At 71.9% G+C, this 93193-nt stretch carries 82 protein-coding genes, 1 tRNA gene and 1 pseudogene (1 of these 84 running past the window's edge); 53 read left to right on the forward strand and 31 right to left on the reverse strand.

What is annotated here, in order from left to right; translation table 11 throughout:
- Together IE305_RS27120 and IE305_RS27125 are read right to left on the reverse strand one after the other, a co-directional pair.
- Positions 1-227: the 5' end (the start) of an alpha/beta fold hydrolase family protein gene (locus tag IE305_RS27120; RefSeq protein ID WP_190132405.1), read on the reverse strand. The gene continues 1027 nt to the left of window position 1, outside the view; 227 of the gene's 1254 nt are visible here — the first part of the coding sequence; the start codon lies at positions 225-227; its stop codon lies beyond the left edge, outside the window.
- 156 nt (positions 228-383) lie between these two features.
- Positions 384-1136 (reverse strand): lysophospholipid acyltransferase family protein, encoded by a 753-nt coding sequence (locus IE305_RS27125; RefSeq protein WP_190132406.1) that lies wholly within the window; start codon positions 1134-1136, stop codon positions 384-386.
- 200 nt (positions 1137-1336) lie between these two features.
- Between IE305_RS27125 and IE305_RS27130 the strand changes: the two genes are divergently transcribed.
- The 5 genes from IE305_RS27130 (at position 1337) to IE305_RS27150 (ending at position 9260) form a co-directional block, all read left to right on the forward strand.
- Positions 1337-4420, forward strand: a complete 3084-nt coding sequence (locus IE305_RS27130) for an endo-alpha-N-acetylgalactosaminidase family protein (RefSeq protein WP_190132407.1) — start codon at positions 1337-1339, stop codon at positions 4418-4420.
- A gap of 187 nt (positions 4421-4607) precedes the next feature.
- Positions 4608-5498, forward strand: a complete 891-nt coding sequence (locus IE305_RS27135) for a helix-turn-helix domain-containing protein (RefSeq protein ID WP_190132408.1) — start codon at positions 4608-4610, stop codon at positions 5496-5498.
- A gap of 10 nt (positions 5499-5508) precedes the next feature.
- A complete protein-coding gene (locus IE305_RS27140) occupies positions 5509-5826 on the forward strand; it encodes a chorismate mutase (protein WP_190132409.1) in 318 nt (105 codons plus the stop codon).
- Positions 5827-6008: 182 nt separating this feature from the next.
- Positions 6009-8534, forward strand: a complete 2526-nt coding sequence (gene pepN, locus IE305_RS27145) for an aminopeptidase N (RefSeq protein WP_190132410.1) — start codon at positions 6009-6011, stop codon at positions 8532-8534.
- A gap of 99 nt (positions 8535-8633) precedes the next feature.
- The gene (locus IE305_RS27150; protein ID WP_190132411.1) at positions 8634-9260 is read left to right on the forward strand and encodes a GOLPH3/VPS74 family protein; all 627 of its coding nucleotides are present in this window, start codon (positions 8634-8636) and stop codon (positions 9258-9260) included.
- Between the two features lie 133 nt (positions 9261-9393).
- On the opposite strand, the gene IE305_RS27155 is transcribed toward IE305_RS27150, so the two are convergent.
- Positions 9394-9936, reverse strand: a complete 543-nt coding sequence (locus tag IE305_RS27155; protein ID WP_190132412.1) for a F0F1 ATP synthase subunit B — start codon at positions 9934-9936, stop codon at positions 9394-9396.
- Positions 9937-10210: 274 nt separating this feature from the next.
- Here IE305_RS27155 and IE305_RS27160 point away from each other — a divergent pair, with 274 nt between their 5' ends.
- Positions 10211-10399, forward strand: a complete 189-nt coding sequence (locus IE305_RS27160) for a hypothetical protein (RefSeq protein ID WP_190132413.1) — start codon at positions 10211-10213, stop codon at positions 10397-10399.
- The gene (locus IE305_RS27165) at positions 10396-11829 is read left to right on the forward strand and encodes a lysine N(6)-hydroxylase/L-ornithine N(5)-oxygenase family protein (protein ID WP_190132414.1); all 1434 of its coding nucleotides are present in this window, start codon (positions 10396-10398) and stop codon (positions 11827-11829) included. The genes IE305_RS27160 and IE305_RS27165 overlap by 4 nt, the downstream gene beginning before the upstream one ends.
- On the opposite strand, the gene IE305_RS27170 is transcribed toward IE305_RS27165, so the two are convergent.
- The gene (locus tag IE305_RS27170; protein ID WP_190132415.1) at positions 11785-13611 is read right to left on the reverse strand and encodes a bifunctional metallophosphatase/5'-nucleotidase; all 1827 of its coding nucleotides are present in this window, start codon (positions 13609-13611) and stop codon (positions 11785-11787) included. The genes IE305_RS27165 and IE305_RS27170 overlap by 45 nt on opposite strands.
- Before the next feature lie 150 nt (positions 13612-13761).
- Here IE305_RS27170 and IE305_RS27175 point away from each other — a divergent pair, with 150 nt between their 5' ends.
- Together IE305_RS27175 and pyk are read left to right on the forward strand one after the other, a co-directional pair.
- Positions 13762-14484 carry an SIMPL domain-containing protein gene (locus tag IE305_RS27175; RefSeq protein WP_190132416.1) on the forward strand — a complete coding sequence of 241 codons (723 nt, stop codon included), beginning with the start codon at positions 13762-13764 and terminating at the stop codon, positions 14482-14484.
- 155 nt (positions 14485-14639) lie between these two features.
- The gene (pyk, locus tag IE305_RS27180) at positions 14640-16064 is read left to right on the forward strand and encodes a pyruvate kinase (protein WP_190132417.1); all 1425 of its coding nucleotides are present in this window, start codon (positions 14640-14642) and stop codon (positions 16062-16064) included.
- Positions 16065-16126: 62 nt separating this feature from the next.
- On the opposite strand, the gene IE305_RS27185 is transcribed toward pyk, so the two are convergent.
- Positions 16127-16420 carry a winged helix-turn-helix transcriptional regulator gene (locus tag IE305_RS27185; RefSeq protein ID WP_308440279.1) on the reverse strand — a complete coding sequence of 98 codons (294 nt, stop codon included), beginning with the start codon at positions 16418-16420 and terminating at the stop codon, positions 16127-16129.
- Positions 16421-16577: 157 nt separating this feature from the next.
- Between IE305_RS27185 and IE305_RS27190 the strand changes: the two genes are divergently transcribed.
- The 3 genes from IE305_RS27190 to IE305_RS27200 all read left to right on the forward strand — a co-directional run bounded on the left by IE305_RS27190 (position 16578) and on the right by IE305_RS27200 (position 18794).
- Positions 16578-17453, forward strand: a complete 876-nt coding sequence (locus tag IE305_RS27190) for an NAD(P)-dependent oxidoreductase (RefSeq protein ID WP_190132419.1) — start codon at positions 16578-16580, stop codon at positions 17451-17453.
- An 86-nt stretch (positions 17454-17539) separates the two neighbouring features.
- Entirely contained in the window at positions 17540-18031 is a 492-nt protein-coding gene (locus IE305_RS27195) for a carboxymuconolactone decarboxylase family protein (RefSeq protein WP_190132420.1), read from the forward strand.
- A gap of 118 nt (positions 18032-18149) precedes the next feature.
- Positions 18150-18794 carry a LysE family translocator gene (locus IE305_RS27200; RefSeq protein WP_190132421.1) on the forward strand — a complete coding sequence of 215 codons (645 nt, stop codon included), beginning with the start codon at positions 18150-18152 and terminating at the stop codon, positions 18792-18794.
- On the opposite strand, the gene IE305_RS27205 is transcribed toward IE305_RS27200, so the two are convergent.
- Positions 18791-19579 (reverse strand): helix-turn-helix domain-containing protein, encoded by a 789-nt coding sequence (locus IE305_RS27205; RefSeq protein WP_190132422.1) that lies wholly within the window; start codon positions 19577-19579, stop codon positions 18791-18793. The genes IE305_RS27200 and IE305_RS27205 overlap by 4 nt on opposite strands.
- 106 nt (positions 19580-19685) lie before the next feature.
- Positions 19686-19759 (reverse strand) — tRNA-Leu (locus IE305_RS27210).
- A 98-nt stretch (positions 19760-19857) separates the two neighbouring features.
- On the opposite strand from IE305_RS27210, the gene IE305_RS27215 reads away from it, so the two are divergent.
- Positions 19858-20508 (forward strand): ANTAR domain-containing response regulator, encoded by a 651-nt coding sequence (locus IE305_RS27215; RefSeq protein ID WP_190132423.1) that lies wholly within the window; start codon positions 19858-19860, stop codon positions 20506-20508.
- A gap of 84 nt (positions 20509-20592) precedes the next feature.
- Here the strand turns inward: IE305_RS27215 and IE305_RS27220 are convergent, their stop codons facing one another.
- The 7 genes from IE305_RS27220 to IE305_RS27250 form a co-directional block, all read right to left on the reverse strand.
- Positions 20593-21324: an ABC transporter ATP-binding protein gene (locus IE305_RS27220; protein WP_190132424.1), complete on the reverse strand. Its 732-nt coding sequence runs from the start codon at positions 21322-21324 to the stop codon at positions 20593-20595.
- Positions 21321-22109, reverse strand: a complete 789-nt coding sequence (locus IE305_RS27225) for an ABC transporter ATP-binding protein (protein WP_190132425.1) — start codon at positions 22107-22109, stop codon at positions 21321-21323. The genes IE305_RS27220 and IE305_RS27225 overlap by 4 nt, the downstream gene beginning before the upstream one ends.
- Complete coding sequence (locus IE305_RS27230; protein ID WP_190132426.1) at positions 22106-23866, reverse strand: branched-chain amino acid ABC transporter permease; 1761 nt, start codon at positions 23864-23866, stop codon at positions 22106-22108. The genes IE305_RS27225 and IE305_RS27230 overlap by 4 nt, the downstream gene beginning before the upstream one ends.
- 5 nt (positions 23867-23871) lie before the next feature.
- Positions 23872-24801, reverse strand: coding sequence for a branched-chain amino acid ABC transporter permease (locus IE305_RS27235; protein WP_190132427.1), 930 nt, complete (start codon positions 24799-24801; stop codon positions 23872-23874).
- 15 nt (positions 24802-24816) lie between these two features.
- Entirely contained in the window at positions 24817-26043 is a 1227-nt protein-coding gene (locus IE305_RS27240; RefSeq protein WP_190132487.1) for a branched-chain amino acid ABC transporter substrate-binding protein, read from the reverse strand.
- A gap of 352 nt (positions 26044-26395) precedes the next feature.
- On the reverse strand, positions 26396-26857 hold the full coding sequence (locus IE305_RS27245; RefSeq protein ID WP_190132428.1) for a PaaI family thioesterase: 462 nt from the start codon (positions 26855-26857) through the stop codon (positions 26396-26398).
- Positions 26858-26948: 91 nt separating this feature from the next.
- Complete coding sequence (locus IE305_RS27250; protein WP_190132429.1) at positions 26949-29249, reverse strand: FdhF/YdeP family oxidoreductase; 2301 nt, start codon at positions 29247-29249, stop codon at positions 26949-26951.
- Between the two features lie 248 nt (positions 29250-29497).
- Here IE305_RS27250 and polA point away from each other — a divergent pair, with 248 nt between their 5' ends.
- The 4 genes from polA to IE305_RS27270 all read left to right on the forward strand — a co-directional run bounded on the left by polA (position 29498) and on the right by IE305_RS27270 (position 33711).
- On the forward strand, positions 29498-32155 hold the full coding sequence (gene polA / locus IE305_RS27255) for a DNA polymerase I (protein ID WP_190132430.1): 2658 nt from the start codon (positions 29498-29500) through the stop codon (positions 32153-32155).
- Positions 32156-32337: 182 nt separating this feature from the next.
- Positions 32338-32475, forward strand: coding sequence for an SPW_0924 family protein (locus tag IE305_RS27260; RefSeq protein ID WP_190132431.1), 138 nt, complete (start codon positions 32338-32340; stop codon positions 32473-32475).
- 13 nt (positions 32476-32488) lie between these two features.
- Positions 32489-33523, forward strand: a complete 1035-nt coding sequence (gene pgfA, locus IE305_RS27265; RefSeq protein ID WP_190132432.1) for a cell envelope lipid trafficking protein PgfA — start codon at positions 32489-32491, stop codon at positions 33521-33523.
- The gene (locus tag IE305_RS27270) at positions 33520-33711 is read left to right on the forward strand and encodes a hypothetical protein (protein WP_190132433.1); all 192 of its coding nucleotides are present in this window, start codon (positions 33520-33522) and stop codon (positions 33709-33711) included. Before pgfA ends, IE305_RS27270 begins: the two co-directional genes overlap by 4 nt.
- Before the next feature lie 20 nt (positions 33712-33731).
- Here IE305_RS27270 and hrpB read toward each other — a convergent pair whose 3' ends face one another.
- Together hrpB and IE305_RS27280 are read right to left on the reverse strand one after the other, a co-directional pair.
- Complete coding sequence (hrpB, locus tag IE305_RS27275; protein ID WP_190132434.1) at positions 33732-36287, reverse strand: ATP-dependent helicase HrpB; 2556 nt, start codon at positions 36285-36287, stop codon at positions 33732-33734.
- Positions 36288-36320: 33 nt separating this feature from the next.
- The gene (locus IE305_RS27280; protein ID WP_190132435.1) at positions 36321-37145 is read right to left on the reverse strand and encodes a class I SAM-dependent methyltransferase; all 825 of its coding nucleotides are present in this window, start codon (positions 37143-37145) and stop codon (positions 36321-36323) included.
- Between the two features lie 568 nt (positions 37146-37713).
- Between IE305_RS27280 and rpsA the strand changes: the two genes are divergently transcribed.
- The 6 genes from rpsA to IE305_RS27310 all read left to right on the forward strand — a co-directional run bounded on the left by rpsA (position 37714) and on the right by IE305_RS27310 (position 42392).
- The gene (gene rpsA / locus IE305_RS27285) at positions 37714-39213 is read left to right on the forward strand and encodes a 30S ribosomal protein S1 (protein ID WP_190132436.1); all 1500 of its coding nucleotides are present in this window, start codon (positions 37714-37716) and stop codon (positions 39211-39213) included.
- Between the two features lie 142 nt (positions 39214-39355).
- Complete coding sequence (locus IE305_RS27290) at positions 39356-40300, forward strand: PAC2 family protein (protein WP_190132437.1); 945 nt, start codon at positions 39356-39358, stop codon at positions 40298-40300.
- A 25-nt stretch (positions 40301-40325) separates the two neighbouring features.
- Positions 40326-40943, forward strand: coding sequence for a dephospho-CoA kinase (gene coaE, locus IE305_RS27295; RefSeq protein ID WP_190132438.1), 618 nt, complete (start codon positions 40326-40328; stop codon positions 40941-40943).
- Between the two features lie 96 nt (positions 40944-41039).
- Positions 41040-41363: a type VII secretion target gene (locus IE305_RS27300; protein ID WP_190132439.1), complete on the forward strand. Its 324-nt coding sequence runs from the start codon at positions 41040-41042 to the stop codon at positions 41361-41363.
- A complete protein-coding gene (locus tag IE305_RS27305) occupies positions 41360-42097 on the forward strand; it encodes a hypothetical protein (RefSeq protein ID WP_190132440.1) in 738 nt (245 codons plus the stop codon). Before IE305_RS27300 ends, IE305_RS27305 begins: the two co-directional genes overlap by 4 nt.
- Positions 42090-42392 (forward strand): hypothetical protein, encoded by a 303-nt coding sequence (locus IE305_RS27310; protein WP_190132441.1) that lies wholly within the window; start codon positions 42090-42092, stop codon positions 42390-42392. Before IE305_RS27305 ends, IE305_RS27310 begins: the two co-directional genes overlap by 8 nt.
- 22 nt (positions 42393-42414) lie before the next feature.
- Here IE305_RS27310 and IE305_RS27315 read toward each other — a convergent pair whose 3' ends face one another.
- The 3 genes from IE305_RS27315 to IE305_RS27325 all read right to left on the reverse strand — a co-directional run bounded on the left by IE305_RS27315 (position 42415) and on the right by IE305_RS27325 (position 44341).
- Positions 42415-42687 (reverse strand): DUF6343 family protein, encoded by a 273-nt coding sequence (locus tag IE305_RS27315; RefSeq protein WP_190132442.1) that lies wholly within the window; start codon positions 42685-42687, stop codon positions 42415-42417.
- 62 nt (positions 42688-42749) lie between these two features.
- Complete coding sequence (locus IE305_RS27320) at positions 42750-43334, reverse strand: methylated-DNA--[protein]-cysteine S-methyltransferase (RefSeq protein WP_373311761.1); 585 nt, start codon at positions 43332-43334, stop codon at positions 42750-42752.
- Positions 43335-43378: 44 nt separating this feature from the next.
- Positions 43379-44341: a glycerophosphodiester phosphodiesterase gene (locus IE305_RS27325; protein ID WP_190132443.1), complete on the reverse strand. Its 963-nt coding sequence runs from the start codon at positions 44339-44341 to the stop codon at positions 43379-43381.
- Positions 44342-44503: 162 nt separating this feature from the next.
- Here IE305_RS27325 and uvrB point away from each other — a divergent pair, with 162 nt between their 5' ends.
- The 4 genes from uvrB (at position 44504) to IE305_RS27345 (ending at position 50536) form a co-directional block, all read left to right on the forward strand.
- Positions 44504-46678, forward strand: coding sequence for an excinuclease ABC subunit UvrB (uvrB, locus tag IE305_RS27330; RefSeq protein ID WP_190132444.1), 2175 nt, complete (start codon positions 44504-44506; stop codon positions 46676-46678).
- A 163-nt stretch (positions 46679-46841) separates the two neighbouring features.
- Positions 46842-47420, forward strand: a complete 579-nt coding sequence (locus tag IE305_RS27335; RefSeq protein WP_190132445.1) for a TerD family protein — start codon at positions 46842-46844, stop codon at positions 47418-47420.
- A gap of 108 nt (positions 47421-47528) precedes the next feature.
- Positions 47529-49391, forward strand: a complete 1863-nt coding sequence (locus IE305_RS27340) for a TerD family protein (protein ID WP_190132446.1) — start codon at positions 47529-47531, stop codon at positions 49389-49391.
- Positions 49392-49516: 125 nt separating this feature from the next.
- A complete protein-coding gene (locus IE305_RS27345) occupies positions 49517-50536 on the forward strand; it encodes a TerC family protein (RefSeq protein WP_190132447.1) in 1020 nt (339 codons plus the stop codon).
- 12 nt (positions 50537-50548) lie between these two features.
- Here the strand turns inward: IE305_RS27345 and IE305_RS27350 are convergent, their stop codons facing one another.
- From IE305_RS27350 to IE305_RS27360, 3 genes are all read right to left on the reverse strand, one after another.
- Entirely contained in the window at positions 50549-51835 is a 1287-nt protein-coding gene (locus IE305_RS27350; RefSeq protein ID WP_190132489.1) for an MFS transporter, read from the reverse strand.
- Between the two features lie 165 nt (positions 51836-52000).
- A complete protein-coding gene (locus IE305_RS27355; RefSeq protein ID WP_190132448.1) occupies positions 52001-52657 on the reverse strand; it encodes an MBL fold metallo-hydrolase in 657 nt (218 codons plus the stop codon).
- A gap of 20 nt (positions 52658-52677) precedes the next feature.
- On the reverse strand, positions 52678-53364 hold the full coding sequence (locus IE305_RS27360; protein WP_190132449.1) for a maleylpyruvate isomerase family mycothiol-dependent enzyme: 687 nt from the start codon (positions 53362-53364) through the stop codon (positions 52678-52680).
- 227 nt (positions 53365-53591) lie between these two features.
- On the opposite strand from IE305_RS27360, the gene uvrA reads away from it, so the two are divergent.
- Together uvrA and IE305_RS27370 are read left to right on the forward strand one after the other, a co-directional pair.
- Positions 53592-56498 (forward strand): excinuclease ABC subunit UvrA, encoded by a 2907-nt coding sequence (uvrA, locus tag IE305_RS27365; RefSeq protein ID WP_190132450.1) that lies wholly within the window; start codon positions 53592-53594, stop codon positions 56496-56498.
- A 126-nt stretch (positions 56499-56624) separates the two neighbouring features.
- Complete coding sequence (locus tag IE305_RS27370) at positions 56625-57047, forward strand: Rieske (2Fe-2S) protein (protein ID WP_190132451.1); 423 nt, start codon at positions 56625-56627, stop codon at positions 57045-57047.
- 36 nt (positions 57048-57083) lie between these two features.
- On the opposite strand, the gene IE305_RS27375 is transcribed toward IE305_RS27370, so the two are convergent.
- Entirely contained in the window at positions 57084-58022 is a 939-nt protein-coding gene (locus tag IE305_RS27375) for a hypothetical protein (RefSeq protein WP_190132452.1), read from the reverse strand.
- A 257-nt stretch (positions 58023-58279) separates the two neighbouring features.
- On the opposite strand from IE305_RS27375, the gene IE305_RS27380 reads away from it, so the two are divergent.
- From IE305_RS27380 to pgi, 13 genes and pseudogenes are all read left to right on the forward strand, one after another.
- Positions 58280-58903 carry a papain-like cysteine protease family protein gene (locus tag IE305_RS27380; protein WP_190132453.1) on the forward strand — a complete coding sequence of 208 codons (624 nt, stop codon included), beginning with the start codon at positions 58280-58282 and terminating at the stop codon, positions 58901-58903.
- A 5-nt stretch (positions 58904-58908) separates the two neighbouring features.
- Positions 58909-59763, forward strand: a complete 855-nt coding sequence (locus IE305_RS27385) for a hypothetical protein (protein ID WP_229891591.1) — start codon at positions 58909-58911, stop codon at positions 59761-59763.
- A gap of 151 nt (positions 59764-59914) precedes the next feature.
- The gene (uvrC, locus tag IE305_RS27390) at positions 59915-61921 is read left to right on the forward strand and encodes an excinuclease ABC subunit UvrC (protein WP_190132454.1); all 2007 of its coding nucleotides are present in this window, start codon (positions 59915-59917) and stop codon (positions 61919-61921) included.
- Between the two features lie 113 nt (positions 61922-62034).
- A complete protein-coding gene (rapZ, locus tag IE305_RS27395; protein WP_229891592.1) occupies positions 62035-62967 on the forward strand; it encodes an RNase adapter RapZ in 933 nt (310 codons plus the stop codon).
- Entirely contained in the window at positions 62964-64028 is a 1065-nt protein-coding gene (locus tag IE305_RS27400) for a gluconeogenesis factor YvcK family protein (protein WP_190132455.1), read from the forward strand. The genes rapZ and IE305_RS27400 overlap by 4 nt, the downstream gene beginning before the upstream one ends.
- Positions 64019-65026 carry a DNA-binding protein WhiA gene (whiA, locus tag IE305_RS27405; RefSeq protein ID WP_190132456.1) on the forward strand — a complete coding sequence of 336 codons (1008 nt, stop codon included), beginning with the start codon at positions 64019-64021 and terminating at the stop codon, positions 65024-65026. The genes IE305_RS27400 and whiA overlap by 10 nt, the downstream gene beginning before the upstream one ends.
- A gap of 244 nt (positions 65027-65270) precedes the next feature.
- Positions 65271-67469, forward strand: a pseudogene (locus tag IE305_RS27410) (M14 family metallopeptidase); the annotation flags it as partial.
- Positions 67470-67814: 345 nt separating this feature from the next.
- Complete coding sequence (gene gap / locus IE305_RS27415) at positions 67815-68819, forward strand: type I glyceraldehyde-3-phosphate dehydrogenase (protein WP_190132458.1); 1005 nt, start codon at positions 67815-67817, stop codon at positions 68817-68819.
- 109 nt (positions 68820-68928) lie between these two features.
- A complete protein-coding gene (locus IE305_RS27420; protein WP_190132459.1) occupies positions 68929-70155 on the forward strand; it encodes a phosphoglycerate kinase in 1227 nt (408 codons plus the stop codon).
- Between the two features lie 6 nt (positions 70156-70161).
- Positions 70162-70938, forward strand: a complete 777-nt coding sequence (tpiA, locus tag IE305_RS27425) for a triose-phosphate isomerase (RefSeq protein ID WP_190132460.1) — start codon at positions 70162-70164, stop codon at positions 70936-70938.
- A gap of 139 nt (positions 70939-71077) precedes the next feature.
- Positions 71078-71314 carry a preprotein translocase subunit SecG gene (gene secG, locus IE305_RS27430; protein WP_190132461.1) on the forward strand — a complete coding sequence of 79 codons (237 nt, stop codon included), beginning with the start codon at positions 71078-71080 and terminating at the stop codon, positions 71312-71314.
- 184 nt (positions 71315-71498) lie between these two features.
- A complete protein-coding gene (locus tag IE305_RS27435) occupies positions 71499-71834 on the forward strand; it encodes an RNA polymerase-binding protein RbpA (RefSeq protein ID WP_003957010.1) in 336 nt (111 codons plus the stop codon).
- A 154-nt stretch (positions 71835-71988) separates the two neighbouring features.
- Entirely contained in the window at positions 71989-73641 is a 1653-nt protein-coding gene (gene pgi / locus IE305_RS27440; RefSeq protein ID WP_190132492.1) for a glucose-6-phosphate isomerase, read from the forward strand.
- 142 nt (positions 73642-73783) lie between these two features.
- Here pgi and pgl read toward each other — a convergent pair whose 3' ends face one another.
- From pgl to tkt, 5 genes are read right to left on the reverse strand one after another with little or no spacing between them, the layout of a single operon-like run.
- A complete protein-coding gene (gene pgl, locus IE305_RS27445; protein WP_190132462.1) occupies positions 73784-74563 on the reverse strand; it encodes a 6-phosphogluconolactonase in 780 nt (259 codons plus the stop codon).
- The gene (opcA, locus tag IE305_RS27450) at positions 74560-75597 is read right to left on the reverse strand and encodes a glucose-6-phosphate dehydrogenase assembly protein OpcA (RefSeq protein WP_190132463.1); all 1038 of its coding nucleotides are present in this window, start codon (positions 75595-75597) and stop codon (positions 74560-74562) included. The genes pgl and opcA overlap by 4 nt, the downstream gene beginning before the upstream one ends.
- Positions 75594-77117: a glucose-6-phosphate dehydrogenase gene (gene zwf, locus IE305_RS27455; RefSeq protein ID WP_190132464.1), complete on the reverse strand. Its 1524-nt coding sequence runs from the start codon at positions 77115-77117 to the stop codon at positions 75594-75596. The genes opcA and zwf overlap by 4 nt, the downstream gene beginning before the upstream one ends.
- 1 nt (position 77118) lies before the next feature.
- On the reverse strand, positions 77119-78234 hold the full coding sequence (gene tal / locus IE305_RS27460) for a transaldolase (protein WP_190132465.1): 1116 nt from the start codon (positions 78232-78234) through the stop codon (positions 77119-77121).
- Between the two features lie 43 nt (positions 78235-78277).
- Positions 78278-80359 carry a transketolase gene (gene tkt, locus IE305_RS27465; protein WP_190132466.1) on the reverse strand — a complete coding sequence of 694 codons (2082 nt, stop codon included), beginning with the start codon at positions 80357-80359 and terminating at the stop codon, positions 78278-78280.
- Between the two features lie 473 nt (positions 80360-80832).
- On the opposite strand from tkt, the gene IE305_RS27470 reads away from it, so the two are divergent.
- From IE305_RS27470 to IE305_RS27480, 3 genes are all read left to right on the forward strand, one after another.
- The gene (locus IE305_RS27470; protein WP_190132467.1) at positions 80833-81795 is read left to right on the forward strand and encodes a heme o synthase; all 963 of its coding nucleotides are present in this window, start codon (positions 80833-80835) and stop codon (positions 81793-81795) included.
- 104 nt (positions 81796-81899) lie between these two features.
- Positions 81900-82286: a hypothetical protein gene (locus IE305_RS27475; RefSeq protein ID WP_190132468.1), complete on the forward strand. Its 387-nt coding sequence runs from the start codon at positions 81900-81902 to the stop codon at positions 82284-82286.
- A 75-nt stretch (positions 82287-82361) separates the two neighbouring features.
- On the forward strand, positions 82362-83429 hold the full coding sequence (locus tag IE305_RS27480) for an amidohydrolase (RefSeq protein WP_190132469.1): 1068 nt from the start codon (positions 82362-82364) through the stop codon (positions 83427-83429).
- On the opposite strand, the gene IE305_RS27485 is transcribed toward IE305_RS27480, so the two are convergent.
- The 3 genes from IE305_RS27485 to IE305_RS27495 all read right to left on the reverse strand — a co-directional run bounded on the left by IE305_RS27485 (position 83399) and on the right by IE305_RS27495 (position 86210).
- Positions 83399-84406 carry a COX15/CtaA family protein gene (locus tag IE305_RS27485; RefSeq protein ID WP_190132470.1) on the reverse strand — a complete coding sequence of 336 codons (1008 nt, stop codon included), beginning with the start codon at positions 84404-84406 and terminating at the stop codon, positions 83399-83401. The genes IE305_RS27480 and IE305_RS27485 overlap by 31 nt on opposite strands.
- Positions 84407-84483: 77 nt before the next feature.
- Positions 84484-85200, reverse strand: a complete 717-nt coding sequence (locus IE305_RS27490) for an ABC transporter permease (protein ID WP_190132493.1) — start codon at positions 85198-85200, stop codon at positions 84484-84486.
- Between the two features lie 50 nt (positions 85201-85250).
- Positions 85251-86210, reverse strand: coding sequence for an ABC transporter ATP-binding protein (locus IE305_RS27495; protein ID WP_190132471.1), 960 nt, complete (start codon positions 86208-86210; stop codon positions 85251-85253).
- A gap of 136 nt (positions 86211-86346) precedes the next feature.
- Here IE305_RS27495 and IE305_RS27500 point away from each other — a divergent pair, with 136 nt between their 5' ends.
- The 8 genes from IE305_RS27500 to IE305_RS27535 all read left to right on the forward strand — a co-directional run bounded on the left by IE305_RS27500 (position 86347) and on the right by IE305_RS27535 (position 93090).
- Entirely contained in the window at positions 86347-87168 is an 822-nt protein-coding gene (locus tag IE305_RS27500) for a helix-turn-helix transcriptional regulator (RefSeq protein WP_190132472.1), read from the forward strand.
- On the forward strand, positions 87165-88586 hold the full coding sequence (sufB, locus tag IE305_RS27505; RefSeq protein WP_190132473.1) for a Fe-S cluster assembly protein SufB: 1422 nt from the start codon (positions 87165-87167) through the stop codon (positions 88584-88586). The genes IE305_RS27500 and sufB overlap by 4 nt, the downstream gene beginning before the upstream one ends.
- Before the next feature lie 62 nt (positions 88587-88648).
- Positions 88649-89830: a Fe-S cluster assembly protein SufD gene (gene sufD / locus IE305_RS27510; protein ID WP_190132474.1), complete on the forward strand. Its 1182-nt coding sequence runs from the start codon at positions 88649-88651 to the stop codon at positions 89828-89830.
- A complete protein-coding gene (locus IE305_RS27515; RefSeq protein ID WP_190132475.1) occupies positions 89827-90159 on the forward strand; it encodes a non-heme iron oxygenase ferredoxin subunit in 333 nt (110 codons plus the stop codon). The genes sufD and IE305_RS27515 overlap by 4 nt, the downstream gene beginning before the upstream one ends.
- A gap of 7 nt (positions 90160-90166) precedes the next feature.
- Positions 90167-90931 carry a Fe-S cluster assembly ATPase SufC gene (gene sufC / locus IE305_RS27520; RefSeq protein WP_190132476.1) on the forward strand — a complete coding sequence of 255 codons (765 nt, stop codon included), beginning with the start codon at positions 90167-90169 and terminating at the stop codon, positions 90929-90931.
- 94 nt (positions 90932-91025) lie between these two features.
- Complete coding sequence (locus IE305_RS27525; RefSeq protein WP_190132494.1) at positions 91026-92279, forward strand: cysteine desulfurase; 1254 nt, start codon at positions 91026-91028, stop codon at positions 92277-92279.
- Positions 92280-92293: 14 nt separating this feature from the next.
- Positions 92294-92749 carry a Fe-S cluster assembly sulfur transfer protein SufU gene (gene sufU / locus IE305_RS27530; RefSeq protein WP_190132477.1) on the forward strand — a complete coding sequence of 152 codons (456 nt, stop codon included), beginning with the start codon at positions 92294-92296 and terminating at the stop codon, positions 92747-92749.
- Complete coding sequence (locus IE305_RS27535) at positions 92746-93090, forward strand: metal-sulfur cluster assembly factor (RefSeq protein ID WP_190132478.1); 345 nt, start codon at positions 92746-92748, stop codon at positions 93088-93090. Before sufU ends, IE305_RS27535 begins: the two co-directional genes overlap by 4 nt.
- Positions 93091-93193 lie beyond the last annotated feature (103 nt).

Raw genomic sequence — 93193 nt, forward strand, 5'->3', positions numbered from 1 at the left:
ATCCCGGCCCCGCTCAGCTGCTTCCCGACCGCTTCCCGGTCGAGGGAGCCGGCCGGGGCGGGGGCGGAGACCAGCGTGCCCCGCCAGGATTCCGCGGCCCCCGTCCCCGCCGGCGCCGGCCCCGCCGCGACGGCGGGCGCCGCCGCCAGCGCGGCGACGACGACGGCCGACGCCGCCGCCGTCCAGCGCCGCGCCCGCGCCCCGCCCGTACGCGACAGCAGAGGCATACGTGACGTGCGCGACGCACGTCCCGTCCACGTGGGGTTCACACCTGTGTTCATGCGTACGACCCTACGGTTCCCGCACCACGATTCCCATCGGGTCTTTCCCGTAAGGGAGTTACCAGGGCTGGAAGGGGGAACTCCGGTAAGGGGTGGAGGCGTTCACGCCGCCCGCCGCTCCTCCGGCCCCGCACCCGCAACCGTACCCGGAACGGCAACACCGGCCGCCGGCTCCGGCGCCGCCTGCAATGCCGCCCGCCCGCGCGGCGCGTACACGTCCACGTACTCCTGCCCCGACAGCTTGAGGATGGCGTACATGATCTCGTCGGTGACCGCGCGCAGCACCGCGGGATCGTCCTGCATCCCCGCGTACCGCGAGAAGTCCATCGGCTCGCCCACCCGCACCGTGATGGGCGTCAGGCGGGGCAGCCGGCAGCCCCGCGGCTGGGCCTCGAACGTGCCGATCATGGCGCAGGGCAGCACCGGCGCCCCGGAACGCAGTGCCATCATCGCCACACCCACCTTGCCCTTGTACAGCCGCCCGTCCGGGGAGCGCGTGCCCTCCGGGTAGATGCCGAGCAGCTCGCCCTCGCCCAGCACGCGCAGCGCCGTGTCCACGGCGGCCTGCGCCGCCTCCTTGCCCGACCGGTCCACCGGGATGGCGCCGGTCGCCCGGAAGAACGCCGCCGTCAGCCGGCCCTTGAGACCCGGCCCGGTGAAGTACTCGTGCTTGGCCAGGAAAGTGATCCGCCGCTTCATCACGACCGGCAGCATGAAGTGGTCCATGAACGACAGATGGTTCCCGGCGATGATCGCCGCACCCGCGTCCGGTATGCGTTCCAGCCCTTCCAGCCGCGGCCGGAACACCCACCGCAGCATCGGCACCAGCACAGCCCTGATCACGTAGTAACCCATGGTGACCGAGTCCCTTGAACAGAGTGACGTGACCCCCGCGCCGAGGCACGCTAGTGGCACGCAGTGCCATAGCGGGAGAGTGCCGATTGAGCCATTTCCCGGCCCGGCCGGCCCACGGGCGCGGCCCCCGCACTTCCGTCCAACTCCCCGCCCCCCTTTGTCCATGGTCACCGGCGCCCCACCCGGCCCAGGGTGACCCCGTGAGCCACCCACACCAGGGCCCGAGCCGACGGGCCGTCGTCACCACCGCCCTCACCGGCCTGGCCCTCGGCACACCGGCCACCACCCCGCCCGCCGACGCAGCAGCCGCACCACCCACCACCGGCACCGCCGTGCTGCGCTCCACCGCCCTCGACGTCCGCGTCGACCGCGCCTTCCCCCGCATCCTCACCTACACCGACCGCGCCACCGGCGCCGTCCTCCACGGCCAGGACGAACCCGTCACCACCCTCCTCGTCGACGGCCGGCCACACACCCCCCACGTCACCTGCACCACCACCGCCGACCGCGCCCGCTACACCCTCCGCCTCGGCCCCGCCACCGCCCTCGACGTCGAGATCCACGCCGACCACTGGCACGTGCACTGGCATGTCACCCGCATCACCGACACCCCCGCCCTGCCCGTCGGCACCCTGGAGATCCCCGGCCTCGCCCTGCTGTCCGTCCGCAGCGACCAGCCCGGCGCCACCCTGTACGCCGCCCGCATCCAGCTCGACGCCGCCCGCAGCGGCGACACCCTGCTGCACGTCACCCACGACACCCCCGCCGAGCCGGCACCCACCGGCTGCGCCTACGCCGTCGTCAGCACCGACCGGCTCGCCGCCGCCGTCGAGACCAACAGCGTCCACGACCGGCCCGGCCCCACCGAGACCTGGGAGAACGGCCGGTTCTGGCGGCACACCGTACGCCGCGCCCCCCACGTCACCGCCCGCCTGGGCTGCGGCCAGTGGACCCACCGTGCCGCCGGCGCCGCCCACCACGACACCGAGCCCCTGCCCCGCGCCACCGTCGTCCTCACCCGCGACCGCAACGGCGACGGCCGCACCGACTGGCAGGACGCCGCCATCGCCCTGCGCGACATCATGACCGACCCGCCCGGCGCCACCACCCAGCACCTCCGGGTCGTCCCCCACATCGCGTTCAACTTCGCCAGCCAGGCCACCAACCCGTTCCTGACCGTCCTCGACCACGTCAAGCGCATCCACCTCGCCACCGACGGGCTACGCCAGTTCACGCTCCTCAAGGGCTACCAGTCCGAGGGCCACGACTCCGCCCACCCCGACTACGGCGGCAACCACAACACCCGCGCCGGCGGCCTCACCGACCTCAACACACTGCTGCGCACCGGCAAGCGCTGGAACAGCGACTTCGCCGTGCACGTCAACACCACCGAGGCGTACCCGGTGGCCCGCACCTTCACCGACCGCCTCGTCGACCCGCGCAACAAGCAGTGGGACTGGCTCGACCAGTCCTACCGCATCGACGCCCGCCGCGACCTGCTCTCCGGCGACGTCGTCCGCCGCTTCCGGCAGCTGCGCCGGGAGACCGACCCCGCCCTCGACACCCTCTACATCGACGTCTTCCGGGAATCCGGCTGGACCTCCGACCGCCTCCAGCGCGAACTGCGCGCCCAAGGCTGGAACATCACCACCGAATGGGGCCACGGCCTGGAACGCTCCAGCCTCTGGGCCCACTGGGCCGTCGAGACCGACTACGGGCCCGACACCTCCCGCGGCATCAACTCCCGCCTCATCCGTTTCATCCGCCACCACCAGAAGGACGTCTTCGCCGACAAATGGCCCCTCCTCGGCACCGCCCGGCTCGGCGGCTTCGAGGGCTGGCAGGGCAAAACCGACTGGAACGCCTTCCTCCGGACCGTCTGGACCCACAACCTCCCCGCCAAATACCTCCAGGCCCACCCCATCCGCACCTGGACCGACCACGAGATCACCTTCGAAGGCCCCACCCGCACCGTCGTCTCCGACGCCACCGGCACCCGCCGCATCACCACCGACGGCCGCCTCGTCCTCACCGGCGACACCTACCTGCTGCCCTGGGAACCCCGCCGCGCCACCGATCCCGACCGCCTCTACCACCACAACCCGCACGGCGGCACCACCACCTGGACCCTGCCCCGCGGCTGGGCCCGCCTCCGCACCGTCACCCTCCACCGCCTCACCGATCAGGGCCGCACCGACCCCACCCCCGTCCCCGTACGGAACGGCCGGATCACGCTCACCGCCGACCCCGCACAGCCCTACGTCGTCACCCGCCCCACCTCCCGCCGCCCACCCACCGACCCCCACTGGGGCGAGGGCACCCCCTTACGGGATCCCCACTTCCTCTCCGGCACCCTCGACGCCTGGCACGTCACCGGACCCGCCCGCACCGTCCGCAACCCCCTCGGCGACTGGGAACTCGTCATCGGCCCCGGACCCGCCGCCCGCGTCAGTCAGCGCCTCGCCCGGCTCCGCCCCGGCACCTACGCCGCCTCCGTCCAGGTCGAGGTCGGCGCCACAGCGGGGGAGCGGCGCCGCGCCGCCCTCACCGTCCGCACCGCCGACGGCGTCACCGCCACCAACTGGACCGACACCTCCACCGCCGTCAACCACATCGCCGCCGACCGCAAGCACGGCACCCGCTTCCAGCGCCTGTTCACCTGGTTCACCATCCCCCACGGCGGCGGCCCCGCCACCCTGTCCCTCACCGCCGAAGCAGGCAGCGCCCGCGTCCGCTTCGACGCCGTACGCGTCGTCCCCGGCCGGCGCAGCACCGCACCCGGCGCCCTCGTCCACGAGGACTTCGAACACGTCCCCCAGGGATGGGGCCCCTTCGTCAAGGGCGACGCCGGCGGCACCAACGACCCCCGCACCCACATCGCCCAGCTGCACGCCCCCTACACCCGCCGCGGATGGAACGGCAAGGCCGTCGACGACGTCGTCGACGGCACCCAGTCCCTGAAATCACGCGGCGAACACCCCGGACTCGTCCACCGCACCGTCCCCCACACCGTCCGGTTCCTCCCCGGCCACCGCTACCGCGTCACCTTCCGCTACCTGTGCGAGCAGGCCGGACAGTACGCATGGGTGACGGCCGTCGACGAACCCGCACCCCGCGAACTCCTCCGCACCCCCCTGCCCGCCGCCACCGCCCCCGCCACCCACACCTACGAGTTCACCGCCCCGGACACGGGTGAGGCGTGGGTGGGACTGCGGAAGGTGGGGGACAGCGGGACTGCCGAGTTCTGCCTGGACGGCTTCACCGTGCTGCCAGTCGGGCAATAGACAGGCACGGGGTTCCGTCCCGTTGGCCACCGTCATCGGCCGGTGACCAGCGGGACGGGGAAACCACCCGCATCCCGTCCCCCCACCCCTCCGCCCTCTGGCGGGGCGCACCGCCATGCAAGAAGATCGGCCCCGGCAGAGCGGCCCGAACGGCCCACAGGCGGAGCCCGGCGGAAGGCGGACGCGCATGTATCACACCTGGATGCGGTACTTCAGCCCCCGGCCCGTCCACCACCGCCTCGGCCTCGTCTGCCTCGGCGTCGGCCTCCAGTACGGCGCCCTGCCCACCGTGGGCCCCCGCACCCTCGACCACCACGTCGCCGTCGTCATCAGCGCCGGCACCGGCTGGTACCGCACCCCCGACGGCACCACCCTCCCCGTCACCGCACCCGCCCTCCTCTGGCTCCTGCCCGGCGTACCCCACCACTACGCCGCCGACCCCGCCACCGGCTGGGACGAAAGCTTCGTCGACTTCACCGGCAGCGCCGTCGCCGCCTACACCGAACTCGGCTACATCCAGCCCCGCCGGCCCGTCGTCCCCCTCACCGACACCACCGCCGCCCGCGCCGCCGTCACCCGCATCGCCCGCGCCGCTCACCACGACAACCCCCTCCTGGAGGTCGAGACCTCCGCCGCCGTCCATGAACTCCTCGTCGCCCTCCGCCACGCCCGCGCCGACGGCACCACCCCCGCCGACCCCGTCCTGCGCGCCCTCGCCCGCGACGCCTTCCTGCCGCTGTCCGTCGCCCAGCACGCCGCCCGCCACGGCATGACCCCCGCCGAGCTGCGCGACGCCGTCCGCCGCGGCGCCGGCTGCGGCCCCAAGGACTACCTGCTGGGCATCCGGCTGGGCCGCGCCAAGGAACTCCTCGCCGCCACCGACCTGCCCGTCGCCGCCGTCGCCCGCCGCGTCGGCTACACCGACCCCGCCTACTTCAGCCGCCTCTTCACCCGCCGCGTCGGCACCGCCCCCGTCCGCTACCGGCAGCGCCGGCTGCGCGCCGTCCCCGGCGGCTGGAGCCACCACGTCCCCGATCCGGAGCACCCGCCGGTCATCGCCTCCCGTTCTTCCGCATAGGGTCGGAAGAGTGGAGACGAACAACAGCAGCAACACCCTCGACGAGTCCGTACGCGCCGAGCTGACCCGGCTGCGCGACAGCATCGACAACATCGACGCGGCGGTGATCCACATGCTCGCCGAACGCTTCAAGTGCACCCAGCAGGTCGGCCACCTCAAGGCCGCCCACCAGATGCCCCCCGCCGACCCCGCCCGCGAGGCCCGCCAGATCGCCCGGCTCCGCGAGCTGGCCGAGAACGCCAAGCTCGACCCGGCCTTCGCCGAAAAGTTCCTGAACTTCATCATCGCCGAGGTCATCCGCCACCACGAGACCATCGCCCGCGCCTGACCCGCACCCGACCCCGACACCCGCGCCCGACCCGCCGGAAACCCGGCACCCCGCCCCACGACCGGCCACGGCACCCCGCCCCTCGACCCCACCGAGGGGCGACGGGCCCGGCAACCCTGATCTTCCCCGGAGCCGCACGAAAACCCGTGGGCCCACCACCGGTGATCGGGCAAGCTGACCCCATGCCCGTACTGACGCGCGAAGAAGCCCAGAGCCGAGCCCGGCTGCTCGACGTCCACCACTACACCGTCGACCTCGACCTCACCCGCGGCGACGCACTCTTCGGATCCACCACCACGATCCGCTTCACCGCCCGCCACGCCGGCGCCACCTTCCTCGAGCTCAAGCCCGCCACCCTGCACCACGCCACCCTCGACGGCCACCCCCTCGACCCCGCCACGCTGCAGGACAACCGGCTCCCCCTCACCCTCACCCCCGGCGAGCACGAGCTCCGCGTCGAGACGGACATGCGCTACTCGCACACCGGCGAGGGCATGCACCGCTTCACCGACCCCGCCGACGGCCTCGCCTACGTCTACACCCAGATGTTCATGGACGACGTACAGCGCGTCTTCGCCGCCTTCGACCAGCCCGACCTCAAGGCCCGCTACGACGCCACCGTCACCGCACCCCCCGAGTGGACCGTCCTCGGCAACACCGTCGCCACCCGCGTCGGCCCGCCCGCCGAAGGCCGCTGGCAGCTCGCCACCAGCCAGCCCCTGAGCACCTACTTCGTGGCCTTCGCCGCCGGCCCCTGGCACAGCGTGCGCACCGAGCACGCCGGCATCCCCTTCGCCCTCCACTGCCGCCGCTCCCTCGCCCCCCACCTCGACGCCGACGCCGACGAGATCCTCGACATCACGCGCCGCTGCTTCGACCGCTTCCACGAGATCTTCGACGAGCCGTACCCCTTCGACTCCTACGACCAGGCGTTCGTCCCCGAATTCAACGCCGGCGCCATGGAGAACCCCGGCCTCGTCACCTTCCGCGACGAATACGTCTTCCGCTCCGCCGTCACCGCCACCGAACGCCAGACCCGCGGCGTCGTCATCGCCCACGAAATGGCCCACATGTGGTTCGGCGACCTCGTCACCCTCCAGTGGTGGGACGACATCTGGCTCAACGAGTCCTTCGCCGAATTCATGGGCTACCACGTCCTCGCCGGGGCCACCGCCTTCACCGGCTGCTGGACCGAGTTCGGCACCGACCGCAAACCCTGGGGCTACGACGCCGACCAGCGCCCCTCCACCCACCCCGTCGCACCCGCACCCGGAGACGTCCTCGACACCGCCTCCGCCCTGCAGAACTTCGACGGCATCTCCTACGCCAAGGGCGCCTCCGCCCTCCGCCAGCTCGTCGCCTGGCTCGGCGAGAAGGACTTCCTCGCCGGCATCAACGACCACTTCACCCGCCACCGCTTCGGCAACGCCACCCTCGCCGACTTCGTCGACTCCCTGGCCCGCCACACCGACCGCGACATCCACGCCTGGGCCGACATCTGGCTCCGCACCAGCGGCGTCGACACCCTCACCGCAGTGACCGGCGAAGCCGAGGGCTACTGGCACCTCACCGTCGACCAGGCCGGCAACCGTCCGCACCGCATCGCCGTCGGCGCCTACGACCGCGACCCCGCGGACCCCGCCCGGCTCGTGCTCCGCGACCGGTTCGAGCTGGACGTCCCCCAGGGCGACACCGTCAAGGTCCTCCCCGGCCACCGCCCCGACCTCGTCCTCCTCAACGACGGCGACCTCACCTACACCAAGATCCGCCTCGACCCCGCCTCCTGGACCACCACGCTCACTGCCCTCTCCGCCGTGCCCGACCCGCTCAGCCGGGCCGTGCTGTGGAACGCCGCCCGCGACATGGTCCGCGACGGCGAACTGGCCCCCACCGCCTTCCTCGAAGCCGCCCGCACCCACCTGCCCCAGGAAACCGACTCCGCGATCGCCGAAGGCGTGCTGCCCTTCGCCCGCACCCACATCGCCGACCGCTACCTCCACCCCGCCGACCGCCCCCAGGCCCTCGCCACCCTCACCGACCTCTGCCACGACCTCCTCGACCGCACCCGCACACGCTCCGGCGACAGCACCCACGGCCTGCGCCTCACCGCCGTCCGCACCCTCGTCGACAGCGCCACCACCCCCGGCACCCTCCGCGCCTGGCTCGACGCCGGCACCGTCCCCGACGGCCCCGCCCTCGACCCCGACCTGCGCTGGCGCATCCTCGCCCGGCTCGCCGTCCTCGGCGCCACCACCCCCGCCGACATCGACGCCGAACTGGCCCGCGACCCCAGCGCCACCGGCCAGGAAGGCGCCGCACGTTGCCGCGCCGCCCTGCCCGACCCGGCCGCCAAGGAAACCGCCTGGCGCACCCTCTACGACGGCGACCAGCTCTCCAACTACCTCTTCACCGCCACCGCCCGCGGCTTCTGGCAGCCCGAGCACCACGACCTGTGCCGCCCCTACCGCGACCGCTGGTTCACCGACGCCCCGGCCCTCGCCACCCGCCGCGGCCCCGCCCTCGCCGCCGCAGCAGCCGGCCCCGGCTTCCCCCACCCCTACGTCGACCAGGACACCCTCACCCTCGGCGAGACCTGCCTCCGCGACGCCACCCCCACCCCGGCCCTCCGCCGGCACCTCGCCGACCAGCTCGCCGACCTCCGCCGCGCCCTCACCGTCCGCAGCGCCCACACCGCGGCGGGAGCGTAGAGCCATGGCGTGCGACCGCGCCCGCGGCTCCTTACGCTCGAAGAGGGACGCAGGCCGGTAGGCCCCGCTGCCCGCCCATGCCCTGATGGGGGAGCCCTCATGACCACCACACCGCGGGACCTGATGATCACCGCCCTGGACATGACGCCCGGCCGCCCCACGGGGCAGGGCGAGCTCTCCCTGGGCCTGGCCGGAGCCGAATTGATCGATCTGCTGGCGGCCGGGGCCCTCACGCTGGACGGCGACCGCATCGTGCCCGCCCCGCCCGGCCCCGCCCCCGCCGACCGCCTGCTGGCCCGGGCCGCGCAGGAGCTGGCCCGGGGGACGCCCCACGAGCCCGTCGCCGACTGGCTGTGGCGCCGGGGCCGCGGCCTGGCCCCGGCCTACCTGGCCGCGCTGGAGGAGGACGGGCAGCTCACCCGGGAGCACCACCGCTGGCTGCCCCGCCACGACGACCGGCCCGTCCTCACCGACTCACCCGGCCGCCGGCAGGCCCAACAGCGACGGGAGGCGAACGAACCCGTCCTCACCGCCCTCGCCACGGCCGTCGGCCTCCACGCCACAGATCCCACCGCCCCCACCCCCGCCACGGACGACGACGCGGTGGACACCGTCCTCGCCGCGGTCGACGACGCCGTCACCGAACTGGCCGCCGAACGGCAACGACGCAGCATCGAACGCGCCGCCTTCGACAACATCTGGCGCGGCAGCGAAACCGCCGACTGAAACCGGACGACAAAGCAAGCCGGACGACAAAGGAGCCGGACGACACAGGCCGGACCGCACAGGAAGCCGAACAGCAAGGAGCCCGCACCCCGGCCGGGGTGCGGGCTCCTTCAGCCCATGGCGCCGTCTGACGTCAGTCGCGCGCCTCGCGCGCCGCCGACTCCGTCCGCAGCTCGTCCAGGAAACGGTCGACCACGCCGCTCTCGCGCGCGTACTCCGCCATCGACTCACCGACGATCTTGCCCGCCAGCTCGGTCGCCAGCGCACCGACCTGCTCGCGCAGCTCAGCCTCGGCCACCGCGCGCTCCGCGTCGATCACCGCGTGACCCGCGGAAATGATCTCCTCGCGCTGCCGCTGACCCTCGGCCCGCAGCTCCGCGACGATCGCCGTGCCCTGCTCGACGGCCTCCTGACGCAGACGCGCCGCCTCGTGCCGCGCACCCGCCAGCAGCTCCTGGTACTCGGCGTGGACACGCGCCGCCTCGGCGCGGATCTCGTCCGCCTCGTCCAGCCGCCCGTCCGTGGCCTTCTCGCGCTCCACGAGGACCTTGTTGATACGGGGCAGGATCACCTTCGCCATCAGGCCGAAGACGATGAAGAACAGCACCAGGCCCAGCACGAGCGGCGCCAGGTCGGGCTTGAGGGGTCCGACGTCGAGAGCAAGGTTCATGGCCATGGTGTGCAGGGTACTTCACCGCACCCCCTTCTCCCGACCCCCACCCCGCAACCACCGCACGCCGGCACACACGCGCCGCCCACGCCGGAGCCCGCCCCCGCCCCGCGAACCCGGCCCGTACCCGAGCCGTACCAGCACCGTACGGCCCCGGTACCACCATCGGGCGAAACCTCTTCCACCCCCGGTCACACCACGTGTACAGCCGGTAGCTTGAGCCGTCGGCGCAGGCCCGGACCCGCCACACACCACGGACACCGACGAAGGGGGCACACCCATGTCCGCGCCGCCCACGGCCCGCACCGCCCCCCGCCACCACCGGGAGGTGCCCCCGCCCGCCACCGCCCTCACCCGCGGCGCCACCGCCCGCCGCGGCCCCCTCCCCGCCGGCGGCCCCGCCACCCCCGACGACCTCCACCACCTGCTCACCCTCGTCACCCTCGCGGAAGGCCAGCCCACCCCATGACGCACCCCACCCCACCTGCCTCCGCCCCCGACCAGCCCCTCGACCTCGCCGGCATCGGCATCGGGCCGTTCAACCTCTCCCTGGCCGCCCTCGCCCACCCCGTCGACGACCTCCGCATCGCCTTCTACGACCAGAACCCCACCTTCCAGTGGCACCCCGGCCTCCTCATCGACGGCACCACCCTCCAGGTCCCCTACCTCGCCGACCTCGTCACCCTCGCCGACCCCACCAGCCCCTGGACCTTCCTCAACTACCTCAAGAGCCGAGAGCGCCTCTACCCCTTCTACTTCTCCGAGCGCCACCACATCCACCGCGCCGAATACGACGCGTACTGCCGCTGGGTCAGCACCCGCCTCACCGGCCTCCACTTCAACCACCACATCGACGCCGTCCGCTGGAACCCCGAACGCGTCCTCTTCGAAATCGACTACACCCAGCTCGACCCCGACGGCGAAGCCGACGCCCTCGGCCGCGCCTACACCCGCAACATCGTCCTCGGCGTCGGCACCGCGCCCTACGTCCCCGAACCCCTACGGCCCCTCGCCGAAGCCGACAACGTCCCCGTCATCCACGCCGCCGACTACCTCCAGCACCGCCCCACCCTCCTCGAAGCCGAACACATCACCGTCGTCGGCTCAGGACAGTCCGGCGCCGAAGTCTTCCTCGACCTCCTCCGCCACCGCCCCACCGGCCGCGAAAAACTCCACTGGATCGCCCGCAGCCCCGCCTTCGCCCCCATGGAGTACAGCAAGCTCGGCCTCGAACACTTCACCCCCGACTACACCCACTACTTCCGCACCCTCCCCGAACCCGTCCGCGACCAGCTCCTGCCCCAGCAATGGCAGCTCCACCAGGGCATCGACGCCCACACCATCGCCGACATCCACGACGAGCTCTACCGGCGCAGCCTCGACGGCGGCTGGCCCGACGCCACCCTCACCCCCGGAGTCTTCGTCCGCACCGCCGGCCGCGTCGGCACCACCCGCGTCGAACTCCACCTCGAACACATCCAGCAAGGCACCCGCTCCCGCCTCACCACCGACGCCGTCGTCCTCGCCACCGGCTACCGCGAACGCCGCGTCGACACCCTCCTCGCCGCCCTCGACCCCTACATCCGCCGCGACTCCAACGGCCGCCCCCGCATCGACGAACACCACCGACTCGTCCTCGACCCCTCCGTCAAGGGCGCCATCCACGTCCAGAACGCCGAAACCCACACCCACGGCGTCGGCACCCCCGACCTCGGCCTCGCCGCCTGGCGCAGCGCCGTCATCCTCAACGCCGTCACCGGCCGCACCGTCTACCCCCTGCCCCAGCGCACCGCCTTCACCACCTTCGGCCTGGAGCCACGACCCCAGTCGCGGCCCCAGCACCTCACCACCGGATCAGAACACCGGCACACCATCCCGCGTCAGCTTCCAGTCCACTGACGCAAACCGCGACACGTCGATCGCCCCCTGACCCTTCACCCACCCGATGATCGTGTTACGAATCTCCTCCGAATTCGCCCACACCTGCTTCGCGCGCGCCACATGCGGGAAACCCCCGCCACCGCTCGCCCGGTAGTTGTTCACCGCCAGGACGAATTCAGCGGAATCCACCAGCGGCTTCCCGTCGAACGTCAGGTTCACGATCCGCGAACCCGGCGCCTTCGCAATGTCGATCTCGTACGAGAGGCCGCTCACCACGTCATAGTTGTAATCCGGAATGCTCTCCGCATTCGTCAGCCTCGCCGGATCCACCGGCGCACCCGACGGCGTCCGCACGTAATACCGCGCCGAGAACTCCAGGTACTCCCGCAGCTGCGCACCCGTCAGCACACGCGCCTCCAGCGTGTTCTCGAACGGATACAGCCCCGCCACCTCGCGGATCGTCACCTTCCCCGCCGGTACCCCAGCCGTCCGCGAGAAGCACGACGCCTGCGACAACACCGGCAACGACGCGTACGCCGTCCCCTTCAACGCCGCCCGCACCGTCTCCGCCTGCACATGATTGATGAAGTCGATCACCGGCGTGTCCTTCACCGGAGCCTCGGCCGCACTCATCGCCGCCGACGACGTACCGATCACCTGATTCACATACGCCACGACCTTCCGGTGCTCCGCGCGCAGCATCCCCGTGATCCGCGGATCCTCCGGCACCGCATTCGAATTCAGCACCTTCGCACCCACCGACTCCACCAGCCAGCGGCCGCGCTCCCACACCACACCGAAGTCGAACAGCGTCAGCCGCTGCCCCCACTTCAACGGCTCCGACAACACCACCTGCCGGCCCGTCTCCTTGTTCACCACCCGGTACTCGGGAATCTCCGTGTGCGCATGACCCACCAGAATCGCATCGATCCCCGGCACCTGCTCCGCCACCAACGCCGCCGCATTCTCCACATACGGCACCGCATCACCGTACGACGACGTACCACTCGACCCCGAATGCGCAGCCACGATCACCACGTCCGCACCCATCGACCGCAGCTTCGGCACCCACTTCGCCGCCTGCTCCTCAAGGCCCGGGAACACCATCTTCCCCTGCACATTCGCCTTGTCCCAGACCGCGATCCCCGGATTCGTCAACCCCAGCACCGCCACCCGCACATCCCGCCCGTGCGGCGTACACACCCGCTTGATCACATACGGACGGAACGCCGGCCGCAACGTCCGCGCATCCAGCGCATTCGCCCCCAGCAACGGGAAACGGCACTGCTCCTCGAACTTCCGCAGCGTCGGAATACCGTAATTGAACTCGTGGTTCCCCAGCGCCGCCGCGTCATAGCCGATCGCATTCATCGCCCGCGCCATCGGATGCACCGGACCGTGCGCCTTCGTGATCGGGTCGACCCGCGCGTAGTAATACGCCAGCTGAGTGCCCTGAATCGTGTCACCCGCGTCGATCAGCAGCGTATTGCCCCGGCCCTTCTCCTTCCGGACCTGGTTCACCAGCGTCGAGATCTTCGCCAGGCCCACATCGTTGTGCGCCTTGTCGTCGAACTCCGCATCCGTGAAATAGTCCCAGTTGAAGACATTGCCATGCAGGTCCGTCGTCCCCATCACCGTGAACGCGTACCGCTTCCGGGTGTCCTTCCCACCCCGCCCCGGCGACGCCTCCTGCGCGAGGGACTGTGCCTCCGCCGGCGCGGCACCCACCGCACCCGCCAACGCCACACCAGCGCCCGTCACGGCCGTACGCCCCAGAAAATTCCTACGGTTGAGCGGCATATCCGCACCTCTCCCCTCACCCGCGCGACCACACCCTGCGGCCAACGCGCGTAGATTCTGGCCCGCCCACCACACCCACCGACACCTCGCACCCGTGCGATCCCCGTCACCCCCGCACCCCACCACCCCACGCCCTGCCACCCTGGGGCCATGACCACACCCCAGCCCTACGGAACCCCCGACACCCCCCGCATCGCCGTACGCGGCGAAGCCCACCTCGAAACCGACCCCGACCTCGCCCACCTCGGCATCGGCATCACCGCCCGCGGCACCGACCGCCACACCACCCTCGACGACCTCACCCGCCGCCACCACGCCGTCCAGCAACTCCTCACCCGCTACGGCAACGCCCTCCACCACACCGAAACCAGCCACCTCACCCTCACCCCCGAACTCACCACCAACAGCCGCACCGAACGCATCCGCGCTTACCACGGCCACATCCACCTCACCGCCACCCTCACCGACTTCACCGCCCTCCCCGACCTCACCGACCACCTCGCCCGACTCGAACTCACCAGCATCGACGGCCCCTGGTGGAGCCTCCGCCCCGACTCCCCCGCCCACACCCGCGCCCGCCAGGAAGCCGTCCACGACGCCCTCCGCCGCGCCCGCGAATACGCCGCCGCCCTCGGCTCCCACCTCACCGCCCTCGTCGAACTCGCCGACACCGCCGCCGACCACCCCACCCCCACCCACGGCCCCCACCCCGCACCACACCCCACCGCCTTCCGCACCGCCGGCTTCGCCGACGACCACGCAGCCGGCGGCACCCACGGGAGCACCACCCCCACCCTCGACCTCAGCCCCCGACGCCAAACCGTCCACGCCCACGTCAACGCACGGTTCACCATGACCCCGCCCAAGCTCTGACCGCCCCGCACGACACCCGCACGCCCCCCGCCGGAGCGCTCATCAGAGCACCCCTCCGCACGTTTCAATAAGTGTCAACAAGCCTTTACCGGAAGGACGTTGGAGAGACCCGCCACGCCAATTCTCTACCCACCGGTAAGCCCTATGGTCGTGCCATGCGCCGAGCAAAAATCGTCTGCACCCTGGGGCCCGCCACCGACTCGTACGAGCAGATCAAGGCACTCGTGGACGCCGGCATGGACGTGGCCCGCCTCAACCTCAGCCACGGCACCTACGCCGACCACGAAACCCGCTACCAGCGCGTCCGCAAGGCCGCCGACGAAACCGGCCGCAGCATCGGCGTACTCGCCGACCTTCAAGGCCCGAAGATCCGCCTGGGCCACTTCCGCGAAGGCCCCGTACTCCTCGAACCCGGCGACGAATTCACCATCACCGTCAACGACACCGAAGGCGACCGCCACCACTGCGGAACCACCTACAAAGGACTCGCCACCGACGTCACCCCAGGCGAACACATCCTCGTCGACGACGGCCGCGTCACCCTCCAGGTCCTCGAAATCCACGGACCCCGCATCAAAACCCTCGTCATCGACGGCGGCATGATCTCCGACCACAAAGGACTCAACCTCCCCGGCGTCGCCGTCTCCGTCCCCGCTCTCTCCGACAAGGACGCCGAAGACCTCCGCTGGGCCCTCCGCACCGGAGCCGACATCATCGCCCTCTCCTTCGTCCGCTCCGCCCACGACATCACCGACGTCCACCGCATCATGGACGAAGAAGGCCGCCGCCTCCCCGTCATCGCAAAAATCGAAAAACCCCAGGCCGTCCAGAACCTCGACGACATCGTCGCCGCATTCGACGGCATCATGATCGCCCGCGGCGACCTCGGCGTCGAAATGCCCCTCGAAACCGTCCCCATCGTCCAGAAGCGCGCCATCAAACTCGCCCGCCGCAACGCCAAACCCGTCATCGTCGCCACCCAAATGCTCGACTCGATGATCGACGCACCCCGCCCCACCCGAGCCGAAGCCTCCGACGTCGCCAACGCCGTCCTCGACGGCACCGACGCCGTCATGCTCAGCGGCGAAACCAGCATCGGCAAACACCCCGTCGAAACCGTCCGCACCATGGACCGCATCCTCGCCGCAGCCGAACACGACCTCCTCGCCGCCGGCCTCCCACCCCTCAGCGAACGCACCAAACCCCGCACCCAAGGCGGCGCCGTCGCCCGCGCAGCCGCCGAAATGGGCGACTTCCTCCACGCCGACTACCTCGTCGCCTTCACCCAATCCGGTGACACCGCACGACGCCTCTCCCGCTACCGCTCACCCATCCCCCTCCTCGCCTTCACCCCCGACCCCGCCACCCGCAACCAACTCACCCTCACCTGGGGCGTCACCACCTACCTCGGCCCCATGGTCCAAACCACCGACGCCATGGTCCGACAAGTCGACGAACACCTCCTCCACATCGGCCGCTGCCACCCCGGCGACACCGTCATCATCACCGCCGGCTCACCACCCGGCACCCCCGGTACCACCAACCTCGTCCGCGTCCACCACATCGGCGAACCCACATGAACACCGGACCGAAATAGACACCGGCCCAAACAAAAAGGGCCCGGAAACCCGGGCCCCACCCCCTACCCCACCTCACGCAAACGAGGCAACACAAACTCCTTCCCCCACACCCCCAACGGCGCCAACGCCCCGTTCAACAACACCCCCGCCTCCGTCAACGAATACACCACCCGCGGCGGCACCTCGTCATACACCTCACGCACCACCACCCCATCCCCCTCCAACTCCCGCAACTGCGCCGCCAGCACCTTCTCGCTGACCCCCGGCAACAACCGCCGCAACTCACCGAACCGGCACGACCGCTCCGCCAACGCCCACAAAATCAACACCTTCCACTTCCCACCCACCACATCCATCGCCGCATCCAACCCACACACATACGACCCCGGACGCCGCACCACCATCGCAACAACCTCCCACCCCAACGCTGACCAGCACACTCACCCCGAGGTAACCACCCACAACAAAGTACGTACTTGCCGCCACCCCAGAGCCAAACGCAGCCTAAACGCCATGACCACCACCAACCCCACGCCCCTCACCCTCCTCGGCCTCGGCGCCATGGGCACCGCCCTCGCCCACACCTGGCTCACCGCCGGTCACCCCCTCACCATCTGGAACCGCAGCCCCCACCGCGCCCAAGCCCTCACCACCCACGGCGCCACCGCCGCCCCCACCCCCGCCGACGCCATCGCCGCCAACCAGCTCATCGTCGTCTGCCTCCTCGACGACGCCAGCGTCGAAGAAACCCTCACCGGCACCGACCTCACCGGCAAGGACATCGTCAACCTCACCACCAGCACCCCCGACCAAGCCCGCACCCGCGCCACCTGGGCCGAACAACACGGCGCCCGCTACCTCGACGGCGGCATCATGGCCGTACCCCCCATGATCGGAAACCCCGACACCGGCGCCTACGTCCTCTACAGCGGCAACCGCCCCCTCTACGACACGCACTGGCGCACCCTCGCCGTCCCCGCCTCCACCACCTACCTCGGCGAGAACCCCGGCCACGCCGCCCTCTACGACGTCGCCCTCCTCAGCGGCATGTACGGCATGATCGCCGGCATCACCCACGCCTACGCCCTCCTCCGCGCCGACCACATCCCCACCCAGGACTTCGCTCCCCTCCTCACCTCCTGGCTCACCGCCATGACCTTCACCGCCCCCAAAACAGCCCACCAGCTCGACACCGGCGACTACACCAAGGACGTCGTCTCCAACCTCGCCATGCAGGCCGGCGCCGACACACTCCTCCGCACCGCCCAGGACCAAGGCGTCAGCACCGAGCTCCTCGCCCCCTTCGTCGACCTCATGAAGCGCCGCGTCGCCGACGGCCACGGCGACGAAGAATTCGCCGGCCTCGTCGACCTCCTCCGCACCACCTGAAAAAAATCCGCACCCACCCGTCACACACCCGCGCCGCCATCCGTCAGAGCAGTGACAGCAACCACGAACCACTGACGGAGACCCCCATGGCAACGCCCACCACCACCGGCCCCCGCATGACCGACGACCCCACCACCCTCGTCCCCGAACTGGCGGAGGTCTCGGCAGCCCTCTTCAAGGCCGTCGGCAACCGCACCATCCCCCGCACCACCATCAGCCTCATCCAGCTCCGCGCCGGCCAGATCGTCGGCAACACGTACCTGACCGTGCTCCACACCGACTTCCTCCGGAAGGCCGGCGAGACCGAGCAGCGCATCACGGCCGTCGCATCGTGGAAGGACGCGCCCTACTTCACGGACGCGGAGCGGGCGGCGCTCGCCCTGGTCGAAGCGGTCCTCCAGCCCGCGGTGCAGGGCGAGCGGGTGCCGGACGAGCTGTACGAGGAGGCCGCCCGGCACTACGAGCCGAAGGCACTGGCAACGCTGATGATCGCCATCGGGCAGGTCAACTTCTTCATCCCGATCGCGCTCATCGCCAAGCCGATACCGGGGCGAGGCTTCAACGAGCCCTGGAAGTAGGCACCACAACGCGGGGCCCGGCAACGGGCCCCGCAGCCGGCCAGAACACCCGGCAACAAGGGCCGTATCCTGACGCAGGCCATGTCAGCGCCGCCCCGCTAAAGATCAGGAGCCACCAATGATCAGCCCGGCCGCAGCGGGAGGAGTGGCCCTGATCGAACTGGGCATGGCCCTCACCCCCGGACCCAACATGATCCACCTCGCCTCCCGCGCCATCACCCAAGGCCGCAGAGCAGGCCTCGTCAGCCTCAGCGGAACCGCCGCCGGATTCCTCTGCTACCTCCTGGCCGCAGCCGCCGGCCTCTCCGCGCTCTTCGCCGCCGTGCCCCTCGCGTACACAGCCGTCAAACTCGCCGGCGCCGCCTACCTCGCCCACCTCGCCTGGACCATGCTCAAGCCCGGCGGCCGCTCACCCTTCACCCCCGCCCACAACCTCCCCCCGCTCTCCGACGCCCGCCTCTTCTCCATGGGCCTCCTCACCAACCTGCTCAACCCCAAGATCGCCCTCATGTACGCCGCGCTCCTGCCCCAGTTCATGAACCCCCACGCCGGCCCGGACTGGGCCCAACTCCTCCAACTCGGCGGCATACAGATCATCGTCGGCCTCACCGTGAACGCCCTCATCATGCTCGGCGCAGCACGCGTATCCGGATACCTGGCCACCCGGCCCCGCGCACTGACCGCCCAGCGACTCGCCTCAGGCAGCCTGCTCGGCATCTTCGCGCTGCGCACCGCGCTGTCCCGTACGCCTGCCTCGGCCTAGCACTTCGGGCCGATGTGGGCGTCCATGAGGGCGACGGAGTCGCGGCGGGCTATGGAGATGTTGTAGGGGTTCGTGCCGCGGCGGGTCACCTTCCACTCCACGCCGACCCGGTCGAGGGTCTCGCCGCAGAGTCGCAGGAGGTCCTCGGACTTGTTGGTGAAGAAGTAGCGCGGGTACTCGTACCGCTTGCGTTCACCGCCGACCATGCGGGTCGTCCAGTTGGTGATGCGGCACCCGTCGGAGTGGACGAGGCCGCGTATGAAGCCCCACGGGTGTGCGTCCACGATGCGTTGCTGCCAGGGCTCCAGGGCGATGGTTCGTTCGTGCTTCTTCCCGGGCCCGTGCTGTGGGAAGACGCACGGCAGGTGCTTGGAGTAGACCTTCACGTTGTGGCAGCCGGTCCGTCGCACCCGACAGACGGAGTTGTCGGGGAAGACGGCCTTCATGGCGGCCTCGCAGGAGTCCATCAGACCGGGCCAGTTGTCGCCGCAGGTGATCATGAGGCTGGGTACTCGGTGCTGCGAGTACTGGATGATGTGGCCGTCGCCCAGGTACAGGGCCAGTAAGTAGGAGTAGGCAGCCTCGTTCAGCGGTCGGCCGTCGCACCGTGGGCAGGGTCGGTTGGGTTTTCCGGGTAGAGATCCGCGTCTCGTTCGCTCTTGGTGGAGCCAGTAGCCGACGGTCCCGGCGGGGACGGACAGCCGTCGGGCCACCTCGGCGTTGGTGACGCCGGACTGGATCAGGTCGAGAGCCTTCTGTCGCACGTCAGTGCCATGAAGTTGCATGCAGTCACTCTGCGTGACTGCTTCGCGGCACGCCAGGAGAATGAGGGAAATTCACGCGACGGTGAGATTCCGCTTTTCTGGATGCCCTTGGATTCAAAGGTCAGAGTGCCCCGAGTGGGATTCGAACCCACACTGTCGGTGGTTTGAGCACCGTCTCTCTAACCGTTGGAGTACCGGGGCCTACGATACGAAGGTCGCGAGGTCAACCTTCGTGCCTCAAACATACAGGACCTAGGTAGGCTCGTGGGGCACTACCCCTGTCCGTAACGAGGAGACCCGTGAGCGCCGCCGAGCCCCAGCCGTCCGCCGTCGACGAGCCGCAGCACACCCCTCCCCACACCACGCGCGTCGTGATCGCCGAGGACGAGGCCCTCATCCGGCTCGACCTCAAGGAGATGCTCGAGGAGGAGGGCTACACCGTCGTGGGCGAGGCCGGCGACGGGGAGACCGCCGTGGAGCTGGCCCGTGAGCACCGGCCCGACCTGGTGATCCTCGACGTGAAGATGCCCGTCCTGGACGGGATCTCCGCCGCCGAGCGGATCGCCGGTGAGTCGATCGCGCCCGTGCTCATGCTCACCGCCTTCTCGCAGCGCGACCTCGTCGAGCGGGCTCGGGACGCCGGTGCCATGGCGTACCTCGTGAAGCCGTTCAGCAAGAGCGATGTCGTGCCGGCGATCGAGATGGCCGTGTCGCGGTTCTCGGAGCTGCGGGCGCTGGAGAAGGAGGTCGAGGACCTCACGCAGCGGCTGGAGACGCGGAAGCTCGTGGACCGGGCGAAGAGCATTCTGCAGACGCAGTACGGGTTGTCCGAGCCGGCGGCGTTCCGGTGGATCCAGAAGACGTCGATGGATCGTCGTATGTCGATGCAGCAGGTGGCTGAGGCGGTCATCGAGGACGACCGGGAGAAGAAGGCCGGTAAGGGGGAGTAGTTTTCCTTCCCCTTCTTCTCCGTCTTCCCCGTTTTTTGAAAAGGGTTCGCATTGTGCGGGCCCTTTTTCTTTTTTTGTTTTCGCTTAGTCCTCGCCCAGGTATGCCTTTCTCACCGACGTGTCGTGCAGGAGTTGCGCCCCCGTCCCCGACAGGACGATTCTGCCGACCTCCATGACGTGTGCCTGGTCGGCGAGGGCGAGTGCTGCCTGGGCGTTCTGTTCGACGAGCAGGATCGTCGTTCCCGCGGCCTTGAGTTCGGCGATGGTGTCCATGATTTTCCGCATCATGATCGGGGAGAGTCCCATGGACGGTTCGTCGAGCATGAGGAGTTTGGGGCGGGACATGAGGGCGCGGCCCATGGCGAGCATTTGTTGTTCGCCGCCGGAGAGTGTGCCGGCGGGTTGGCGGGCGCGTTCGGCGAGGACGGGGAAGAGGGCGTGGACGCGCTGGAGGTCGTCGTTGACGGCGGTGGTGTCCTTGCGGAGGTAGGCGCCGAGCTGGAGGTTTTCGGTGATGGTGAGGCGGGGGAAGATGTGGCGGCCTTCGGGGGAGTGGGCGAGGCCGAGGGCGACGATGCGGTGGGCGGGGGTGCCGTTGAGGGTGTGGCCGTTGAAGTGGATGGTGCCGGAGCGTGGGGGGAGGAGGCCGGAGAGGGCGCGGAGGGTGGTGGTCTTTCCGGCGCCGTTGGTGCCGATGAGGGTGACGACTTCGCCGGGGTGGACGGTGAAGGTGATGCCTTTGACGGCTTCGATTTTTCCGTAGGCGACGTGGAGGTCGTGGACTTCGAGGAGGGGCGGGGCGTGGGGTGGTGTCATCGGGGGTCTTCCTCCGGGGTGCCGAGGTAGGCGGCGATGACGCGGGGGTCGGCCTGGACGGTGGTGGGGGTGCCTTCGGTGAGTTTTTGTCCTTGGACGAGGACGGCGACGCGGTCGCAGAGGTTGAAGATGAAGCGCATGTCGTGCTCGATGACGAGGACGGCGGTGCCGCGGGCGCGGATGGCGTGGACGAGGTGTTCGGTGGCGCGGGTTTCCTGGGGGTTCATTCCGGCGGTGGGTTCGTCCAGGAGGAGGAGTCCGGGTTCGCTGGCGAGGGCGCGGGCGATTTCGAGTTTTCGTTGTTCGCCATAGGGGAGGTTGCGGGCGAGGTGGTCGCTTTTCCGGGTGAGGCCGGTGAATTCGAGGAGTTCGGTGGCGTGTTGGCGTGAAGTGTGTTCGGCGCGGTGGTGTGCGGGGGTGCGGAGGAGGGCGGAGAGGAGTCCTTCGTGGGTGCGGGTGTGGCGGCCGACGAGGACGTTTTCGAGGACGGTCATGTTGGGGAAGAGACGGATGTTCTGGAAGGTGCGGGCGATTCCGATGCGGGTGACGAGGTGGGGGCGTGTGGGGAGGGGTTTGCCGGCGTAGGTGATGGTGCCTTCGTCGGGGGTGTAGAGGCCGGTGAGGCAGTTGAAGAGGGTGGTTTTTCCGGCGCCGTTGGGTCCGATGAGGCCGAGGATTTCGTCGGGGTGGACGGTGAGGTCGACGGCGCGTACGGCGGTGAGGCCGCCGAAGCGCATGGTGATGCCGGTGGCGTGGAGGAGGGGTGGGGCGGGGTTGGGGGTCATGGCGTGGGTGCTTTCGCCGTCGGGGTCTCGGGTTCGTGGAATTCGAGTTGTTTGCGGCGGTCGACGACGAGCCCTTCGGGGCGGAATCGCATGAGGAGGATGAGGGCGAGTCCGAAGAGGAGGAGCTGGTAGTCCTGCATGAAGTCGAGTTTGCTCGGGATGAGGTAGAGGAGGGCGGCGCCGAGGAGGGGGCCGGTGATGGTGCCCATGCCGCCGAGGATGACGGCGGCGAGGAGGAAGGCGGAGTTGGGTGGGACGGTGCCGGCGAATTGGTACTGGTCGGGGGTGGCGGTGGTGATGACGTGGGCGTGGATGGTGCCGGCGAGGCCGGCGAGGGCGGCGCCGAGGGCGAAGGCGAGGAGTTTGAGGCGGAAGGCGTTGATGCCCATGGCGGTGGCGGCGGTTTCGTCTTCGCGGATGGCGATCCAGGCGCGGCCGGTGCGGGAGTCGGTGGCGCGGCGGAAGACGAGGACGACGGTGAGGGTGGCGAGGAGCATGAGGAGGTAGTAGTTGCCGAATCGGCCGATGGGGATGCCGAGGAGGTGGTGGGTGGTGCCGAAGTTGAAGCCGAGGATGTTGAGTTCGGGGATGTTGGGGATGCCCATGGCGCCGTTGGTGATGTCGGGGCCGGTTTTGCCGTTGAGGTTGGTCATGGTGATGCGGAAGATCTCGCCGAAGCCGAGGGTGACGATGGCGAGGTAGTCGCCGCGGAGGCGGAGGGTGGGGGCGCCGATGAGGATGCCGAAGAGGAGGGAGGCGGCGATGCCGGTGAGGACGGCGGCCCAGAAGGGGAAGCGGGCGTGGAGGGCGGATTCGGGGGAGCCGGAGACGAGGGCGGCGGTGTAGGCGCCGACGCCGAGGAAGGCGACGTAGCCGAGGTCGAGGAGGCCGGCGAGGCCGACGACGACGTTGAGGCCGAGGGCGACGGTGGCGAAGACGAGGATGCTGGTGGCGAGGTTGGTGTAGGTGTCGTTGGTCTGGGTGAGGGGGAAGCAGGCGGCGGCGGTGAAGGCGGCGGTGAGGGTGGTGGTGCGGTGTTTGGTGGTGAGGTGGTTGAGGCGGGTGGTGAGTCCGGCGCGGTGGAGGGCGGCGAGGCCGGTGGCGGTGAGGATGAGGTAGCCGGTGAAGAGTTCGCCGTAGTCGGTGTCGATGCCGTAGGTGAGGAGCAGGAGGCCGAGGGCGAAGGCGGCGGCGATGGTGAGGGTCTCGGCCCAGGTGGGGAGGGTGCGGGGTGGGGGTGGTGGGGGGCCGGGGGTGAGGCTGTGGCGGAGGCGTTGCCAGGGGGTGCGGCGGGTGGTCTCGGTGGTGGTGGGTGCGGTGTTCGGTAGGGCGAGGGCGCCGGTGAGGGTGAGGAGGGAGGCGGCGCCGGCTGCGTAGCCGCCGGGTTCGAGGTTGACGAGGCCGCCGAGGTCGAGGGTGATGGCGGCGAGGGTGTACCAGGTGGCGGCGAAGGTGCCGAGGGCGAGGAGGAGGGTGGGCGGGGTGGTTCCGGCGGGGGCGAGGAGGCGTTGGAGGCGTGGGGGTGCGAGGGCGGTTGTGGCGTAGAGGAGGGTGAGGGTGGCGCCGGTGAGGGTGATGGTTTGGAGGCCGCCGGGGTAGCCGTTGATGGTGAGGTTGCCGGGGAAGGTGGTGGTCCAGGTCCAGGCGAGGAAGGTGGTGGCGAGGGTGAGGGTGGCGCCGGTGAGGGTGGTGAGGTGGGCGGCGCGTGGGGGGAGGGGGATGACGGGGGTGGCGGGTTGGGTTTGTGCGTGGGTCATGGGGATCACGCCCGATCCGCGACGCGTTCGCCGAGCAGGCCCTGGGGCCGTAGCAGCAGGACGAGGATGAGGAGGACGAAGGCCCAGACGTCCTTCCAGGAGCCGCCGCCGAATTGGGCCATGCCGGGGATGTGGTCGATGTAGCCGGTGGCGAGGGCTTCGGCGATGCCGAGGACGAGGCCGCCGAGCATGGCGCCGTAGATGTTGCCGATGCCGCCGAGGACGGCGGCGGTGAAGGCTTTGAGGCCGGTGATGAAGCCCATGCGGAAGTCGACCTGGCCGTATTTGAGGCCGTGGGCGACGGCGGCGACGGCGGCGAAGGCGGCGCCGATGGTGAAGGCGATGACGATGATGCGGTCGGTGTCGATGCCCATGAGGCGGGCGGTGTCGGGGTCCTGGGCGGTGGCTTGCATGCCGCGGCCGGTGCGGGTGCGGGAGACGAAGAGGCCGAGGGCGGTCATGCAGAGGGGTGCGGCGATGAGGAGGAAGAGTTCGCCGCGTTGGACGGTGGCGCCGAGGAGGTGCAGGGAGTCGCCGGTGAACTGGGGGAAGACGCGGGCTTTTTTGGCGTCGGGGTACCACTTCCAGACGGCTTGCTGGAGGGCGATGGACAGGCCGATGGCGGTGATGAGGGGGGCGAGGCGGGGTGCGCCGCGGAGGGGTCGGTAGGCGAAGCGTTCGGCGGTGACGGCGATGGCGACGGCGGCGGTGATGCCGCCGGCGATCATGAGGGGGAGGGCGAGGAGGAGGGGGGTGGCGGCGGGGAGGGCGAGGTGGACGGTGAGGGCGCCGAATCCGCCGATCATGAAGATCTCGCCGTGGGCGAAGTTGATGAGCTGGACGATGCCGTAGACCATCGTGTAGCCGATGGCGATGAGGCCGTACATGGCGCCGAGGATGATGCCGTTGGCCAGTTGCTGGGGGAGCTGGTGCACCGCCGGCCTCCGGTGTCAGTTCTTCTTGTACGGGGCGCTGTGGCGGGCCTTCCATTGGGTGCCGTCGACCTGGTAGGCGGTGATCATGGTGTTGGTGGTGTCGCCGTACTGGTCGAAGGAGACGGGGCCGGTGACGCCGTCGAATTTCACTTTGTTGAGGGCTTCGACGATTTTGGTGCGGGGGTTGTCGGGGAGTTTTCCGCCGTTTTCGGTGACGACGGTCTTGACGGCTTGGATGATGGCCCAGGTGGCGTCGTAGGTGGAGCCGCCGTAGGCCTCGTAGCGGTCTTTGTAGCCTGCGGCTTTGTAGTCGGCGATGAATTTTTTGGCGGAGTCGAGTTGTTCGACGGGTTTGCCGACGGAGGTGGCGTAGTCGCCTGCGGATTTTTTGTTGAGGGTGATGTAGTCGGCGCTGTACATGCCGTCGCCGCCCATGAGGGGGACGGTGACGCCGCCGTCCTTGAGTTGTTGGCTGAGGGGGGCGGCTGCGGGGTATTCGCCGCCGTAGAAGACGAGGTCGGGGGTGGTGGCCTTGGCTTTGGAGACGATGGCTTTGAAGTCGCGGTCCTCGGGGTTGACGTGTTCGGTGCCGACGACGGTGCCGCCCATGGCGGTGAATTTGGCGGCGAAGGCGGCGGCGAGGCCGACGCCGTAGGTCTTCTGGTCGTCGATGACGTAGACCTTGCGGGCCTTGATCTGTTCGTAGGCGTACTGGCCGCCGAAGGCGCCTTGTACTTCGTCGGTGGTGGCGGTGCGGAAGTAGGTGGTGAACTGGCGTTTGCGGTTGTTCTGTTTCCAGTCCTTGCCCTGGGTGAGGTCGGGGGTGGTGTTGGCGGGGGAGATGAGGGCGAGGTTGTTGGCCTGGGCGACCTGTTGCATGGACTGGGCGACGCTGGAGTTGAGGGGGCCGACGATGCCGACGACGCGTTTGTCGCCGGCGAGTTTGGTGGCGTTCTGCTGGCCGGAGGTGGGCTGGGCCTGGTCGTCGAGGGGGAGGAATTTGAAGGTGACGCCGGGGACTTCTTTGGTCTTGTTGGCGTTGGTGACGGCGAGGTGGGCGGAGTTCTTGATGCCCTGGCCGAGGGCGGAGAGGTCGCCGGTGAGGGGGGAGTCGAGGCCGATGGCGACGGTGGTGGTCTTTCCGCCGGGGTTGCCGGTGGTGCCGGTGTCCTTGTCGTCGCGTGATCCGCAGGCGGTGAGGGCGAGGGTGCCCGTGGTGAGGGCGGTGGCGATGATGAGCAGGGGTCGGTGGCGCACGGTGGGTTCCTTTCCCTGGCGCGGCCCTGGGTGAGGTGCCGTCAGCGCCCGCCGGGCGGCGAGGGTGCGGGGAAGGTCCGGGGTGGTGGAAGTGCGTCCGTGGGGTGGGGCGTGGGGTGGTGCGTGGCGTGGGTGTGCAACCGCCCGGTCGGGTGGTGATGGGCCGTGACTGTAAGGGTGTCCGGCGGCGAGGGGCAGAGGTGGTCCGCACGCTGTGACTGTCTTGTTATGGCGCAGGTCACGGTGGGGCTGGGGGTGCGGCTTGTGGGTGTGCGGGGTTCCGCTCCGGGCGGGGGTGGGGTCCCGGGCCGGGGTGGGGGCCGGCCCGGGGGTGGGGTCACGCGGTCTTGGCGTCGCGGATGGCGCAGGTCAGGCGGGCGGTGCAGACGCGGCGGCCTTGTTCGTCGGTGATGACGATGTCGTAGGTGGCACTGGTGCGGCCGCGGTGGACGGGGGTGGCGGTGCCGGTGACGAGGCCGGAGCGTACGCCGCGGTGGTGGGTGCAGTTGAGGTCGACGCCGACGGCGAGGCGTTGGGGGCCGGCGTGGAGCATGGCGCCGACGGAGCCGAGGGTTTCGGCGAGGACGGCGGAGGCGCCGCCGTGGAGGAGGCCGTAGGGCTGGGTGTTGCCTTCGACGGGCATGGTGCCGACGACGTGGTCGGGGGAGGCTTCGACGACGTGGATGCTCATGCGTTCGCCGAGGTGACCGGCGGAGAAGAGGGCGTTGAGGTCGAGTCCGCTGTCGGCCCACTGGTCGAGGACCTCCGGGGGGAAGGTGGTGGTGCGGTGCTCGCCCATGCGCCTGTCTCCGATCGCCTGTGTCCGGTGTGGGTGGTGTGTGGTGCGGGTGGTGTCCGGTGAACGTTTTTTCAGGTGAACGCCGTGATCGTCAACCGTTGTCGGTGGGTCGGGCACCGTTGGCGGGTTCGAGGCGGATGACGACGGACTTGCTGGCGGGGGTGTTGCTGGCGTCGGCGGTGTGGTCGAGGGGGACGAGGACGTTGGTCTCGGGGTAGTAGGCGGCGGCGCAGCCGCGGGCGGTGGGGTAGTGGACGACGCGGAAGCCTTCGACGCGGCGTTCGGTGCCGTCGGTCCATTCGCTGACGAGGTCGGTGTAGGAGCCGTCGGGGAGGCCGTGGGCGTGGGCGTCGTCGGGGTGCAGGAGGACGACGCGGCGGCCGCCGCGGATGCCGCGGTAGCGGTCGTCGAGGCCGTAGATGGTGGTGTTGTACTGGTCGTGGGAGCGGAGGGTCTGGAGGAGGAGCCGGCCGTCGGGGACGTGGGGGTGTTCGACGGTGGAGGCGGTGAAGTTGGCTTTCCCGGTGGTGGTGGGGAAGCGGCGTTCGTCGCGGGGGGCGTGGGGGAGGGTGAAGCCGCCGGGGCGGGCGACGCGGGTGTTGAAGTCCTCGAAGCCGGGGATGACGCGGGCGATGCGGTCGCGGATGGTGGCGTAGTCCTTTTCGAACTCGTCCCAGGGTGTGGTGGTGCGGTCGCCGAGGACGCGGCGGGCGAGGCGGCAGACGATGGCGGGTTCGGAGAGGAGGTGGGGTGCGGCGGGTTCGAGGCGGCCGCGGGAGGCGTGGACCATGCCCATGGAGTCCTCGACGGTGACGAACTGGTCGCCGGTGGCCTGGCGGTCGCGTTCGGTGCGGCCGAGGGTGGGGAGGATGAGGGCGCGCGCTCCGGTGATGACGTGGGAGCGGTTGAGTTTGGTGGAGACGTGCACGGTGAGGCGGGCGCGGCGTACGGCGGCCTCGGTGACGTCGGTGTCGGGGGTGGCGGCGACGAAGTTGCCGCCCATGGCCATGAAGACCTTGGCGGTGCCGTCGCGGAGGGCGCGGATGGCGCGGACGACGTCGAGGCCGTGGTGGCGGGGCGGGGTGAAGCCGAATTCCTTCTGGAGGGCGTCGAGGAAGGCGGGGGAGGGGCGTTCGAAGATGCCCATGGTGCGGTCGCCCTGGACGTTGCTGTGGCCGCGGACGGGGCAGACGCCGGCGCCGGGGCGGCCGACGGCGCCGCGCAGGAGGAGGAGGTTGACGACTTCCTTGATGGTGTTGACGGCGTGCTTGTGCTGGGTGAGGCCCATGGCCCAGCAGACGATGGGGCGGCGGGCGGCGAGGACCATGTCGGCGGCGGTCTCGATCTCGTCGCGTCGTAGGCCGGTGGCGCGGAGGGTCTCGTCCCAGTCGGCGGTGAGGGCGGTGCGGCGGAATTCCTCGTAGCCGTGGGTGTGGGTGTCGACGAAGGCGGTGTCGACGGCGCCGTCGGTCTCCAGGACGCGCTTGCAGAGCATGCGGAAGAGGGCGTGGTCGCCGCCGAGGCGGATCTGGAGGAAGAGGTCGGTGAGGGGGGTGCCGCCGAGGGCGAGACCGCGGGCGTTCTGGGGGTTCTTGAAGCGCTGGAGGCCGGCTTCGGGGAGCGGGTTGACGGTGATGATCTTCGTGCCGCCGGCCTTGGCCTTTTCGAGGGCGCTGAGCATGCGGGGGTGGTTGGTGCCGGGGTTCTGTCCGGCGACGATGATCAGGTCGGCCTTGTGGAGGTCGTGGAGGAGGACGCTGCCCTTGCCGACGCCGAGGGTGTCGGTGAGGGCGGAGCCGGACGACTCGTGGCACATGTTGGAGCAGTCGGGCAGGTTGTTGGTGCCGAGTTCGCGGGCGAGGAGCTGGTAGAGGAAGGCGGCTTCGTTGCTGGTGCGGCCGGAGGTGTAGAAGACGGCTTCGTCGGGGCTGTCGAGGGCGGTGAGTTCGCCGGCGATGATCTCGAAGGCGCGGTCCCAGGTGACGGGCTCGTAGTGGTCGGCGCCCTCGGGCAGGTACATGGGGTGGGTGAGGCGGCCCTGCTGGCCGAGCCAGTAGCCGCTGCGGCCGGCGAGGTCGGTGACGGAGTGCTCGGCGAAGAAGGCGGGGGTGACGCGGCGGAGGGTGGCTTCCTCGGCGACGGCCTTGGCGCCGTTCTCGCAGAATTCGGCGGCGTGGCGCTTGTCGGGTTCGGGCCAGGCGCAGCCGGGGCAGTCGAAGCCGTCCTTCTGGTTGACCTTGAGGAGGGTGAGGGCGGTGCGGCGCAGTCCCATTTGTTGCTGGGCGATGCGCAGGGTGTGACCGATGGCGGGGAGGCCGGCGGCGGCGTGCTGCGGGGCGGTGACGTCGGGTGCGTCCTGTACGGGATCGCCGGTGGGCGGCTTGCTCGCCATGTCGCTCCCCCTTGAGCGGTGGGTGGTGGGTACGCGCGCGTGCGCGGGTGGGCCGATCCTGTCACGGGGGTGGGTCGTGGGGGAGTGACGGGTGGGGGCGCGGGCTGCCGTGGCCGGGTTTGTCAGTGGGCCGTGGCAGGATCGGGGGCGTGGCAGCAAAGGCATCGAATACCGCATCCCAGGCGAGCGAAGCGAACGGACCGGCCGGCGGCGGGGCTGTGGAGGGAGGTCGTCCCCGTCTGTTGTTGATGGACGGGCACTCCATGGCGTACCGGGCGTTCTTCGCGCTGCCCGCGGAGAATTTCACGACCACGTCGGGTCAGACGACGAACGCGGTGTACGGCTTCGCGTCGATGCTGGCGAACACGTTGCGTGACGAGCAGCCGACGCATTTCGCGGTGGCGTTCGACGTGTCGCGGAAGACGTGGCGGTCGGAGGAGTTCCCGGAGTACAAGGCGACGCGGTCGAAGACGCCGGACGACTTCAAGGGCCAGGTGGCGCTGATCGGCGAGATGCTGGACGCGATGGGCGTGCAGCGGTTCGCCGTGGACGGTTTCGAGGCCGACGACGTGATCGCCACGCTGGCCACGCAGGCCGAGGCGCTGGGGTACGAGGTGCTGATCGTCACGGGTGACCGGGACTCGTTCCAGCTGGTGTCGGATGCGGTGACGGTGCTGTACCCGACGAAGGGCGTGTCGGAGCTGACGCGGTTCACGCCGGAGAAGGTCGTGGAGAAGTACGGGCTGTCGCCGCAGCAGTACCCGGATTTCGCGGCGCTGCGCGGTGACCCGTCGGACAACCTGCCGGGTATTCCGGGGGTGGGGGAGAAGACGGCCGCGAAGTGGATCAACCAGTTCGGTTCGTTCGCGGAGCTGGTGGAGCGGGTCGAGGAGGTCAAGGGCAAGGCCGGGCAGAATCTGCGTGATCACCTGGAGGCGGTGAAGCTCAACCGCCGTCTGACGGAGATGGTGCGGGACGTGGAGCTGCCGGTGGGGCCGGAGGGCCTGGCGCGGGCGGCGTACGACCGGCTGGCGCTGGTGACGCTGCTGGAGCGGCTGGAGATCCGCAACCAGGGGCTGCGGGACCGTCTGCTGGCGGCCGATCCGGGTGCGGAGTCGGCGGAGGCGGCGGAGCCGGAGGCCGGCGCCGAGGTGGACGGTGTGGTGCTGGGCACGGGCGAGCTGGCGCCGTGGCTGGCGGAGCACGCTGGTGCGCCGCTGGGCCTGGCGGTCACGGACACCTGGTCGCTGGGCAGTGGCCGGGTGAGCGAGGTGGCGCTGGCGACGGCGGAGGGCCCGGCGGCCTGGTTCGACCCGGCGGAGCTGGACGAGGCGGACGAGAAGGCGTTCGCGGCCTGGTGCGCGGATGCGGACCGGCCGAAGGTGACGCACGACGCGAAGGCGGTGCTGCGGTCGTTCGCCGAGCACGGCTGGGCGCTGGCCGGTGTGACGATGGACACGGCGCTGGCGGCGTATCTGGTGAAGCCGGGGCGCCGGTCGTTTGCGCTGGACACGCTGTCGGTGGAGTACCTGGGCCGGGAGCTGGCCACCGCGGCGGCGTCGGACGGGCAGCTGGCGTTCGGCGCGGACGAGCGGGCCGAGGCGGACGCCCTGATGGGCCGGGCGCGTACGGTGCTGGACCTGGGCGGTGCGTTCACGGGCCGGCTGAAGGACGTGGGCGCGGCGGAGCTGTTGACGGATGTCGAGCTGCCGACGAGCACGATGCTGGCGGGCCTGGAGCGGGCGGGCATTGCCGCGGACCGGTCGTGGCTGGAGCGCATGGAGCAGCAGTTCGCGGCGGCCGTGCAGCAGGCGGTGACGGAGGCGCACGCGGCGGCGGGCCGGGAGTTCAACCTGGGGTCGCCGAAGCAGCTGCAGGAGGTGCTCTTCGGGGAGCTGGGGCTGCCGAGGACGAAGAAGACGAAGACCGGGTACACGACGGACGCGGACGCGCTGGCGTGGCTGGCGGCGCAGACGGACAACGAGCTGCCGGTGATCATGCTGCGGCACCGTGAGCAGTCGAAGCTGCGGTCCACGGTGGAGGGCCTGATCAAGGCGATCGCGCCCGACGGCCGGATCCACACCACGTTCAACCAGACGGTGGCGGCCACGGGCCGGCTGTCGTCGACCGACCCGAACCTGCAGAACATTCCGGTGCGCACGGACGAGGGCCGGGCCATCCGGCGCGGTTTCGTGGTCGGTGAGGGCTACGAGTCGCTGATGACGGCGGACTACAGCCAGATCGAGCTGCGGGTGATGGCCCACCTGTCGGAGGACGAGGGGCTGATCGAGGCGTTCGCCTCGGGCGAGGACCTGCACACCACGGTGGCCTCCCAGGTGTTCGGCGTCGCGAAGAGCGAGGTCGACCCGGAGATGCGCCGCAAGATCAAGGCGATGTCGTACGGCCTGGCGTACGGTCTGTCGGCGTTCGGCCTGTCGCAGCAGCTGAACATCTCGCCGGACGAGGCGCGCCGCCTGATGGACACGTTCTTCGAGCGGTTCGGCGGGGTCCGCGACTACCTGCAGCGGGTGGTGGAGGAGGCGCGTGCGACGGGCTACACGGAGACGATGCTCGGCCGTCGCCGCTACCTGCCGGACCTGAACAGCGACAACCGGCAGCGTCGTGAGATGGCCGAGCGGATGGCGCTGAACGCCCCGATCCAGGGCACGGCCGCGGACATCGTGAAGATCGCGATGCTGCGGGTCGGGGAGGCGCTGGCCGCCGAGCGGCTCGTGTCGCGGATGCTGCTCCAGGTCCACGACGAAATCGTGCTGGAGATCGCGCCGGGCGAGCGGGAGAAGGTGGAGGCGCTGGTCCGCCGGGAGATGGCCGGTGCGGTGGAGCTGCGTGCCCCGCTGGACGTGTCGGTGGGCGTCGGCAAGGACTGGGAGTCGGCCGCGCACTGACGTGCGCCGACGGCGTCCGGCCACCGGGCTGGCCCCTGCGTGGGGGCCGGCCCGGTGGCGTTTTCCGGCGGGAGGTGGCGGTGGCCGTCTTCTCATCCCGTGGTGCCCTTGCTACGGTGCGCCTTCACTGACGACCTGTCAGGTATGGAGACCGGCTGGTCCCGCTCCCCTGGAGGCCGACCATGCGCGCACTGGCCGCCGCGGCCGCCGGACTGGCCGCCGCCGTCGCCCTCGTGCTGGCCCTGACCGCCCTCGGCCGGCCCGCACCCGGGGACGGCCCGCCCCGCCCCCTGCTGTCCTCCCCGCCCGCACACCCCTGACGGCGGCCCCGCCGTGCGCCGCCGAGCGAGCCTGGTGCTGCTGGCCCTGGCCGTGTGCTGCACGGCCCTGTCCCCGCTGCTGCGCCTGTACGCCGTCCCCCGCCTGGTCGCCGTGCCCGCCGACACGTACCAGGCCGTCGTCATGGAGGCCGAGGACGCCACCCTCGTCGACTACGCCACCCTCCGCGCCCGCCGCGTCCCGCGGCTGGTCATGGTGCAGAGCCTGCGCGGCGACGTGCCGGCGGCCCGCCGGATCAAGGCGGCCACCGGCCGCGACGTGGTCGTCTGGGACACCCTGGTGCACGCCGCCACCTCCGACGGCACCCTCGTCTCCCGCATCCCCGAGCGCTACGTCTTCGACGCCCGCACCCAGCAGCCGGTGCACGCCGGCGGCGAACACGTCGACGGCACGCCCGTCACCCGCGACGGCATCGAGTACAAGTGGCCGTTCTTCACCGAGAAGCGCGACTACCGCTACTTCGACCTGATGACCCGCACCTCGGCCCCCATCCATTACAAGGGCACCCGTACCTTCCACGGCCTGACCGTCTACCGCTTCGAGCAGACCATTCCCTGGACCCCCGTGCCCCTGCCCCGGCAGCTGCCCCTGGGCGTGACCCCCGAGACCGTCACCGCCATGGGCCTGGAACGCTGGTACTCCACGACCCGCACCTTCCTCGTCGAGCCCGTCACCGGCGCCCCCGTCGACGGGGAGGAACTGCACCGCGAGGAGATGCGCTGGACCGGGCAGCCGGAGAAGGACCCCGTGCCCGCGTTCTCCGGCCACGTACGGATGCGTGCCGACTACGTGCGCCACACCGTCGCCCAGGTCGCCGGCCAGCGCCGCCTGATCCTGCTGCTCCGCTCCTGGCTGCCGTGGGGTCTGCCGCCGCTCGGGGCGGCCCTGCTGGCCGCCGCGCTGATCCTTGAGGCACGAGATCGGCGTGCGTTCCGCGATCCGGGGGCACACGATGGAGGGAAACCCGAACGGGTGACCCCCGCGCAGGGGGCGCGGGGAGCCACGGCGACCCAGGGAGGCCCACCGTGAAGGACAACCCCGAGGAGAAGTCCGCCCCCTCCGGGCCGGCGCGGCTGTTCACCGGCGGTGAACGGCCGTTCGACCCCGAGGACCTGGTGATGGCGTCCGGCCACGACGTCACGCCCGAACGCGTCGAGGCCGCGAAGCGCCTCATCGAGGAGAAGGGGGCGGCCGCCGTCGAGCGCTACCTGCCCTGAGCCCGTACGCCCCCCGGCGGCTACCGGCGCGCGTTGGTACGACGCGTCGCCGTGGCCGTCGTCGGGTCCTCGGGCCACGGGTGGCGCGGGTAGCGGCCGCGCAGCTCGGCCCGGACGGCCCGGTAGCCGTCCCGCCAGAACGACTCCAGGTCCGCGGTCACCGCCGCGGGCCGGCCCGCGGGCGACAGCAGGTGGACGAGCACGGGCACGCGGCCGTCCGCCACGCGCGGCGTCCGCGCCAGCCCGAACAGCTCCTGGAGCTTCACCGCCAGCACCGGCTGCTCACCGGAGTAGTCCACACGGACCCGTGACCCGCTGGGCACCTCCAGGCGCTCCGGCGCCAGCTCGTCGAGGCGCGCCGCCTGGCCGCCCGCCCACGGCAGCAGCCGCTCCAGCGCCTGCCCCGCGTCCACCCGCTCCAAGTCGGCGCGGCCCCGCGCCCGGTCCAGCTCCAGGCCCAGCCACTCCGGTGCCGCCGCCAGCAGTGCCGCGTCCGACACGTCCGGCCACGGTTCGCCCAGCACGCGGTGCAGGAACGCCAGCCGCTGCCGCAGGACCTCCGCCTGCGGGCTCCAGCGCAGCAGGCCCACGCCCTCCGCCGCCAGCCCCTCCAGCAGCGCGCCCCGCACCCGCTCCGCGGGGGGCGCGGCCAGCGGCGCGGCGGACAGTTCCACGGCGCCCAGGCGCGTGACCCGGCGCGCCACGACGTCCCGCCGCGCGGCCGACCAGTGCACCTCCTCGTCCTCGGCGAACAGCGACGCCGCCGCGAACCGCGCCGTGTCCTCGTCGATCACCGCCCCCAGCCGCACCCGCGCCGAAGCCGCCGCCACGGGCCGGTCGGCCACCGCCACGGCCACCCACGCGACCCCGGCGAGCCGCGACCCCTCCCCGAGCTCGGCCCGCGTCCCGGACGCCATCAGGTAGGCCCGCTCCCCCCGGGCCCGGGCCACCCGCTCGGGAAACGCCAGCGCGGCCACGAGCCCGGCGACGGAGTCGTCACCGGCGCGTGGCGGCACATCGGCCCCCGCCCCCTCCGCCCCGTCCCCCCGCACCGCCCGTTCCAGGCGCCCGGCCTCCGCGCGCCAGCGCGCCGCGTAGGCGTCGCCGCCGCGGCGGGCCGTGCGCCAGGCGGCTGCCAGGTCGTCGCCGTACTCGCGCGGCGGCTCCTCGCTCAGCAGGGCCACCACTTCCGCAGCGCGGCGCGCGCCCACCTCCCGGGCGCCGTCCAGAAGGGCACGGGCCAGGCGGGGGTGGACGCCCAGGCCCGCCATACGGCGGCCCCGGGCCGTCGGGCGGCCCGTCGCGTCCACCGCGCCCGTCGCCGTCAGCACGGCGCGCGCCGCGGACAGGGCGCCGGCCGGCGGCGGGTCCAGCAGGGCCAGGCCCGAGGCGTCCGGGTCGCCCCAGCACGCGGCCTGGAGGGCGAACGCCGTCAGGTCCGCCACCGTGATCTCCGGAGCCGGGAAGGCCGGCAGCCGCGGCTCGTCCGCCTCCGGCCAGCAGCGGTACACCGCGCCCGGCGCCTCGCGGCCCGCACGGCCCGCACGCTGCCGGGCCGCCGCCCGGGACGCCCGTACGGTCGTCAGCGCGCTCAGCCCGCGCGCGTGGTCCGTACGCGGCTCCCGCGCCAGGCCCGCGTCCACCACGATGCGCACCCCGGGCACGGTGAGGCTCGACTCGGCCACCGCCGTCGCCAGCACCACGCGCCGCCGGCCCGAGCCGCCCGCCAGGACCGCGTCCTGCACGGCGGCCGGTGCCCGGCCGTGGACCTGGAGGACCTCCGCGCCGTCCACCGAGCCGCCCAGCAGCCCGGCCACCCGGCCGATCTCGCCGACGCCCGGCAGGAAGCACAGCACGTCGCCCTCGCGCTCGCGCAGCGCCCGCCGCACCACCCCGGCCACGTGCTCCAGCAGCACCGGGTCCACCCACAGGCCGTGCGGCGGCCGCACCGGCCGCGACGGCGGCGCCCACACCACCTCCACCGGGTGCGACACCCCCTGCGCCTCGACCACCGGCGCCCCGCCCATCAGCCGCGCCCAGCCCTCGGCGTCCGTCGTGGCGGACGCCGCCACCAGCCGCAGGTCCGGCCGCAGCGCGGTCCGCACGTCCAGCAGGAAGGCGGCGGCCGTGTCGGCGTCGAGATGCCGTTCGTGGCACTCGTCGAGCACCACGACGTCCACGCCCGCCAGCTCCGGGTCGCGCTGCAGGCGCTGGAGCAGCACACCGGTGGTGACGACCTCGACCACGGTGCCCGGGCCCGCCCGCCGCTCGCCGCGCACCGTGAAGCCGACCCGGCGGCCCACCTCCTCGCCCAGCAGCCACGCCATGCGCCGCGCGGCGGCCCGGGCGGCGATCCGGCGCGGCTCGGCGACCAGCACCCGCCGCACCGGCCCACCGCCCGCCCCGCCTGCCCCGTCCGACCCCACCAGGCCCGCGAGCACCAGCGGCACGAGCGTGGTCTTGCCGGTGCCGGGCGGCGCGCACAGCACGGCGGTGCCGTGCTCCTCCAGGGCCCGGGCGAGCGCGGGCAGGGCGGTGCGTACGGGCAGCTGGGCGAGGGTGTCGGCGTGCTTCACGGCACCAGTCTCACCCGTCCCGCCGGGCGGACGTCAGCGGCCGTCGCGCTCGCAGACGAAGATCGCCGTGCCCGGGATCAGGTGGCCGCGCAGCGGGGACCAGCCGCCCCACTCCTGCGTGTTCCAGGCGGGCCACTCCGGCTCCACCAGGTCCGTCAGCCGGAAGCCGGCCGCGACCACGTCGCGCACCCGGTCGCCGAGGGTGCGGTGGTGTTCCACGTAGACGGCCCGGCCCGTCTCGTCCTGCTCGACATAGGGCGTGCGGTCGAAGTAGGAGGCCGCCACCGACAGCCCCTCGGGGCCGGGCTCGTCGGGGAAGGCCCAGCGCAGCGGGTGGGTGACGGAGAAGACCCAGCGGCCGCCGGGCCGCAGGACGCGGTGCACCTCGCGCATCAGCCGCACCGGGTCGGCGACGAAGGGCACCGCCCCGTACGCCGAGCAGGCCAGGTCGAAGGAGCCGTCGGCGAACGGCAGGGCGGTGGCGTCGGCCTCCACCAGGGGAAAGCCGGTGCCGATGCGCAGGGCGTGCTGGAGCTGCCGGTGCGAGAGGTCCAGGGCGACGGGCCGGGCCCCCTGGCCGGCCAGCCAGCGCGAGCACTGGGCGGCACCGCAGCCGATCTCCAGGACGTCCCGGCCCGCGAGGGAGCCGGCCGGGCCCAGCAGCCGGGCGTCGGCCTCGTCCAGGCCCTCGGGGCCCCACACGAAGCGGTCGTCGCCCAGGAAGCCGCCGTGCTCGCGCTGGTACTCGTCGGCGTTGCGGTCCCACCAGCCGCGGCTGGCCCGGCTGCTCTCGGCGTCGCCGGCGGCCCGGCGGGTGGCCTCGGCCTCGTCGGCTCCTGCGCCCTCGTTCTCGATCATGTCGTAATCTTCGCTCGGGGCTTGCCGTGGCGTGACACCGAGGGCTCCGGCCGCCCGGCGGCCCCCCCGCCCCCCGCCCGCCCTCCCGCACGGGAAGTGCGCCGGTCACCCTGGGTGACGCGCCCGTCCGTGGTGCGGCGCAGCGCGGGCGTACGTCCGGTGGGGGCATACCCCGCCGCGGTGCGTTCCATGGGTGCCCGAGGTGCGAAAAGGGGGCGCTGAGGGGTGTGGGGGCGGAAGCGGAGGGGCCCAGGAGGCCATGCGCGACCCGAGTTGTGCCGGATATGGGTGGATTCATCCCGGGTATGCGCCTTCGCGCATTGACCGTGTCCGGCTGCCCCCGTATGCTACAAGTTGCGCTGCGGGCCTGCGCGCCTCAGACGGAGCAGGCGCGCTCGCACTTGTTGTATGTCCCCTCGGTTGTCGAGGCGCTCCCGATGTTCTCGGGGTCTTCGGGCTCTTCAGTGGAGAGTGCGCCTCCAAGGCTGTTCGGCTTCGGCGGTGCGATACGGGTTCTCGGCGTAGCAGTACCTACGACTTCAATGTCCGTACCGGAGCCCTTTCCCACATGACGAGCAGCACCGAGACCACCGCCACCACCCCGCAGGTTGCGGTCAACGACATCGGTAACGAGGAAGCCTTCCTCGCCGCGATCGACGAGACGATCAAGTACTTCAACGACGGCGACATCGTCGACGGCGTCATCGTGAAGGTCGACCGGGACGAGGTCCTGCTCGACATCGGTTACAAGACCGAGGGTGTCATCCCCTCCCGCGAGCTCTCGATCAAGCACGACGTCGACCCGAACGAGGTCGTCAAGGTCGGCGACGAGATCGAGGCCCTCGTTCTCCAGAAGGAGGACAAGGAAGGCCGCCTGATCCTCTCGAAGAAGCGCGCCCAGTACGAGCGTGCCTGGGGCACCATCGAGAAGATCAAGGAAGAGGACGGCATCGTCACCGGTACCGTCATCGAGGTCGTCAAGGGTGGTCTCATCCTCGACATCGGCCTCCGTGGCTTCCTGCCGGCCTCCCTGGTCGAGATGCGTCGTGTCCGCGACCTCCAGCCCTACGTGGGCAAGGAGCTCGAGGCCAAGATCATCGAGCTGGACAAGAACCGCAACAACGTGGTCCTGTCCCGCCGCGCCTGGCTGGAGCAGACCCAGAGCGAGGTCCGCCAGACCTTCCTCACCACCCTCCAGAAGGGTCAGGTGCGCTCCGGCGTCGTCTCCTCCATCGTCAACTTCGGTGCCTTCGTGGACCTGGGTGGCGTCGACGGTCTGGTCCACGTCTCCGAGCTGTCCTGGAAGCACATCGACCACCCGTCCGAGGTCGTCGAGGTCGGCCAGGAGGTCACGGTCGAGGTCCTGGACGTCGACATGGACCGCGAGCGCGTCTCCCTGTCGCTGAAGGCGACCCAGGAGGACCCGTGGCAGCAGTTCGCCCGGACCCACCAGATCGGTCAGGTCGTCCCGGGTAAGGTCACCAAGCTGGTGCCGTTCGGTGCGTTCGTCCGCGTGGACGAGGGCATCGAGGGCCTGGTCCACATCTCCGAGCTGGCCGAGCGCCACGTGGAGATCCCGGAGCAGGTCGTCCAGGTCAACGACGAGATCTTCGTCAAGGTCATCGACATCGACCTCGAGCGCCGTCGCATCAGCCTCTCGCTGAAGCAGGCCAACGAGTCCTTCGGTGCCGACCCGACGGTCGTCGAGTTCGACCCGACCCTGTACGGCATGGCCGCGTCCTACGACGACCAGGGCAACTACATCTACCCCGAGGGCTTCGACCCCGAGGCCAACGACTGGCTGCCGGGCTACGAGAAGCAGCGCGAGGAGTGGGAGCGCCAGTACGCCGAGGCGCAGGCCCGCTTCGAGCAGCACCAGCAGCAGGTCATCAAGTCCCGCGAGGCCGACGCCGAGGCCGCCGCTGCCGGCGACCAGGCCGCCCCGCAGGGTGGTGCCCAGGTGTCCGGTGGCTCGTACTCCTCGGAGTCGGGCGACACCTCCGGCGCCCTGGCGTCGGACGAGGCGCTGGCTGCCCTCCGCGAGAAGCTCGCCGGCGGCCAGAGCTGAGGCTCGAACCGCAGGCTGCTGACCGCAGCTGACTGATGTAAGGCCCGCTCTCCTTGGAGAGCGGGCCTTACTCAGTTGTACGGGAATGGCCCGTGCCCCCAAGAACGTTCCCCCGTACGGAACATGAGGAGGAACGGTCACCGTGTTGGATCCGCAGGATTTGTACGAGTGGGACCCCAAGGGGCTCGCCGTGGCCGACCTGGCGCTGGCCCAGGACTCGGCGGGGCTGGTCATGCTCTACCACTTCGAGGGCTACATCGACGCCGGTGAGACCGGCGAACTCATCGTCAGGCGGCTCCTGGACGGGCTGCCCCACCAGGTCGTCGCCCGCTTCGACCACGACCGGCTCGTCGACTACCGGGCCCGCCGCCCCCTGCTGACGTTCCGGCGCGACCGCTGGACCGCCTACGAGACGCCCGCCCTGGAGCTCCGCCTCGTGCAGGACGCCACCGGGGCGCCCTTCCTGCTGCTGAGCGGCCCGGAGCCGGACGTCGAGTGGGAGCGCTTCGCCGCCGCCGTGCGGCAGATCGTCGAGCGCCTCGGCGTGCGGCTGTCGGTCAACTTCCACGGCATCCCCATGGGCGTCCCCCACACCCGCCCCGTCGGCATCACCCCGCACGGCAACCGCACCGACCTCATGCCGGGCCACCGCGTCGCCTTCGACGAGGCGCAGGTACCCGGCAGCGCCGAGGCCCTGGTGGAGTTCCGGCTGGCCGAGGCCGGGCACGACGTCCTGGGCGCCGCCGCGCACGTGCCGCACTACCTGGCCCGCTCGCAGTACCCCGACGCGGCCCTGACCGTCCTGGAGGCCGTCACGGCCGCCACCGGCCTGGTCCTGCCGAACACCGCGCACGCCCTGCGCAACGACGCGCTGCGCACGCAGGAGGAGATCGAGCGGCAGCTGGCCCAGGGCGACGAGGAGCTCGTCTCCCTCGTGCGCGGCCTGGAGCACCAGTACGACGCCGCGGCCGGCGCCGAAACGCGCGGCAACCTGGTTGCCGAGCCCGTCGACCTGCCCTCCGCCGAGGAACTCGGCGCTCAGTTCGAGCGGTTCCTCGCCGACCGGGAGGGCGACGGCGGCCGCTGAGGACCCGCCCGCTAGCGTGGGGCCCATGCTGAAGGTGGGCCTCACGGGCGGAATCGGTGCCGGCAAGAGCGAAGTGTCACGGCTTCTCGCGTCGCACGGGGCGGTGATCATCGACTCCGACCGGATCGCCCGGGAGGTGGTCGAGCCCGGCACCCCCGGACTGGCGGCCGTCGTCGCCGAGTTCGGCCCCGGTGTGCTGGCCGCCGACGGCAGCCTCGACCGGCCCCGGCTCGGCGCGGTCGTCTTCGCCGACAAGGAGCGCCTCGCCGCGCTGAACGCCATCGTCCACCCCCTCGTGCGGCAGCGCTCGGCGGAGCTGGAGGCGGCCGCGTCCGCCGATGCCGCCGCCGTGGTCGTGCACGACGTGCCGCTGCTGGTGGAGAACGGCCTGATGCCGCTCTACGACGTCGTCGTGGTCGTCGACGCCCCCGACGCCACCCGCCTGTCCCGGCTCACCGAGGTCCGCGGCATGACCCCCGAGGAGGCCCGCGCCCGCATGGCCGCGCAGGCCGGCCGGGAGCAGCGGCTCGCCGCCGCCGACGTCGTCATCGACAACGACGGTTCCCTGGCGGACCTCGAACGCCGCGTGGACGAGGTCTGGGCGGACCTGTGGCGCCGCGCGCGGGAGCGGTCACAGGGCTGACCCCTCGTTCGCCGGATCGGGTGAAGGCGTCGGCCGGCGCCCCGGACCGGAGCGGGCCCGCGCGTAGGGTGACGGCCTGGTCCGAGGGAGGGGTGCGTGGAACTGCGGGTCGACCCCGGCAAGTTGGACGACTTCGCCGGGTGCGTGGGGAGGGCGGCCGAGGGGGCGCGGGCCACGCTCGCGTACGCGCGTACGTACAGCCGTGTGCCGGCCGCCGGGCAGGGGGTGCTCGGCCTCGCCCTGGAGGGGCACGACGCGTTGCGCGGTGACGTGCTGCGGGCGCTGGACCGGGTCTCCGGCATCCTCGCGCGTGCCGCCGAGGAGCTGGACGCCGCGGCCGGCTACTACCGGCACACCGACCATGCCGTCGCCGCCTCCCTCGACGCGGCCTACGGCAGGCAGCGGGGAGCGCGCCGGTGACGGACGTCGCGGACTGCCTGCGGCCGCCGGGCGTGCCCGCGGGGTTCGCCGATCCGCTGGCCGCGCTCAACGCCGCCGGTGACGTCCTCAGCCCCGGCTCCTGGCTGCTCAAGCTCGCCGAACTCGTGCTGCCCGAGGACCCGGTGGCGTGGGCGCAGCGGCAGCTGGCCGGCGACTGGGAGACGTACGCCCGGTGCGCCGAGGCGTGGCGCCGGACCGGCCACGCCTGCCGGGTCCTGGCGCGGGACGTCGGTGCGGGGCGCGGCCGGGCCGCCCCCGGCTGGCAGGGCAACGCCGCCGACGCGGCCTTCGCCTACTTCGACGCGCTCCGCGCCGACCTGCTGGAGTTCCACCACGCGCTGGCCGCGATGGGCGAGGAGTACGTGGCGGTGGCCCAGGCCGTGGCCGCCACGGCGAACGCGGTGGGGGAGTGCGTCTCGGCGATCGCCGACGCGCTGGTGACGGCCGCGCTGGCGGCCGCGGCCTCGACGGCCCTGGGCTGGACGGGGTGCGCGGCGCTGATGGGCTATGCGCTGGGCGCCGAGGAGGCGCGGGTGATCCTGCGGGAGTGGGAGCGCATGACGCGGCTGGTCAACGCGGCGCAGCTGGCGGTGAACGCGGGCTACGGCGCGATGGGCCGGGCCGGCGGCCAGGCCCTCGCCCGGCTGCACGCCTTCCCGCTGCCCCGGGACGACTACGACCACCCCGCCGTCACGGTGCCCCGCCATGGGTGAACGCTGGGTGGGGCCGGAGGAGTTCCTCGCCCCGGGGCGGGACGCGGCGCAGGCACGGATCGTGCACGAGGCCCTGCGCCACCTGGCGGCCGGGGGCGCCGGCGAGGTGCTGCAGGAGATGGCCCGGGAGGTGCTGTCGGGCCGCGTGGGCCTGCGGGAGGCGGTGCGCGTCGGCGCGTACGCGGAGGCGCTCGGCGAGCGGGCGCGCGCCGTGGGGGAGGTGTGGCGGGCGATGACGCCGGAGGAGCGGGAGCGCCGGGCCGAGGAGGCCCGGCGCGACCTGGGCACCGGGTAGGGAGTGCCGGCCGGCCGGGGGCTTACGGCCGCGGTCTGCTGTCGTCGGCCGGCTCGTAGGGCGGGACGTCCCGGCCGGGCTGGTAGTGGGGGCCCTGCCGGATGTGCCGGACGATCATCACCAGGTCGGCCACCGTCACGAGCAGCACGACGCCGCAGGCCACCGCCCAGCCGGCGCGGCCCGCCAGCGCGAAGGCGGCGGTCCCGGCGGCCAGGCAGACGAAGCCGAAGGCGGCGAGCCCCAGGCGCAGCCGCAGGGCGCTGCGCGCGGTGGCCGGTTCATTGCCCGTACGCATGCCACACCATCTCCTCCCTCCAGGGTCCACCCTGCGGGGGCGTGGTGTCGGAACACGGGGGGTCAGAACAATGGTTCCGGAAGGAAACCTTCGAGGGACAGCAGGGTCCGCTTGATGTCCAGGCCGCCGGTGAAGCCGCCCAGCCCGCCGCCGCTCTCGACGACGCGGTGGCAGGGCACGACGACGGGCAGGGGGTTGCTGCTCATGGCCACGCCCACGGCCCGGGCCGCGCCGGGCTCGCCCGCGAGGTCGGCCAGGTCCTGGTACGTGGCCACGGTCCCGTAGGGGACGTGGGTGTGCAGGGCGCGCAGGACGCGGCGGTGGAAACCGGAGGTCAGGGTCCAGTCCAGGGGCAGCGCGAAGGTCTGCCGCCGCCCGGCGAAGTAGGCCGTGAGCTGTTCCGACGCGTCCGCCAGGAGGGCGTGGCAGCCGGCGGCGCGGGCCTGCGGGGCCGGGGGCGCGCCCAGGCGGCCGGCTATGCGCCCGGCGGCGCCGGGGCCGGCGTGGAAGGCGACGGCGAGGAGGCCGTCGTCCGTGGCGGCCAGGCCCAGGGGGCCGAGGGGCGAGGGCACGGTCGTCCAGGCCCAGGGGCGGGGCCCGGCGGCCGGGGCCGCCGGGAGGTCGGGGTCGCGCACCGGTCCGGTCACGCGTCCAGCCTAGAGGCCCCCTCCGACAGTCCCGGCCGGCCCGGTCAGGCGCCGCCGTCCAGCAGGGCCTCGACGCCGGAGGACGGGTCGGAGAGGAACGACGGGTCGTCGTCGCCGTCGAGCGCGTCGGCGACGACGTGCGGCGCGTTGCTGATGATGCCGTCGACGCCCATGCGGGCCAGGACCACCGCGCGGTCCCCGTCGTCGACGGTCCACGCGGACACCTGGAGACGCCGCCCGTGCGGGCCCTTCAGGGCGTGCACGGCCCGGACCCAGGCGGCCGTGACGCCCGTGTGGTTCGGGTTGATCTGGTCGGCGAAGGCCGCGTACGAGCGGAGCTCGGACTCCTTGGGGTTGCCCAGGTAGCCCGTCGTCACGTCGGGCCGCAGCCGGTGCAGGGTGCGCAGCGACGTGGCGTTGAAGCTCTGCACGACCAGGCGGTCGGAGACGTGCGGGCGGTCGAGCCAGCCGTGGTTCCGCAGCTCGGTCACGATCTGCTGCTCGATGCCGGGGTAGAGCTCGGGCGCCTTGACCTCCAGCAGCAGCTTCTGCCGGTTGTGCTCGACCCGGTCGAGGTAGCGGGCCAGGGTGGGCACCCGTTCGCCCTTGAAGCGGCGGTCGTACCAGCTGCCCGCGTCCAGCTTCTCGATCTCGGCGAGGGTGAAGTCGGAGACCTTCCACGGGCCCCGGCCGGGGAAGCGCCGGGCGACGTCGGTGGTCCGGGACAGGGTGGTGTCGTGCATGACGATCAGCGCGCCGTCCTTGGTGCGCTGGACGTCGTTCTCCACCCAGCGCACCCCGAGCCGGGCGGCCCGGTCGATGGAGGCCAGCGTGTTCTCCGGGGCCTGGACGGGCACCCCGCGGTGGCCGATGACCACCGGCACCCGCGGCGCGGCGCCCGCGCGCCCCGGCGAGCCGGTCGCGGCGGCCGCGGGCGCGGCCCCCGCCACGGCCAGGCACAGACCGGCGAGCGCGCTGGTCACGGCGGTCAGGGTGCGGATGCGCATGCGGGCTCCTCACGGTGGGCGGACCGGTCACGCACAGTGGTACACGAAACACCTGCGCCACCGCGATGGCACAGGCATCCGGGGGAACGATCCTTCGCCTGCTCTTCGCCGCGCGTTCGCCCGGGACCCCCCTTTGTCAGTGGTGCGCCGTACGGTGGTCTCATGCGGCCCGTATCGAAGATCGAACGCAAGGTGGCGCCTTTCGAGGTCGTCAGCCCGTACCAGCCCAGTGGCGACCAGCCCACGGCCATCGCCGAGCTGGAGCGGCGCATCCGCGCGGGCGAGAAGGACGTCGTGCTCCTCGGCGCCACGGGCACGGGCAAGTCCGCCACCACGGCATGGATGATCGAGCGGCTGCAGCGGCCCACGCTCGTGCTCGCGCCCAACAAGACGCTGGCGGCCCAGCTGGCCAACGAGTTCCGCGAGCTCCTGCCGAACAACGCCGTCGAATACTTCGTGTCGTACTACGACTACTACCAGCCCGAGGCGTACGTCCCGCAGTCCGACACCTACATCGAGAAGGACTCCTCGATCAACGAGGAGGTCGAGCGGCTGCGCCACTCCGCGACCAACTCGCTGCTCACCCGGCGCGACGTGGTCGTGGTGGCCTCCGTGTCCTGCATCTACGGCCTGGGCACGCCGCAGGAGTACGTGGACCGCATGGTGCCGCTCAAGGTCGGCCAGGAGATCGACCGCGACCAGCTGCTGCGCCGCTTCGTCGAGATCCAGTACACCCGCAACGACGTGGCGTTCACCCGCGGCACGTTCCGGGTGCGCGGCGACACGATCGAGATCTTCCCGGTCTACGAGGAGCTCGCCGTCCGGGTGGAGATGTTCGGCGACGAGATCGAGGCGCTCTCCACGCTGCACCCGCTCACCGGCGAGGTCATCAGCGACGACCAGGAGCTGTACGTCTTCCCCGCCAGCCACTACATCGCCGGTGCCGAGCGCATGGAGAAGGCCGTCGCCGGCATCGAGAGGGAGCTGGACGAGCGCCTGGCGCAGCTGGAGAAGCAGGGCAAGCTGCTGGAGGCGCAGCGGCTGCGCATGCGCACCACGTACGACATCGAGATGATGCGTCAGGTCGGCACCTGTTCCGGCATCGAGAACTACTCGCTGCACATGGACGACCGCGAGCCCGGCTCCCCGCCCAACACGCTGCTGGACTACTTCCCCGAGGACTTCCTCCTCGTCATCGACGAGTCGCACGTGACCGTGCCGCAGATCGGCGCGATGTACGAGGGCGACGCCTCCCGCAAGCGCACCCTGGTCGAGCACGGCTTCCGGCTGCCGTCGGCCATGGACAACCGCCCCCTGAAGTGGGAGGAGTTCACCGAGCGCATCGGGCAGACCGTCTACCTGTCGGCCACCCCCGGCCCGTACGAGCTGTCGCGGGGCGACGGCTTCGTGGAGCAGATCATCCGCCCCACCGGCCTCGTCGACCCGGAGGTCGTCGTCAAGCCCACCGAGGGCCAGATCGACGACCTGGTGCACGAGATCCGCACCCGCACGGAGCGGGACGAGCGGGTCCTGGTGACCACCCTCACCAAGAAGATGGCCGAGGACCTCACCGACTACTTCCTGGAGCTCGGCATCCAGGTGCGCTACCTGCACAGCGACGTCGACACGCTGCGCCGCGTCGAGCTGCTGCGCGAGCTGCGGGCGGGCGAGTACGACGTGCTGGTGGGCATCAACCTGCTGCGCGAGGGCCTCGACCTGCCGGAGGTGTCGCTGGTCGCGATCCTCGACGCCGACAAGGAGGGCTTCCTCCGCTCGGGCACCTCCTTGATCCAGACGATCGGCCGTGCCGCGCGCAACGTGTCGGGCCAGGTCCATATGTACGCCGACAAGGTCACCCCGGCGATGGCGAAGGCCATCGACGAGACCAACCGCCGCCGCGAGAAGCAGATCGCCTACAACAAGGCGAACGGCATCGACCCGCAGCCGCTGCGCAAGAAGATCGGCGACATCGTCGCCACCCTCGCCCGCGAGGAGCTCGACACCGAGGAGCTGCTGGGCACGGGCTACCGCAAGGGTGTCGACCGGGCCGGAGCGCCCGTGCCGGTGGGCGCCGGCGGTACGGCGGCCAAGGGCGGCGCGAAGGCCGCGAAGGGCACCGCCAAGGCTCCCACGCCCGCCAAGGGTCGGGGCAAGGCGCGCGAGACCGTCCCGACGGACCGTCCGGCCACGGAACTCGCCGAGCTCATCGAGGAGATGACGGACCGCATGCGGGCCGCGGCGGCCGAGCTCCAGTTCGAGGTCGCGGCCCGGCTGCGCGACGAGGTGGGCGAGCTGAAGAAGGAGCTCCGGCAGATGCGCGAGGCCGGGCTCGCCTGAAGCCCGCCCGAACGGCGGTGCGCGGCCCGGCGCGTCATGTTGCAAGACCGCCACAAAGGTCCCTCCGGGGGGCTCGCGGCCCCCGCGCGTTGCATAGGGTCGACGTGTGGGCCGCGCGGTCGCGCGGCCACGGGGGAAAGAACGAGCGAGAGAGGGACTGCGCGTGACGGTCAACTTGTCCAAGGGTCAGGGCATCAGCCTGAAGAAGGCCGACGGGGGGACCCTGACCGCGGTACGGATGGGCCTGGGCTGGCAGGCGGCCCCGCGGCGCGGCCTGTTCGGGACGCGCACCCGGGAGATCGACCTCGACGCGTCGGCGGTGCTCTTCGCCGACAAGCAGCCCGTCGACGTCGCCTTCTTCCAGCAGCTGGTCAGCAAGGACGGCTCGGTCCGTCACACCGGCGACAACCTGGTCGGCGGCGCCGGCCAGGGCGGTGACGACGAGTCCATCCTGGTGGACCTCCAGCGCGTCCCCGTCCACGTCAACCAGATCGTCTTCACGGTGAACTCCTTCACCGGCCAGACCTTCGCCGAGGTGCGCAACGCCTTCTGCCGCCTGGTCGACGAGACCACCGGCCAGGAGCTCGCGCGCTACACCCTCGACGGCGGTGGCCCGTACACGGCGCAGATCATGGCGAAGGTGCACCGCGTGGCCGACGGCTGGCAGATGACGGCCATCGGCCAGCCCTCCAACGGCCGCACCTTCCAGGACCTGCTCGCGGAGATCCAGGCGGTCCTGTAACGGACGGACGAACCGGCGCCGCGGCGCCGGCGTCGTATCCACCGGGCCCGGCGGGCAGCACCCCGCCGGGCCCGCGCAGCATGAGCACGAACGAACAGGGGAGCGGCGATGACGGCCGAGCTGGTGCGGGGGCAGAACCACCCGCTGACGGGGGACCGGCTGGAGGTCCGGGTCGCCGCGGAGCGCCCGGTGGTGGCGGTGGCGACGCTCGGTGACGCGGACGGCGCGGTACGGTCCCGGGACCGCGTCGCGCACCCCGGCAGCCCCGTCCTGCCGGGCCTGGACGTGCCCCGGCAGCCCGCTGCGGAGCACCGCCTCGCCGTCGGCCTGGCCGCCCTGGCGGAGGACGTGCACCGGGTGTACGTCGCGCTGGCCCTGCCGCCCGCCCCGGCGGGCCCGGACCGCTTCGGCGCCTTCCCGGCGCCCGTGGTGGAGGTCGCCGGACCCGGCGGGACGCCGGTCGTCCGCTACGTCCTGGAGGGCCTGGACCGGGAGTCGGCCGTGGTGGCCGTCGAGCTCTACCGGCGGCAGGGCGCCTGGAAGGTCCGCGCGGTCGGCCAGGGCTACGCCGAGGGCCTGACGGCCCTGCTGCACGACCAGGGCCTGCCGGAGGCGGCGGAATGCGCCGCGGAGGCCCTGCGGGCCGCCGCGGGCGCGGACGGAGCCGCCGCCGGGCCGCCGGTTCCGGGGGAGCCCGCCGGCTCGCCGGCCGGCGCCGGTTCCGGGGGCATCAGCTACCGGCACCCCGGGCGGCAGTCCACCGCGGCCGTCGCCACGCCGCCCGCAGAAGCCGGACCGGCCGACGCCCCCGCCCCTGCCTCCGCCGGCCCGGAGGCGTACCGGCCCGTGGCCGGGGACGCCACCGGCTGGAGCATGGACGAGCGGCTCTACAACCAGGTGTGGGGCATGTTCGAGGACCTGGCGCGCTCCGTGGCCGCCTACCGCAGCGCCGTCGACTTCGCCGAGGCGCGTCTGGACCAGCGGCTGGACGAGGTGCTGTCCGACCCGCGGACCCGCGTCGGCCCGGCCGCGGACGCCGCCCGCGAGGAGGCCCGTGCCCAGCAGGCGGCCCTCCTCGACCAGGCGCGGTCCGTGCTCGACCGGGACCTGGCCCAGCTGGCCGCCGAGGCCGAGGTCGTCGAGCACGCCCTGCCGCCCGCCTACGCCCGCTGGGACAACCCCGTGTGGCACGCCTACCAGGTGCCCCTGGAGCGGCCCCTGGCCGTCCGGCTGGGCGACCTGCGGCTGCCCGAGAGCGACGGGCTGCGCATCCCCATGCTGGTGCGACTGCCGCTGGAGCGCGGCCTGTGGGTCGACAGCGGCCGCCCGCCGGGCGGCGTGGACCCGGGCCTGACCGACGCCGGGCAGCGGCGCCGGCTGGCCGTGGAGTGCGCGGTCGCCGTCGCCGCCCGGCTGCTGGCGGTGCACCCCGTCGGCACGTACACGGTGCACGTCGTCGACCCGGCGGGCGCGGCCGGCACCGCCCTGGCCCCGCTGCGGGAGCACGGCGCGCTGAAGGAGGCCCCGGCGGGCGCCCGCGGGGTGACGGAGACGCTGGAGCGCCTGACGCGGCGCGTGGACCTGGCGCAGATGGCCGTGCGCAGCGGTGTGCCGGACGCGCTGCCGGAGGACTTCGACCCGGCCGGGCAGCTGCTGATCGTGCACGACTTCCCGCACGGCTTCGACGACCGTGCCGTCACCCAGCTGCGTTACCTGGCCGACGAGGGGCCGGCCGTGGGCGTGCACCTGCTGATGGTCGCCGACCGGGCGGAAGCCCGCGGCTACGGCCCGGTGCTCGACCCGCTGTGGAAGTCGCTGCTGCGGATCACGCCGGTGCCGGACGACCACCTGGCCGACCCGTGGGTCGGGCACGCCTGGACGTACGAGCCGCCGCTGGTGCCCGCGGGGAGCGGGGTGCTGGACCGGGTGCTGTGGCAGGTGGGGCAGGCCCGGCGGGCCTGCGGCGCTTGACCTGCCCAACGCGCCTGACCTCGATTTTTGGTTCTTTCTTTACTTAAGCTTGGTGCTTCCTGTACCGTCTTGAGGACTGCCGTACGCCGACTGCCGTACGCCCCGTACGACGTGCCGGAGGAACAGTGGACGTCTCCCTGACGGTCTGGTCGCTCACCATCCTGGGCCTGTGCGCCCTCGTCGCGGCCGACTTCTTCATCGGCGGCCGCAAGCCGCACGAGGTCTCGCTCAAGGAGGCGGGCACCTGGACCGCGGTGTGGGTGGCCCTGGCCGGGCTCTTCGGGCTGGGGCTGCTCGTGTTCGGCGGCGGCCGGCCCGCGGGCGAGTTCTTCGCGGGCTTCATCACCGAGAAGTCGCTGAGCGTCGACAACCTCTTCGTCTTCGTCCTGATCATGGCGAAGTTCGCGGTGCCCGCCGCCTACCAGCAGCGGGTGCTCATGGTCGGTGTGCTCATCGCCCTCGTGCTGCGCGCCGTCTTCATCGGCGCCGGCGCGGCGATCGTCGCCAACTTCTCCTGGATCTTCTACTTCTTCGGCGCGTTCCTCGTCTGGACGGCCTGGAAGCTGGTCCAGGAGGCCCGGCAGGGCGGCGGTGACGCCGAGGAGGAGACGTACGAGGAGAACCGCTTCCTGCGGCTCGTCGAGCGGCGCTTCCCCTCCACCGACCGGTACCACGGAACCCGGCTGTTCGTCCTGGAGAACGGCCGTCGCCTGATGACGCCGATGCTGGTCGTCATGCTGGCGATCGGCACCACGGACGTGCTGTTCGCGCTCGACTCCATCCCGGCGATCTTCGGCCTGACCCAGGACCCGTACATCGTCTTCACGGCCAACGCCTTCGCCCTGATGGGCCTGCGGCAGCTGTACTTCCTCCTCGGCGGCCTGCTGCGGAAGCTGGTCCACCTCTCCTACGGCCTGTCGGTCATCCTCGGCTTCATCGGCGTGAAGCTCGTGCTGCACGCCCTGCACGAGAGCGGCGTGCCGGTGCCGGAGATCAGCATCCCGGTGTCCCTGGGCGTCATCTGCGCGGTGCTGGCCGTCACCACCGTCACCAGCCTGCGCGCCTCGGCCGCCCAGGAGCGGGCCGCGGAGAGCACCGCGCCCGCCGCCCCCGCCGCCCCGGAGCGGGACGGCGCGGGCGTCTGAGCGGCCCGCTCGTCACGCCGGGGCCGCCCCGGCCGCCGTCGCGGCGGGCGCACCGGCCGGCCGGGTCTCGGGCAGCAGCAGGAAACAGCCGAGGCTCAGCAGCGTCACGCCGGTCAGGTAGACGGCGACGCCCCACGGAGGCCCCTCGACGCGGCCGGCGGCGGTGGCCACCAGAGGCGTCACGGCACCGCCCAGCACGCCCGCGAGGTTGTAGCCGACGGCCGCGCCCGTACAGCGCACCCGCGCCTCGAACAGCTCGGGCAGGTACGCCCCGGCGACGCCGAAGGCCGTCACGAAACCGAGCATGGCCACCACGAAGCCCAGCAGCAACAACGGCGGCCGGCCCGTGCGCAACAGCGCCACCAGCGGGAACATCCACAGCGCCACGGCGGTGCAGCCGGCCAGGCACAGCGGGCGCCGCCCGTACCGGTCGCCGAGGAAGGCCGCCACCGGGGTGGCCGCGCCGGAGGCGGCGACCGCCGTCATCACGCAGCCCAGCATCACCGTCCGGTCCACGCCGAGCCGTTCCGTGCCGTAGGACAGCGACCAGGTGGTGACGGTGTAGAACACCGAGTAGCCGAACGACAGGGCGCCGGCGGTCAGCAGGACCAGCCGCCAGTGGCCGCGCACCACCTCGGCGAGCGGCAGGGCGGCGCGCGTACGGCCGGCCTCCAGCTCGCGGAAGACGGGCGTCTCGACGAGCCGGCTCCGCAGCAGCAGCCCCACGGCGGCCAGCAGCCCGCCGAACCAGAACGGCACGCGCCACCCCCAGGCGAGGAACTGGGCGTCGGTGAGGGTGACCGACAGGGTGAGCGTGATGCCGTTGGCGAGGAGGAAGCCGAACGACGGACCGGTCTGCGGGATGCTCGCCCACAGGGCGCGCCGGTGGGCGGGCGCGTGCTCCGCGGCGATCAGGACGGCCCCGCTCCACTCGCCGCCCACGCCCAGGCCCTGGAGGAAGCGCAGGGCGAGCAGGAGCAGCGGTGCGCCCAGGCCCAGGGTGCCGTAGGTGGGCGCGCAGCCGATCGCCAGGGTGGCCACGCCGGTGAGGAGCAGGGAGGCGAGGAGCACGGGGCGGCGGCCGAAGCGGTCGCCGACGTGCCCGAAGAGCACCGAGCCCACGGGGCGGGCGACGAAGCCGATGCCGAAGGTGCCGAACGCGGCGAGCGTGCCGACGAGCGGGGAGACGGTGGGGAAGAACAGCCGGCCCAGGACGAGGGCGGCGGCGGTGCCGTAGGCGAAGAAGTCGTAGAACTCGATGGCGGTGCCGGCCATGGAGGCGGCGGCCAGGCGGAACATGGCCGGAGCGCGGTCACGGTTCATGTAGTGACCAACTTCCCCGCGGGCCCGGGGAAACGGGGCGTACGGGGGCGTTGCCGGGGGCGCACCGGAATCACGCCGTCCGCCCCTGGTGCTCCGGGGGCGGGACGGCGTGCTACGGCTCCGTGGCCGCCGGTGCCGTCGTCACCAGCCGCGTGCGCGCCACTCCGGTAGGTGGGGGCGCTCGGCGCCCAGGGTGGTGTCGTTGCCGTGGCCGGGGTAGACCCAGGTCTCGTCCGGCAGGGCGCCGAAGAGCTTGGTCTCGACGTCGTTCAGGAGGCTGGCGAACGCCTTGGGGTCGTCGTGGGTGTTGCCCACGCCGCCGGGGAAGAGGCAGTCGCCGGTGAAGACGTGCGCGTGGCCGTGCGGGTCGTCGTAGATCAGCGCGATGCTGCCGGGGGTGTGCCCGACGAGGTGGCGCGCCGTCAGGCGGACGCGGCCCACGGTGATCGTGTCGCCGTCGTCCACGAGGACGTCGGTGGGGACGGGGATGCCCTCGGCGTCCTCGCGTCCGGCGTAGGTGCGGGCGCCGGTGGCGTCCACGACCTCCCGCAGGGCGTTCCAGTGGTCCTGGTGCCGGTGCGTGGTGACGACGGCGGTGATGCCGCTGTCACCGATGAGGCCGAGCAGGGTGTGCGGCTCGGCCGCGGCGTCGATGAGGAGCTGCTCGTCCGTGGCCCGGCAGCGCAGCAGATAGGCGTTGTTGTCCATCGGACCGACCGCGACCTTGGAGATCATCAGATCGGTCAACTCGTGTACGTCGGCGGGCCCGCCGACCTTCACCGCTCCCGTGTAGGTCATGGATCAACCCTATCTCCGCGCTAGAGAGCGGGCAGGGCGGGCGGCCGGACACCGCCGGCGTCCAGCTCCGCGCCGTCACGGCGGCCGGCGAGCCAGCCCAGCAGGGCGGCGGGGGTGCCGGTGACCTTCAGGGGGTCGCCCTCGGTGCCGCCCGTGCGCCAGTGGCCGGCGCCGGGGGCGTCGAGCTCCATGGGGGGCACGTCGGGGTGGCCGCTGAAGCGGTCGGCCAGGAAGGCGGTGTAGCGGAGGGTGAAGTCGGCGGGCACGTCCTCCAGTTCGTAGCCCAGGCCGAGGTCGACGTGGTGCAGCTCGACCTCGGCGAGGCGGCGGAAGGGGACGCGGGCGGCGGAGTCGGTCACGCCGTTGCGCAGCGTGACGGTGCGGTTCCAGTCGGCGGGGGTCGCGGCCTGCTCCAGGAAGCGGTCCGCGGCCGCGCGCAGGCCGGCGAGGAGTTCGGCGGCCGGGAGCTGCGCGTCCCGCTCGATGTCGGCGTCGCGTGCCTCGGCGCTCGGGTACATGGGCCGGCCGGCGAGGACGTTCACCAGCGCGTCGGCGTTGCGGGCGAGGTGGGCCAGCACGTGGCCGCGGGTCCAGCCGGGCAGCCGTGACGGGGCGGAGAGGGCGGCGTTGTCCAGGGGGGTGACGGTGGCGAGCAGGCGGGCGGTCGCCTCGCGTACGGCCTGGAGGTCCTGCGCGTGATCGATCATGCGGCCGACCCTAGTGCCGCCACTCCTTCGGGTGAAGAACTCCGACTCCGCCCGTAAATCGAATGTGAGTGCTATATCGTCGGAGGGTGGCATCGCGCGTCGCTGCACCCGCGTGACCCCCGGACGGCCCCCTGTTTGTCAGAGGGTCCCCGTACCCTCGACAGAGGGCGCACCGCACCCCCGCAGCTCTCTCCCGGAGCCGACTCTCAAGAAAGGTGCCGACCGGCGTGGCAGACCGTCTCATCGTCCGTGGCGCTCGCGAGCACAACCTCAAGAACGTCTCGCTCGACCTCCCGCGCGACTCCCTCATCGTCTTCACCGGACTCTCGGGGTCGGGCAAGTCGTCCCTCGCGTTCGACACGATCTTCGCCGAGGGCCAGCGCCGCTACGTGGAGTCGCTCTCCTCCTACGCACGGCAGTTCCTCGGCCAGATGGACAAGCCGGACGTCGACTTCATCGAGGGCCTGTCCCCGGCCGTCTCCATCGACCAGAAGTCGACCTCCCGCAACCCGCGCTCCACCGTGGGCACGATCACCGAGGTCTACGACTACCTCCGCCTGCTCTTCGCCCGGATCGGCAAGCCGCACTGCCCCGAGTGCCGCCGCCCCATCTCCCGGCAGTCCCCGCAGGCCATCGTCGACAAGGTGCTGGAGCTGCCCGAGGGCAGCCGCTTCCAGGTGCTCTCCCCGCTGGTGCGCGAGCGCAAGGGCGAGTTCGTCGACCTCTTCGCCGACCTCCAGGCCAAGGGCTACAGCCGGGCCCGGGTCGACGGCGAGACGATCCACCTCACCGAGCCGCCCAAGCTGAAGAAGCAGGAGAAGCACACCATCGAGGTGGTCGTCGACCGCCTCACCGTCAAGGACAGCGCCAAGCGCCGGCTCACCGACTCGGTCGAGACCGCCCTGGGCCTGTCCGGCGGCATGGTCGTCCTCGACTTCGTCGACCTGCCCGAGGACGACCCCGAGCGCGAGCGGATGTACTCGGAGCACCTCTACTGCCCGTACGACGACCTGTCGTTCGAGGAGCTGGAGCCCCGGTCCTTCTCCTTCAACTCGCCCTTCGGCGCCTGCCCCGAATGCACCGGCATCGGCACGCGCATGGAGGTCGACCCCGAGCTGATCGTCCCCGACCCGGAGAAGAGCCTCGACGAGGGCGCGATCAGCCCCTGGTCGCACGGCCACACCAAGGACTACTTCAGCCGGCTCGTCGGCGCCCTCGCCGACGCCCTGGGCTTCCGTACCGACATCCCCTGGGCCGGGCTGCCCCAGCGCGCCAAGAAGGCCCTGCTGAACGGGCACAAGACGCAGATCGAGGTGCGCTACCGCAACCGCTACGGCCGCGAGCGCGCCTACACCACCGCCTTCGAGGGCGCCGTGCCGTTCGTCAAGCGGCGCCACTCCGAGGCCGAGAGCGACGCCAGCCGCGAGCGCTTCGAGGGCTACATGCGCGAGGTGCCCTGCCCCACCTGCGAGGGCACGCGCCTGAAGCCCATCGTGCTGGCCGTCACCGTGCAGGACCGCTCCATCGCCGACGTCTCCGCGATGTCGATCAGCGAGTGCGCCGACTTCCTGCGCGGCATGAAGCTCACCGGCCGGGAGAAGAAGATCGCCGAGCGGGTGCTCAAGGAGGTCAACGAGCGCCTGAAGTTCCTCGTCGACGTCGGCCTGGACTACCTCTCCCTCAACCGCGCCGCCGGCACCCTCTCCGGCGGCGAGGCCCAGCGCATCCGGCTCGCCACCCAGATCGGCTCCGGCCTGGTCGGCGTGCTCTACGTCCTCGACGAGCCGTCCATCGGCCTGCACCAGCGCGACAACCACCGCCTCATCGAGACGCTGGTCCGCCTGCGCGACATGGGCAACACGCTCATCGTCGTCGAGCACGACGAGGACACCATCAAGGTCGCCGACTGGGTCGTCGACATCGGCCCGGGCGCCGGCGAGCACGGCGGCAAGGTCGTCCACAGCGGCCCGCTGAAGGAGCTGCTGCGCACCGAGTCGTCGATGACCGGGCAGTACCTCTCCGGCAAGAAGTCCATCGCCCTGCCCGCCGCCCGGCGGCCGGCCGACCCCGAGCGGCGCATCGTGGTGCGCGGCGCCCGGGAGAACAACCTGCGCGACATCGACGTGGCCTTCCCGCTGGGCGTCCTCACCGCCGTCACCGGCGTCTCCGGCTCCGGCAAGTCCACGCTGGTCAACGACATCCTCTACACCCACCTCGCACGCGAGCTCAACGGCGCGCGGGCGGTGCCCGGCCGGCACACGCGCGTGGACGGCGACGACCTGGTCGACAAGGTCGTGCACGTCGACCAGTCGCCCATCGGCCGTACGCCGCGCTCCAACCCCGCCACGTACACCGGCGTCTTCGACCACATCCGCAAGCTCTTCGCGGAGACGATGGAGGCGAAGGTCCGCGGCTACCTGCCCGGCCGCTTCTCCTTCAACGTCAAGGGCGGCCGCTGCGAGAACTGCTCCGGCGACGGCACCATCAAGATCGAGATGAACTTCCTGCCGGACGTGTACGTGCCGTGCGAGGTCTGCCACGGCGCGCGCTACAACCGGGAGACCCTGGAGGTCCACTACAAGGGCAAGTCCATCGCCGAGGTGCTGGACATGCCCATCGAGGAGGCCCTGGAGTTCTTCGAGGCCGTGCCCACCATCGCCCGCCACCTGCGCACGCTCACCGAGGTGGGCCTGGGCTACGTCCGGCTCGGCCAGTCCGCGCCGACGCTGTCCGGCGGCGAGGCCCAGCGCGTGAAGCTCGCCAGCGAGCTGCAGAAGCGCTCCACCGGGCGCACGGTCTACGTCCTCGACGAGCCGACCACCGGTCTGCACTTCGAGGACATCCGGAAGCTGATCTCGGTCCTGTCGGGCCTGGTCGACAAGGGCAACACGGTGATCGTCATCGAGCACAACCTCGATGTGATCAAGACGGCCGACTGGGTCGTCGACATGGGCCCCGAGGGCGGCTCCGGCGGCGGCCTGGTGGTCGCCGAGGGAACGCCCGAGGAGGTCGCCGCGGTACCGGCGAGCCACACCGGCAAGTTCCTCCGCGACATCCTGGGCGACCGCGTCAGCGACGCGGCGGCGCTCCCCGCGCCCCGGGCGAAGAAGCGGACCCGCGCCCGCACGGCGTGACGTTCCGCCGGAGGGGCTCCCCAGGGAGCCCCTCCGGCGCCGCCCTGCCCCGGGCTCCCCACGCCCCGGCGGTAGGGTCGCCGTGTCCCGTCGTACGCACCACCCGTACCACCGTTGGAGCCACCCATGTCCACCCCCCATGCCTCCCGCCGTACCGTCCTGCAGGGCGCGGCCCTGGCCGGCGTCGCCGGGCTCTGCGCCACCGCCTGCGAGGGCGGGACCGGCGCCAAGGGGCCGGCCGTCCCCACCGCGCCCGTGGACCTCGGCGCGGTCGGCGAGGTGCCCGTGGGCGGGGCCCGGCTCTACCGGGAGCAGCGCCTGCTGGTGGCGCAGCCTGCCGAGGGCCAGTACAAGGCGTTCAGCGCGGTGTGCACGCACGCCGGCTGCGTGGTGGACAAGGTGCAGGACGGCAAGGTGCACTGCCCCTGCCACGGCAGCCTCTTCGACGCGACCACGGGCAAGGTCCTGCAGGGCCCGGCCGGTGCGCCGCTGCCGTCCGTGCCCGTCAAGGCCGACGGCGGCAAGCTGATCGCGGGCCCGGCCGCCTGACCGCCCGCCGCCCGGCCGGCCCGGCCGGTCACGGCCTCAGCACCAGTCCCAGGCGATCCCCACGATCCCCGGCCGCACCGCCTGCTCCACCAGGTGCACGGCCCGGTGCCGGCCGGCCAGCGTCAGCTCCTGCCGGCCGCCGCGCGGGGCGCCGGCCGACGCCTGGGAGAAGCGCACGCAGCGCACGGGCAGCGCCGCCTCGTCGAACCGCACCTGGAGCACGTACTGCGCGCCGGCGAAGCTGAAGCCGCGGACGTACTCGGTGCTGGTGCCGCCGGTGCCGTCCTCGAAGCCGTAGCCGAAGACGTACGTCTCGCCGCACCGCAGCCGCGTGTCGAACAGCAGCTCGGCGACGAGGACGCCGGAGGGGTCGTGCCGGCGGACCCGGCCGAGGCGGCAGTTCTCGTGCGCCCGGACGGTCACCCGGCCCGGGTCGCAGCCCGGGTCGCCGTGGTGGATGGCCACGTAGCGGTCCACGCCGTCGCGGTGGGCGCGCACGACGTGCTGGGAGTCGCGGGAGCGCATCTCCCGGCGCGCACCGATCCGCACCTGTTCCAGGTGACAGACGGTGTGCAGGCCGCCGTCGGGCGGCGACTCCAGCTCCGCCAGCAGCCGTTCCAGGACGCACGCCTCCTCCACCAGCGAGCGGTACGACCGCGCGGCCGGCCGCTCGGGCCGGGGGCGCGCGGCCGGCTCCAGTAAGCGGGTCAGCGCCTGCGCCGGCAGCCCCAGCACGTCCTCCAGCGCCCGGACGGCGCGCAGCGACTCGGGGCGCTGCGGCCGGCGGGCGCCCTGCTGCCAGTAACTGAGGCTCGTCACCCCCACCTTGACGCCCCGCTGGGCGAGCCGGTGCTGGACGCGGTGCAGCGCGAGACCGCGCGCGGACAGGGCGGTGCGCAGGGCGAGGTGGAACGGCCCGGTGCGCAGCACCCGCTCCAGTTCGGCCTCGTCGACGGGGGTGCTGCCGCGTGCCATGGTCCGCTCCTCGTGCGCGGTGAACCCCCCGGACGCGTGTGAACATTCACGGCCGGGACACCGGGCGGACCACGAGCGGACACGTCCCGTCCTCTTGACGGGGCCGCGGGATGTTCACATCGTTCGCGATTGGTTCACACCAAGTCGTCCGCTCGTATTGAAGCTTGTTGACCAGCGCACGACAACACCCCGATGCTCCTCACACGCGTCCGGACGCGTTCCTCCACCCAACCCCCCAGTCACGGGAGGAACGCCACATGGCCCGTGCATCGGCATCGGCACCCAGAACGACATCCCTCCGCGGGAGACGACCGGCCCTGGCGGCCCTCGTCGCCGCCGCCCTCCTCGCCGTCCCCACCACGGCGAACGCGGCGGCCGGCGACCAGGGCGCCACCCCCCGGGCGGCCCGCAACCTCTCCATCACCATGCAGGCCCAGGAGAAGACCAACTGGTGCTGGGCCGCCTCCGGCAACACCATCAGCACCTACCTGGGCCGCACGTACAGCCAGAACCAGTTCTGCAACGCCGCCTTCGGCCGGCAGCAGGGCAGCACCTGCCCCAACAACCAGGCCACCCTCGGCAACGTGCAGAACGCCCTGGACTGGGCCGGCATCGAGCCCGGCCGCTACGTCAGCGGCTGGCTGCGCTACCCGACCGTCAAGACCGAGATCGACGCGGGCCGCCCGGTCGAGACCCGCATCCAGTGGTCCTCCGGCGGCGGCCACATGCACGTCCTCTACGGCTACGACGACAGCAACAGCACCGTCTACTGGGGCGACCCGTGGCCGTCGAACAGCCGCTACAACTGGGCGTCCCACAGCTGGTACGTCAACAACAACCGCTTCTCCTGGACCCACTCGCTCTACGGGATAGGGGCGTGAGGGACATGACCCACCCCACCACCGGCCACCGCACCACCGGCCACCCCGCCGGCCGCGCCCGCGCGGGCGCCGTCCGCGCCACCGCCGGCGGCGCCCTGACCGTCGCCCTGCTGGGCCTGGCGCCCCTCGCGCACGCCGCCCCGCCGCCCGCCACCCCCGCACCACCGTCCGCCGACGAGGTGAGCGCCGCCCACGCCGCGGCCTCCGCCCCCGCCGGCCTGGAGACCCTCTCCCGCTTCTTCGCCCGCGACGGCGCCCTCGCCAAGGACGCCGCCCGGCCGCGGATCGAGGGCGCCACCGTGCCCGTCTACACCCTCGACCCGGACTTCGTGGCCGGCCGCGACGGCGCCCCCGTCGCCCGGCTCGACTTCCTCGCCAGCAAGGCCGTCGCCGCCGACGGGCAGAAGGCCTCGGTGTGGACGGCCCGCACCGGCGGCCACTGGTCCGTGGTCAACATCGCCACCGGCGACGACGAGACCCGCTACGCCGCCGAGGGCGCCCGCGCCCTGTCCGGCGGCACCGTCTTCCGCGAACCGCAGATCGACGCCTGGTACGTGCAACGCGGCGACCGCGTCCTGCCCCTCGACCCCGACGCCGTCCGTGCCGTGGGCGGGAAGGGCACCACCCTCGCCGCCTACCGCGACCGCGTCCACAAGGCGTACGGCGACAAGCTGCCCGGCTCCGCCTACGCCCGGAAGGGCACCGCCGGCGGCTACGACACACAACAGGAAACACAGGAACAGCAGGCACAGCAGGGCGGGCAGGGCAACCAGGCCGGCACCGCCGTCACCGTGGGCGGCGCCGCCGCCCTGGTCCTCGGCCTGGGCACGGTGATGGTGCGCAGGGCACCCCGCCGCTGACGCCCCGCACGCCCGGACCGCACCACCCACCCCCCACCGCCGGCCCCCGGCAGCCCCGCGCTGCCGGGGGCCGGCCGCACCCCCGTACCGGGGCGGGCCGGCCCGCGGGAGGATGGAGTCGTTGTCAGTGCCCGCAAGTAGGGTGTGTGGCATGGCCGACCCCAGCAGCTACCGACCCAAGCCGGGACAGATCCCCGACTCGCCGGGGGTCTACAAGTTCCGGGACGAGCACGGCCGCGTGATCTACGTCGGGAAGGCGAAGAGCCTGCGCCAGCGGCTCTCCAGCTACTTCCAGGACCTCGCCGGCCTGCACCCCCGCACGCGCACCATGGTCACCACCGCCGCCTCCGTCGAGTGGACCGTGGTCTCCACCGAGGTCGAGGCGCTGCAGCTGGAGTACTCCTGGATCAAGGAGTACGACCCCCGCTTCAACGTCAAGTACCGTGACGACAAGAGCTACCCCTCCCTGGCCGTCACGCTGAACGAGGAGTTCCCGCGCGTCCAGGTCATGCGCGGCCCCAAGAAGAAGGGCGTGCGCTACTTCGGCCCCTACGCGCACGCCTGGGCCATCCGCGAGACCGTCGACCTGATGCTGCGCGTCTTCCCCGTCCGCACCTGCTCCGCGGGCGTCTTCAAGCGCTCGGCGCAGATCGGCCGCCCCTGCCTGCTGGGCTACATCGGCAAGTGCTCCGCGCCCTGCGTCGGCCGCGTCACCCCCGAGGAGCACCGCGAACTGGCCGAGGAGTTCTGCGACTTCATGGCCGGCCGCACCGGCGCCTACCTCCGCCGCCTCGAACAGCGGATGCAGGAGGCCGCCGAGGAGATGGAGTACGAGCGCGCGGCCCGGCTCCGGGACGACATCGAGGCGCTGCGCCGCGCCATGGAGAAGAACGCCGTCGTCCTCGCCGACGCCACCGACGCCGACCTGATCGCCGTCGCGGAGGACGAGCTGGAGGCGGCCGTCCAGATCTTCCACGTGCGCGGCGGCCGGGTCCGCGGTCAGCGCGGCTGGGTCACGGACAAGGTCGAGGCCGTCGACACCGCGGGCCTCGTCGAGCACGCCCTCCAGCAGCTCTACGGCGAGGAGAGCGGCGACGCGGTGCCCAAGGAGGTCCTCGTCCCCGCCCTGCCCGAGCCGCCGGAGCCGGTTGCCCAGTGGCTGGCGGAGCGCCGCGGCGCCCGCGTCGACCTGCGCATCCCGCAGCGCGGCGACAAGAAGGACCTCATGGCCACCGTGCAGCGCAACGCCCAGCAGGCCCTCGCGCTGCACAAGACGAAGCGCGCCTCCGACCTGACCACCCGCTCCCGCGCCCTGGAGGAGATCGCCGAGGCCCTCGGCCTGGACTCGGCGCCGCTGCGCGTCGAGTGCTTCGACATCTCGCACCTCCAGGGGCAGGACGTGGTCGCCTCCATGGTCGTCTTCGAGGACGGCCTGGCCCGCAAGAGCGAGTACCGGCGCTTCCAGATCCGTGGCTTCGCGGGACAGGACGACGTCCGGTCCATGCACGAGGTCGTCTCCCGGCGCTTCCGCCGCTACCTCCAGGAGAAGCAGAAGGCGGGGGAGTGGACGGAGGAGAGCGCGGTCCAGGACGACGAAGCCCCCGACGCCCCCGGCGCCCCGGACACGCACCGGGACGACGACGGCCGGCCCAAGCGCTTCGCCTACCCGCCCCAGCTCGTCGTGGTCGACGGCGGCAAGCCGCAGGTGGCCGCCGCCCAGCGGGCCCTGGACGAGCTGGGCGTGACCGACGTGGCGGTGTGCGGCCTCGCCAAGCGCCTGGAGGAGGTCTGGCTGCCGCACGAGGACGACCCGGTGGTCCTGCCGCGCACCAGCGAGGGCCTCTACCTGCTCCAGCGCGTCCGCGACGAGGCCCACCGCTTCGCCATCGCCTACCAGCGCAGCAAGCGCACCCGGACGCTGAAGGCGTCGCCGCTGGATGCCGTGCCGGGCCTGGGCGAGACCCGCAAGCAGGCCCTGCTCAAACACTTCGGCTCGGTCAAGCGGCTGCGCGCCGCCACGGTCGAGCAGATCTGCGAGACGCCCGGCATCGGCCGGAAGACGGCCGAGACCGTCGCCGCGGCGCTCGCCGCGGCGGCGCCGCCCGCCCCCGCCGTCAACACGGCGACGGGAGAGATCATGGACGACGTGGAGGAATGATGGAGCCGCCCGGTAGGGGCTCCGCGCCACGGACCGGCGGAGGCCGCAGTATGGAACACGGGACCACACCCGGCGGCACGGCCGGCGGAACGGGGAGAACGGGGGAACCCAGGATGAACGCGACCGAGCGGGACGGAGCGAAGGTGAGTACGGGCACGACGGTGGACGCGGCCGGCGAGACGGTGGGCATCCCCGAGCTGGTGATCATTTCCGGCATGTCGGGGGCGGGGCGCAGCACCGCCGCCAAGTGCCTGGAGGACCTCGGCTGGTTCGTCGTCGACAACCTGCCGCCCGCCCTGATCCCCACCATGGTGGACCTCGGGGCCCGCTCGCAGGGCAACGTGGCGCGCATCGCCGTGGTCGTGGACGTGCGCGGCCGGCGGTTCTTCGACAACCTGCGCGAGTCCCTGGCGGACCTGGAGGCCAAGAAGGTCAAGCGCCGGGTGATCTTCCTGGAGGCGTCCGACGACGCCCTGGTACGCCGCTTCGAGTCGGTGCGCCGCCCGCACCCGCTCCAGGGCTCGGGCCGCATCGTCGACGGCATCGCGGCCGAGCGCGACCTGCTGCGCGAGCTGCGCGGCGACGCCGACCTGGTGATCGACACCTCCAGCCTCAACGTGCACGAGCTGCGCGCCAAGCTCGACGCCCAGTTCGCCGGCGAGGAGGAGCCGGAGCTGCGCGCCACGGTGATGTCGTTCGGCTACAAGTACGGCCTGCCCGTCGACGCCGACCTCGTGGTCGACTGCCGTTTCCTGCCGAACCCGCACTGGGTGCCGGAGCTGCGGCCCTTCACCGGCCTCAACGAGGAGGTCTCGGGCTACGTCTTCAACCAGCCCGGCGCCAAGGAGTTCCTCGACCGCTACACCGAGCTGCTCCAGCTCATCGCCGCCGGCTACCGCCGCGAGGGCAAGCGGTACGTGACCATCGCCGTCGGCTGCACCGGCGGCAAGCACCGCTCCGTGGCCATGTCCGAGAAGCTCGCCCACCGCCTGGTCTCCGAGGGCGTCGAGACCGTCGTCGTCCACCGCGACATGGGGCGCGAGTGACCGGCCGGTCCTTCCGCATGCGCCGCGTCGGCCGGCTCGTGCCGGGCCGGCCGCAGGCGGCCGGCGAGCGCCGCCCGCAGCGCGTCGCGCGGCGCGGCACCCAGCCCAAGGTCGTCGCCCTCGGCGGCGGCCACGGGCTGTCCGCGTCCCTGGCCGCGCTCCGCCGTATCACCGGCGACCTCACGGCCGTGGTCACCGTCGCCGACGACGGCGGCTCCAGCGGCCGGCTCCGGCACGAGCTGGGCGTGCTGCCCCCCGGCGACCTCCGCAAGGCCCTCGCCGCGCTGTGCGGGGACGACGACTGGGGCCAGACCTGGGCCCGAGTGATCAAGCACCGCTTCGAGAGCCGGGGCGAGCTGCACGGCCACGCCGTGGGCAACCTGCTCATCGTGGCCCTCTGGGAGCAGCTGGGCGACCACGTCCAGGCCCTGGACCTCGTCGGCAAGCTCCTCGGCGCCCACGGCCGGGTGCTGCCCATGTCGGCGGTGCCCCTGGAGCTCCAGGCGCAGGTCCGCGGGCACGACCCGGACGCGCCGGACGACCTGACCACCGTGCGGGGCCAGGCCACCGTGGCGCTGACCCCCGGCGAGGTGCAGTCGGTGCACGTGGTGCCGGAGGACCCGCCGGCGGTGCCGGAGGCCGTCGAGGCCGTGCTCGACGCGGACTGGGTGGTGCTCGGCCCCGGCTCCTGGTTCTCCTCCGTCATCCCGCATCTGCTGGTGCCCGAGCTGCTGGACGCGCTCCAGCAGACCCGCGCCCGCCGGGTGCTCTCGCTGAACCTCGCGCCGCAACCCGGCGAAACCGATGGCTTCTCCCCGCAACGTCATTTGGAGGTTTTGGCCCGACACGCCCCTAAACTCGCCCTGGACGTGGTGCTGGCCGACGCGGCCGCCGTGCCCGACCGGGAGAGCCTGACGGATGCCGCAAAGCGGCTCGGGGCAACGGTCGAGCTGGCGGCGGTCGCCTCGCCCGACGGCTCCCCGACGCACGATCCGGAGCTGTTGGCCGCCGCGTACGACCGTATTTTTCGGATGCATGGAAGGATCGGCCCATGGCGATGACGGCTGCGGTGAAGGACGAAATCTCCCGGCTTCCCGTCACCCGCACCTGCTGCCGGAAAGCGGAGGTCTCGGCCATCCTGCGGTTCGCGGGCGGGCTGCACCTGGTCAGCGGCCGCATCGTGATCGAGGCAGAGCTGGACACCGGGATCGCGGCCCGGCGGCTCCGCAAGGACATCCTGGAGATCTTCGGGCACTCCTCCGACCTGGTGGTGATGGCCCCCGGCGGGCTGCGCCGGGGCAGCCGGTACGTGGTGCGGGTGGTGGCGGGCGGTGACCAGCTGGCGCGCCAGACCGGCCTGGTCGACGGCCGCGGCCGGCCGATCCGCGGGCTGCCCCCGCAGGTCGTCTCCGGTGCCACCTGCGACGCGGAGGCCGCCTGGCGTGGCGCGTTCCTGGCCCACGGCTCGCTGACCGAGCCCGGCCGCTCCTCGTCCCTGGAGGTGACGTGTCCCGGCCCGGAAGCGGCGCTGGCGCTGGTCGGGGCGGCCCGCAGACTCCAGATCGCGGCCAAGGCGCGCGAGGTGCGCGGCGTGGACCGCGTCGTCGTCCGTGACGGTGATGCGATCGGCGCGCTGTTGACGCGTTTGGGTGCGCACGAGTCGGTGCTGGCCTGGGAGGAGCGGCGGATGCGCCGCGAGGTGCGGGCCACCGCCAACCGCCTGGCCAACTTCGACGACGCCAACCTGCGCCGCTCGGCGCGGGCCGCCGTGGCCGCCGGCGCGCGTGTCCAGCGGGCGCTGGAGATCCTCGGCGAGGAGGTCCCCGAGCACCTGGCGGCGGCCGGCCGGCTGCGCATGGAGCACAAGCAGGCCTCGCTGGAGGAGCTGGGCGCGCTCGCCGACCCGCCGCTGACCAAGGACGCCGTCGCCGGCCGCATCCGCCGCCTGCTGGCCATGGCCGACAAGCGGGCCCAGGACCTGGGCATCCCGGGCACGGAGTCCAACCTGGCCGAGATCCCCGACCTGACGGAGGAGATGGCCGAGGGCATGGTGGGCTGACCGGGCCCCGCAGCCCCCGGCCCGCCACCCGCTGCCACCGCTGCCGCTTCCGCTTCCGCTGTCGCTTCCGCTCCCCGCCCCCGCGGCCCGCTCCGGGCAGCGGGGGCGGTCCGCTGTGGGCCCCGGCTCCCCGCCCCGCAAGCCCGCCCCGGGCGACGCGAAAGGCGTTGTTGACATGATCATGAGCTGGTCATGACCCTGACGACCGTCCACGCCATGTGACAGCCAACGGCAAGGGGGGCTCATGAGACCCAGGGCGAGAGCAGTCGCCGCGGTGGCCGCGGTGGTGCTCGGCGGACTCGCCGCCGCACCACCGTCGCACGCACGGCCCGCACCGCAGGACGACTCGCTGCACGTCTGGACCGCCCGCATCACCGCCGACCGCGTCCCGCTGCTGCTCCGCGCGGGCGTCGACGCGCACGAGCTCGGACCACGCGTGACCGGCGACAAGCCCGTCCCCGTGGAACTCGTCCTCACCCCCGCCCAGGCCGCGGACCTGCGCGGCCAGGGCGTGGACCTCACCGAGAAGAAGACCCGCCCCACCGCCGCGCCGCCCAAGGGCGACGGCGTCTTCCGCCCGTACAGCGGGAAGAACGGCCTCCGGCAGGAGATCACCGACACCGCGCGCCGCCACCCGGGGCTGGCCAAGGTCGTCAGCATCGGCAGGACCGTGCGCGGCCAGGACATCCTCGCCGTCAAGGTGTCCAAGGGCGCCGCCAAGGCCCCCGACGGCTCGAAACCGGCCGTCCTCTACATGTCCAACCAGCACGCCCGTGAGTGGATCACCCCGGAGATGACCCGGCGGCTGATGCACCACTACCTCGACCGCTACGGCAAGGACGAGCGCATCACGCGGATCGTCGACGGCACCGAGCTGTGGTTCGTGCTCTCGGCCAACCCCGACGGCTACGACTACACGTTCCAGGACCCGAAGAACCGGCTGTGGCGCAAGAACCTGCGCGACAACAACGGCGACGGGAGGATCACCCCCGGCGACGGCGTCGACCTCAACCGCAACTTCCCCTACAAGTGGGGCTACGACAACGAGGGCTCCTCGCCCCGCCCCGGCAGCGAGACCTACCGCGGCACCGCCCCCGCCTCCGAGCCCGAGACCCGCGCCCTCGACGCCTTCGAGAAGCGCCTCGGCTTCCGCTACGCGATCAACTACCACTCGGCGGCCGAACTGCTGCTCTACGGCGTCGGCTGGCAGGAGGCCACCGCCACCCCCGACGACGTGCTCTACAAGGCGCTCGCCGGCACCCCGGAGAAGTCGGCCATCCCCGGCTACCGGCCCCAGCTCTCCGCCGAGCTCTACACCACCAACGGGGAGGCCGACGGCCACGCCGCCAACGCACACGGCACCATGATGTTCACGCCCGAGATGTCGACGTGCCAGACCGTCTCCGCCGCCGACCCGAACGACCGCTGGGACCCGGCCGACTGCCGCTCGTCCTTCACCTTCCCCGACGACGAGAAGCTGATCCGGCGCGAGTTCGAGAAGAACATCCCGTTCGCGCTGGCCGTCGCCGAGACCGCCGGCCACCCCGACCGGCCCGTCTCCACCACCGGCATCACCGCCCCCGACTTCACCCCGCACGCCTTCACCACCTCCTACGCGCGCGGCGGCGACCAGACCGTGGCCGTCACCGCCCGCAAGAGCGTCCGGGACAAGCGCCTCAACTACCGCGTCGACGGCGGCCCCACCCGCACCGAGCCGCTGCGCGCCTGGGACGGCGGCGAACGCTACGGCGGCGAGGACAACATCCGCTTCGACCAGTACCGCGCCGCCGTCAAGGGCGCCCGGCCCGGGGCGAAGGTCAGCGTCTGGTTCACCGGCCGCACCGCCGAGGGCCGGCCCACCGCCAGCACCCCGTTCACGTACACGGTGGCGCAGCGCCCGGCCGCCGACACGCTGGTCCTGGCCGACGAGGGCGCCACGGCCCGGCACGCCGCCGCGTACACCCGTGCCCTGGCCGACAACGGCCGCAGGACGGTCGTGTGGGACGTGGCGAAGCAGGGTGTTCCCGACGCCCTGGGCGTGCTCGGCCACTTCGACACGGTCGTCTGGTACTCGGGCGCCAAGCAGCCCGACGGCGCCGCCATGCTCGCCGTACGCGCGTTCGTGAACGAGGGCGGCAAGCTGATCGCGGCCGGCGTCAAGGCCGGCGGCGACGTACGGCTCCGCGAGGGCGACTCGGACGACTTCGCCCAGTACTGGCTGGGCGCCGGCAGCCGCACCGAGCTGCGGGCCCCGGCCCGGTTCACCGGCCGCGGCGAGCTGACCGGCACCACGGCCGCCCTCGCCGCCGCGGGCGGCACGGGCGCGCTGGACCGCGCCGGGACCTTCCGGCCGATCTCGGACGAATTGCCGGCCGACCGCTTCCCGCAGTTCCGCAGCGCCGCCGCGGGGGAGTACGGGCCCGCCGCCGGCGGAGCCCCGACCCCGAAGGTCACGCTGAGTGACGGGCGGCCGGTCGCGGCGGTGGCCACCAAGGACACCGTCCTGCTCGGTTTCGGGCTGGAGAACATGCCCGACGCCCGCGAGCGCGCGACCCTCGCCGGGGCCGCGCTCCGGGCCGTAGAAGGCTGATCCGGCCCCTTCGGCACCCCCTTTCACCGCTCGCCCGTGCGGCCCTCCGCTCGCCTGTGCTCCCGCCGGTCGCGGGGGCGCGGGCCAGCGCCGCCAATGTCACGTAGCGCTCTCATTAGAGGTAGGGTCGGTGGTGGTCGGGGACATCCCAAACAGCCGCCGGCGGACAGCCCGGCACACCAACGAGGAGATCGGTTCGTGACGATCCGCGTAGGCATCAACGGCTTTGGCCGTATCGGTCGTAACTACTTCCGCGCGCTCCTGGAGCAGGGTGCGGACATCGAGATCGTCGGTGTCAACGACCTGACCGACAACGCCACCCTGGTGCACCTGCTGAAGTACGACTCGGTCCTGGGTCGGCTGAAGCACGAGGTGAGCCACACCGACGACACGATCACCGTCGGCGACATGACCTTCAAGACGATGGCCGAGCGCGACCCGGCCGCCCTCCCCTGGGGCGAGCTCGGCGCCGACATCGTCATCGAGTCCACCGGTATCTTCACCAAGCGCGAGGACGCGGCCAAGCACCTGGCCGCCGGCGCGAAGAAGGTCCTCATCTCGGCCCCGGCCAAGAACGAGGACATCACCATCGTGATGGGCGTCAACCACGACAAGTACGACGCCGCCAGCCACCACGTCATCTCCAACGCCTCCTGCACCACCAACTGCGTGGCGCCGATGGCCAAGGTCCTCGACGAGACCTTCGGCATCGTCAAGGGCATGATGACGACGGTCCACGCGTACACCAACGACCAGCGCATCCTGGACTTCCCGCACTCCGACCTGCGCCGTGCGCGGGCCGCCGCGGTCAACATCATCCCGACCTCGACGGGTGCCGCCAAGGCCACCTCGCTGGTCCTGCCGCAGCTCAAGGGCAAGCTGGACGGCATCGCCATGCGCGTCCCGGTCCCGACCGGCTCGGTCACCGACCTGGTCGTCGAGCTGGACCGCGAGGTCAGCACCGACGAGGTCAACGCCGCCTTCCAGAAGGCCGCCGAGGGCCAGCTGAAGGGCGTCCTGGAGTACACCGAGGACGCGATCGTCTCCTCCGACATCGTCAACGAGCCGGCGTCCTGCACCTTCGACGCCTCGCTGACCATGGCCCAGGGCAAGCAGGTGAAGATCGTCGGCTGGTACGACAACGAGTGGGGCTACTCCAACCGCCTCGTCGACCTGACCGTCTTCGTCGGCGGCCAGCTCTGACCTGAGCGATGCAGGGGTTCGGGGCTCGTACGGCGCACCTGGCGCGTACGGGCCCCGTCGCATGGCTGATACTCAGCTGACACTCACGGAACGCACCCCCGGAGTCTGCATGAAGACGATCGACGAACTCATCCAGGACGGCGTGGAGGGCAAGCGGGTCTTCGTCCGCGCCGACCTCAACGTGCCGCTGGAGGGCACCACCATCACCGACGACGGCCGCATCCGCGCCGTCGCCCCGACCATCGCCAAGCTGGCCGCCGCCGGCGCCAAGGTGATCGTCGCCTCCCACCTGGGCCGTCCCAAGGGCGCCCCGGACCCGCAGTTCTCCCTCGCCCCGGTCGCCGGCCGGCTCGGGGAGATCCTCGGGAAGAACGTCTCGTTCGCCACCGACACGGTGGGCGACAGCGCGAAGGCCACCGTTGCCGCCACGGCGAACGGCGAGGTCACGCTGCTGGAGAACCTCCGCTTCAACGCGGGCGAGACGAGCAAGGACGACGCCGAGCGCGGTGCCTTCGCCGACGAGCTCGCCCGGCTCGCCGACCTGTACGTGGGCGACGGCTTCGGCGCCGTGCACCGCAAGCACGCCTCGGTCTTCGACCTGCCCGCGCGCCTGCCGCACGCCGCCGGCGACCTGATCGCCACCGAGGTCGGCGTGCTGAAGAAGCTCACCGAGGACGTCAAGCGCCCCTACGTGGTCGTGCTCGGCGGCGCCAAGGTCTCCGACAAGCTGGGCGTCATCGACAACCTGCTGGAGAAGGCCGACCGCATCCTCGTCGGCGGCGGCATGTCGTACACCTTCCTCAAGGCCAAGGGCCACGAGGTCGGCATCTCCCTGCTCCAGGAGGACCAGATCCCGGTCTGCCTGGAGTACCTGGCCCGCGCCGAGCAGCGCGGCGTGGAGTTCGTCCTCCCCGTCGACGTGCTGGTCTCGGCCGACTTCCCGGACCTGAAGACCAAGGCCCCGGCCAACCCGGAGACCGTCTCCTCGGACGCCATCCCGGCGGACAAGGAGGGCCTGGACATCGGCCCGAAGACGCGTGAGCTGTACGCCGCGAAGCTGGCCGACGCCGGCACCGTCTTCTGGAACGGCCCGATGGGCGTCTTCGAGCACCCCGACTACGCGAACGGCACCAAGGCCGTCGCGCAGGGCCTGCTGGACTCGGACGGCTTCACCGTCGTCGGCGGCGGCGACTCGGCCGCGGCCGTCCGCACGCTGGGCTTCGACGAGGAGGCCGGTGGCCGGAGGAAGTTCGATCACATCTCTACCGGCGGCGGCGCCAGCCTCGAGTACCTCGAGGGCAAGACGCTCCCCGGCCTCGCCGCACTGGAGGACTGAACCACCGTGACTGCACGCACCCCGCTGATGGCGGGCAACTGGAAGATGAACCTCAACCACCTCGAGGCCATCGCCCACGTCCAGAAGCTCGCCTTCGCCCTCGCGGACAAGGACTACGAGGCCTGCGAGGTCGCGGTCCTGCCGCCGTTCACCGACCTGCGCTCGGTGCAGACGCTGGTCGACGGCGACAAGCTGAAGATCAAGTACGGCGCCCAGGACATCTCGGCGCACGACTCCGGCGCCTACACCGGTGAGATCTCCGGCGCCATGCTGGCCAAGCTGAAGTGCTCCTACGTGGCCGTCGGCCACTCCGAGCGCCGCCAGTACCACGGCGAGACCGACGAGATCTGCAATGCCAAGGTGAAGGCCGCCTTCAAGCACGGCATCACCCCGATCCTGTGCGTCGGCGAGGGCCTGGACGTCCGCAAGGCCGGCAACCAGGTCGCGCACACCCTGGCCCAGGTCGACGGCGGCCTGAAGGACGTCCCGGCCGAGCAGGCCGCGACGGTCGTCATCGCCTACGAGCCGGTGTGGGCCATCGGCACCGGCGAGGTCGCCACGCCCGAGGACGCGCAGGAGGTCTGCGGGGCGATCCGCGGCCGCCTGGCCGAGCTGTACGGCCAGGAGGTGGCCGACAAGGTCCGCATCCAGTACGGCGGCTCGGTGAAGGCCGGCAACGTCGCGGCGATCATGGCGCAGCCCGACGTGGACGGCGCCCTGGTCGGCGGCGCGGCGCTGGACGCCGAGGAGTTCGTCAGGATCGTGCGCTTCCGCGATCAGTAGGACCGGTGGTCCCGCCGTCGTCGCTATGACGGCGGCGGGTCTCCGTCGTACCCTGTCGGGGCCGGGACCGGCGTGAACGCGCCACCCGGCCCCGCACCCATTCGTCCATCCGAGTCAGTCCGAGAGAGTTGGTCCAGCCGTGGTCATCGGGTTCTCGATCGCCCTCATCGTCTTCAGCCTGCTGATGATGATGCTGGTGCTCATGCACAAGGGGAAGGGCGGCGGTCTGTCCGACATGTTCGGCGGCGGCATGCAGTCCTCCGTCGGCGGCTCCTCGGTCGCCGAGCGCAATCTCGACCGGATCACGATCGTGGTCGGCCTGCTCTGGTTCGCCTGCATTGTCGTGCTCGGCGTGCTGATGAAGCTCGACAGCTGACGTACCGTCGTATGCGCGGCCTATGATTGGGTCCGCGTCCCTACGGCCGGGCGGTAACTCCTGCCACCGGACGCGCGTTGGGCCTTACGTAGACCGAGGCGCCCGCGGCGGGGCGGACCGTCGTTCCCCGCGGTGCGGCCGCTGTTCGGCACAGTGCAGCACCATCACGCAGGGAGTTACGACCGTGGCAAGTGGCAACGCGATCCGGGGAAGCCGGGTCGGTGCGGGGCCGATGGGTGAGGCGGAGCGGGGCGAGTCGGCCCCGCGCCTGCGCATCTCCTTCTGGTGCTCGAACGGGCACGAGACCCAGCCGAGCTTCGCCAGTGACGCGCAGGTGCCCGACACCTGGGACTGCCCGCGCTGTGGCTTCCCGGCCGGCCAGGACCGGGACAACCCGCCGGACCCGCCGCGCACCGAGCCCTACAAGACCCACCTGGCCTACGTCCGTGAGCGGCGCAGCGACGCCGACGGCGAGGCGATCCTCGCCGAGGCGCTCGCCAAGCTCCGCGGCGAGATCTGAGCGGACAACCACGCGCACCGGGAACGGCCCGGCCGCGCCCCCGACCCGGGGGCGCGGCCGGGCCGTTGCCGTCCGCGGCGCGAACCGTCCGCAGATCAATTAGGTTGGAGTACGGCGGGGCCGAACGAGTAGAAGAAGTGGGCTGATGTACGGGTTGAACGCAGCTGGCCGCACCGCGCTGGACCGTCTTCCGGAGTGGAAGGCGCTGGCCGAGCACCGCGAGGAACTGGGGGAGGTGCACCTGCGGGAGCTGTTCGCGAACGCCCCGGACCGGGCCGCGCGGTACTCGCTCACCGTGGGCGACCTCCATCTGGACTACTCCAAGCACCTGGTCACCGACGAGACGCTGCGGCTGCTGCGCGAGCTGGCGGCGGCCACCGGCGTGGCGGAGCTGCGGGACGCCATGTTCCGTGGCGAGAAGATCAACAACACCGAGGGCCGGGCCGTGCTGCACACGGCGCTGCGTGCCCCGGAGTCGGCCGTCGTCGAGGTGGACGGGCACAACGTCGTCCCCGCGGTGCACGCCGTCCTGCGCAAGATGCAGGTGTTCTGCGACCGGGTGCTCTCGGGCGACTGGAAGGGCCACACCGGCAAGCGCATCAGGAACGTCGTCAACATCGGGATCGGCGGCTCCGACCTCGGCCCGGCCATGGCGTACGAGGCGCTGCGCGCCTTCACCGCGCGCGACCTGACGTTCCGTTTCGTCTCCAACGTGGACGGCGCCGACCTGCACGAGGCCGTGCGGGACCTGGACCCGGCCGAGACGCTGTTCATCATCGCCTCGAAGACGTTCACCACGATCGAGACCATCACCAACGCCACGTCGGCGCGCAACTGGCTGCTGACGGGACTGGGCGCCGGCCAGGAGGCCGTGGCCAAGCACTTCGTCGCGCTGTCGACGAACGCGGAGAAGGTCGCCGAGTTCGGCATCGACACCGACAACATGTTCGAGTTCTGGGACTGGGTCGGCGGGCGCTACTCGTACGACTCCGCGATCGGCCTGTCCCTGATGCTCGCCATCGGCCCGGACTGCTTCCGCGAGATGCTGGCCGGCTTCCACCTCGTCGACGAGCACTTCCGCACCGCGCCGTTCGAGGAGAACGCGCCGCTGCTGCTGGGCCTGCTCGGCGTCTGGTACGGCAACTTCCACGACGCGCAGTCGCACGCGGTGCTGCCCTACAGCCACTACCTGTCGAAGTTCACGGCCTACCTCCAGCAGCTGGACATGGAGTCCAACGGCAAGTCGGTCGACCGCGACGGACGGCCCGTCAGCTGGCAGACGGGCCCGGTGGTCTGGGGCACGCCCGGCACCAACGGTCAGCACGCGTATTACCAGTTGATCCACCAGGGCACGAAGACGATCCCGGCCGACCTCATCGGCTTCGCCCGCCCCGTGGCCGAGCTGGAGCCGGGCCTGGCGGCCCAGCACGATCTGCTGATGGCCAACCTCTTCGCCCAGGGCCAGGCGCTGGCCTTCGGCAAGACGGCGGAGGAGGTCGCGGCCGAGGGCGTCCCGGAGGAGCTGGTCCCGCACAAGACGTTCCGCGGCAACCACCCGACGACGACGATCCTGGCGACCGAGCTGACGCCGTCGGTGCTGGGGCAGCTGATCGCCCTGTACGAACACAAGGTGTTCGTACAGGGGGCGATCTGGAACATCGACTCCTTCGACCAGTGGGGCGTCGAACTGGGCAAGGTCCTCGCCAAGCGGGTCGAGCCGGCGCTCGTGGAGGGCACGGAGGTCCCCGGCCTCGACGCATCGACCGCCGCGCTGGTCGCGAAGTACCGCGAGCTCCGGGGCCGGTAGGCCGCTCGGGGCTCCCCGGTTCCAGCCTCGCCGGCGTTTGAGGCGCGGGGTCCGGGGCGGAGCCCCGGGAAACGGTGAAAGGGCGGGGCTGGGGACCATTCCGGTCCTCAGCCCCGCCCCTTCGGGCGGTGAACAGCCCCCGTCAGGGGGACGCCGGCGGGTACAAGCCCCGCGGCAGGCGCGACGCCGCGGCCGAGTCCAGCAGCCACAGCGTCCGCCGGCGGCCGTACGCCCCGGCGGCCGGGGCCTGGACCTCACCCGCACCGCTCAGCGCGAGCGCAACCGCACCGGCCTTGTCCTCGCCCGCCGCCAGCAGCCACACCTCGCGTGCCGCGCGGATCGCCGGCAGCGTCAGCGACACCCGCGTGGGCGGCGGCTTCGGCGCGCCGTGCACGCCGACCACCGTCCGCTCCGTCTCCCGCACCCCCGGCAGCTCCGGGAAGAGGGACGCCACGTGCGTGTCCGGGCCGACGCCCAGCAGCAGGACGTCGAACGACGGCACCGGGCCGTGGTCCTCGGGGCGCGCGGCCGCGGCCAGTTCGGCCGCGTACGCCTCGGCGGCCGCGTCCGCGTCGTCGTACGTGCCGTCCGCCGCGGGCATGGCGTGCACCCGCGCCGGGTCCACGCCGACCTTGTCGAGCAGCGCCTCGCGCGCCTGCGTGGCGTTGCGCTCCGGGTCGCCCTCCGGCAGGAACCGTTCGTCGCCCCACCACAGGTCGAGCCGCGACCAGTCGACGGCGTCGCGGGCCGGCGACCCGGCGAGCGCCGCGAGCAGCGCGTTGCCGTTGCGGCCGCCGGTGAGGACGACGGACGCCGAGCCGCGCGCGGCCTGGGCGTCCACGATCCTCGTGATGAGCCGGGCCGCCGCGGCCTGCGCCATCAGCTCCTTGTCCCGGTGGACGACGATCTGCGGCGCGGTCACTTGGACGCCGCCTTCTTGCCGGTGGCCTTCTTCGCGGGGGCCGGGGCGGGAGCCTCCGCGGGCTCCTCCACCGACGCCGCCGCAGCCGCCGGCTCCGCCGGCACCGGCTCGCCGAGCCGTTCCACGCCGTACTTCAGCGCGGACCCGTAGATGTCGTCCGGGTCCAGCCGGCGCAGCTCCTCGGCCAGCAGCTCGGCCGTGTCGCGCCGCTTGAGCGCGACCGCGCGGTCGGGCTGGCCGCGCATGGAGAGCTTGGCGAGGGAGCCGTCGGGGCGGTCCAGCGTGATGGGGCCGCTCTTCGTCTCCAGCCGGACGGCCGTCAGGCCGGGCCCGTCGGAGACCGCGCGGCGCGCCGTCACGCCCAGCCGGTCGGCGAGCCACATGGCCAGCAGCTCGCCGCTGGGGTTGTACGGCTCGCCCTCGACCTCCGCCGAGGTGATCTCGACGCCCGGCTGCTGGTCCAGCGCGGCCGCGAGCATGGAGCGCCACGGCGTGATGCGGGCCCAGGCCAGGTCGGTGTCGCCGGGGGAGTAGTTGGCCGCCCGGGCCGACAGCTCGGCGATGGGGTCCTCGCAGGCGTAGCTGTCGGTGACCCGGCGCTGGCCGAGCGCGCCGAGGGGGTCCTTGGCCGGGTTCAGCGGCGAGGCCACCGGCCACCAGACGACCACGGGGGCGTCGGGCAGCAGCAGCGGCAGGACCACCGACTGGGCGTGGTCTATGACCTCGCCGTACAGCCGCAGCACCACCGTCTCGCCGGCGCCGGCGTCGGCGCCCACGCGGACCTCGGCGTCGAGCCGGGCCTGGGCGCGGTCGCGCGGCGAGCGGCTGACGCGCTTGATGACCACGAGCTTGCGCGAGGGGTGCTCGCGGGACGCCTCGTTGGCCGCCTTGAGCGCGTCGTAGGCGTGCTCCTCGTCGGTGACGATGACCAGGGTGAGCACCATGCCGATGGCCGGCGCGCCCAGGGCGCGGCGGCCCTGGACCAGGGCGCTGTTGATCTTGCTGGCCGTGGTGTCCGTGAGATCGATCTTCATGGCCGGCGCCAGCTCCGTCCGTCTCGTGCGAGCATCTCGTCCGCCTCGGCCGGACCCCAGGTCCCGGCCTGGTACTGGGCGGGCTTGCCGTGCTTGTCCCAGTACTCCTCGATGGGGTCGAGGATCTCCCAGGAGAGCTCGACCTCCTTCAGGCGCGGGAAGAGGTTCGACTCGCCGAGCAGGACGTCCAGGATGAGCCGCTCGTACGCCTCGGGGCTGGACTCGGTGAAGGACTCGCCGTAGGCGAAGTCCATCGACACGTCCCGGACCTCCATGGAGGTGCCCGGCACCTTCGAGCCGAACCGCATCGTCACGCCCTCGTCCGGCTGCACCCGGATGACCAGGGCGTTCTGCCCCAGCTCCTCGGTGGCGGTGTGGTCGAAGGGCGAGTGCGGGGCGCGCTGGAAGACGACCGCGATCTCGGTGACGCGGCGGCCCAGACGCTTGCCGGTGCGCAGGTAGAACGGCACGCCCGCCCAGCGGCGGTTGTCGATCTCCAGCTTGACCGCGGCGTAGGTGTCGGTCTTCGACTTGGGGTCGATGCCCTCTTCCTCGAGGTAGCCGACGACCTGCTCGCCGCCCTGCCAGCCGTGCGCGTACTGCGCGCGCACGGTCTCCTTGCCGAGGTCCTTGGGCAGCCGCACGGCGCCCAGCACCTTGGTCTTCTCCGCGGCCACCGCGTCCGCGTCGAAGGAGGCGGGCTCCTCCATCGCGGTCAGCGCGAGCAGCTGGAGCAGGTGGTTCTGGATGACGTCGCGGGCGGCGCCGATGCCGTCGTAGTAGCCGGCGCGGCCGCCGATGCCGATGTCCTCGGCCATGGTGATCTGCACGTGGTCGACGTACGACCGGTTCCAGATCGGCTCGAAGAGGGTGTTGGCGAACCGCAGCGCCAGGATGTTCTGGACCGTCTCCTTGCCCAGGTAGTGGTCGATCCGGAAGACCTCCTCGGCCGGGAAGACCTCGTGGACGATCCGGTTCAGCTCCTGGGCCGACTTCAGGTCGTGGCCGAAGGGCTTCTCGATGACGGCGCGCCGCCACGCGCCCTCGCGCTGCTCGGCCAGGCCGTGCTTCTTCAGCTGCTGGACGACCTTGGGGAACCACTTCGGCGGGACCGACAGGTAGAAGGCGAAGTTGCCGCCCGTGCCCTGCGCCTTGTCCAGCTCCTCGATGGTGGACTTGAGCGTCTCGAACGCCTCGTCGTCGTCGAAGTCGCCCTGCACGAACCGGCAGCCCTGGACCAGCTGCTGCCAGACCTCCTCGCGGAAGGGCGTGCGGGCGTGCTCCTTGACGGCGTCGTGCACGATCTGGGCGAAGTCCTCGGTCTCCCAGTCGCGGCGCGCGAAGCCGATGAGCGAGAAGCCCGGCGGCAGCAACCCGCGGTTGGCGAGGTCGTACACGGCAGGCATCAGCTTTTTGCGCGACAAATCGCCCGTGACACCGAAGATCACCAGGCCCGACGGCCCCGCGATACGCGGGAGCCGTCGGTCCAGGGCGTCACGCAGCGGGTTGCTGCTGCTCAATTCAGGCCTCCGGTGCCAGGCGCTTGAGCTCCGCCTCGGTGGACTTGAGCAGGTCGTTCCACGCCTGCTCGAACTTGTCGACGCCCTCGTCCTCCAGCAGCTGGACGACCTCGTCGTAGGAGATGCCCAGGCGGGCGACGGCGTCGAGCTCGGCCTTGGCCTGCTCGTAGGTGCCGCGCACCGTGTCGCCGGTGATGGCACCGTGGTCGGCGGTGGCCTGGAGGGTGGCCTCGGGCATCGTGTTGACCGTGTTCGGGGCGACCAGGTCGTCCACGTACAGGGTGTCCTTGTAGGCCGGGTCCTTCACACCGGTGGAGGCCCACAGCGGACGCTGCCGGTTGGCGCCGGCCTTCTCCAGCTCGGCCCAGCGGTCCGAGGAGAAGACCTCCTCGTACGCCTGGTAGGCCAGGCGGGCGTTGGCCAGGGCGGCCTTGCCGCGCAGCTCCTCGGCCTCCTCGGTGCCCAGCGCGTCGAGGCGCTTGTCGATCTCGGTGTCGACGCGGGAGACGAAGAAGGACGCGACCGAGTGGATCTTGGAGAGGTCGAGGCCGGCGGCCTTGGCCTTCTCCAGACCGGTCAGGTAGGCGTCCATGACCGCGCGGTAGCGCTCCAGCGAGAAGATCAGCGTGACGTTGACGCTGATGCCCAGGCCGATGGTCTCGGCGATGGCCGGCAGGCCCGCCTTGGTCGCCGGGATCTTGATGAGGGTGTTGGGCCGGTCCACCAGCCAGGCCAGCTGCTTGGCCTCGGCGACCGTGGCCAGGGTGTTGTGGGCCAGGCGCGGGTCGACCTCGATGGAGACCCGGCCGTCGCGGCCGTCGGTGGCGTCGAAGACCGGGCGCAGGATGTCGGCGGCGTCGCGGACGTCCGCCGTGGTGATCATGCGGATGGCCTCTTCGACCGTGACCTCGCGGGCGGCGAGGTCGCGCAGCTGCGGCTCGTAGCCGTCGCCGCTGGAGATCGCCTTCTGGAAGATCGACGGGTTGGTCGTGACGCCCACGACATGGCTCTGGTCGATGAGCTCGGCCAGGTTGCCGGACGTGATGCGCTTGCGCGACAGGTCGTCCAGCCAGATCGCGACGCCTTCGTCGGAGAGGCGCTTGAGTGCGTCTGTCATCGGGATTGCATCTCCTGCTTCAGAAATTCTCGAGTGAGGGGCGTCAGCGCCGGCCGGCGTCGGCGATCGACTCGCGTGCGGCCTCGATCACGGCGTCGGTGGTGATGCCGAACTCGCGGTACAGCACCTTGTAGTCGGCGGACGCACCGAAGTGCTCCAGGGAGACGATGCGGCCGGCGTCGCCGACGTAGCGGTGCCAGGTGAGGCCGATGCCGGCCTCGACGGCCACCCGGGCCTTGACGTCCGGCAGCAGCACGCCGTCGCGGTACGCCTGGTCCTGCTCCTCGAACCACTCGACCGACGGCATCGACACCACGCGGGTGGGGATGCCCTCGGACTGGAGCTGCTCGCGGGCCTCGACGGCCAGCTGCACCTCGGAGCCGGTGGCGATGAGGATGACCTGCGGGCGGCCGCCCTCCGCCTCGAACATCACGTAGCCACCCTTGGCCACGCCCTCGTTGGGGGCGTAGGTCGGCACGTTCTGGCGGGTGAGCGCCAGGCCGTGCGGGGCGGGCTTGGCGGCGTGGCGCTTCATGATCTCGCGCCAGGCGATCGCCGTCTCGTTGGCGTCGGCCGGACGGACCATGTTGAGGCCCGGGATGGCGCGCAGCGCGGCCATGTGCTCCACCGGCTGGTGGGTCGGGCCGTCCTCGCCCAGGCCGATGGAGTCGTGCGTCCACACGTACGTGACCGGCAGCTTCATCAGCGCGGCCAGGCGCACGGCCGGGCGCATGTAGTCGGAGAACACCAGGAAGGTGCCGCCGTAGACCCGGGTGTTGCCGTGCAGCGCGATGCCGTTCATCGTCGAGCCCATGGCGTGCTCGCGGATGCCGAAGTGGATCGTGCGGCCGTACGGGTTCGCCTCCGGGAGGGGGTTGCCCTCGGGGAGGAAGGACGACGTCGGGTCGATCGTGGTGTTGTTCGAGCCGGCGAGGTCGGCGGAGCCGCCCCACAGCTCCGGGATCACGTCGCCCAGCGCCTTGAGGACCTCGCCGGACGCCTTGCGGGTGGCCACGTCCTTGCCGGCCGGGAAGACCGGGACGGCCTTCTCCCAGCCGTCGGGCAGCTCGCCCGCGGAGATCCGGTCGAAGGCGGCGGCGCGCTCCGGGTTGGCCTCGCGCCACGTGGTCATCTGCTTCTCCCAGGTCGCGCGGGCCTCGCGGCCGCGGTCGACGACCTTGCGGACGTGCGCGAAGACCTCGTCCTCGACCTGGAAGTGCTGCTCGGGGTCGAAGCCGAGCACCTTCTTGGTCGCGGCGACCTCGGCCTCGCCCAGCGCCGAGCCGTGGGAGGCTTCGGTGTTCTGGGCGTTGGGGGCCGGCCAGGCGATGATCGTGCGGGCCGCGATCAGCGACGGGCGCTCGGTCTCGGCCTTGGCGGCCTGGAGCGCGGCGTGCAGCGCGTGGACGTCGAAGTCGCCGTTGGGGGCCTGCTCGATGCGCTGGACGTGCCAGCCGTACGCCTCGTAGCGCTTGAGGACGTCCTCGGAGAACGCCGTCTCGGTGTCGCCCTCGATGGAGATGTGGTTGTCGTCGTAGAGCGCGACGAGGTTGCCCAGCTTCTGGTGGCCGGCCAGCGAGGACGCCTCGGCGGAGATGCCCTCCTCCAGGTCGCCGTCGGAGACGATCGCCCAGACGGTGTGGTCGAAGGGGGACTCGCCCTGCGGGGCCTCCGGGTCGAACAGGCCGCGCTCGTAGCGGGCGGCCATCGCCATGCCCACCGCGTTGGCGATGCCCTGGCCCAGCGGACCGGTGGTGGTCTCCACACCGCGGGTGTGGCCGTGCTCCGGGTGACCGGGCGTCTTGCTGTCCCAGGTGCGGAACGCCTTGAGGTCCGCGAGCTCCAGGCCGTAGCCGGCCATGAAGAGCTGGACGTACAGGGTCAGGCTGGTGTGGCCCGGCGAGAGGACGAACCGGTCGCGGCCGGTCCAGTCGGCGTCACTGGGGTCGTGCCGCATCAGCTTCTGGAACAGCAGGTACGCGGCCGGGGCGAGGCTCATGGCCGTGCCCGGATGGCCGTTGCCGACCTTCTGCACGGAGTCCATGGCCAGGACACGGGCGGTGTCCACGGCCCGCTGGTCCAGTTCGGTCCATTCGAGGTCTGTGGTGGTCGGCTTGGTGCTCACCCTTTGATCAGGGCTCCTCTCCACATGGTCAATCTGCCGGGGGCGGTATTGCCCGCCACGACGCGGCGCTGACGAGCCTACCCTCGCCGGGACGCGCATCCTTTCGACGGACAGCCGCCCGTCCGGGGCCCTCCCGACCGGCAACCGGGCGGTGGAGCCGGACATTCCCGTCCCGGGGCGGCGGAAGGTTCCCGCCACCGTGTGACGGCCGTGGTCGTGGCGGCCGTGACCACGGGCATGTCTCCAGCGTGCCGGGCGCTGCGCCGCGGCGCCTGTCGAACGCCATCGTTCCGTCGCCCGGCCGTCATCCCGGTGGTCACACCCGTGATCACCGCGGCCGCGGGCCCAACACGACCCGACCCCGGCGAAGGCCGTGCCACCCCCTGCGTCTAGAGTGGCGTGGTACGCGCAAGCCTTTACCCGGGAAACCCGCCGGGATGCGCTTGCTGGCCTTATCTCTGTCAGGGGTGTGCGTGACGGCCGTCGAATCCCGTCCTGCGGGGGTCATCGCCGCGGGGAAGCCCGCCGAGGGCCCCGTCCCGGGCCACCGGCCGTTCGGTGCACGGGTCAAGGGCTTCGTGGCGCTGACGAAGCCGCGCGTCATCGAGCTGCTGCTGATGACGACGGTGCCGGTGATGTTCCTGGCAGCCCAGGGCGTTCCCGACCTGTGGCTGGTCCTGGCCACCTGCGTCGGCGGCTATCTGTCGGCCGGCGGCGCGGGCGCGTTCAACATGTACTACGACCGCGACATCGACGCGCTGATGGACCGTACGTCGCAGCGGCCGCTGGTGACGGGCATGGTCTCGCCGCGCGAGTGCCTGGTCTTCGCCACCGCGCTGACCGTCGGCTCGACGGTGTGGTTCTGGTTCCTGGTCAACCCGCTGTCGGCGATGCTCTCGCTCGGCGCGTCGTTGTTCTACACCGTCGTCTACACGATGATCCTCAAGCGGCGTACCGCGCAGAACATCGTCTGGGGCGGCATCGCCGGCTGCCTGCCGGTGATCATCGGCTGGTCCGCGGTGAAGAACGAGGTCTCCTGGGCCTCGCTGATCCTCTTCCTGGTGATCTTCTTCTGGACGCCGCCGCACTACTGGCCGCTGTCCATGCGGGTCAAGGACGACTACGAGCGCGTCGGCGTGCCGATGCTGCCGGTCGTCGCCGGCAACAAGGCCGTGGCCCGGCAGATCGTCCTCTACAGCTGGGTGATGGTCGCCGTCTCGCTGCTGCTCACCCCGCTGGGCTACACCGGCTGGTTCTACACGCTGGTGGCCGTGGTCTGCGGCGCCTTCTGGCTGAAGGAGGCGCACGCCCTCCAGGCCCGCGCCAAGGCCGGCATCACCGGGCCCAAGCTCAAGGAGATGCGGCTCTTCCACTGGTCGATCACCTACGTGTCGCTGCTCTTCACGGCGGTCGCGATCGACCCGTTCCTGCGCTAGGGACGCACGGCTCCGCCGAAGGGCGGCCACGTGGCACAGGCCACGCGGCCGCCCTTCGCGTTGGGGCTACCGGTGGACTGCTACTCGTCGGTAGCATCGGGATCATGGCAGAAACCACGCAGGCCGAGGAGACGGCGGCCGCCGCGCCCGGCCCCAAGGACCGGCGCGAGGCCGCACGGCTCGCCCGGCAGATCACCGCCTTCGCCCGCAGCCACGGCGGCGGCGCACAGGGCCAGCTGGCCCACATCGGCCGCGGCACCACCCGCATCGCCCTGGTGGGCACCGACGGCCAGTGGGGCAACCTGGTGGCCCGCTCGCACGCCGCCGCCGGCGAGGCCGTGCGGCTCGCCGGGATCGAGCTGCGGGACGACTTCGACGGCGAGATGGCGGCCAAGGTCCGCACCGGCCCGTACGAGTGGTCGCGCATGGCCGGCCTCCAGATCGGCGGCCCCGCCAACCCGCCCGCCCAGCAGCCGCCCGCCGATAACTGACGGCCCCCTCGCCCGTTAGTCCCTCGGGAGCGGCGCCGCGGCGCCGCCCGGGGGCACGGCAGGGGGAGGGCGAGGATGGACGGCATACCGCCGCTCGTCGACCAGTACAGCCAGGGCGCGGCCCAGCGCGAGCTGGGGCTGGGCAGCTTCGAGCAGCACCTCGCGGAGGCCGCCGGCGCGGCCGGGCCGGCCCCGCCGGGCACCACCTTCTTCGACAGCCGCGCCGGCCTGGCCGTACGCCGCTGGTGCCCGCCGCTGCTGGGCCTGGAGCCGCACTGCGCGCCCGTGCGCTACCTGGCCCGCCGCCGGGAGCTGGGCGCCTACCGGTCCGCGCGGCTCCTGCTGCGCGGCGCCGGCATCGGCACGTTCCTGCTGCCCCCGGGGCCCGTGGACGACCTCACGTCACCGGCCGAGCTGGCCCGTGCCGCCGGCGGGCGCGCCCACGAGGTGGTGCGGCCCGAGGCGCTGGCCGCGCGGGCCGCCGACGGAGCCCCCGGCGCGGACGCCTTCCTGTGCGCCGCCGCGGAGGCCGTGTACGGCGCGGCCCGTACCGCCACCGCCTTCGCCTCGGCCGCCCCCGGCTGCGACGGCGAGCCGCCGCCCGCCGCGCGGGTGCGCGAGGCCGCGGGGCGCTGGCTCCGCACCCGGGCGCCGGGCGAGGAGCCGGCCGGTCCGGTGCTGACCCGGCACCTGCTGTGGACCGCCGTGGCCACCGGACTCCCCGTCCAGCTGCACGGTGCCGACCCCGAGGCGTTCACCGGGTTCCTGCGCGCGACCTCCGGGCGGGGCGCCGATCTGGTGCTGCTGCCCGGCCCCGGCCCCTGGCATCGCCGCCGCGCGTACCGGCTGGCCGCGGCCTTCCCGCACGTCTACGCGGACGTGGGGGCGCGGCCGGAGGAGGCCCTGCGCGAGGCGCCGTTCGGCAAGCTGCTGTTCTCCACGGGCGCGCGGGCCCTGGCGGAGCTGTACGTGGTGGCCGCCCGGCTCTTCGTACGGGCCATGGAGCGGCTGATGGGGCACTGGGTGGCCGACGGGTGGTGCCGGGCCGCCGAGGCGGCCCGCATCGCCTCCCTGGTGGCGGCCGGCACGGCCCGCAGGGTCTACCGGCTGGACTACCGGCCGGCCGCGGCGGCGGCCGGCTGACCGGCCAGAGCCTCGTGGTCGCCGGACGGCTGCCCCGGCGTGCGCAGGCCCGCCGCCTCGCCGCGCTCGCGCAGCGACAGCGGGACCCGCAGCACCGCGATCCACACCAGGCAGGAGCCGAAGAGGTGGGCGCCGACGACGATCTCGGGCGAGTCGTTGAAGTACTGGACGTAGCCGACGACGCCCTGGAGCAGCAGCACGACGAGGAGCTCCGCCACGCGGCGGACCGCCGTGGCGGGCGCCTGCACGGCCCGCAGCACGAACCACAGGGCGATCGTCAGGCCCAGCACGACGAACACGAAGTCGACGTGCAGCTGGGTGATCTGGTGCCAGTCCAGCGGGATGCGGTGGATGTGCTTCGAGGCGTCGCCCGCGTGCTTGCCCGAGCCCGTCACCACGGTGCCGGCCACGATCAGCAGCGCGGTCGCCGCCACGAGGACCCAGGAGAGCTGCCGCACGGGGCGGGCCACCAGGTCACGGGGGGTCTCGTCGCCCTCGCCGGTGCGGTGCCACATCACCACGGCGATCGTCAGCAGCGTGGTCGCGGCGAGGAAGTGCGAGGCGACGACGTACGGGTTCAGGCCGGTCAGCACGGTGATGCCGCCGATGACGCCGTTGCTGGCGATCACCCAGAACTGCGCCCAGCCCAGCCGTGTGAGGGGGCGGCGGTGCGGGGCGCGCGCGCGTGCCGCGACGATCGCCACACCGACCACGGCGCACAGCACGTAGGTCAGCATCCGGTTGGTGAACTCGATGATGCCGTTGATGCCCATGGCGGGCGTCGGCGTCAGGCTGTCCTCGGTGCACGTCGGCCACGTCGGGCAGCCCAGGCCCGACTGGGTCAGCCGGACCGCGCCACCCGTGACCACGATGATCACGGCCATGACGACGGCGCCGAGCGCGGCCCGCCGGACGAAGCGGGCGGTCGGCTGCCAGCGGTCGGCGACGAGCTGGAGGGGGTTCAGCGTTTTCGGCACGACAGTCATCGTACGGGGGTGCTTGTGCACGGATTCACGAGGCCCCCGGAACGAGGTTCCGCGCCGTCCGCCCCCGGCTACTCCCAGCGGAAGAAGCGCGCCGCCGCGCCCAGGCCCAGCACGGACCACACGGCGAGCACGCCCAGGTCGGCCCAGGGCACCCCGGCGCCGTCCTGGAGCACGGACCGCAGCCCGCCGGACAGGGCCGAGATGGGCAGCAGGCCCAGCACCGTCTGTGCGGCGTCCGGGAACTTCGACAGCGGCACGATGACACCGCCGCCCACCAGGAGCAGCAGGAAGACCAGGTTGGCGGCGGCCAGGGTGGCCTCCGCGCGCAGCGTGCCGGCCATCAGCAGGCCGAGCCCGGAGAACGCCGCCGTGCCCAGGACGAGCAGCAGCAGGACGGCGAGGGGGTTGCCGTGCGGCGACCAGCCCAGGGCGAACGCGATGACCGTCAGCAGCACGATCTGGAGCACCTCGGTGACCAGCACCGAGCACGTCTTGGCGGTCATCAGCGCCCAGCGCGGCAGCGGGGTGGAGCCCAGCCGCTTGAGGACGCCGTAGCGCCGCTCGAAGCCGGTGGCGATGGCCTGGCCGGTGAAGGCCGTGGACATCACGGCGAGGGCCAGCACGCCCGGCGCCAGGAAGTCGACGGCCGCGCCGTCGCCCGTGTCGACGATGTCGACGGTGCTGAAGAGCGCGAGGAGGAGGGTGGGGATCACCACCGTCAGCAGCAGCTGCTCGCCGTTGCGCAGCAGCATCCGCGTCTCCAGCGCCGCCTGTGCGCGGATCATGCGGCCCAGCGGGGCGGCGCCGGGCCGGGGGGTGAACGTGCCGGTCGCCGTCACGGGCGCAGCTCCTTGCCGGTCAGTTCCAGGAAGACGTCCTCGAGCGTGTGCCGCTCGACGGTTATGCGGTCGGGCATCACGCCGTGCTGGGCGCACCAGGCGGTGACCGTGGCGAGCAGCTGCGGGTCGACCGTGCCGTCCACGCGGTAGCTGCCGGGCACCGGCTCGCCGGCCGCGGAGCCGGCCGGCAGCGCCTTGAGGAGCGAGGCGAGGTCCAGGCCGGGCCGGCCGGTGAAGCGCAGGGTGTTCTCGGCGCCGCCACGGCACAGCTCCTCGGGGCTGCCCTGGGCGACGACCCGGCCGCCGTCGACGATGGCCACGTCGTCGGCCAGCTGCTCGGCCTCCTCCATGTAGTGCGTGGTGAGCACCACGGTGACGCCGTCGGCCCGCAGCTCGCGGACGAGCTCCCAGGTGGCGCGGCGGGCCTGCGGGTCGAGGCCGGCCGTCGGCTCGTCGAGGAAGACCAGCTCGGGGCGGCCGACGACGGCCATGGCCAGGGAGAGGCGCTGCTGCTGGCCGCCGGAGAGCCGCCGGTAGGGCGTGCGGCCGCAGTCGCCCAGGCCGAGCCGTTCGGTCAGGGCGGCGGGGTCCAGCGGGTGGGCGTGCAGCGCGGCGACGTGGCGCAGCATCTCGCCGGCGCGGGCGCCGGCGTAGATGCCGCCGCTCTGGAGCATCACGCCGATGCGGGGGCGCAGCGCGGCCGAGTCGGCGACGGGGTCCAGGCCGAGGACGCGGACGGTGCCGGCGTCGGGGCGCCTGTAGCCCTCGCAGGTCTCGATCGTGGTGGTCTTCCCGGCGCCGTTGGGGCCCAGCACGGCGGTCACGCCGCCGCGGGCGACGGTCAGGTCGAGCCCGTCGACGGCGGTCTTGGCGCCGTACTTCTTGACCAGCCCGCGGACGGTCACCGCGGGCTCTTCACCGGGGGTCCGGGGCTCCCCGGGGAGGACGCTGTGCATGCCGGGAAGTCTACGGAGCCGGGGCGGCGGCCGGGCCCGGCGGGGTGGCGGTTAGGTGACCCTTAGTGATCAAGGCCACCGAGGGTCACCCGGGCGACGCTTGTCGCCGCTCCGGCAATTACGCAACAATGGCGTTGTGAAATACGCGAGCGAGGCGACGGAGAGCGCCGCGGCCCCGGAGGCCGCCGGCGCGCCCACGGGCCTGCCCGCGCCCGCGCGGGAGGACCAGCGCGCCCAGGAGGAGCAGCGCGGCACCCGCAATCGCGTCGCCCGGTCGATCCTCGACCACGGTCCGTCCACGGCGGCGGAGCTGGCGCTCCGGCTGGAGCTGACGCAGGCGGCCGTCCGCCGCCACCTCGACACGCTGGTCGCCGAGGGGGTCGTCGAGCCGCGCGAAAAGCGCGTGTACGGCGCCCGCGGGCGCGGCCGGCCCGCCAAGGTCTTCGCGCTCACCGACTGCGGCCGGGACGCCTTCGACCAGGCCTACGACGCCCTCGCCTCGGACGCCCTGCGCTGGATCGCCCAGAGCGCCGGCGGCGGCGCGATGGGCGAGGCCGCCGTCGCGGCCTTCGCCAGGGCCCGGATGGCCGCCCAGGCCGAGGGCTACCGGGCGGCCCTGGAGGGCGTCGCCCCCGAGCATCGGGCGGAGGCCCTGGCCCGGGCATTGACCTCGGACGGGTACGCTGCTACGGCGCGTAGCGCGCCGGTCGGCGAACAGCTCTGTCAGCACCACTGCCCGGTCGCCCATGTCGCCGAGCAGTTCCCGCAGCTGTGCGAGGCGGAGACCGAGGTCTTCTCCCGCCTGCTCGGGACGCATGTGCAGCGTCTTGCCACCATCGCCCACGGCGACGGGGTGTGCACGACGTTCATCCCCAGGACGTTGCACACCACCAAGAACGCCCCACAGACAACGACAGCCACTGCATCCACCAGCACGGCCGGGAGGAACCCCGCATGACTCTCCCCACGGAGACTGCCCACCCTGAGCTCGAGGGTCTGGGCACGTACGAATACGGCTGGGCCGACCCCGACACGGCCGGTGCCGCGGCCCGGCGCGGCCTCTCCGAGGAGGTCGTCCGCGACATCTCGGCGAAGAAGTCCGAGCCGGAGTGGATGCTCAAGATGCGTCTGAAGGGCCTGAAGCTCTTCGACAAGAAGCCCATGCCGACCTGGGGCTCGGACCTGTCGGGCATCGACTTCGACAACATCAAGTACTTCGTCCGCTCCACCGAGAAGCAGGCCGCCACCTGGGAGGACCTGCCCGAGGACATCAAGAACACCTACGACAAGCTGGGCATCCCCGAGGCGGAGAAGCAGCGCCTGGTGGCGGGTGTCGCCGCCCAGTACGAGTCCGAGGTCGTCTACCACCAGATCCGTGAGGACCTGGAGGCCCAGGGCGTCGTCTTCCTCGACACCGACACCGCCCTGAAGGAGCACCCCGAGCTCTTCCAGGAGTACTTCGGCACGGTCATCCCGGCCGGCGACAACAAGTTCGCCGCGCTGAACACGGCCGTGTGGTCCGGCGGCTCCTTCATCTACGTCCCGCCGGGCGTCCACGTCGACATCCCGCTCCAGGCCTACTTCCGTATCAACACGGAGAACATGGGCCAGTTCGAGCGGACGCTGATCATCGTCGACGAGAACGCCTACGTGCACTACGTCGAGGGCTGCACCGCCCCGATCTACTCCTCCGACTCGCTGCACAGCGCCGTCGTGGAGATCATCGTCAAGAAGGGCGGCCGCTGCCGCTACACGACCATCCAGAACTGGTCGAACAACGTCTACAACCTGGTCACCAAGCGCGCCGTCGCCTACGAGGGCGCCACCATGGAGTGGGTCGACGGCAACATCGGCTCCAAGGTGACCATGAAGTACCCGGCCGTCTACCTGATGGGCGAGCACGCCAAGGGCGAGACCCTCTCCATCGCCTTCTCCGGCCAGGGCCAGCACCAGGACGCCGGCGCCAAGATGGTCCACATGGCGCCGAACACCTCCTCCAACATCGTCTCCAAGTCGGTGGCCCGGGGCGGTGGCCGCACCTCCTACCGCGGCCTGATCGAGATCGCCGAGGGCGCGAAGGGCGCCAAGTCCAACGTGCTCTGCGACGCGCTGCTGGTGGACACCATCTCCCGGTCCGACACCTACCCCTACGTGGACGTCCGCGAGGACGACGTGTCCATGGGCCACGAGGCGACCGTCTCCAAGGTCAGCGAGGACCAGCTGTTCTACCTGATGAGCCGCGGCCTGTCCGAGGACGAGGCCATGGCGATGATCGTGCGCGGCTTCGTCGAGCCGATCGCCCGCGAGCTCCCCATGGAGTACGCGCTGGAGCTCAACCGGCTGATCGAGCTGCAGATGGAAGGCTCCGTCGGCTGAGGCCGACCCCGCCCCGAGCCGCAGCGAACCCTTTGTGACAGGAAGAGAGCACGACGACAGCCATGGCTGACAACACTCCCGCCGGCAGCACGACCGACGGCGCCATCCAGGTGGGCGGCCCCCGGCAGCCCATCGACGCGCGGGTCAGCGCCCCCGCCTCGTACGACGTCGCGGACTTCCCCGTGCCGCACGGCCGCGAGGAGGAGTGGCGGTTCACCCCGCTGGCGCGCCTGCGCGGCCTGCAGGACGGCACCGCCGCCACGGACGGCGCCGGCGTCAAGGTCGACATCAGCGCCCCCGAGGGCGTGACCGTGGAGACCGTCGGCCGCGACGACGCCCGGCTCGGCCGCGCCGGCAAGCCGGTGGACCGCGTCGCCGCCCAGGCGTACAGCTCCTTCGAGGAGGCGTCGGTCGTCTCCGTGCCCAAGGAGACCGTCCTCACCGAGCCCGTGCGCATCTCCGTGCACGGCGAGGGCGGCGTGGCCTTCGGCCACCAGGTCGTCGAGCTCGGCGCCTTCGCCGAGGCCGTCGTCGTCATCGATCACACCGGCGACGCCACGCTCGCCGCCAACGTCGAGTACGTGATCGGCGACGGCGCCAAGCTCACCGTCGTCTCCGTCCAGGACTGGGACCGCACCGCCGTGCACGCCGGCCAGCACACCGCGCTGGTGGGCCGCGACGCCTCCTTCAAGTCCGTGATCGTCACCTTCGGCGGCGACCTGGTCCGTCTGCACCCGCGCGTCGTCTACGGCGCCCCGGGCGGCGAGGCCGAGCTGTACGGCCTGTACTTCACCGACAACGGCCAGCACCACGAGCACCGCCTCTTCGTCGACCACGACACCCCGCACTGCCGCAGCAACGTCGCCTACAAGGGCGCGCTGCAGGGCCAGGACGCGCACGCGGTGTGGATCGGCGACGTGCTCATCCGCGCCGAGGCCGAGGGCACCGACACCTACGAGCTCAACCGCAACCTGGTCCTCACCGACGGCGCGCGCGTCGACTCCGTGCCCAACCTGGAGATCGAGACCGGCGAGATCGTCGGCGCCGGCCACGCCTCCGCCACCGGCCGCTTCGAGGACGAGCAGCTCTTCTACCTGATGGCCCGCGGCATCCCCGAGCAGGAGGCCCGCCGTCTGGTCGTGCGCGGCTTCTTCGCCGAGCTCGTGCAGCAGATCGGCATCCCCGACCTGGAGGAGCGCCTCATCGCCAAGATCGAGGCCGAGCTGGAGGCGTCGGTGGCATGAGCGACTTCGTACGCGTCTGCGCGCTGGGCGAGCTGGACGACGACACCCCCAAGCGGGTGGAGGTCGACGGCGTCGCCGTCTCGGTCGTCCGCACCGAGGGCGAGGTGTTCGCGATCAACGACATCTGTTCGCACGCCAACGTCTCGCTCTCCGAGGGCGAGGTCGAGAACTGCCACATCGAGTGCTGGCTGCACGGCTCCAGCTTCGACCTGCGCACCGGCAAGCCCGACGGCCTGCCCGCGACGCGGCCCGTCCCCGTGTACCCCGTCAAGATCGAAGGAGACGGCCCGGACGCGGCTGTGCTCGTCTCCGTCACCCAGGAGTCCTGAGTTCCCCATGGCAACGCTTGAGATCCACGACCTGCACGTCTCCGTCGAGGCCGAGAACGGCCCCCGGGAGATCCTGCGCGGCGTCGACCTGACCGTGAAGCAGGGCGAGACCCACGCCATCATGGGCCCCAACGGCTCCGGCAAGTCGACCCTCGCCTACTCCCTCGCGGGCCACCCGAAGTACACCATCACCGGCGGCACCGTCACCCTCGACGGCGAGGACGTCCTCGAGATGTCCGTCGACGAGCGCGCCCGCGCCGGCGTCTTCCTCGCCATGCAGTACCCGGTCGAGGTGCCCGGCGTCTCCGTCTCCAACTTCCTGCGCACCTCCGCCACCGCCGTCCGCGGCGAGGCCCCCAAGCTGCGCACCTGGGTCAAGGAGGTCAAGGAGGCCATGGAGCGCCTCCAGATGGACCCCTCCTTCGCCGAGCGCAACGTCAACGAGGGCTTCTCCGGCGGTGAGAAGAAGCGCCACGAGATCCTCCAGCTGGAGCTCCTCAAGCCGAAGATCGCGATCCTCGACGAGACCGACTCCGGCCTCGACGTCGACGCCCTGCGCATCGTCTCCGAGGGCGTCAACCGCGTCCGTGAGACCGGTGAGGTCGGCACCCTCCTCATCACGCACTACACGCGCATCCTGCGCTACATCAAGCCCGACTTCGTGCACGTCTTCGCGAACGGCCGCGTCGTCGAGTCCGGCGGCGCCGAGCTCGCCGACAAGCTGGAGAACGAGGGCTACGAGGCCTATGTGAAGGGTGGCGTATCCCTGTGAGCGACGCACGCGAGGCCACCGGCCCGCAGGCGTCCCGCGACCCGCAGATGCGCCTCGCGGGCGGAGAAGCGAACGAAAGGGGCGGGGCGTGACCATTCAGCTGCCGGGTCTCCTCGACACCGACGCGATCCGCAAGGACTTCCCGATCCTGGACCGCCTGGTCCACGACGGGAAGAAGCTCGTCTACCTGGACAACGCGGCCACCTCGCAGAAGCCGCGCCAGGTGCTCGACGTGCTCGCCGAGCACTACGAGCGGCACAACGCCAACGTCCACCGCGGTGTGCATGTGCTCGCCGAGGAGGCCACGGCGCTGTACGAGGGCGCACGCGACAAGATCGCCGCGTTCGTCAACGCGCCGAGCCGCGACGAGGTGATCTTCACCAAGAACGCCTCCGAGTCGCTCAACCTCGTGGCCAACATGCTGGCCTGGGCCGACGAGCCCTACCGCGTGGACCACGACACCGAGATCGTCATCACGGAGATGGAGCACCACTCCAACATCGTGCCGTGGCAGCTGCTCGCGCAGCGCTCCGGCGCGAAGCTGAAGTGGTTCGGCCTCACCGACGACGGCCGCCTCGACCTGTCGAACATCGAGGAGATCATCACGGAGAAGACCAAGGTCGTCTCCTTCGTCCTGGTCTCCAACATCCTCGGCACCGTCAACCCCGTCGAGGCCATCGTGCGCCGCGCCCAGGAGGTCGGCGCCCTCGTGGTGGTCGACGCCTCCCAGGCCGCGCCGCACATGCCGCTCGACGTCCAGGCGCTCCAGGCCGACTTCGTGGCCTTCACCGGCCACAAGATGTGCGGCCCGGACGGCATCGGCGTGCTGTGGGGCCGCCAGGAGCTGCTGGAGGACCTCCCGCCGTTCCTCGGCGGCGGCGAGATGATCGAGACCGTCTCGATGCACTCCTCCACCTACGCCCCCGCGCCGCACAAGTTCGAGGCGGGCACGCCCCCGATCGCGCAGGCCGTCGGCCTGGGCGCGGCGGTGGACTACCTCACCTCCATCGGCATGGAGAACATCGCCCGCCACGAGCACGCCATCACCGAGTACGCCATCCAGCGGCTCCAGGAGGTCCCGGACCTGCGGATCATCGGCCCCACCACGGCCGAGGACCGCGGCGCCGCCGTCTCCTTCACCCTCGGGGACATCCACCCGCACGACGTGGGCCAGGTCCTCGACGAGCAGGGCATAGCGGTCCGCGTGGGCCACCACTGCGCCCGCCCCGTCTGCCTGCGCTACGGAATTCCGGCGACCACCCGGGCGTCGTTCTACCTGTACTCCACGCCGGCCGAGGTGGACGCCCTGGTCGAGGGTCTGGAGTACGTCCGGAACTTCTTCGGCTGACGAGGGCTGCCACAGTGAAGCTTGATTCGATGTACCAGGACGTCATCCTGGACCACTACAAGAACCCGCACGGCCGGGGCTTGCGTCCGGGCGACGCCGAGGTGCACCACACCAACCCGACCTGCGGCGACGAGATCACGCTGCGGGTGCGGCTCGACGGTGAGACCATCGAGGACGTCTCGTACGAGGGCCAGGGCTGCTCCATCAGCCAGGCCAGCGCCTCGGTGCTCAACGAGCTGCTGGTCGGCAAGGACGTGGCCGAGGCGCGGCGGATCCAGGAGACCTTCCTGGAGCTGATGCAGTCCAAGGGCCGGATCGAGCCCGACGACGCGATGGAGGAGGTGCTGGAGGACGCGGTGGCGTTCGCCGGCGTCTCCAAGTACCCCGCGCGCGTGAAGTGCGCCCTGCTGAGCTGGATGGCGTGGAAGGACGCGACAGCGCAGGTGCTGTCCGAGAGGAAGACCGCATGAGCGAGAACGCAGAGACCGGGACCACCACCAAGCCGGCCACGGAGGAGGAGGTCCGCGAGGCGCTCTACGACGTGGTCGACCCCGAGCTGGGCATCGACGTGGTCAACCTGGGCCTCGTCTACGGCGTCCACATCGACGACGCCAATATCGCCACCCTCGACATGACCCTGACGTCCGCGGCCTGCCCGCTGACCGACGTCATCGAGGACCAGGCCCGCTCGGCCACCGACGGCATCGTCAACGAGCTGCGCATCAACTGGGTCTGGATGCCGCCGTGGGGCCCGGACAAGATCACCGACGAGGGCCGCGAGCAGCTCCGCGCGCTCGGCTTCAACGTCTGATCACAGCTTCACTTCTTTGCTTCGAAGGCCCCCGGCGCCCTGTGACGCTGTTGGCGAATTCGGGGGTTCGCGTGACGTCGGCCTTCAAGACCCGGTTGTGGTC

It is taken from the genome of Streptomyces mashuensis, from assembly GCF_014654785.1.
Lineage (GTDB): Bacteria > Actinomycetota > Actinomycetes > Streptomycetales > Streptomycetaceae > Streptomyces > Streptomyces mashuensis.

Excerpts from the sequence above, each read along its gene's own strand:
- IE305_RS27160 (WP_190132413.1), top strand. The coding sequence starts at position 10,211 with ATGTCCGCGCCGCCCACGGCCCGCACCGCCCCCCGCCACCACCGGGAG.
- rpsA (WP_190132436.1), top strand. The coding sequence starts at position 37,714 with ATGACGAGCAGCACCGAGACCACCGCCACCACCCCGCAGGTTGCGGTC.
- IE305_RS27200 (WP_190132421.1), top strand. The coding sequence starts at position 18,150 with ATGATCAGCCCGGCCGCAGCGGGAGGAGTGGCCCTGATCGAACTGGGC.
- uvrC (WP_190132454.1), top strand. The coding sequence starts at position 59,915 with ATGGCCGACCCCAGCAGCTACCGACCCAAGCCGGGACAGATCCCCGAC.
- IE305_RS27135 (WP_190132408.1), top strand. The coding sequence starts at position 4,608 with ATGTATCACACCTGGATGCGGTACTTCAGCCCCCGGCCCGTCCACCAC.
- uvrB (WP_190132444.1), top strand. The coding sequence starts at position 44,504 with ATGCGGCCCGTATCGAAGATCGAACGCAAGGTGGCGCCTTTCGAGGTC.
- IE305_RS27385 (WP_229891591.1), top strand. The coding sequence starts at position 58,909 with ATGACCCACCCCACCACCGGCCACCGCACCACCGGCCACCCCGCCGGC.
- IE305_RS27380 (WP_190132453.1), top strand. The coding sequence starts at position 58,280 with ATGGCCCGTGCATCGGCATCGGCACCCAGAACGACATCCCTCCGCGGG.
- IE305_RS27475 (WP_190132468.1), top strand. The coding sequence starts at position 81,900 with ATGGCAGAAACCACGCAGGCCGAGGAGACGGCGGCCGCCGCGCCCGGC.
- rapZ (WP_229891592.1), top strand. The coding sequence starts at position 62,035 with ATGAACGCGACCGAGCGGGACGGAGCGAAGGTGAGTACGGGCACGACG.
- IE305_RS27190 (WP_190132419.1), top strand. The coding sequence starts at position 16,578 with ATGACCACCACCAACCCCACGCCCCTCACCCTCCTCGGCCTCGGCGCC.
- IE305_RS27280 (WP_190132435.1), bottom strand. The coding sequence starts at position 37,145 with ATGATCGAGAACGAGGGCGCAGGAGCCGACGAGGCCGAGGCCACCCGC.
- whiA (WP_190132456.1), top strand. The coding sequence starts at position 64,019 with ATGGCGATGACGGCTGCGGTGAAGGACGAAATCTCCCGGCTTCCCGTC.
- opcA (WP_190132463.1), bottom strand. The coding sequence starts at position 75,597 with ATGAAGATCGATCTCACGGACACCACGGCCAGCAAGATCAACAGCGCC.
- IE305_RS27155 (WP_190132412.1), bottom strand. The coding sequence starts at position 9,936 with ATGGCCATGAACCTTGCTCTCGACGTCGGACCCCTCAAGCCCGACCTG.
- IE305_RS27375 (WP_190132452.1), bottom strand. The coding sequence starts at position 58,022 with ATGGCACGCGGCAGCACCCCCGTCGACGAGGCCGAACTGGAGCGGGTG.
- polA (WP_190132430.1), top strand. The coding sequence starts at position 29,498 with ATGGACGGGCACTCCATGGCGTACCGGGCGTTCTTCGCGCTGCCCGCG.
- IE305_RS27350 (WP_190132489.1), bottom strand. The coding sequence starts at position 51,835 with ATGTTCCGCCTGGCCGCCGCCTCCATGGCCGGCACCGCCATCGAGTTC.
- IE305_RS27185 (WP_308440279.1), bottom strand. The coding sequence starts at position 16,420 with ATGGATGTGGTGGGTGGGAAGTGGAAGGTGTTGATTTTGTGGGCGTTG.
- IE305_RS27230 (WP_190132426.1), bottom strand. The coding sequence starts at position 23,866 with ATGACCCACGCACAAACCCAACCCGCCACCCCCGTCATCCCCCTCCCC.
- IE305_RS27150 (WP_190132411.1), top strand. The coding sequence starts at position 8,634 with ATGACCACCACACCGCGGGACCTGATGATCACCGCCCTGGACATGACG.
- IE305_RS27220 (WP_190132424.1), bottom strand. The coding sequence starts at position 21,324 with ATGACACCACCCCACGCCCCGCCCCTCCTCGAAGTCCACGACCTCCAC.
- IE305_RS27165 (WP_190132414.1), top strand. The coding sequence starts at position 10,396 with ATGACGCACCCCACCCCACCTGCCTCCGCCCCCGACCAGCCCCTCGAC.
- IE305_RS27360 (WP_190132449.1), bottom strand. The coding sequence starts at position 53,364 with ATGATCGATCACGCGCAGGACCTCCAGGCCGTACGCGAGGCGACCGCC.
- sufB (WP_190132473.1), top strand. The coding sequence starts at position 87,165 with ATGACTCTCCCCACGGAGACTGCCCACCCTGAGCTCGAGGGTCTGGGC.
- IE305_RS27420 (WP_190132459.1), top strand. The coding sequence starts at position 68,929 with ATGAAGACGATCGACGAACTCATCCAGGACGGCGTGGAGGGCAAGCGG.
- tal (WP_190132465.1), bottom strand. The coding sequence starts at position 78,234 with ATGACAGACGCACTCAAGCGCCTCTCCGACGAAGGCGTCGCGATCTGG.
- IE305_RS27195 (WP_190132420.1), top strand. The coding sequence starts at position 17,540 with ATGGCAACGCCCACCACCACCGGCCCCCGCATGACCGACGACCCCACC.
- IE305_RS27245 (WP_190132428.1), bottom strand. The coding sequence starts at position 26,857 with ATGGGCGAGCACCGCACCACCACCTTCCCCCCGGAGGTCCTCGACCAG.
- IE305_RS27480 (WP_190132469.1), top strand. The coding sequence starts at position 82,362 with ATGGACGGCATACCGCCGCTCGTCGACCAGTACAGCCAGGGCGCGGCC.
- IE305_RS27495 (WP_190132471.1), bottom strand. The coding sequence starts at position 86,210 with ATGCACAGCGTCCTCCCCGGGGAGCCCCGGACCCCCGGTGAAGAGCCC.
- IE305_RS27170 (WP_190132415.1), bottom strand. The coding sequence starts at position 13,611 with ATGCCGCTCAACCGTAGGAATTTTCTGGGGCGTACGGCCGTGACGGGC.
- IE305_RS27535 (WP_190132478.1), top strand. The coding sequence starts at position 92,746 with ATGAGCGAGAACGCAGAGACCGGGACCACCACCAAGCCGGCCACGGAG.
- pyk (WP_190132417.1), top strand. The coding sequence starts at position 14,640 with ATGCGCCGAGCAAAAATCGTCTGCACCCTGGGGCCCGCCACCGACTCG.
- IE305_RS27490 (WP_190132493.1), bottom strand. The coding sequence starts at position 85,200 with ATGATCCGCGCACAGGCGGCGCTGGAGACGCGGATGCTGCTGCGCAAC.
- IE305_RS27205 (WP_190132422.1), bottom strand. The coding sequence starts at position 19,579 with ATGCAACTTCATGGCACTGACGTGCGACAGAAGGCTCTCGACCTGATC.
- pepN (WP_190132410.1), top strand. The coding sequence starts at position 6,009 with ATGCCCGTACTGACGCGCGAAGAAGCCCAGAGCCGAGCCCGGCTGCTC.
- IE305_RS27515 (WP_190132475.1), top strand. The coding sequence starts at position 89,827 with ATGAGCGACTTCGTACGCGTCTGCGCGCTGGGCGAGCTGGACGACGAC.
- coaE (WP_190132438.1), top strand. The coding sequence starts at position 40,326 with ATGCTGAAGGTGGGCCTCACGGGCGGAATCGGTGCCGGCAAGAGCGAA.
- sufD (WP_190132474.1), top strand. The coding sequence starts at position 88,649 with ATGGCTGACAACACTCCCGCCGGCAGCACGACCGACGGCGCCATCCAG.
- IE305_RS27125 (WP_190132406.1), bottom strand. The coding sequence starts at position 1,136 with ATGGGTTACTACGTGATCAGGGCTGTGCTGGTGCCGATGCTGCGGTGG.
- IE305_RS27225 (WP_190132425.1), bottom strand. The coding sequence starts at position 22,109 with ATGACCCCCAACCCCGCCCCACCCCTCCTCCACGCCACCGGCATCACC.
- IE305_RS27340 (WP_190132446.1), top strand. The coding sequence starts at position 47,529 with ATGACGGCCGAGCTGGTGCGGGGGCAGAACCACCCGCTGACGGGGGAC.
- sufC (WP_190132476.1), top strand. The coding sequence starts at position 90,167 with ATGGCAACGCTTGAGATCCACGACCTGCACGTCTCCGTCGAGGCCGAG.
- IE305_RS27260 (WP_190132431.1), top strand. The coding sequence starts at position 32,338 with ATGCGCGCACTGGCCGCCGCGGCCGCCGGACTGGCCGCCGCCGTCGCC.
- IE305_RS27355 (WP_190132448.1), bottom strand. The coding sequence starts at position 52,657 with ATGACCTACACGGGAGCGGTGAAGGTCGGCGGGCCCGCCGACGTACAC.
- IE305_RS27250 (WP_190132429.1), bottom strand. The coding sequence starts at position 29,249 with ATGGCGAGCAAGCCGCCCACCGGCGATCCCGTACAGGACGCACCCGAC.
- IE305_RS27175 (WP_190132416.1), top strand. The coding sequence starts at position 13,762 with ATGACCACACCCCAGCCCTACGGAACCCCCGACACCCCCCGCATCGCC.
- IE305_RS27370 (WP_190132451.1), top strand. The coding sequence starts at position 56,625 with ATGTCCACCCCCCATGCCTCCCGCCGTACCGTCCTGCAGGGCGCGGCC.
- IE305_RS27315 (WP_190132442.1), bottom strand. The coding sequence starts at position 42,687 with ATGCGTACGGGCAATGAACCGGCCACCGCGCGCAGCGCCCTGCGGCTG.
- IE305_RS27310 (WP_190132441.1), top strand. The coding sequence starts at position 42,090 with ATGGGTGAACGCTGGGTGGGGCCGGAGGAGTTCCTCGCCCCGGGGCGG.
- IE305_RS27325 (WP_190132443.1), bottom strand. The coding sequence starts at position 44,341 with ATGCGCATCCGCACCCTGACCGCCGTGACCAGCGCGCTCGCCGGTCTG.